Annotated in this window: 111 protein-coding genes and 2 tRNA genes; 54 read left to right on the top strand and 59 right to left on the bottom strand. The window is 66.7% G+C overall.

Going from position 1 to position 110,388, the window contains the following annotated elements:
• Positions 1 to 236: 236 nt before the first annotated feature.
• The gene (locus DMX10_RS07650; RefSeq protein WP_111260538.1) at positions 237 to 542 is read right to left on the bottom strand and encodes a multidrug efflux SMR transporter; all 306 of its coding nucleotides are present in this window, start codon (positions 540 to 542) and stop codon (positions 237 to 239) included.
• Between the two features lie 10 nt (positions 543 to 552).
• Positions 553 to 1,191, bottom strand: coding sequence for an FMN-dependent NADH-azoreductase (locus DMX10_RS07645; RefSeq protein WP_111260537.1), 639 nt, complete (start codon positions 1,189 to 1,191; stop codon positions 553 to 555).
• 138 nt (positions 1,192 to 1,329) lie between these two features.
• On the opposite strand from DMX10_RS07645, the gene DMX10_RS07640 reads away from it, so the two are divergent.
• The 4 genes from DMX10_RS07640 (at position 1,330) to dctM (ending at position 5,515) form a co-directional block, all read left to right on the top strand.
• A complete protein-coding gene (locus DMX10_RS07640) occupies positions 1,330 to 2,226 on the top strand; it encodes a LysR substrate-binding domain-containing protein (RefSeq protein WP_111260536.1) in 897 nt (298 codons plus the stop codon).
• A 319-nt stretch (positions 2,227 to 2,545) separates the two neighbouring features.
• A complete protein-coding gene (dctP, locus tag DMX10_RS07635; RefSeq protein WP_111260535.1) occupies positions 2,546 to 3,541 on the top strand; it encodes a C4-dicarboxylate TRAP substrate-binding protein DctP in 996 nt (331 codons plus the stop codon).
• Between the two features lie 61 nt (positions 3,542 to 3,602).
• Positions 3,603 to 4,235: a TRAP transporter small permease gene (locus DMX10_RS07630; protein ID WP_111260534.1), complete on the top strand. Its 633-nt coding sequence runs from the start codon at positions 3,603 to 3,605 to the stop codon at positions 4,233 to 4,235.
• Positions 4,232 to 5,515, top strand: a complete 1,284-nt coding sequence (dctM, locus tag DMX10_RS07625) for a C4-dicarboxylate TRAP transporter large permease protein DctM (protein ID WP_111260533.1) — start codon at positions 4,232 to 4,234, stop codon at positions 5,513 to 5,515. The genes DMX10_RS07630 and dctM overlap by 4 nt, the downstream gene beginning before the upstream one ends.
• A gap of 465 nt (positions 5,516 to 5,980) precedes the next feature.
• On the opposite strand, the gene putP is transcribed toward dctM, so the two are convergent.
• The 6 genes from putP to DMX10_RS07595 all read right to left on the bottom strand — a co-directional run bounded on the left by putP (position 5,981) and on the right by DMX10_RS07595 (position 13,068).
• On the bottom strand, positions 5,981 to 7,474 hold the full coding sequence (gene putP, locus DMX10_RS07620) for a sodium/proline symporter PutP (protein WP_111260532.1): 1,494 nt from the start codon (positions 7,472 to 7,474) through the stop codon (positions 5,981 to 5,983).
• Between the two features lie 406 nt (positions 7,475 to 7,880).
• Complete coding sequence (locus DMX10_RS07615) at positions 7,881 to 8,303, bottom strand: group 1 truncated hemoglobin (RefSeq protein WP_111260531.1); 423 nt, start codon at positions 8,301 to 8,303, stop codon at positions 7,881 to 7,883.
• Position 8,304: 1 nt separating this feature from the next.
• The gene (locus DMX10_RS07610; RefSeq protein ID WP_111260530.1) at positions 8,305 to 9,159 is read right to left on the bottom strand and encodes a DUF3034 family protein; all 855 of its coding nucleotides are present in this window, start codon (positions 9,157 to 9,159) and stop codon (positions 8,305 to 8,307) included.
• The gene (locus DMX10_RS07605) at positions 9,156 to 11,498 is read right to left on the bottom strand and encodes a bifunctional diguanylate cyclase/phosphodiesterase (protein WP_111260529.1); all 2,343 of its coding nucleotides are present in this window, start codon (positions 11,496 to 11,498) and stop codon (positions 9,156 to 9,158) included. The genes DMX10_RS07610 and DMX10_RS07605 overlap by 4 nt, the downstream gene beginning before the upstream one ends.
• Positions 11,485 to 12,171 (bottom strand): methylamine utilization protein, encoded by a 687-nt coding sequence (locus tag DMX10_RS07600; RefSeq protein ID WP_236204467.1) that lies wholly within the window; start codon positions 12,169 to 12,171, stop codon positions 11,485 to 11,487. The genes DMX10_RS07605 and DMX10_RS07600 overlap by 14 nt, the downstream gene beginning before the upstream one ends.
• A 144-nt stretch (positions 12,172 to 12,315) precedes the next feature.
• Positions 12,316 to 13,068, bottom strand: a complete 753-nt coding sequence (locus DMX10_RS07595) for an AraC family transcriptional regulator (RefSeq protein ID WP_111260528.1) — start codon at positions 13,066 to 13,068, stop codon at positions 12,316 to 12,318.
• Positions 13,069 to 13,235: 167 nt separating this feature from the next.
• Here DMX10_RS07595 and lon point away from each other — a divergent pair, with 167 nt between their 5' ends.
• Positions 13,236 to 15,635: an endopeptidase La gene (gene lon / locus DMX10_RS07590; RefSeq protein ID WP_111260527.1), complete on the top strand. Its 2,400-nt coding sequence runs from the start codon at positions 13,236 to 13,238 to the stop codon at positions 15,633 to 15,635.
• A gap of 71 nt (positions 15,636 to 15,706) precedes the next feature.
• Positions 15,707 to 16,105, top strand: coding sequence for a protease inhibitor I42 family protein (locus DMX10_RS07585; protein ID WP_111260526.1), 399 nt, complete (start codon positions 15,707 to 15,709; stop codon positions 16,103 to 16,105).
• Positions 16,106 to 16,177: 72 nt separating this feature from the next.
• Here DMX10_RS07585 and DMX10_RS07580 read toward each other — a convergent pair whose 3' ends face one another.
• On the bottom strand, positions 16,178 to 17,875 hold the full coding sequence (locus DMX10_RS07580; RefSeq protein WP_111260525.1) for a diguanylate cyclase: 1,698 nt from the start codon (positions 17,873 to 17,875) through the stop codon (positions 16,178 to 16,180).
• Positions 17,876 to 18,049: 174 nt separating this feature from the next.
• On the opposite strand from DMX10_RS07580, the gene DMX10_RS07575 reads away from it, so the two are divergent.
• From DMX10_RS07575 to cmoB, 3 genes are read left to right on the top strand one after another with little or no spacing between them, the layout of a single operon-like run.
• Complete coding sequence (locus DMX10_RS07575) at positions 18,050 to 18,691, top strand: lysoplasmalogenase (protein ID WP_111260524.1); 642 nt, start codon at positions 18,050 to 18,052, stop codon at positions 18,689 to 18,691.
• A gap of 52 nt (positions 18,692 to 18,743) precedes the next feature.
• Complete coding sequence (gene cmoA, locus DMX10_RS07570; protein WP_178082927.1) at positions 18,744 to 19,520, top strand: carboxy-S-adenosyl-L-methionine synthase CmoA; 777 nt, start codon at positions 18,744 to 18,746, stop codon at positions 19,518 to 19,520.
• Positions 19,517 to 20,485 (top strand): tRNA 5-methoxyuridine(34)/uridine 5-oxyacetic acid(34) synthase CmoB, encoded by a 969-nt coding sequence (cmoB, locus tag DMX10_RS07565; RefSeq protein WP_111260522.1) that lies wholly within the window; start codon positions 19,517 to 19,519, stop codon positions 20,483 to 20,485. Before cmoA ends, cmoB begins: the two co-directional genes overlap by 4 nt.
• 197 nt (positions 20,486 to 20,682) lie before the next feature.
• Here cmoB and pdxJ read toward each other — a convergent pair whose 3' ends face one another.
• From pdxJ to rpoE, 11 genes are all read right to left on the bottom strand, one after another.
• On the bottom strand, positions 20,683 to 21,432 hold the full coding sequence (gene pdxJ / locus DMX10_RS07560) for a pyridoxine 5'-phosphate synthase (protein WP_111260521.1): 750 nt from the start codon (positions 21,430 to 21,432) through the stop codon (positions 20,683 to 20,685).
• Positions 21,425 to 22,123, bottom strand: coding sequence for a DNA repair protein RecO (gene recO / locus DMX10_RS07555; RefSeq protein ID WP_111260520.1), 699 nt, complete (start codon positions 22,121 to 22,123; stop codon positions 21,425 to 21,427). The genes pdxJ and recO overlap by 8 nt, the downstream gene beginning before the upstream one ends.
• A gap of 3 nt (positions 22,124 to 22,126) precedes the next feature.
• Positions 22,127 to 23,029, bottom strand: a complete 903-nt coding sequence (era, locus tag DMX10_RS07550) for a GTPase Era (protein ID WP_111260519.1) — start codon at positions 23,027 to 23,029, stop codon at positions 22,127 to 22,129.
• Positions 23,022 to 23,711, bottom strand: coding sequence for a ribonuclease III (gene rnc / locus DMX10_RS07545; protein WP_111260518.1), 690 nt, complete (start codon positions 23,709 to 23,711; stop codon positions 23,022 to 23,024). Before rnc ends, era begins: the two co-directional genes overlap by 8 nt.
• Positions 23,708 to 24,085, bottom strand: a complete 378-nt coding sequence (locus tag DMX10_RS07540) for a DUF4845 domain-containing protein (protein ID WP_111260517.1) — start codon at positions 24,083 to 24,085, stop codon at positions 23,708 to 23,710. The genes rnc and DMX10_RS07540 overlap by 4 nt, the downstream gene beginning before the upstream one ends.
• A 110-nt stretch (positions 24,086 to 24,195) precedes the next feature.
• Positions 24,196 to 25,050: a signal peptidase I gene (gene lepB, locus DMX10_RS07535; RefSeq protein WP_111260516.1), complete on the bottom strand. Its 855-nt coding sequence runs from the start codon at positions 25,048 to 25,050 to the stop codon at positions 24,196 to 24,198.
• Positions 25,051 to 25,055: 5 nt separating this feature from the next.
• Positions 25,056 to 26,855, bottom strand: coding sequence for a translation elongation factor 4 (gene lepA, locus DMX10_RS07530; RefSeq protein ID WP_111260515.1), 1,800 nt, complete (start codon positions 26,853 to 26,855; stop codon positions 25,056 to 25,058).
• Between the two features lie 151 nt (positions 26,856 to 27,006).
• The gene (locus tag DMX10_RS07525; protein ID WP_178082926.1) at positions 27,007 to 28,434 is read right to left on the bottom strand and encodes a DegQ family serine endoprotease; all 1,428 of its coding nucleotides are present in this window, start codon (positions 28,432 to 28,434) and stop codon (positions 27,007 to 27,009) included.
• Positions 28,435 to 28,646: 212 nt separating this feature from the next.
• Positions 28,647 to 29,606, bottom strand: a complete 960-nt coding sequence (locus DMX10_RS07520) for a MucB/RseB C-terminal domain-containing protein (RefSeq protein ID WP_111260513.1) — start codon at positions 29,604 to 29,606, stop codon at positions 28,647 to 28,649.
• Positions 29,607 to 29,614: 8 nt separating this feature from the next.
• A complete protein-coding gene (locus DMX10_RS07515; protein WP_111260512.1) occupies positions 29,615 to 30,205 on the bottom strand; it encodes a sigma-E factor negative regulatory protein in 591 nt (196 codons plus the stop codon).
• 31 nt (positions 30,206 to 30,236) lie between these two features.
• Complete coding sequence (gene rpoE, locus DMX10_RS07510; RefSeq protein WP_021221243.1) at positions 30,237 to 30,818, bottom strand: RNA polymerase sigma factor RpoE; 582 nt, start codon at positions 30,816 to 30,818, stop codon at positions 30,237 to 30,239.
• Between the two features lie 372 nt (positions 30,819 to 31,190).
• Here rpoE and nadB point away from each other — a divergent pair, with 372 nt between their 5' ends.
• Positions 31,191 to 32,807, top strand: coding sequence for an L-aspartate oxidase (nadB, locus tag DMX10_RS07505; protein ID WP_111260511.1), 1,617 nt, complete (start codon positions 31,191 to 31,193; stop codon positions 32,805 to 32,807).
• On the opposite strand, the gene DMX10_RS07500 is transcribed toward nadB, so the two are convergent.
• Together DMX10_RS07500 and DMX10_RS07495 are read right to left on the bottom strand one after the other, a co-directional pair.
• Positions 32,776 to 33,228, bottom strand: a complete 453-nt coding sequence (locus DMX10_RS07500; protein WP_111260510.1) for a protein YgfX — start codon at positions 33,226 to 33,228, stop codon at positions 32,776 to 32,778. The two genes, nadB and DMX10_RS07500, sit on opposite strands and share 32 nt — an antisense overlap.
• On the bottom strand, positions 33,212 to 33,466 hold the full coding sequence (locus DMX10_RS07495; RefSeq protein ID WP_111260509.1) for a succinate dehydrogenase assembly factor 2: 255 nt from the start codon (positions 33,464 to 33,466) through the stop codon (positions 33,212 to 33,214). Before DMX10_RS07495 ends, DMX10_RS07500 begins: the two co-directional genes overlap by 17 nt.
• Positions 33,467 to 33,586: 120 nt before the next feature.
• On the opposite strand from DMX10_RS07495, the gene DMX10_RS07490 reads away from it, so the two are divergent.
• From DMX10_RS07490 to DMX10_RS07480, 3 genes are all read left to right on the top strand, one after another.
• Positions 33,587 to 34,528 (top strand): folate-binding protein YgfZ, encoded by a 942-nt coding sequence (locus DMX10_RS07490; RefSeq protein WP_111260508.1) that lies wholly within the window; start codon positions 33,587 to 33,589, stop codon positions 34,526 to 34,528.
• Positions 34,529 to 34,564: 36 nt separating this feature from the next.
• Positions 34,565 to 35,401, top strand: coding sequence for an HDOD domain-containing protein (locus tag DMX10_RS07485; RefSeq protein WP_111260507.1), 837 nt, complete (start codon positions 34,565 to 34,567; stop codon positions 35,399 to 35,401).
• A 70-nt stretch (positions 35,402 to 35,471) separates the two neighbouring features.
• On the top strand, positions 35,472 to 36,227 hold the full coding sequence (locus DMX10_RS07480; protein ID WP_111260506.1) for an ABC transporter substrate-binding protein: 756 nt from the start codon (positions 35,472 to 35,474) through the stop codon (positions 36,225 to 36,227).
• Here the strand turns inward: DMX10_RS07480 and DMX10_RS07475 are convergent.
• Complete coding sequence (locus DMX10_RS07475; RefSeq protein ID WP_111260505.1) at positions 36,224 to 37,609, bottom strand: sensor histidine kinase; 1,386 nt, start codon at positions 37,607 to 37,609, stop codon at positions 36,224 to 36,226. The two genes, DMX10_RS07480 and DMX10_RS07475, sit on opposite strands and share 4 nt — an antisense overlap.
• Positions 37,602 to 38,273 carry a response regulator gene (locus tag DMX10_RS07470; RefSeq protein ID WP_111260504.1) on the bottom strand — a complete coding sequence of 224 codons (672 nt, stop codon included), beginning with the start codon at positions 38,271 to 38,273 and terminating at the stop codon, positions 37,602 to 37,604. Before DMX10_RS07470 ends, DMX10_RS07475 begins: the two co-directional genes overlap by 8 nt.
• 202 nt (positions 38,274 to 38,475) lie before the next feature.
• On the opposite strand from DMX10_RS07470, the gene DMX10_RS07465 reads away from it, so the two are divergent.
• The 6 genes from DMX10_RS07465 (at position 38,476) to DMX10_RS07440 (ending at position 44,843) form a co-directional block, all read left to right on the top strand.
• Positions 38,476 to 39,747, top strand: coding sequence for an OprD family porin (locus tag DMX10_RS07465; RefSeq protein ID WP_111260503.1), 1,272 nt, complete (start codon positions 38,476 to 38,478; stop codon positions 39,745 to 39,747).
• Between the two features lie 31 nt (positions 39,748 to 39,778).
• Positions 39,779 to 40,756 carry a tripartite tricarboxylate transporter substrate binding protein gene (locus DMX10_RS07460; RefSeq protein ID WP_111260502.1) on the top strand — a complete coding sequence of 326 codons (978 nt, stop codon included), beginning with the start codon at positions 39,779 to 39,781 and terminating at the stop codon, positions 40,754 to 40,756.
• A 72-nt stretch (positions 40,757 to 40,828) separates the two neighbouring features.
• Entirely contained in the window at positions 40,829 to 41,284 is a 456-nt protein-coding gene (locus tag DMX10_RS07455; protein WP_111260501.1) for a tripartite tricarboxylate transporter TctB family protein, read from the top strand.
• 4 nt (positions 41,285 to 41,288) lie between these two features.
• Positions 41,289 to 42,803: a tripartite tricarboxylate transporter permease gene (locus tag DMX10_RS07450; RefSeq protein WP_111260500.1), complete on the top strand. Its 1,515-nt coding sequence runs from the start codon at positions 41,289 to 41,291 to the stop codon at positions 42,801 to 42,803.
• Positions 42,796 to 43,827, top strand: a complete 1,032-nt coding sequence (locus DMX10_RS07445; RefSeq protein WP_111260499.1) for an AbrB family transcriptional regulator — start codon at positions 42,796 to 42,798, stop codon at positions 43,825 to 43,827. The genes DMX10_RS07450 and DMX10_RS07445 overlap by 8 nt, the downstream gene beginning before the upstream one ends.
• 149 nt (positions 43,828 to 43,976) lie before the next feature.
• Complete coding sequence (locus DMX10_RS07440) at positions 43,977 to 44,843, top strand: DUF6279 family lipoprotein (RefSeq protein WP_111260498.1); 867 nt, start codon at positions 43,977 to 43,979, stop codon at positions 44,841 to 44,843.
• Positions 44,844 to 44,850: 7 nt separating this feature from the next.
• Here DMX10_RS07440 and DMX10_RS33420 read toward each other — a convergent pair whose 3' ends face one another.
• Together DMX10_RS33420 and ung are read right to left on the bottom strand one after the other, a co-directional pair.
• Positions 44,851 to 45,390, bottom strand: coding sequence for a hypothetical protein (locus DMX10_RS33420; protein ID WP_305888059.1), 540 nt, complete (start codon positions 45,388 to 45,390; stop codon positions 44,851 to 44,853).
• 107 nt (positions 45,391 to 45,497) lie between these two features.
• Positions 45,498 to 46,193, bottom strand: a complete 696-nt coding sequence (gene ung / locus DMX10_RS07430; protein ID WP_111260497.1) for a uracil-DNA glycosylase — start codon at positions 46,191 to 46,193, stop codon at positions 45,498 to 45,500.
• A 125-nt stretch (positions 46,194 to 46,318) separates the two neighbouring features.
• Here ung and DMX10_RS07425 point away from each other — a divergent pair, with 125 nt between their 5' ends.
• Positions 46,319 to 47,170, top strand: a complete 852-nt coding sequence (locus DMX10_RS07425) for an HDOD domain-containing protein (RefSeq protein ID WP_111260496.1) — start codon at positions 46,319 to 46,321, stop codon at positions 47,168 to 47,170.
• 6 nt (positions 47,171 to 47,176) lie between these two features.
• Here the strand turns inward: DMX10_RS07425 and DMX10_RS07420 are convergent, their stop codons facing one another.
• Positions 47,177 to 48,058 (bottom strand): AraC family transcriptional regulator, encoded by an 882-nt coding sequence (locus DMX10_RS07420; protein WP_111260495.1) that lies wholly within the window; start codon positions 48,056 to 48,058, stop codon positions 47,177 to 47,179.
• 131 nt (positions 48,059 to 48,189) lie between these two features.
• Between DMX10_RS07420 and DMX10_RS07415 the strand changes: the two genes are divergently transcribed.
• The 6 genes from DMX10_RS07415 to mmsB all read left to right on the top strand — a co-directional run bounded on the left by DMX10_RS07415 (position 48,190) and on the right by mmsB (position 55,086).
• Complete coding sequence (locus DMX10_RS07415; protein WP_111260494.1) at positions 48,190 to 49,683, top strand: CoA-acylating methylmalonate-semialdehyde dehydrogenase; 1,494 nt, start codon at positions 48,190 to 48,192, stop codon at positions 49,681 to 49,683.
• A gap of 95 nt (positions 49,684 to 49,778) precedes the next feature.
• Complete coding sequence (locus tag DMX10_RS07410; protein WP_111260493.1) at positions 49,779 to 51,026, top strand: ABC transporter substrate-binding protein; 1,248 nt, start codon at positions 49,779 to 49,781, stop codon at positions 51,024 to 51,026.
• A 6-nt stretch (positions 51,027 to 51,032) separates the two neighbouring features.
• Positions 51,033 to 52,196: an isobutyryl-CoA dehydrogenase gene (locus DMX10_RS07405; RefSeq protein ID WP_111260492.1), complete on the top strand. Its 1,164-nt coding sequence runs from the start codon at positions 51,033 to 51,035 to the stop codon at positions 52,194 to 52,196.
• 10 nt (positions 52,197 to 52,206) lie between these two features.
• Positions 52,207 to 53,025, top strand: a complete 819-nt coding sequence (locus tag DMX10_RS07400; protein WP_111260491.1) for an enoyl-CoA hydratase — start codon at positions 52,207 to 52,209, stop codon at positions 53,023 to 53,025.
• Between the two features lie 34 nt (positions 53,026 to 53,059).
• A complete protein-coding gene (locus DMX10_RS07395; RefSeq protein WP_111260490.1) occupies positions 53,060 to 54,163 on the top strand; it encodes an enoyl-CoA hydratase/isomerase family protein in 1,104 nt (367 codons plus the stop codon).
• A 29-nt stretch (positions 54,164 to 54,192) separates the two neighbouring features.
• A complete protein-coding gene (gene mmsB, locus DMX10_RS07390; protein ID WP_111260489.1) occupies positions 54,193 to 55,086 on the top strand; it encodes a 3-hydroxyisobutyrate dehydrogenase in 894 nt (297 codons plus the stop codon).
• 80 nt (positions 55,087 to 55,166) lie between these two features.
• Here the strand turns inward: mmsB and DMX10_RS07385 are convergent, their stop codons facing one another.
• From DMX10_RS07385 to DMX10_RS07350, 8 genes are all read right to left on the bottom strand, one after another.
• Complete coding sequence (locus tag DMX10_RS07385; RefSeq protein WP_111260488.1) at positions 55,167 to 55,592, bottom strand: organic hydroperoxide resistance protein; 426 nt, start codon at positions 55,590 to 55,592, stop codon at positions 55,167 to 55,169.
• 226 nt (positions 55,593 to 55,818) lie between these two features.
• Entirely contained in the window at positions 55,819 to 57,333 is a 1,515-nt protein-coding gene (locus tag DMX10_RS07380) for a sensor domain-containing diguanylate cyclase (protein ID WP_158545584.1), read from the bottom strand.
• Between the two features lie 232 nt (positions 57,334 to 57,565).
• The gene (locus DMX10_RS07375; RefSeq protein ID WP_111260486.1) at positions 57,566 to 57,874 is read right to left on the bottom strand and encodes a hypothetical protein; all 309 of its coding nucleotides are present in this window, start codon (positions 57,872 to 57,874) and stop codon (positions 57,566 to 57,568) included.
• Between the two features lie 135 nt (positions 57,875 to 58,009).
• Entirely contained in the window at positions 58,010 to 58,342 is a 333-nt protein-coding gene (locus tag DMX10_RS07370) for a YnfA family protein (RefSeq protein WP_111260485.1), read from the bottom strand.
• A 55-nt stretch (positions 58,343 to 58,397) separates the two neighbouring features.
• The gene (locus DMX10_RS07365) at positions 58,398 to 58,826 is read right to left on the bottom strand and encodes a hypothetical protein (protein WP_111260484.1); all 429 of its coding nucleotides are present in this window, start codon (positions 58,824 to 58,826) and stop codon (positions 58,398 to 58,400) included.
• A gap of 80 nt (positions 58,827 to 58,906) precedes the next feature.
• Positions 58,907 to 60,037 carry a CynX/NimT family MFS transporter gene (locus DMX10_RS07360; RefSeq protein WP_236204487.1) on the bottom strand — a complete coding sequence of 377 codons (1,131 nt, stop codon included), beginning with the start codon at positions 60,035 to 60,037 and terminating at the stop codon, positions 58,907 to 58,909.
• A 209-nt stretch (positions 60,038 to 60,246) separates the two neighbouring features.
• A complete protein-coding gene (locus DMX10_RS07355) occupies positions 60,247 to 61,059 on the bottom strand; it encodes an SDR family oxidoreductase (RefSeq protein WP_111260482.1) in 813 nt (270 codons plus the stop codon).
• A gap of 136 nt (positions 61,060 to 61,195) precedes the next feature.
• Positions 61,196 to 61,567: a DUF2784 domain-containing protein gene (locus DMX10_RS07350; protein WP_111260481.1), complete on the bottom strand. Its 372-nt coding sequence runs from the start codon at positions 61,565 to 61,567 to the stop codon at positions 61,196 to 61,198.
• A 221-nt stretch (positions 61,568 to 61,788) separates the two neighbouring features.
• Between DMX10_RS07350 and DMX10_RS07345 the strand changes: the two genes are divergently transcribed.
• A complete protein-coding gene (locus DMX10_RS07345) occupies positions 61,789 to 61,947 on the top strand; it encodes a DUF3309 family protein (protein WP_021221276.1) in 159 nt (52 codons plus the stop codon).
• Positions 61,948 to 62,191: 244 nt separating this feature from the next.
• Here DMX10_RS07345 and DMX10_RS07340 read toward each other — a convergent pair whose 3' ends face one another.
• Positions 62,192 to 63,859 carry a cation acetate symporter gene (locus DMX10_RS07340; protein WP_111260480.1) on the bottom strand — a complete coding sequence of 556 codons (1,668 nt, stop codon included), beginning with the start codon at positions 63,857 to 63,859 and terminating at the stop codon, positions 62,192 to 62,194.
• Positions 63,856 to 64,167, bottom strand: coding sequence for a DUF485 domain-containing protein (locus DMX10_RS07335; protein ID WP_021221278.1), 312 nt, complete (start codon positions 64,165 to 64,167; stop codon positions 63,856 to 63,858). The genes DMX10_RS07340 and DMX10_RS07335 overlap by 4 nt, the downstream gene beginning before the upstream one ends.
• 228 nt (positions 64,168 to 64,395) lie before the next feature.
• Between DMX10_RS07335 and DMX10_RS07330 the strand changes: the two genes are divergently transcribed.
• Both DMX10_RS07330 and DMX10_RS07325 read left to right on the top strand, forming a co-directional pair.
• On the top strand, positions 64,396 to 64,620 hold the full coding sequence (locus tag DMX10_RS07330) for a DUF2061 domain-containing protein (RefSeq protein WP_111260479.1): 225 nt from the start codon (positions 64,396 to 64,398) through the stop codon (positions 64,618 to 64,620).
• 115 nt (positions 64,621 to 64,735) lie between these two features.
• Positions 64,736 to 66,286, top strand: a complete 1,551-nt coding sequence (locus DMX10_RS07325) for a beta (1-6) glucans synthase (RefSeq protein ID WP_111260478.1) — start codon at positions 64,736 to 64,738, stop codon at positions 66,284 to 66,286.
• A 363-nt stretch (positions 66,287 to 66,649) separates the two neighbouring features.
• On the opposite strand, the gene DMX10_RS07320 is transcribed toward DMX10_RS07325, so the two are convergent.
• Positions 66,650 to 67,030 (bottom strand): hypothetical protein, encoded by a 381-nt coding sequence (locus tag DMX10_RS07320; RefSeq protein ID WP_111260477.1) that lies wholly within the window; start codon positions 67,028 to 67,030, stop codon positions 66,650 to 66,652.
• A gap of 237 nt (positions 67,031 to 67,267) precedes the next feature.
• Between DMX10_RS07320 and DMX10_RS07315 the strand changes: the two genes are divergently transcribed.
• The 3 genes from DMX10_RS07315 to DMX10_RS07305 all read left to right on the top strand — a co-directional run bounded on the left by DMX10_RS07315 (position 67,268) and on the right by DMX10_RS07305 (position 70,312).
• Positions 67,268 to 68,563, top strand: coding sequence for a serine/threonine protein kinase (locus tag DMX10_RS07315; RefSeq protein ID WP_111260476.1), 1,296 nt, complete (start codon positions 67,268 to 67,270; stop codon positions 68,561 to 68,563).
• Complete coding sequence (locus DMX10_RS07310) at positions 68,556 to 69,323, top strand: VacJ family lipoprotein (RefSeq protein WP_111260475.1); 768 nt, start codon at positions 68,556 to 68,558, stop codon at positions 69,321 to 69,323. The genes DMX10_RS07315 and DMX10_RS07310 overlap by 8 nt, the downstream gene beginning before the upstream one ends.
• A 140-nt stretch (positions 69,324 to 69,463) precedes the next feature.
• Complete coding sequence (locus DMX10_RS07305; protein WP_111260474.1) at positions 69,464 to 70,312, top strand: pirin family protein; 849 nt, start codon at positions 69,464 to 69,466, stop codon at positions 70,310 to 70,312.
• On the opposite strand, the gene DMX10_RS07300 is transcribed toward DMX10_RS07305, so the two are convergent.
• Entirely contained in the window at positions 70,309 to 71,505 is a 1,197-nt protein-coding gene (locus DMX10_RS07300) for a patatin-like phospholipase family protein (RefSeq protein WP_111260473.1), read from the bottom strand. The genes DMX10_RS07305 and DMX10_RS07300 overlap by 4 nt on opposite strands.
• Before the next feature lie 55 nt (positions 71,506 to 71,560).
• Positions 71,561 to 72,481, bottom strand: coding sequence for a lipid A biosynthesis lauroyl acyltransferase (locus tag DMX10_RS07295; RefSeq protein WP_111260472.1), 921 nt, complete (start codon positions 72,479 to 72,481; stop codon positions 71,561 to 71,563).
• Between the two features lie 142 nt (positions 72,482 to 72,623).
• On the opposite strand from DMX10_RS07295, the gene minC reads away from it, so the two are divergent.
• From minC to lpcA, 7 genes are all read left to right on the top strand, one after another.
• The gene (gene minC / locus DMX10_RS07290; protein WP_111260471.1) at positions 72,624 to 73,370 is read left to right on the top strand and encodes a septum site-determining protein MinC; all 747 of its coding nucleotides are present in this window, start codon (positions 72,624 to 72,626) and stop codon (positions 73,368 to 73,370) included.
• 100 nt (positions 73,371 to 73,470) lie between these two features.
• The gene (minD, locus tag DMX10_RS07285) at positions 73,471 to 74,286 is read left to right on the top strand and encodes a septum site-determining protein MinD (protein WP_111260470.1); all 816 of its coding nucleotides are present in this window, start codon (positions 73,471 to 73,473) and stop codon (positions 74,284 to 74,286) included.
• On the top strand, positions 74,283 to 74,537 hold the full coding sequence (gene minE / locus DMX10_RS07280; protein ID WP_069559735.1) for a cell division topological specificity factor MinE: 255 nt from the start codon (positions 74,283 to 74,285) through the stop codon (positions 74,535 to 74,537). The genes minD and minE overlap by 4 nt, the downstream gene beginning before the upstream one ends.
• A gap of 58 nt (positions 74,538 to 74,595) precedes the next feature.
• Positions 74,596 to 75,231: an RluA family pseudouridine synthase gene (locus DMX10_RS07275; protein ID WP_111260469.1), complete on the top strand. Its 636-nt coding sequence runs from the start codon at positions 74,596 to 74,598 to the stop codon at positions 75,229 to 75,231.
• A gap of 4 nt (positions 75,232 to 75,235) precedes the next feature.
• Positions 75,236 to 75,811 carry a trans-aconitate 2-methyltransferase gene (locus DMX10_RS07270; RefSeq protein ID WP_111260468.1) on the top strand — a complete coding sequence of 192 codons (576 nt, stop codon included), beginning with the start codon at positions 75,236 to 75,238 and terminating at the stop codon, positions 75,809 to 75,811.
• A 112-nt stretch (positions 75,812 to 75,923) separates the two neighbouring features.
• A complete protein-coding gene (locus DMX10_RS07265) occupies positions 75,924 to 77,213 on the top strand; it encodes a M18 family aminopeptidase (RefSeq protein ID WP_111260467.1) in 1,290 nt (429 codons plus the stop codon).
• 14 nt (positions 77,214 to 77,227) lie between these two features.
• The gene (gene lpcA, locus DMX10_RS07260; RefSeq protein ID WP_111260466.1) at positions 77,228 to 77,815 is read left to right on the top strand and encodes a D-sedoheptulose 7-phosphate isomerase; all 588 of its coding nucleotides are present in this window, start codon (positions 77,228 to 77,230) and stop codon (positions 77,813 to 77,815) included.
• 175 nt (positions 77,816 to 77,990) lie between these two features.
• Here the strand turns inward: lpcA and DMX10_RS07255 are convergent, their stop codons facing one another.
• Positions 77,991 to 78,707, bottom strand: a complete 717-nt coding sequence (locus tag DMX10_RS07255; RefSeq protein WP_111260465.1) for a UTRA domain-containing protein — start codon at positions 78,705 to 78,707, stop codon at positions 77,991 to 77,993.
• A gap of 300 nt (positions 78,708 to 79,007) precedes the next feature.
• Here DMX10_RS07255 and DMX10_RS07250 point away from each other — a divergent pair, with 300 nt between their 5' ends.
• Genes DMX10_RS07250 through DMX10_RS07225 form a run of 6 tightly spaced genes read left to right on the top strand, consistent with a single transcriptional unit; the run spans position 79,008 to position 84,192 of the window.
• Positions 79,008 to 80,066, top strand: coding sequence for an ABC transporter substrate-binding protein (locus tag DMX10_RS07250; RefSeq protein ID WP_111260464.1), 1,059 nt, complete (start codon positions 79,008 to 79,010; stop codon positions 80,064 to 80,066).
• 57 nt (positions 80,067 to 80,123) lie between these two features.
• A complete protein-coding gene (locus tag DMX10_RS07245; protein WP_111260463.1) occupies positions 80,124 to 80,930 on the top strand; it encodes an alkaline phosphatase family protein in 807 nt (268 codons plus the stop codon).
• The gene (locus tag DMX10_RS07240; protein WP_111260462.1) at positions 80,927 to 81,769 is read left to right on the top strand and encodes an ABC transporter permease subunit; all 843 of its coding nucleotides are present in this window, start codon (positions 80,927 to 80,929) and stop codon (positions 81,767 to 81,769) included. The genes DMX10_RS07245 and DMX10_RS07240 overlap by 4 nt, the downstream gene beginning before the upstream one ends.
• On the top strand, positions 81,756 to 82,553 hold the full coding sequence (locus DMX10_RS07235; protein WP_111260461.1) for an ABC transporter permease: 798 nt from the start codon (positions 81,756 to 81,758) through the stop codon (positions 82,551 to 82,553). Before DMX10_RS07240 ends, DMX10_RS07235 begins: the two co-directional genes overlap by 14 nt.
• Positions 82,550 to 83,539 (top strand): ABC transporter ATP-binding protein, encoded by a 990-nt coding sequence (locus tag DMX10_RS07230; protein WP_111260460.1) that lies wholly within the window; start codon positions 82,550 to 82,552, stop codon positions 83,537 to 83,539. Before DMX10_RS07235 ends, DMX10_RS07230 begins: the two co-directional genes overlap by 4 nt.
• Positions 83,539 to 84,192 (top strand): HAD family phosphatase, encoded by a 654-nt coding sequence (locus tag DMX10_RS07225; protein WP_111260459.1) that lies wholly within the window; start codon positions 83,539 to 83,541, stop codon positions 84,190 to 84,192. Before DMX10_RS07230 ends, DMX10_RS07225 begins: the two co-directional genes overlap by 1 nt.
• A 63-nt stretch (positions 84,193 to 84,255) precedes the next feature.
• On the opposite strand, the gene DMX10_RS07220 is transcribed toward DMX10_RS07225, so the two are convergent.
• The gene (locus tag DMX10_RS07220) at positions 84,256 to 84,741 is read right to left on the bottom strand and encodes a GNAT family N-acetyltransferase (protein WP_111260458.1); all 486 of its coding nucleotides are present in this window, start codon (positions 84,739 to 84,741) and stop codon (positions 84,256 to 84,258) included.
• Between the two features lie 122 nt (positions 84,742 to 84,863).
• Between DMX10_RS07220 and DMX10_RS07215 the strand changes: the two genes are divergently transcribed.
• Positions 84,864 to 85,256: a VOC family protein gene (locus DMX10_RS07215; RefSeq protein WP_111260457.1), complete on the top strand. Its 393-nt coding sequence runs from the start codon at positions 84,864 to 84,866 to the stop codon at positions 85,254 to 85,256.
• 3 nt (positions 85,257 to 85,259) lie between these two features.
• Here DMX10_RS07215 and DMX10_RS07210 read toward each other — a convergent pair whose 3' ends face one another.
• Entirely contained in the window at positions 85,260 to 85,442 is a 183-nt protein-coding gene (locus tag DMX10_RS07210; RefSeq protein WP_021221306.1) for a hypothetical protein, read from the bottom strand.
• Positions 85,443 to 85,642: 200 nt separating this feature from the next.
• Between DMX10_RS07210 and DMX10_RS07205 the strand changes: the two genes are divergently transcribed.
• The gene (locus DMX10_RS07205) at positions 85,643 to 86,194 is read left to right on the top strand and encodes an RNA 2'-phosphotransferase (RefSeq protein ID WP_021221307.1); all 552 of its coding nucleotides are present in this window, start codon (positions 85,643 to 85,645) and stop codon (positions 86,192 to 86,194) included.
• A 103-nt stretch (positions 86,195 to 86,297) separates the two neighbouring features.
• Here the strand turns inward: DMX10_RS07205 and ahpF are convergent, their stop codons facing one another.
• The 3 genes from ahpF to DMX10_RS07190 all read right to left on the bottom strand — a co-directional run bounded on the left by ahpF (position 86,298) and on the right by DMX10_RS07190 (position 89,714).
• A complete protein-coding gene (gene ahpF, locus DMX10_RS07200; protein WP_111260456.1) occupies positions 86,298 to 87,854 on the bottom strand; it encodes an alkyl hydroperoxide reductase subunit F in 1,557 nt (518 codons plus the stop codon).
• A 138-nt stretch (positions 87,855 to 87,992) separates the two neighbouring features.
• Positions 87,993 to 88,556, bottom strand: a complete 564-nt coding sequence (gene ahpC / locus DMX10_RS07195) for an alkyl hydroperoxide reductase subunit C (RefSeq protein ID WP_111260455.1) — start codon at positions 88,554 to 88,556, stop codon at positions 87,993 to 87,995.
• 195 nt (positions 88,557 to 88,751) lie between these two features.
• Positions 88,752 to 89,714: an NAD(P)H-quinone oxidoreductase gene (locus DMX10_RS07190; protein WP_111260454.1), complete on the bottom strand. Its 963-nt coding sequence runs from the start codon at positions 89,712 to 89,714 to the stop codon at positions 88,752 to 88,754.
• A 128-nt stretch (positions 89,715 to 89,842) separates the two neighbouring features.
• On the opposite strand from DMX10_RS07190, the gene DMX10_RS07185 reads away from it, so the two are divergent.
• Together DMX10_RS07185 and DMX10_RS07180 are read left to right on the top strand one after the other, a co-directional pair.
• Positions 89,843 to 91,927 carry a carboxy terminal-processing peptidase gene (locus DMX10_RS07185; protein ID WP_111260453.1) on the top strand — a complete coding sequence of 695 codons (2,085 nt, stop codon included), beginning with the start codon at positions 89,843 to 89,845 and terminating at the stop codon, positions 91,925 to 91,927.
• Positions 91,928 to 92,019: 92 nt separating this feature from the next.
• Positions 92,020 to 93,765: a bifunctional diguanylate cyclase/phosphodiesterase gene (locus tag DMX10_RS07180; RefSeq protein ID WP_111260452.1), complete on the top strand. Its 1,746-nt coding sequence runs from the start codon at positions 92,020 to 92,022 to the stop codon at positions 93,763 to 93,765.
• Positions 93,766 to 93,789: 24 nt separating this feature from the next.
• On the opposite strand, the gene DMX10_RS07175 is transcribed toward DMX10_RS07180, so the two are convergent.
• From DMX10_RS07175 to DMX10_RS07145, 7 genes are all read right to left on the bottom strand, one after another.
• Entirely contained in the window at positions 93,790 to 94,260 is a 471-nt protein-coding gene (locus DMX10_RS07175) for a sel1 repeat family protein (protein WP_111260451.1), read from the bottom strand.
• Positions 94,260 to 94,625, bottom strand: coding sequence for a hypothetical protein (locus DMX10_RS07170; protein ID WP_111260450.1), 366 nt, complete (start codon positions 94,623 to 94,625; stop codon positions 94,260 to 94,262). Before DMX10_RS07170 ends, DMX10_RS07175 begins: the two co-directional genes overlap by 1 nt.
• Positions 94,622 to 94,936 carry a helix-turn-helix transcriptional regulator gene (locus tag DMX10_RS07165; RefSeq protein ID WP_111260449.1) on the bottom strand — a complete coding sequence of 105 codons (315 nt, stop codon included), beginning with the start codon at positions 94,934 to 94,936 and terminating at the stop codon, positions 94,622 to 94,624. The genes DMX10_RS07170 and DMX10_RS07165 overlap by 4 nt, the downstream gene beginning before the upstream one ends.
• Before the next feature lie 134 nt (positions 94,937 to 95,070).
• Positions 95,071 to 95,514 carry a YkvA family protein gene (locus tag DMX10_RS07160; protein WP_111260448.1) on the bottom strand — a complete coding sequence of 148 codons (444 nt, stop codon included), beginning with the start codon at positions 95,512 to 95,514 and terminating at the stop codon, positions 95,071 to 95,073.
• Positions 95,515 to 95,910: 396 nt separating this feature from the next.
• Positions 95,911 to 96,621, bottom strand: a complete 711-nt coding sequence (locus tag DMX10_RS07155; protein WP_111260447.1) for an FKBP-type peptidyl-prolyl cis-trans isomerase — start codon at positions 96,619 to 96,621, stop codon at positions 95,911 to 95,913.
• Between the two features lie 242 nt (positions 96,622 to 96,863).
• Positions 96,864 to 96,940: transfer RNA gene (locus tag DMX10_RS07150), tRNA-Asp, on the bottom strand.
• A 15-nt stretch (positions 96,941 to 96,955) separates the two neighbouring features.
• Positions 96,956 to 97,031, bottom strand: a tRNA-Val gene (locus DMX10_RS07145).
• Positions 97,032 to 97,190: 159 nt separating this feature from the next.
• Here DMX10_RS07145 and rdgC point away from each other — a divergent pair.
• The 3 genes from rdgC to sugE all read left to right on the top strand — a co-directional run bounded on the left by rdgC (position 97,191) and on the right by sugE (position 99,573).
• On the top strand, positions 97,191 to 98,111 hold the full coding sequence (gene rdgC, locus DMX10_RS07140) for a recombination-associated protein RdgC (protein ID WP_111260446.1): 921 nt from the start codon (positions 97,191 to 97,193) through the stop codon (positions 98,109 to 98,111).
• Between the two features lie 52 nt (positions 98,112 to 98,163).
• Positions 98,164 to 99,111: a bile acid:sodium symporter family protein gene (locus DMX10_RS07135; RefSeq protein WP_111260445.1), complete on the top strand. Its 948-nt coding sequence runs from the start codon at positions 98,164 to 98,166 to the stop codon at positions 99,109 to 99,111.
• Between the two features lie 147 nt (positions 99,112 to 99,258).
• Positions 99,259 to 99,573, top strand: coding sequence for a quaternary ammonium compound efflux SMR transporter SugE (sugE, locus tag DMX10_RS07130; protein WP_111260444.1), 315 nt, complete (start codon positions 99,259 to 99,261; stop codon positions 99,571 to 99,573).
• A gap of 62 nt (positions 99,574 to 99,635) precedes the next feature.
• Here the strand turns inward: sugE and DMX10_RS07125 are convergent, their stop codons facing one another.
• From DMX10_RS07125 to DMX10_RS07105, 5 genes are all read right to left on the bottom strand, one after another.
• Positions 99,636 to 101,510 (bottom strand): MFS transporter, encoded by a 1,875-nt coding sequence (locus DMX10_RS07125; RefSeq protein ID WP_111260443.1) that lies wholly within the window; start codon positions 101,508 to 101,510, stop codon positions 99,636 to 99,638.
• 152 nt (positions 101,511 to 101,662) lie between these two features.
• Positions 101,663 to 101,992, bottom strand: a complete 330-nt coding sequence (locus DMX10_RS07120) for an AzlD domain-containing protein (protein ID WP_111260442.1) — start codon at positions 101,990 to 101,992, stop codon at positions 101,663 to 101,665.
• Positions 101,992 to 102,705, bottom strand: coding sequence for an AzlC family ABC transporter permease (locus DMX10_RS07115; protein WP_111260441.1), 714 nt, complete (start codon positions 102,703 to 102,705; stop codon positions 101,992 to 101,994). Before DMX10_RS07115 ends, DMX10_RS07120 begins: the two co-directional genes overlap by 1 nt.
• Positions 102,706 to 102,743: 38 nt before the next feature.
• Complete coding sequence (locus DMX10_RS07110; protein WP_111260440.1) at positions 102,744 to 103,586, bottom strand: AraC family transcriptional regulator; 843 nt, start codon at positions 103,584 to 103,586, stop codon at positions 102,744 to 102,746.
• Positions 103,583 to 104,152, bottom strand: a complete 570-nt coding sequence (locus DMX10_RS07105; RefSeq protein WP_111260439.1) for a GNAT family N-acetyltransferase — start codon at positions 104,150 to 104,152, stop codon at positions 103,583 to 103,585. Before DMX10_RS07105 ends, DMX10_RS07110 begins: the two co-directional genes overlap by 4 nt.
• Positions 104,153 to 104,403: 251 nt before the next feature.
• Here DMX10_RS07105 and DMX10_RS07100 point away from each other — a divergent pair, with 251 nt between their 5' ends.
• Positions 104,404 to 107,880: a hybrid sensor histidine kinase/response regulator gene (locus DMX10_RS07100; RefSeq protein WP_111260438.1), complete on the top strand. Its 3,477-nt coding sequence runs from the start codon at positions 104,404 to 104,406 to the stop codon at positions 107,878 to 107,880.
• Between the two features lie 205 nt (positions 107,881 to 108,085).
• The gene (locus DMX10_RS07095; RefSeq protein WP_111260437.1) at positions 108,086 to 109,288 is read left to right on the top strand and encodes a GGDEF domain-containing protein; all 1,203 of its coding nucleotides are present in this window, start codon (positions 108,086 to 108,088) and stop codon (positions 109,286 to 109,288) included.
• 9 nt (positions 109,289 to 109,297) lie between these two features.
• Here the strand turns inward: DMX10_RS07095 and DMX10_RS07090 are convergent, their stop codons facing one another.
• A complete protein-coding gene (locus DMX10_RS07090) occupies positions 109,298 to 110,110 on the bottom strand; it encodes a MerR family transcriptional regulator (protein ID WP_111260436.1) in 813 nt (270 codons plus the stop codon).
• Between the last annotated feature and the right edge of the window lie 278 nt (positions 110,111 to 110,388).

Here is a 110,388-nt window from a genome sequence, read left to right as displayed (position 1 = left end):
TGCCGCCATCGCGGGAGCGAATCCATTCGCGAAGCGTGCGTCAGCATGGGTTTCGCTTCGCTCTACCCATCCTACGGGCTCGGCACGCGCGTGACGGCGGCCTTCGTAGGATGGGTAGAGGTACGAAACCCATCGATGGGGCGCATCAGACACAAGAACGTGCCAAGCCCGGCAACCTTTGGTGGAGGTAAAAAGCGGCTCCACCACGCATCGATCATGCCCAGTGGCGGCCCTGATCACTTCAACCCCGCCACCCCGGCGATGATCAGCGCCACCGACAGCAGCTTCATCGGGGTGATGGATTCGCCCAGCAGCGCCACGCCGAGGATGACGGTGCCGAGGGTGCCGATGGCGGTCCAGATCGGGTAGGCGACGCTCACCGGCAGCACGCGCATGGCCAGGGTAAGGAAGTAGATGCCGGCGATGGCCGCCAGCACCACCAGGGCGCTGGGCAGCGGTTGGGTGAAGCCGTTGGCGTACTTCATGCTCATGGCGAAGAGCACTTCGAAGAACGCCGCGATCAGCAGGAACAGCCAGGCCATGGCGACCTCCTCAGAAGACCTCGGCCAGTTCCACCAGGGCGCGCTCGGCACGCTGGTAGGACTGCTGGAAGGCGTCGCCGCCGAACTCGTCGTTCTCCACCGCCACCACGGTGACCTCGGTGATGCCGATGTAGCCGAGCACGGTGCGCAGGTAGGTGTCGGCGTGGTTCATGTGGGCATTGGCGCCGCCGGGGCCGTAGCCGTGGTCGCCACGGGTGGTGATGATCAGCGCCTTGCGCCCCAGCACCAGTGGTGTGTAGGGGTTGCCGGGGCGGCTCGGGTCGAAGTCGAAGGTGCGGCGGATGCGCACGATCTGGTCGACCCAGGCCTTGACTCCGCTGGGTATGCCGAAGTTGTACATGGGCGCCGAGATCACCAGGCCGTCGGCGGCGAAGACTTCGTCCACCAGCAGGTCGCTCAGGGCCAGGTCGGCCTTCATCACCTCGGTGCGGTTCTCCGGCTCGGGGTGGAAGGCGGCGGCGATCCAGCCTTCGGTGACCGGCGCGATGGGTGAGCGCCCGACTTCGCGGTGCACCACCTGGCGGGCGGCATCCTGGCCCTGCCAGGCAGCGAGGAAGGCGTCCTGCAGGCGGCGCGAGTGGGAACGTTCGCCACGGGGGCTGCCTTGGATCGAGAGAATGCGATTCATCTGTTACTCCTGGGTCCGGGTCATTTCTTCGCGGCCGGTGACCGGCCTGAATACAGGCACTAAGCTAGGGCCAGCCGTTTTCCCGGACAAATGACCGATAGTTCATCAGGATGAATCCATTTCATCCGTGGAGCCCAGATGTTCGCCAACCTGCCCCTGACCGCCCTGCGCACCTTCGAGTCCGCCGCCCGCCTGCTGAGCTTCAAGGCCGCCGCCGAGGAGCTGGCGGTGACGCCGACGGCGGTGTCCCACCAGATCCGCAGCCTGGAAGGCTGGCTCGGGGTGCCGCTGTTCGAGCGCCTGCCCCGCAGCGTGCGCCTGACCGCCTGTGGCCAGCAGCTGTTCGGCAGCCTGCACGGGGCGCTGCTGGACGTGACCCAGACCCTCGACCAGTTGCGCCCGCAGCGCAGCGGCGGCCAGTTGACCCTGTCCACCACACCGGCCTTCGCCGCGCTCTGGCTGATCCCGCGACTGGGGCGCTTCTATGCCGCGCACCCTTCGATCAGCCTGCGCCTGGACACCCGCAATACCCTGGTGGACCTGCACCAGGACGCCAGCATCGACCTGGTGATCCGCTACGGCATCGGCAGCTACCCCAGCCTGCACAGCCAGTGCCTGCTGGACGAGTGCTTCGGCGTCTACGGCTCGCCGGCGCTGGTGGCCGAGCTGGGCAACCGCCAGCCGACGCTGATCACCATCCGCTGGCGCAACGCGCAGCTCTACGAACTGGGCTGGAAGGCCTGGTGCCAGGCCGCCGGCGAGCAGCGCCTGCTGGAGACCGCGGCGCAACGCGAATACGACGAGGAGCACTACGCCCTGCAAGCCGCCATCGCCGGCCAGGGGCTGGTGCTGGCGAGCTCCATCCTGGTGTCCGAAAGCGTCGCCAGCGGCCTGCTGGTGCCCTACCGGCCGGAGATCAGCGTCGAGGGCGCGGGGTATTCCACCCTCTGCGTCCCCGGCCGCGAGCGGCACCCGCCGGTGAAGGCGTTCTTCGACTGGTTGAGCCACGAATGCGGTTCGATACGGCAACCCTGACCCGGCTTGCATGGAGCGGCCACGGCAGGCGCCCGGACCCGGCGGATTGTCGCCATCCAAACACGATAAATGGGCGGATTTCCGCCACTTCCTGCCCGCCCGGATTCACCGCCAAGCGCCTCGAGACCCGGGCATCCGGACCTGACCGCGCGGCTGGTACGGGACTTGCCATCGGATCGCCAGCGAGCCGACAAGAACAAGACTGGCCGTGATCCGGGTACTGACCGCTTCCCCCCTGGCCAGCGCCTAGACTTGCTCTTGTCAGCCGTTGTTGCGCTACGCGCGCATGGATCTGCTCACAACTACAAGAGGAAGTCCCATGTTCAAACCCACGCTAAAAGCTCTCGCCTGCGCACTCGCCCTGGGTGCCGCCAGCCTGGCGCATGCTGCCGACCCCATCGTCATCAAGTTCTCCCACGTCGTCGCCGAACACACGCCCAAGGGCCAGGGCGCGCTGCTGTTCAAGAAGCTCGCGGAGGAACGCCTGCCCGGCAAGGTCAGGGTCGAGGTCTACCCGAACTCCTCGCTCTTCGGCGACGGCAAGGAAATGGAAGCGCTGCTCCTGGGCGACGTGCAGATGATCGCGCCGTCGCTGGCCAAGTTCGAGCAGTACACCAAGCAGGTGCAGCTGTTCGACCTGCCCTTCCTGTTCGACGACATCCAGGCCGTCGACCGCTTCCAGCTCAGCCCCGAGGGCCAGGGCCTGCTGAAGTCCATGGAGAGCAAGAACATCACCGGGCTGGGTTACTGGCACAACGGCATGAAGCAGCTCTCGGCCAACAAGCCCCTGCGCGAGCCCAAGGATGCACGCGGCCTGAAGTTCCGCGTGCAGGCCTCCGCCGTGCTCGAGGAGCAGTTCAAGGCCGTGCGCGCCAACCCGCGCAAGATGAGCTTCGCCGAGGTCTACCAGGGCCTGCAGACCGGCGTGGTCAACGGCGCCGAGAACCCCTGGTCGAACATCTACTCGCAGAAGATGCATGAAGTGCAGAAGTACATCACCGAGTCCAACCACGGTGTGCTCGACTACATGCTGATCACCAACACCACCTTCTGGAACGGCCTGCCGCCGGATGTACGCAGCGAGCTGGAGAAGATCACCCAGGAAGTCACCGCCGAGGTGAACAAGCAGGCCGAAGCCCTCAACCAGGGTGACAAGCAGCGCATCATCGACGCCAAGACCAGCGAGATCATCGAGCTCACCCCCGAGCAGCGCAACGAGTGGCGCGACGCGATGAAGCCGGTGTGGAAGAAGTTCGAAGGCGAGATCGGCGCCGACCTGATCAAGGCCGCCGAAGCGGCCAACCAGGCCCAGTAAACGCCGGCCGGCGCGGGCCCACCGCGCCGGCACCGCTTCCACAGCTCGGGAGACGCCATCCATGAACACCCTAAGGCGCGTCTGGGACCACTTCGAGGAAGGCTTCATCGCCTTCCTCCTGGCGGCCATGACGCTGGTCACCTTCGTCTACGTGATCCTCAACAACCTCTACACCCTGTTCTACAGCCTCGCCGACCGCTGGGAGGGCGCCAGCGAGCGCCTCTTCGCCATCGGCGACAGCATCATGGGCATGGCCCAGGCCATGACCTGGAGCACCTCGCTGACCAAGGCCCTGTTCGCCTGGCTGATCTTCTTCGGCCTTTCCTACGGCGTGCGCACCGCCGGCCACATCGGCGTCGACGCCCTGGTCAAGCTCACCCCACACAAGGTCCAACGCATCATCGGCATCATCGCCTGCCTCTGCTGCCTGGCCTATGCCGGCCTGCTGGGCGTGGCCAGCTTCGAATGGGTGCAGACCCTGTTCACCGCCGCCATAGGCGCGGAAGACCTCGGCCACTACGGCGTCATGCAATGGCATATCGCGCTCATCGTGCCCTTCGGCTTCGCCATGGTGTTCATCCGCTACGGTGAAATCCTCGTGCGCCTGCTGCAGAACCAGCAAACCGGCCTCGGCCTGGCCGACGAAGCCGCCGACGCGCTGAAACTCACCGAGCACGAGGAAGGCAAGCAATGACCATCCTGTTCCTCTTCCTGCTGCTGTTCCTGCTGATGTTCATCGGCGTGCCCATCGCCATTTCACTGGGCCTCGCGGGCTCGGTGACCATCATGCTGTTCAGCCCCGACTCGGTGCGCTCGCTGGCGATCAAGCTGTTCGAGACCTCCGAGCACTACACCCTGCTGGCCATTCCCTTCTTCCTGCTGGCCGGCGCCTTCATGACCACCGGCGGCGTGGCCAAGCGCCTGATCGACTTCGCCAACGCCTGCGTCGGTCACATCCGTGGCGGTCTCGCCATCGCGGCGGTGCTGGCGTGCATGCTGTTCGCCGCGCTCTCGGGCTCGAGCCCCGCCACGGTGGCCGCGGTGGGCTCCATCGCCATCGCCGGCATGGTGCGCTCCGGCTACCCGCAGGCATTCGGCGCCGGCATCGTGTGCAACGCGGGCACCCTGGGCATCCTCATTCCGCCGTCCATCGTGATGGTGGTCTACGCTGCCGCCACCGAAACCTCGGTGGGCAAGCTGTTCATGGCCGGCGTCGTCCCCGGCCTGCTGCTGGGCGCGGTGCTGATGGTGGCGATCTACATCATCGCGGTGAAGAAGAACCTGCCGGCGATGCCCCGCGCCACCTTCCGCGAATGGCTCAGCGCCGCGCGCAAGGCGATCTGGGGCCTGCTGCTGATGGTGATCATCCTCGGCGGCATCTATTCCGGCATGTTCACGCCGACCGAGGCCGCCGCCGTGGCCGCCGTCTATTCGGCCTTCATCGCGCTGTTCGTCTACAAGGACATGAAGCTCAGCGAGGCGCCGAAGGTGCTGCTGGAGTCGGGCAAGCTGTCGATCATGCTGATGTTCATCATCGCCAACGCCATGCTCTTCGCCCATGTGCTGACCACCGAGCAACTGCCCCAGCAGATCACTGCCTGGGTCATCGAAGCGGGGCTCACCCCCTTCATGTTCCTGCTCATGGTCAATATCGTGCTGCTGGTGGCCGGCGCCTTCATGGAACCCTCGGCGATCATCCTGATCCTCGCGCCCATCCTCTTCCCCATCGCCATGAAGCTGGGCATCGACCCGATCCACCTCGGCATCATCATGGTCGTGAACATGGAGATCGGCCTGATCACCCCGCCCGTGGGCCTCAACCTGTTCGTCACCTCCGCGGTGACGGGCATGCCGCTCACCGCCACCATCCGCGCCGCCATGCCCTGGCTGATGATCCTGCTCACCTTCCTGCTGCTCATCACCTACGTGCCCTGGATCTCCCTGGCACTGCCCACCTGGCTGGGCATGAGCTGATCATTCGCGATGCGACCAGGCCCGGCCCTGCGCCGGGCCTTTCCCTTCCACAAGGTGCAACTCGCCCCGCCCCCGTGGGGCGGGGATGTCTGCGGGCATAAAGAATGCCTGTCTGCGTCATCCGTCGCGGGCTCGACGAACACGCTCAAGCACGATGCCTTCAGGGTATTCATGGTGCCCTGTCACGCTCACCGCGTGGGTTTCGCTTCGCTCGCCCCCCCCCCTACGGAAGCCGCTTCGCACCGAGCGTGATGCGCACATCGATGATGAAGCGAGGGACTCGCCTGGGGAGGGGCGAAACCGAAAGCCCCAGCGGAACTCGGCAATCGGCTGAACTCGAGAGCTCCCGGCAACACCTGATGCAGGCACCGCTAAAAAAAAACGGCCCAGGTCCGAGGACGAGGGCCGTTGAAGCACTATCAAACTCTTCGCTGCCCGGGCTCTGCGTCCCGGGCGCTCAAGGCATCAGGCGCTGGCGTCCTGGTATTCCTTCTCGGCTTCGTCGAAGCGCTTGATCATCGCGGCGGAGGGGCCGTTGCCGATGCGGCTGAAGATCAGGATGCCGAGGGTGGCGAGGATGAAGCCCGGGATGATTTCGTACAGGCCGGTCCAGCCGAGGAGGTTCTTCCACAGGATCACGGTGACGGCGCCCAGCATCATGCCCGCCAGGGCACCGTTGCGGGTCATGCCCTTCCACACCAGGGAGAGGATCACCACCGGGCCGAAGGCGGCACCGAAGCCGGCCCAGGCGTAGGACACCAGGCCCAGCACCTTGCTCTCGGGGTTGGAGGCGATGGCGATGGCGATCACGGCCACCAGCAGCACCATGGCGCGGCCGACCCAGACCAGTTCGCTCTGGCTGGCGTTCTTGCGGAAGAAGGCCTTGTAGAAGTCTTCGGTCAGGGCGCTGGAGCACACCAGCAGCTGGCAGCTCAGGGTGGACATCACGGCCGCCAGGATGGCGGACAGCAGCACGCCGGCCACCCAGGGGTTGAACAGCAGCTTGGCCAGTTCGATGAACACGCGCTCGGGGTTGGCGGTGACCGGGCCGGCCACGTCCGGGTGCGCGGAGAAGTAGGCGATGCCGAAGAAGCCGACGGCGACCGCGCCGCCCAGGCAGGCGATCATCCAGGTCATGGAGATGCGACGGGCGTTGGGGATGGACTTCACCGAATCGGCGGCCATGAAGCGCGCCAGGATGTGCGGCTGGCCGAAGTAGCCCAGGCCCCAGGCCATCAGCGAGATCACGCCGATGAAGGTGGCGCCCTTGAGCATGTCGAAGTGGGCGGCGTCCTGCAGCTCGATGGCGGCGAAGGTCGGCTCGATGCCGCCGTTGATCATCATCACCACGACCGGGGTGAGGATCAGGGCGAAGATCATCAGGGTCGCCTGCACGGTGTCGGTCCAGCTCACCGCCAGGAAGCCACCGACGAAGGTGTAGGCGATGGTGGCGGCGGCACCGGCCCACAGCGCGGTCTCGTAGGACAGGCCGAAGGTGCTTTCGAACAGGCGGGCGCCGGCGACGATGCCGGAGGCGCAGTAGATGGTGAAGAACACCAGGATCACCACGGCGGAGAAGATGCGCAGGACGCGGCTGTGGTCTTCGAAGCGGTTGGTGAAGAAGTCCGGCAGGGTCAGGGCGTTGCCGTTGTGCTCGGTCTGCACGCGCAGGCGGCCGGCCACCAGCAGCCAGTTGAGGTAGGCACCGACGATCAGGCCGATGGCGATCCAGGCCTCGGACAGGCCGGAGAGGTAGATGGCGCCCGGCAGGCCCATCAGCAGCCAGCCGCTCATGTCGGAAGCGCCGGCCGACAGCGCGGTGACGAAGCTGCCGAGGCTGCGGCCACCGAGGATGTAGTCGGAGAGGTTGTTGGTGGAACGATAGGCCACGAAGCCGATCAGAACCATGGCAGCGATATAGATCACGAAGGTGATCAGCATCGGGTTGCTCATACTCATTGGGGGTCTCCCCTGTCGTTTGTTGTTATTGAGACGGGACGGGTATTCCGCATCTCTCTGGTTGGCATTTGGCAGTTGCTCGTGGCAATTACCGATTGGTTTGCAGGCCCGGCGCAACCCTTGGGGTGCAACCTCTGCCCGTCATCGGTGCTCAGGCGTCATGCCTCGCCGCAGGACGAGACGCCCAGCCACCCGGACTGCACCGTGTCATCCTGGTCCGGTCTGGCTACGTCGGATCGCCTCCCGGTCAAGTGTCGACCCGGGCGCGCGAAAGGGACAGCGGAATGTAGAGAGCGCAGGCCTGCTTTTCTTTCGAAAAGCTCCGGAGTTATTGCCAAATCCTCCGACTGTCCGACAAGACGTGCAACCCGGTTGCACCACAAGGTGCAACCACCGCTCTGCAATGCTACTTGCGGATGACCTGACCGCGCATCGGAGCGAGGCGCGCGAGCAGGCGGTTCTGCGTGCGGCTGGCGATGCCCTCGGCATCCATGGCGTCCTGCAGGTTCTCCACCAGGGCGTTGAAGTCGCTTTCGGTGAGCTGCTGGCCCTTGTGGCTCTCCTCCATGCTGTCGCCGGTGTATCGGCAGGGGCCACCCGCCTCGACGCAGAACTGCTCCACCAGCTTGTCGCGCAGGCGTTCGATGTCGATGTTGCGGAAGTGCTCGACGATGCGCGGGTCCCCGGCGATGTTCAGCAGCATGCCTTCGACGATCCGGGTGATGCCGGCCTTGCCGCCCAGGTCCTGGTACAGGCTGTCGTCCCTGGGCGGCTGCTGGGCACAGGCGGCCACCAGGGCCAGCGCGACGGCGAGCGTCAGGCGGTGCATGTCAGAAGCTCCCCTGCACGGATAGGTAGACGCCGTCCTGGTGGTCGAGGGTGGCGATCTCGCCGAGGCGGGCATAAGCCAGCACCACCGCCAGGTTCTTGTTGGGGAAGTAGCCGATGAACAGGTCCGCCCAGTCGCTTTCACCGGCGAAGCTCAGGTTGTCGGGCTTTTCCCGGTACTCGACGCCAACGGCCCAGTGGCGGTCGGGCAGCACGGCGATGGCGCCCTCCTTGAGCAGCGAGCGCTCGTCGCGGCGGTCACCACCGAAGCCCAGCAGGCCCAGCTCGTTGGCCCGGCTGTAGCGCAGCCCGCCATTGAGCAGCAGGTTGTAGCCGAAGGCGCCGCCGAGGATGAGGCGGCTGACGGCGAGGTAGCCCTCGGTGTCTTCGTCGCGCCGGGCACCGACCAGGGAAGGGATGAGGAAATCCTTCTGCCGCTTGTACTGCAGGCCCAGGGAGACCTGCGGCAGCGTGTCGTAGATCAGATCGCCGAACAGCCGCACCTTGAGCCCCAGCACGTCCTGGCTGAGGGTGTTCTCCGGCAGCGCCAGGTCGCGGGCCAGGGTGCCGAGGTCGAAGCGCTGGCGGGCGTAGGACAGCTCCACGCGGTTGTCCCAGGATGCGGCCACCCCGGCGGCGTCGAGGCGGTAGTCGCCGGTCTCGACCCGGGTGGCGAATGCCGTGGCGCCCCACTCGCCTTTCTCGCCATAACCGGCCAGCACCGCCCAAGGGGTGATGCCGCCACCGGCGGCGCCTTCGACGCTGGTCGCGCCGCCGGTGGCCAGCAGGCGCCCGTCGTCGGCGATCGCGGCGACGGGCAGGGTCAATGCGATGAACAGGGCGAGGATCGAGTTCATGGGCAGTTCACTGCGGCGAGGGGGGAACGGAGCGGCTGGGCGATCCAGGCCTCGAAGGCGCTGGCCGACAGCGGCCGGCTGATCAGGTAGCCCTGGGCGGTGTCGCAGCGCCAGCGTTCGAGCAGGCGCAGGCTGTGGGCGTGCTCGACGCCCTCGGCGACCACCTTGAGGCCGAGGCTGTGGCTCATCTCGATGGTGGAGCGGACGATGACCGCATCCTCGCTGGTCTCGTCCAGTTCGCGGATGAAGGACTGGTCGATCTTCAACTCCTGCACCGGCATGCTTTTCAGTTGCGCGAGGGAGGAGTAGCCGGTGCCGAAATCGTCCACCGACAGGCTGATGCCCAAATCGCGCAGGCCGTTGAGCACGCGGAGCGCCTGCACGGGGTCGCCCATGACCGCGCTTTCGGTGACCTCGAAGACCACCTGCTCGGGGTGCACGCGGTAGCTGTGCAGCAGGGCCGATACCCGCTCGACCAGGTCGCGGCTCATCAGGTCCTCGGCGGAGATGTTCAACGAGACCTGCAGATCCAGCCCCCGCCCGGCCCATTCCTGGAGCTGGCGCAGCACCTCTTCGATGACCCAGGCGGTGAGCGACTGGATGCTGCCGGTGCGCTCGGCCAGCGGGATGAATTCGCCGGGCGAGACCATGCCGAACTGCCGGTGCTGCCAGCGCAGCAGCGCCTCGGCCTGGAGCACCCGGCCTTCGGCGATGTCGAGCTTGGGCTGGTAGTGCAGCAACAGCTCGCCGCGCCCGGCAGCGTGGCGCAGGTCGCGGATCAGCACCACCTGGCGCTGCTGGGCGTCGTCACGGCCCTGCTGGTAGAGCTGCAGGTGGCCGGGCGCCTGGGCGGCGTCCTGCATGGCGATGCTGGCGCGACGCAGCAGTTCGTCCGGCGTGCCGCCGTCGGCGGGGTAACAGGCGATGCCGATGCGCGAGTCGATGGCAACGTCGAGGCTGCCAACGCGCAGAGGGCGGAGCAGCAGTTGCTGGAGCTTGTCCGCCGCGGCCACCGCGCTGTCGCGGTCGGCGCCTTCGAGCAGCAGGAGGAATTCGTCGGCCACCAGGCGCGCCAGGCTGTCGCCGGGCCGCAAGGTGGCCTGCAGGCGCCGGCAGATCTGCTGCAGGGCCAGGTCGCCGCCGCCTGGCCCGCAGGCTTCGTTGACCGCGCGGAAATTGCCGATGCCCAGGTGCAGCAGCGCGGTGGGACGTTCGGCGGTGATGGCGCTGCCCAGCCGGTCGAGCGCCAGGGCGCGATTGGGCAGGCCGGTGAGCGAATCGTGCAGGGCGTTGTGGGCGAGCTGGCGCTCGCGCTCGGCGATGTCCTCGCGCATGCGGTTGATGGCGCCGGCGAGCTGCCCGAGCTCGTCGGATCGGTGCAGTTCGACGGTGCTCTGGTAGTCGCCTTCACCGATGCGCCGGGTCGCGAGGGCCAGTTGCCGCACCGGCTGCGAAACGCTGCGGGCCAGCAGCAGCGCGCCGGCGAGGGAGCCGAGCAGCGCGCAGAGGGCGATCAGCAGGATGTCCCGGTCCAGCGGCGCGAAGGCCTCCTGGGCCTGCTCCAGGGATTTGTGCAGGAGCAGCAGCACCTGGTAGTCCGCCCCGCTGGACAGCACCAGGCGGCGATCCATGTAGCGCTGCTCGCCGATGCGCAGGATGTCGCCATCGCGGGTCTTGATCTCGCTCCTGAGCGCCTCCTCGATGTCGCCCGGCAGCGTGCTGAGCCAGATGTCCGGCTTGCCCACCTGGGTCGCCACCAGGCTCATGTCCAGATGGGTCAGATCGCGCATCTCGCTGGCGAAGTCGGCGTCCAGGCGGAAGCCCATGACCACGCGGGCGATGGGGATGGGCGCGGTGACGTTGGCCTCGACCAGCAGGTAGATGTCGTCGTCGATGGGTTGCAGCAGGCCCTGCCCTCCATTGCGCTGGTGCTCCTGCATCAGTTCGGCGAGGCGCGCCGAGGAGTCGTTGCCGAGTTGCCCGGCGGTGGAGACCTGCAGCTTGCCGTCCATGCCCAGGAGCATGACCGCACCGGCGTTGATGCGTGCACCGGAATTGCCCAGGGCGGAGCGGATGGTTTCCTCGTCACCGCTGGCGACGGCCTCCTTGAAGCCGAAGTCGGCCGCCAGTACCTGCACGGCATCGTGCAGCTGGCGACTGCGCGACTCCAGCAGGCGCTCGAAGACGCGCCCGCCTATGTCCAGCTCCTCGCGCGCCTGGGCCTGTACGGCGGCGCCGGTGGCGACCTTGACGGCGAAATACAGCGCGCCGATCACCACCAGCAGCAGGAGAATGAGGACACAGGCGATGCGCGCCTGGAAGCTGTTACTGAGCCTCACCCGTGGCCCTCTTGAATGCGGCGCCGAAGCCTTTCTCCTGCGGCGCGGGAGGTTGCGCGGCCGGCGCCCCCTGCAGCGTCAGCGGGAAACGCCGCTGCAGGCCGCTGGCGGGTATCTCGATCTCTCCCACCGCGACCGGGAGCATGTTGGCGATCTGGGGGTGCCAGAGGCTGGCGACATAGCGCCCCGGCGGCAGGTCGAGGGCCAGGCGGCCGGTGTCATCGGTGACGGCGAAGAAGGGGTCGTCGGTGATGTAGACGTAGCCCAGCATCCAGTCATGGATGTTGCAGCCGAGCACCACGACGCCGGGCTTGTCGAACACCACCGGGGCCGCCGGCGTGCCCTGGTAGAGGCGCAGCTCGAAGCGCTTGGCCGGTGAGAAGGAGTAGACGTGGTGGCGGATGTTGTCGCTGTTGGGGAAGCTCACGGCGGTGCCGGTGCGCACCGCCAGTACGTAGGGGGCGAATTGCTTGTCGCGCTGGTCCATCACGCCCTTGTCGGGAAGGGGGAGGCTGCCGGTGGGGCCCTTCAGGCTGAGCACCGCATCGCCCAGCGGCTGGCCATGGCCATCGACCACCTCGGCCTGCAGGGTTGCCGCCGAGAGCGTACCGCCCAGGCAACACAAAAGACCGATCAGGCCCACCACGGGGGCCCATGGAGTGAAGCGCAGCATGTCGTCTTCCACCCTTTCAACGGCTGGCAGGGGCCGGTTCGTGCGCCATGCCCCTGGCCTGTGCGAACCAGTTGGATTGCAGATTAGCTGTCGATCGGCGGAACTTCACGCGGGGGACGGAAGCAACTGGCCATCACCTTCGCCTCAATGGCCGCTGCGCAGCCGCCGGGGGGTGAGGCCGAGGTAGCGGCGCATGGCGTTGGTCAGCGCGCTCTGGCTGGAGAAGCCGCATTCCTCGGCGATGCGCACCAGCGCCAGGTCGCTTTCGCGCAGCAGCCGGGCGGCGCGATCGAGGCGGGTCTTGAGCAGGTACTGGTGGGGACTCAGGCCCACGCTGTCCTTGAACTGGGCGTGGAAATGGCTGGGGCTGAGGCAGGCGACCTGGGCCAGCTCGGCGACGCTGATGCGCCGCGCCAGGTTCTGGCGGATGTGCGCGTCGAGGGGCTCGAGGTCGAGCCCACCGACCGGGCGCCGGGGCGAGTCGCCGAACAGGCGCAGGTGCAGGGCCCGCAGCAGCACGCCCCCCAGGGAGCGGGCGAGGATCGGATCGCTGCCGTAGCGCGCCAGCTCGGCGCCGGCGTAGCTGAGGAGGTTCTGGAAATCGGCGTCCAGCTCGGGGTAGCGCGGGGTCTCGAACAGGCGCACGAGCAGTTCGCGGTCTTCGCTGCTGGTGCCCTGCTCGTCCAGGTCGAGGATCAGCATGCGGTTCTCGCCCATGCCGGCGAACTGGTGTTCGGCATCCCCCGGCACCAGGCAGGCGCGCATGCGGCAGACCTCGCCGCCCCGGCCGTTCACCTCGAATTCGGCGCGGCCAGCCAGGGACATCACCAGTTGGTGATGACCGTGTGCGTGGGCGTGGGCCTGTTCATCGAGGCGCAGAAGGCGGGCAACTAGCATGGCGGGTCGTGGTCAGAATGTGCGCATTTTAGGCAAGTGGCCAGCCGTTGCCCAGCACCGCCCGGCAGCACGAGGGCGATCCAGGCGCTTGAAAAGCCCGCGATACAGCCCCATCTGCCTCACATGCCCCGACCACACGCCTTAAATTCCCAGCTACCAGGTGCCCAATGAGCGATCAGGACATCAACGCCGATCTGGTCGAAGAAGCGACCGCCCCGCACAGCACAGGCCTGGTCCTGCCCGGACAGACATTGCCGGACACGGTCTACATCATCCCCATCCACAACCGCCCGTTCTTCCCGGCCCAGGTGTTGCCGGTGATCGTCAACGAGGAGCCCTGGGCCGAGACCCTGGAGCTGGTGGCCAAGACCGACCACCACTGCCTGGCGCTGTTCTTCATGGAGAACCCGCCGGAGGACCCGCGCCACTTCGACCCGTCCACCCTGCCGGAACACGGCACCCTGGTGCGCGTGCACCACGCCAGCCGCGAGGGCGGCAAGCTGCAGTTCGTTGCCCAGGGCCTGTCACGGGTGCGCATCCGGGGCTGGCTCAAGCGCCATCGCCCGCCCTACCTGGTGGAGGTGGACTACCCACGCAACCCGGCGGACCAGCGCGACGAGGTGAAGGCCTACGGGATGGCGCTGATCAACGCCATCAAGGAGCTGCTGCCGCTCAACCCGCTGTACAGCGAGGAGCTGAAGAACTACCTCAACCGCTTCAGCCCCAACGACCCCTCGCCGCTCACCGACTTCGCCGCCGCGCTGACCAGTGCCCCGGCCCGGGAGCTGCAGGAAGTGCTGGACACGGTTCCGGTGCTCAAGCGCATGGAGAAGGTGCTGCCGCTGTTGCGCAAGGAAGTGGAGGTGGCGCGCCTGCAGAGCGAGCTCTCCGCCGAGGTGAACCGCAAGATCGGCCAGCACCAGCGCGAGTTCTTCCTCAAGGAGCAGTTGAAGATCATCCAGCAGGAGCTGGGCATCACCAAGGACGACCGCAGCGCCGATGCCGAGCAGTTCCAGCAGCGCCTGGCGGGCAAGGTCCTGCCGGAGCAGGCGAAGAAGCGCATAGACGAGGAGCTGAACAAACTGTCGATCCTCGAGACCGGCTCGCCGGAATATGCGGTGACACGCAACTACCTCGACTGGGCCACGAGCGTGCCCTGGGGCGTGTACGGCAAGGACAAGCTCGACCTCGGCCATGCGCGCAAGGTGCTCGATGCGCACCACGCGGGGCTCGACGACATCAAGAACCGCATCCTCGAATTCCTCGCCGTCGGCGCCTTCAAGGGCGAGATCGCCGGTTCCATCGTGCTGCTGGTGGGCCCGCCCGGCGTGGGCAAGACCAGCATTGGCAAGTCGATCGCCGAATCGCTGGGGCGCCCCTTCTACCGTTTCAGCGTCGGCGGCATGCGTGACGAGGCCGAGATCAAGGGCCACCGCCGCACCTACATCGGCGCCCTGCCCGGCAAGCTGGTGCAGGCGCTGAAGGAGGTGGAGGTGATGAACCCGGTGATCATGCTCGACGAGATCGACAAGCTCGGCGCCAGCTACCAGGGCGACCCGGCGTCGGCGTTGCTGGAGACGCTGGACCCGGAGCAGAACGTCGAATTCCTCGACCACTACCTGGACCTGCGCATGGACCTGTCCAAGGTGCTGTTCGTGTGCACGGCCAATACCCTGGACTCCATCCCCGGGCCCCTGCTGGACCGCATGGAGGTGATCCGCCTGTCCGGCTACATCACCGAGGAGAAGCACGCCATCGCCAAGCGCCACCTGTGGCCGCGCCTGCTGGAGCGCACCGGGGTGCCGAAGGAGCGCCTGTCGATCACCGACGGCGCGCTGACCGCGGTGATCGAGGGCTACGCCCGCGAGGCCGGGGTGCGCCAGCTGGAGAAGCAGCTGGGCAAGATCATCCGCAAGTCGGTGGTCAGGCTGCTGGAGGACCCGGCGACCAGGATCAAGGTCGCGCAGAAGGATCTGGAACCCTTCCTCGGCATGCCGCCGTTCCGCAAGGAGCAGCTGCTCTCGGGCACCGGCGTGATCACCGGGCTGGCCTGGACCAGCATGGGCGGCGCCACGCTGCCGATCGAGGCGACGCGCATCCATACGCTGAACCGGGGCTTCAAGCTCACCGGCCAGTTGGGCGAGGTGATGAAGGAGTCGGCCGAGATCGCCTACAGCTACATCAGCTCGAACCTGAAGAAGTTCGGTGGCGACGCCGGTTTCTTCAACCAGGCCTTCGTCCACCTCCACGTGCCGGAAGGCGCGACGCCCAAGGATGGCCCCAGCGCCGGCATCACCATGGCCAGCGCCCTGCTCTCCCTGGCCCGCGACCAGGCACCGAAGAAGGGCGTGGCCATGACCGGCGAGCTGACCCTCACCGGCCAGGTGCTGCCCATCGGCGGGGTGCGCGAGAAGGTGATCGCCGCGCGGCGGCAGAAGATCTTCGAACTGGTCATCCCGGAGGCCAACCGCGGCTCCTACGAGGAATTGCCGGACTACCTGCGCGAGGGCATGACGGTGCATTTCGCCCGGCGCTTCTCGGATGTCGCCAAGGTGCTGTTCGGCTGAGCCCTGCGGTGCCTACCCAGGGGCCGGAGCAGCGGATATGCTGCTCCGGCCCTTGAACGACGGAGCCGTCCATGAAACCTGCCCGCCTTCCCCGCCTGCTGCTGCCCGCCGCCCTGATGCTGCTGGCCGCGTGCGCCCACGAATCCACCAGCCTGGTGGTGCAGAAACAGAGCAGTTGCCCCATCGAGCTGGACAAGGGCCAGTTGCTGGTCCTGACCCTGCCGAGCAACCCCACCACGGGCTTTCGCTGGGTGGTGAAGGACGCCGCGCCAGGCGTGCTGCGCAGCCTCGGCCCTGAGGTGTACGACACGCCGGAGGAAGCCGGCCTGGTGGGCGGCGCCGGCGAATCCACCTGGCGCTTCAACGCCGCGCAGAGCGGCGAAGGCCGTCTGCTGCTGGTCTACCAGCGCCCCTGGGAAGCCGACGTGGCGCCGGAGCAGACCTTCGATTGCCAGGTCAGCGTCGACTGACCGCGCGGGCCCGCGACCTGGCGGGCCCTGCTGGCGAAACGCTCACAATCCCCATGCAGTCCACCGCCACGCCTAGGGCTCGGCGGTGATGCTGTGCTGGCCGCGCATGCCCTGGTACAGGCACAGTTGGTTGCGACCGGCGCGCTTGGCCTGGTACAGCGCGCTGTCGGCGGCGTGCAGCAGTGCATCGGCACTTTCGCCATCGGCCGGGAAGCAAGCCAGGCCCAGGGAAATGGCGATGGGCCCCAGGGGCTGGCCGCCGTAGCGGATCTGCAGGCGCGTGACCCCGAGACGGAGCGCCTCGCAGCGATCGATGGCATCTTCGAGGCTGATCTCCGGCATCACCAGGGCGAACTCCTCGCCCCCGTAGCGGCAGGCCAGGTCGCTGGAGCGCACGTGGCGCTTCATTTCGAGCGCCAGGTGGCGCAGGACCAGGTCGCCGGCTTCATGCCCGAAGGTGTCGTTGAAGCGCTTGAAGTGGTCCACATCCAGCAGCACGACGATCACCGGCGACTGCTTGCGACCGGCACGCAGCAATTCGCGGCGCAGGGTCTCGTCGAGGAAGCGGCGGTTGTGCAGGCCGGTCAGGGCGTCCATCACCGATTGCTGGCGCAGGCTCTCACGCAGGCTGAGGTTGGCCACGCCCAGGGACACCTGCTCGGCGAAGGCTTCGGCCAGCTCCAGGTCGGTGCCCCCGCCACACAGGGTCATCACCCCCAGGGGTTCGCCCTGGGCCATGAGGGGCACGCAAAGCGACCCGTTCCGGGCCAGGTGACGTTCGTGCAGGTGCGGGCAGACCAGGTCCTTGTCCACGTCCAGCACCAGGTGGCTCTGCCCGCGACGGATGGCCCAGCAGTCGTCGGGCTCGAACAGCTCGACGCTGCCGGCCTCCCAGCCGCCCCAGCGGCCGGCTTCTTCGAGTACGTCCCGCGAGGGATGGTAGAGGTGCAGGCAACCATCGCTCTGCGGGAACAGCTGGCCGGCGAAGCGGCTGATGATGCCGAAGCACTCGTCGAACTCGTTCACCGAATGCAGGGCACCAGCCATGCGGCTCAACAACGAGATCTGGTGGTTGCGCAGTTCCACGCGCTGCATGCCCAGGCTCAGCTGCTCGCTGAGCAGGTTCTGGGCCAGACGGGCCTCGCGGCCCTCGCGCAGCAGGCGGAAGGTGAAATGGAAGAGCAGCGCGATCACCAGCAGGTCCAGCAGGGTGATCAGCCCCAGCATCGCCATCCCGGCCCAGCCACGCCAGTCGATCTCCTGCTTGGCCAGCAGCACGCGCTGCTCGACCACCCCCTGCATCTCGCCGAGGCGCAGGCGGATCGCATCCATCAGTTGCTTGCCCTTGCCGGTGCCGACCAGCTCGCTGGCGGCGGCCAGCCCGTCGCTCCGGCGCAGCTCGATGACCCGGGCGAAGAACGCGCGCTGCTCGGCGATCAGGCTGGCGAGCAGCTGCAGGTCGTCGAACAGTTCGTCGCCGGCCAGGGTGACGCGGAAGCGCGCCATGTCCTTGTCGACATCGCCGTAGCCCTGGTAGAGCGGGGTCAGGTAGTCGTCGCGGCCGGTCAGGGCGAATCCGCGCTGGCCGGTTTCTCCGTCCTTGAGGGAGGACAGCAGGTCGGTCAGCTCGCGCGCGGTGTGTTCATGCCGCTCCAGCTGGCGCTCGGCGCTGCCGACCCAGCGGGTGGTGGCCAGCGGCAGCACGATATTGAGTGCCAGCATGCCGATCGCCAGCAGGAATCCGGCCTGCAGACGAGTCACCGTCTTCATCACATCGTTGTCCTCGTAGCGGGGTGCGTTTTCAGTCTAGCGGCGCAATCGGCGACTGCACCTGGCGTTTTGCGCCTGGAGCCCGATCGCGTCGATGCGCAGACTGGCGCAGGGCCATGAAGCCCGCCGGGCCGCCGCACGGCGCCCTCCCCCCCCCAGCACGAGGAGCTCTCCATGCCGTGGTTGTTGATCGGGCTGGCCGGTGCGCTGGCCTACCTGTATGGAGATGCCAACAACCTGTCGACCCTGTGCCTGCTGACCAAGCCGGTGCCCATCCTCGCCCTCCTCGCCTGGCTGTCGCGCAGCGCCCCACCCGGCCACTATCGACGCTGGGTGGTGCTGGGCCTGCTGCTGTGCCTGGCCGGCGACATGCTCCTGCAGGGGTCGCCGGACTTCTTCGTCTTCGGCCTGGCGGCCTTCCTGCTCGGCCACCTGGCCTATATCGGCGCCTACCTGTCCGATACCCGGCGCCTGGCGCCCCTGGCACTGCTGGCGGCGGCCCTGTTCGGCATCGGCATGTTCGCGGTGCTGGCCCGGGGCGGCCTCGGCGGCCTGCTGGTGCCGGTGGCGCTCTATGCCCTGACCATCAGCGCGATGCTCTGGCGCGCCCTGGCCCGCCTGGGCACCAGCGAGCCGGGGCGGCGTTCGGTGCGGGTCGCGGCGGCGGGGGCGCTGTGCTTCGTGGTCTCGGACAGCCTGCTGGGAATCAACCGCTTCGTGGCGCCCTTCGAGGCGGCCGGGCTGGCCATCATGCTCACCTACTGGCTGGGGCAGCTGGGCATCGTCGCCTCGGCGGTGCTGCACGGGCGACGCTGATTTTCGACCGATCGGCACGCCGGGATTCTGGCCGGGCGCGGTCTTGGCTAGAATGCCGGCCTTTCCACCAGCTGGTACCGGCCCCGTGAAGCACAACCCCGACCGCATCTACGCCACGCCTCAGGCACAAGTCACCGACTTCGCGTTCAACGAGGACGTGGTCAAGGTGTTCCCGGACATGATCAAGCGCTCGGTGCCGGGCTACCCGACCATCGTCGAGAACATCGGCGTGCTGGCCGCCCGCTTCGCGCAACCCAATACCCGCCTGTACGACCTCGGCGCCTCCCTCGGCGCGGTGACCCAGGCCCTGCGTCGCCATGTGCGCAGCGAAGGCTGCCGGGTGCTGGCCGTGGACAACTCCGCGGCGATGGTCGAGCGCTGCCGCGAATACCTGCATGCCCAGGACTCGATGTACCAGGAGCTGCTGCCGGTGGAAGTCCTGGAGGCCGACATCCTCGCTCTGGACTTCGAGCCCGCATCCCTGGTGGCGATGAACTTCACCCTGCAGTTCGTCGCCCGCGAGGAGCGCCAGGCGCTGCTGGCGCGCATCCGCCAGGCGCTGCTGCCGGGCGGCGCGCTGATCCTCTCGGAGAAGCTGCGCTTCAACGACGCGGCGGAGCACGAGTTGCTCACCGACCTGCACATCGACTTCAAGCGCGCCAACGGCTACAGCGAGCTGGAAATCGCCCAGAAACGCAGCGCCCTGGAGAACGTGATGCGCCCGGACAGCCTGGAGGAGCACCGCGAACGCCTGCTGGCGGCCGGCTTCTCCCGCGTGGTGCCCTGGTTCCAGTGCCTCAACTTCGCCTCGCTGATCGCCCTGCCATGATCCGTACGCTCGATCTCGATGCCCTGCAGCAGACGCTGATGGGCAGCCCGCTGCAGGACTGGGCCGCCGGCCTGCCCGCCCAGCTCGACGCCAAGCTGGCCGTCGGCCACGGTGACCTGGCGCGCTGGGGCGCGGCGGTGGAGGCCCTGCCCGCGCTGGCCCCGACCAGCGTGGAGCTGGCCCGGCGCTTCGCCCTCGACGGCCCCTGCGACGACGCCACCCGCGCCACGCTGAAGGCGGCCCTGCAGGGGCTGATCCCCTGGCGCAAGGGGCCCTTCGAGCTGTTCGGCGTGCACGTCGACACCGAATGGCGCTCGGACTGGAAATGGACACGGGTCTCGCCGCACCTCGACCTGCGCGGCAAGCGGGTGCTGGATGTGGGCTGCGGCAACGGCTACTACCAGTGGCGCATGCTCGGCGCCGGCGCCGAGAGCGTGGTGGGTATCGACCCCAACTGGCTGTTCTTCTGCCAGTTCCTGGCGATGAAGCGCTTCCTGCCGGACCTGCCAGCCTGGCACCTGCCCCTGGCCCTGGAAGAGCTGCCGGCCAGGCTGGAGGGCTTCGACACGGTGTTCTCCATGGGCGTGCTCTATCACCGCCGCTCGCCCATCGACCACCTGTTCGACCTCAAGGACTGCCTGGTGCGTGGCGGCGAGCTGGTGCTGGAAACCCTGGTGGTGGAAGGCGACGCCCAGCAGGTGCTGGTGCCCGAGGACCGCTATGCGCAGATGCGCAACGTGTGGTTCCTGCCATCGGTGCCGGCGCTGGAACTGTGGCTGCGCCGTGCAGGCTTCGTCGATGTGCGCTGCGTGGACGTCAGCGTCACCAGCGTCGACGAGCAGCGCAGCACCGAGTGGATGCGCTTCCAGTCGCTGCCCGAGTTCCTCGACCCCGCCGACCACAGCCGCACGATCGAGGGGCTCCCTGCCCCGGCACGGGCGGTGGTGGTGGCACGCAAGCCTTAAAGCAGCTGGAAGCTGGAAGAGCCTGGGGGATCGGTGGAGATCGTCAACCCCCGGGCCTATCTGCTTTCACAGCCTGGGCGTAGGGTGGACCCCGCTTCACCGGTCCACCCTTTCGGAGTCATATCGAACCGCGACCGCGCGGGTTTCGCTACGCTCGCGGAACGCCGCCCGACCCACCCTACACGGCACTTCAAGCTTCAAGCTCGTGACGCTTGCGCCGACTGGATCAGCTGTTTCATCTCCACCACCGCCTGCTTGAAGCCGACAAACAGCGCGTGGGCCACCAGGGCGTGACCGATATTCAGCTCATTGATGCCGGGTATGGCGGCCACCGGCTCGACGTTGTGGTAGTGCAGGCCATGGCCGGCATTGACCACCAGGCCCAGCTTCAGGCCCAGGGCCACGCCTTCACGGATGCGCTGCAGCTCACGGGCAGCCTCCTCCGGGGTGTGGGCGTCGGCATAGCGGCCGGTGTGCAGCTCGATGGCCGGGGCACCGACGCGATGGGACGCTTCGATCTGCACCGGGTCGGCGTCGATGAACAGGGAGACTTCGCTGCCCAGGCGGGCCAGGCGCTCGACCGCGGCCTTGATCCGCGCTTCCTGGCCGGCAACGTCGAGGCCGCCTTCGGTGGTCAGTTCCTGGCGGGTTTCCGGCACCAGGCAGACGTGCTCGGGGCGGATTTCCTCGGCGAAGGCGAGCATTTCCTCGGTCACGCCCATCTCGAAGTTCATGCGGGTCTGCATGACCTCCTTGAGTACGCGCACGTCGCGCTCCTGGATGTGTCGGCGATCCTCGCGCAGGTGCACGGTGATGCCGTCGGCGCCTGCCTCCTCGGCATCCAGGGCGGCCTTCACCGGGTCCGGATAGCGGGTGCCGCGGGCCTGGCGCAGGGTGGCGACGTGGTCGATGTTGACGCCGAGCAGAACACGGTTGGCTTCAGTCACGGGTAGGTTCCTTGATCGTCATGAAGAGTTCGCGGCTGGCCAGCGGCCGTCCGCCGAGATGGGGCGCCAGGGCCTGGCGCATCAGGCGCTTGGCCGCAGCGAGGGCACCGGGGGCACTCCAGTCGGCCTCGGCCAGGGCCAGCAGCTCGGCGCCCTGGAACAGGCCGGGCTGCAACTGACCGACGGGCTCCAGGCCGGCGTCGGGCAGCAGGCGGTAGATACCGCTGGCGACGATGGGCGCGCCGCTGAGGTCGAGGTCCAGCGCGAAACCATAGCCCAGCTCGTCCAGCAGGCGCCATTCGAAGGCGCGCAGCAGCGGCTCCAGCGGTCGGCCGGCGGCCAGGGCCTGGAGGGTCGCGGCATAGTGGTCGAACAGCGCGGGGTGCGGCGCTTCGGCCGGCAGCAGGCGGATGGTCAGCTCATTGAGGTAGAGCCCGCTGAAGAGGGCCTCGCCGGTGAGGAAGTGGGGGATGCCGGCGCCTTCCAGGCGCCCCACGTTCTTCAGGTCGCCGCGGCCGCGGAATTCGACCTCAAGCGGCACGAAGGGCCGGGCCAGGGTACCGGCCTTGCCCCGCGCACCCCGCAGGACGGCGCGCAGGCGACCTTCCGGGGTGAGGAAATCCACCAGTGCGCTGCTTTCGCGGTAGGCCCTGCTATGCAGCACGAAGGCCGGTTGCGCACTGGTCTGCATCGGTTACTGGTCGTTGTAGCCCAGGGAACGCAGGGCACGCTCGTCGTCCGACCAGCCGCCCTTCACCTTGACCCAGAGGTTGAGCATGACCTTGGAGTCGAACAGCACCTCCATGTCCTTGCGCGCCTCCTGGCCGATGCGTTTGATGCGCTCGCCACCGTCGCCGATGATGATTTTCTTCTGGCCGTCGCGCTCCACCAGGATCAGCGCGTGGATATGGAGGATGCGACCTTCCTGCTTGAACTCCTCGATCTCGACGGTGATCTGGTAGGGCAGTTCGGCACCCAGCTGGCGCATGATCTTCTCGCGCACCAGTTCGGCGGCGAGGAAGCGGCTGCTGCGGTCGGTGATCTGGTCCTCGGGGAAGAAGTGCTCGCCCTCGGGCAGGCGCTCGGCGACCAGGCGCTCGAGGGTGTCGAGGTTGTGCCCCTGCTGGGCGGAGATGGGCACCACCTCGGCGTTGGGCAGTTGCTCCTGGAGCCAGGCCAGGTGCGGCATCAGGTCGGCCTTGTCGTCCAGGCGGTCGGTTTTGTTGATGGCCAGGATCACCGGGCCCTGGACGTACTGGACGCGCTCGAGCACCAGTTGGTCCTCGTCGGTCCAGCGGTTGCGGTCCACTACGAAGATCACCACGTCGACGTCCTTGAGGGCGGCCGAGGCGGTCTTGTTCATGTAGCGGTTGAGCGCTTTCTCGTTGTTCTTGTGCAGGCCGGGGGTGTCGACGTAGACGGCCTGGACCTCGCCCTCGGTCTTGATGCCGAGCATGTTGTGTCGGGTGGTCTGGGGCTTGCGCGAGGTGATCGCGAGCTTCTGCCCGAGGATGTGGTTGAGCAGCGTGGACTTGCCAACGTTGGGACGCCCGACGATAGCCACGTAGCCGCAGCGCGGGTTGTTCGATTCAGTCATGGCCGTTCTCCACGCCCAGGGCCACCAGTGCTGCCGCCGCCGCCACCTGTTCGGCGATACGTCGGCTGGCACCCTGGCCTCGGGTCTTGTCATTCAGCAGGGCGACTTCGCACTCGACGAAGAAGGTGCGGCAATGGGGCTCGCCCTGGATATCCACCACTTCATAGCGGGGCAGCTCGCAGGCCCGCGACTGGAGGAATTCCTGCAGGCGGGTCTTGGGGTCCTTGTTGGTATCGACCAGGGTCAGGCCTTCCAACTCGTTGTGCAGCCAGGCCAGCACGCGCTCACGCGCGCAATCCATGCCGGCATCTAGGTAGATGGCCCCGATCAGCGCTTCCAGCGCATCGGCGAGGATGGACTCGCGGCGGAAACCACCGCTCTTCAGCTCGCCGGAGCCCAGGCGCAGGTATTCGCCCAACTCGAAGCCCCGGGCCAGCAGTGCCAGGGTCTCGCCCTTGACCAGGCGGGCGCGCAGGCGCGAGAGCTGGCCTTCGCGCGCCTGGGGAAAGCGCTCGTAGAGCGCCTCGCCGGCGACGAAGTTGAGGATGGCATCACCGAGGAACTCCAGGCGCTCGTTGTTGCGCCCGGCGAAGCTGCGATGGGTCAGGGCCAGGGTCATCAGACCCTGGTCCTGGAAGGTGTAGCCGAGCTGACGCTCGAGACGGCTGAGGGATACGCTCACGGGACTCGCACACGGAATTCTTTGTCGAAATGCACCACCAGGTCGAGGTTCTCGATCAGCGGCTCGCGTTTTTCGTATTTCAGCGTGGCATAGAAGTCGTTGTTCTCGACCTTGACCTGCAGGGCCTTCTCCAGGTCGATGTCACGGATGCTGTTGACCATCATGCCCTTGCGCACGTAGTCCAGGAAATCGCGCGGCGTGGAGATGGCCTGGCCTTTTTCGTTCTCCACGGACTTGATGAGCTTCTCGAGCGCGTAATAGTCCATGTAATGCGGTATGACCTTGAAAGCAGTGCTGGCCAGGAACGCCACGATGGCCAGGACAACCAGCCAGCCCAGTATCGACAAGCCCCTCTGCGAATGCGCAAACGTCATGATGACCTCAATGTCGGTGTTGTTATGCGGGCCGGCTGGCCCGTTGCAAGACTATATATAGCGGGCGGCGCTGCGTTGAACAGCGCCGCAAAAGCGAAAGTCGGCTGGCCTCAGTGAATGAGGCCTACGCGGGAGAAGTTGGGCAGGTTGTTCATCTTCGGGTCCGGCCAGCTCATCCACACGGCGAAGGCCTTGCCGACGATGTTGCGGTCCGGAACCATGCCGAGCAGGTCCTTGGGAATGTTGGGGTCGTTCCAATAGCGACTGTCGTTCGAGTTGTCGCGGTTGTCGCCCATCATGAAGTAATGCCCTTGCGGCACCACCCACTCCTTGCCCGGCTCCATGCGATAGCGCTTCATTTCCTTGCGGATCAGGTGCTCGGCCTCGCCCAGCTTCTCCTCGTACAGGCGGGAGCTGCCCAGGGTGCCGGGCTCGTCGCCGACCAGTTTCTCGGCCACCTGCTCGCCATTGACGGTCAGGCGCTTGTCGCTGCTGTAGGCGATGCGGTCGCCCGGCAGGCCGACCACGCGCTTGATGTAGTTGATGTTCGGATCGCTGGGATAGCGGAACACCATGACATCACCACGCTGCGGGTCGCCGACTTCGATCACCTTGGTGTCCACCACCGGCAGGCGTATGCCGTAGGCGAACTTGTTGACCAGGATGAAATCCCCCACCTCCAGGGTCGGCTTCATCGACCCGGACGGAATCTGGAAAGGCTCGACCAGGAACGACCGCAGCACCAGCACGATGGCCAGCACCGGGAAGAAGGACTTGCCGTATTCCACCAGCAAGGGCTCCTTGTCGAGCTTTTCCATCACCTCCGGGTCGGGCTCGCTGACTTGCCCCTGGTAGGCGGCAATCGCGGAGCGCCGGCGCGGAGCCAGCAGAACCAGATCGATGAGAGCGAGCACGCCGCAGACAGCCACGGCGAGAACCAACAGAAGCGGGAAATTGATCGACATAGACCCTAGCTATCCACTTTGAGCACTGCGAGGAAGGCTTCCTGTGGAATCTCCACACTGCCGACCTGCTTCATCCTTTTCTTACCGGCCTTCTGCTTTTCCAGCAGCTTTTTCTTACGGCTCACGTCGCCGCCGTAGCATTTGGCCAGAACGTTCTTCCTGAGCGCCTTGACGGTAGTACGCGCGACGATCTGACCACCGATCGCCGCCTGGATCGCCACGTCGAACATCTGCCGTGGGATCAGCTCCTTCATCTTCTCGGTCAGCGCGCGGCCTTTGTAGTGGGCCTGATCGCGGTGCACGATGAGCGCCAGGGCATCGACCTTCTCACCGTTGATCAACACGTCCAGCTTGACCAGGTTGGCCGACTGGAAACGGTCGAAGCTGTAGTCCAGGGACGCATAGCCGCGGCTCACGGACTTCAGGCGGTCGAAGAAATCGAGTACCACTTCGTTCATCGGCAGGTCGTAGCAAACCTGAACCTGGCTGCTGAGGAATTGCATGTCGCGCTGCACGCCACGCTTCTCGATGCACAGGGTGATGACGTTGCCCAGGTGTTCCTGGGGCACGAGGATGTTGGCACGCACGATGGGCTCGCGCATGTCCTCGATGAACGACAGGTCGGGCAGCTTGGACGGGTTGTCGACGTAGATCGTCTCGCCGTTCTTCTGCACCACTTCGAAGATAACGGTGGGCGCGGTGGTGATCAGGTCCAGGTCGTACTCGCGCTCCAGGCGCTCCTGGATGATCTCCATGTGCAGCATGCCGAGGAAGCCGATGCGGAAGCCGAAGCCCAGGGCCTCGGAGCTTTCCGGCTCGTACTGCAGGGCGGCATCGTTCAGGGTCAGCTTCTGCAGCGCTTCGCGGAAGTCCTCGAAGTCGTCGGAGCTAACCGGGAACAGGCCGGCGTAGACCTGCGGCTTGATGCGCTGGAAGCCCGGCAGCACATCGACATCCGGGGTGTTGGACAGGGTCAGGGTGTCGCCCACGGGGGCACCGAGGATGTCCTTGATGCCGGCGATGATGAAGCCCACTTCACCGGCCTTGAGGTCGGCCATCTCGGTGTGCTTGGGGGTGAAGACGCCGACGCTGTCCACCTGGTGGATCTTGCCGGTGGATTTCACCAGGATCTTGTCGCCCTTCTTCACCCGGCCGTGCTTGACGCGGACCAGGGAGACCACGCCCAGGTAGTTGTCGAACCAGGAGTCGATGATCAGCGCCTGCAGCGGCGCGTCGATCTCGCCTTCGGGCGGCGGGATGACCTTGACCAGTTGCTCGAGCACGTCGATCACGCCCATGCCGCTCTTGGCGCTGCACGGCACCGCGTCGGTGGCGTCGATGCCGATGATGTGCTCGATCTCTTCCTTGACCCGCTCGGGCTCGGCCTGGGGCAGGTCCATCTTGTTCAGGACCGGCATCACTTCCAGGCCCTGCTCGATGGCGGTGTAGCAGTTGGCGACCGATTGCGCCTCGACACCCTGGCCGGCATCCACCACCAGCAGCGCGCCTTCGCAGGCGGCCAGCGAGCGGCTGACTTCATAGGTGAAGTCGACGTGGCCGGGGGTATCGATGAAGTTCAGTTGGTAGGTCTTACCATCCTGCGACTTGTAGTGCAGGGTCACGCTGTGGGCCTTGATGGTGATGCCGCGCTCGCGCTCCAGGTCCATGGAGTCCAGCACCTGGGCCTCCATCTCGCGATCGGACAGGCCGCCGCACATCTGGATGAAGCGGTCGGCCAGGGTCGACTTGCCATGGTCGATGTGGGCGATGATCGAAAAATTGCGGATATGACTCAGGTCACTCACGGGGTCGACACTCGAAAAAAGCCGCAAGCCGGTTGCTTGCCGAAAAATAGCCGGGGAGTTTACCTGATCGGCAGCGCGGGCGTCACGTCCGCATGGCGGAGCGCAGACATGAAAAAGGGCGACCCGGGTCGCCCTTTTTCAGTGCATCGGATTACTCCGAAAGCTTGAAGGTGATGAAGCTGGCACGGCCCTGGCGCAGCACGCGCATGGACACCGAGCGATTCTTCGGCAGTTCCTTGGCCACCTTGGCGAAGGTCTGCACCGAGTCGATGGACTGGTTGTTCAGGTGGCTGATCACGTCACCCGGACGCAGGCCCATCAGGGCGGCGGGACCGTCCTGAACTTCCCTGATCACCACACCGCCCTTGATGTCGAGGCTCTTCTTCTGCTCGGCGGACAGTTCGGCGACCAGCACGCCCAGGCGGTTGCTGCTGCGCTCGGCACCTTGCGGCGCGCCAGTGGAGGTCACTTCCTCGCCATCTTCGGGCAGGGAACCGATGGTCAGCGCCAGTTTCTTGCGCGAACCCTCGCGGACCACGTCGAGGTCGATCTTGCTACCCGGCTTGAGGGCACCGACCAGATGCGGCAGGTCGGCGGACATGACGATCGGCTGGCCGTTCATGCTGAGGATGACGTCGCCGACCTGGAGGCCGCCCTTGGCGGCGGGACCGTCGTCGAGCACCTGGGCCACCAGGGCACCGGCGGGCTTGTCCAGGCCGAAGGATTCGGCCAGGTCCTTGTTCACTTCCTGAATCACCACGCCGAGCCAGCCGCGGCTGACCTTGCCCTCGGCCTTGAGCTGGTCGGCGACGCTCATGGCAACGTCGATCGGGATGGCGAAGGACAGCCCCATGAAGCCGCCGGAGCGGGTGAAGATCTGCGAGTTGATGCCCACGACCTCGCCGTCCAGGTTGAACAGCGGGCCACCGGAGTTACCCGGGTTGATGGCCACGTCGGTCTGGATGAAGGGCACGTAGTTCTCGTTCGGCAGGCTGCGCCCCTTGGCGCTGACGATACCGGCGGTCACCGAGTGGTCGAAGCCGAAGGGGGAGCCGATGGCCAGCACCCAGCTGCCGACCTTCAGGGCGTCGGACTTGCCGAGCTTGACGATGGGCAGGTCCTTGCCTTCGACCTTGAGCAGGGCCACGTCGGTGCGCGCGTCGGCACCGATCAGCTTGGCTTCGAGCTCACTGCGGTCGGACAGGCGCACGATGATCTCGTCGGCGTCGGCCACCACATGGTTGTTGGTCAGGACGTAACCGTCCTTGGAAATGATGAAACCCGAGCCCAGGGACTGCGCCTCGCGCTGGCGACCACCGCCCGGGTTACGCGGCATCTGCGGCATGCTGCGCTCGAAGAACTCGCGAAGCATGGGCGGCAGGCCTTCCAGGTCGGGCATGGCCTGGTTGCCGGCAACGGCGCGATCCGGAAGCTTCTGCCGCGTACTGATGTTGACGACCGCCGGAGAGGCCTCCTCCACCAGCGGGGTGAAGTCGGGCAGCTCTGCCCGGGCGACAAGGGTTTGACCGAGCAGCAGCAGGGCCGCGACCGCGGACATGCAGGATTTCATGCTTAGCATCGACATACAGCTCCCGTCATGAAACGAGGAATGTGAACCCGTGACGAGCCGAACGGCCCGGCGGGCAAACGCAATTCGGGCCGGGGAAATCCCCCAGCCCGATACACCATAACCAAGAATTCGCTTGCGGGGACCAACGCCGAGGAGCGCTCAGACCATGAACCCAGACGGGCTCGCATGGACATGGCCGCTCCGCCCCGGCGTCGCTCAATTCACTGGGCCGCCTGGGGGGCTGCGGTTCCGGCCGTACGCATAGACAACGCGATACGCTCCGCAGTTCCCACGGGGATTTCGCCCACCACCGTCACCATCACGTCACCTTCGCTGGTGCCGAGCCGACGGGATACGGCAACGGTCGGACCAAGCTCGACCCGCACATCTTCCACGGACGCACCGTGCAGGGGCTCGAGGAAGACCGAGAAGCGCGCCAGGCCATCGCCATAGAGCAGGCAAGCGACCGGATCCGACGACACCGGGCTACGACGCTGGACAGCACTGGTGAGGGCGAACCCTTCCGGCAGCCAATCGGAGCGCCAGCTGTTGGCCAGGGCCTTCGGCGCCTCGGCGTAGCGCACGGGCTCACAGCCCTGCCCCGCCTGAAGCTGGCTGTCGCTGGGTGCTTGCGTGGTGTCGATCTGGGTGAACTGGAAACGCTCGAGCAACATGCCCTTCTCGTTGAGCATCAACGACTTGAGCGGCAGGCCGGTCTCCCGGTCCAAATGCAATTCGAAGCCGTACCGATGCTGGTCGCGCGGGTTGAGGGAAAGCACCACGGCCTGGCGCCCCGCCACCCGCGACTCACCCACCAGGCTCAGGTCATAGGACTTTGCCACCTGGGCGACGTCGAGATCGCGGGCCGGCCAGACCTGGCCATCGACCATCTGGTCGGAAAGCGCCCCACTCACACACTCGGTACGTCCATCCACACGGAGGATTTCCTGGGCGGGCCCATCGAGTTGCTGCAGCCTCTCACGCACCTTGCCGGCATCGACGCGATGCCAGACCTGGTGAGTGGAGAAACTGCCGCTTCGCTCATAGACGAAGGTGCCCTGGAAATTCTGCCGCTGCTCGGCGTCAGCGAGACGCTTCAGCCAGTCCTGTGCATCGGCGGCGTGGGCGGCCTGAGCCAGCCAACCACCGCCGAGCAACACGAAGAGTGGAAATGCGCGCATGTTTCTCCTTAGCGGCTTTCCAGGCTGGCGGCGCGCGCATAAGGCAGCGCACTGTCAGACCCACTCATGGCGGCCTGCTGGGCATGCTGGCGCAGATAGGCCGGCAGGCGCTGATCGTGCCAACCCGAGGTCGCTTGCGCGGCACCGGACAGCGGCGGACGCACGCCTTGGGAGTCAGTGCTGTAACCGGCAAGAACGGTGTCCTTGCTGGCTTGCGGCGCACTGATCACCGGCTGCGGAGCGCTTTGCTGGGCCAACTGCTGAGCACCCACCTCGTCCTGGTTATACATGCGCACACCAGCGAGCACGGCCAGCGTCACCGAAGCGGCAACCGCCAGGCGCCCAAGGCTGCGCCAAGGACCACGAGCGGCCTGTGCCGGCACCGCCTCATCAGCCAACGCGGCGGAAACCGCAGCAGCGATGTCGAGGCGCGGCTCGATCAGTTCCTTGTGCATGACGGCACGCGCTATCTGGTAGCGAGACCAGGTGGAACGGAGCTCCTCATCGCCGCTGGACGCGAGCACACGTCGCAACTCCAGTTCATCCGCTTCGTTATCCATTACCGCGGACAGCGATTCCTGCAGGGCTTCACGACTCATGGCGATTCCTCTCTTAGCTGTCGCCGCTGTCTCAGGATTCCTGCAACAGAGGTTGCAGGGCTTTATCGATAGCTTCTCGCGCCCTGAAAATACGCGAGCGAACCGTACCAACCGGGCATTGCATGACGCTGGCAATGTCCTCGTAACTCAGACCATCGAATTCACGTAAAGTCAGCGCAGTACGCAAATCTTCCGGCAGTTGCTGGATGGTCCGATGGACGGTGCCTTCGATCTCATCCCGCAGCAATGCACGTTCCGGTGATTCGTTGTCCTTGAGGGCATGGTCGCCATCGTAGAACTCCGCATCCTCGGCACTCACATCGCTATCCGGCGGGCGCCGACCGCGCGCCACCAGATGATTCTTCGCCGTGTTGATGGCGATGCGGTACAGCCATGTATAGAAAGCACTGTCACCGCGAAAATTCCCGAGTGCGCGATAGGCCTTGATGAAGGCCTCCTGAGCAACATCCTGAGCTTCCTGGGCGTCGTGGACGAATCGCACGATCAAACCCAGAATCTTGTGCTGATACTTCAGCACCAGAAGATCGAAAGCTCGTTTGTCGCCTCGCTGCACCCGTTCGACCAGTTGCTGATCCTGTTCCTGGGTTAGCATGGACACTCCTCGTTGGAGCTCGAGGGGCACTGCGCCAGCCACTGGATCGGCTTGCCAAAATAGACTCGGGCGTTGCGCAAAAGTTCTCCCCTCCAAGCAAGCTTCCTACAAGACTGTTTCCGTCTTGCACGGAATCGCGCAGCAGAGCACTGGCCACTGCTGCGCGGATAATTTTTCGCCTGATTTGCCGCTGCCAGGAACGCAGGAAACGCTCCGCGGCACAACTCAGCAAGCACGTCACCTCATGTGCGACGGATGTAAGAAACCAGGGGGACTAAGAAAGTTCCCGGGATTCTCTGCCGGACATAAGCCCGCTATTGTGCCGCCCACCCCCTCTATATACTAGTGGCCGCATTTACGCGGGATCCCGACATGAGCCAACACTTTCAGCACGACGTCCTGGTGATCGGCAGCGGTGCCGCCGGCCTCACCCTGGCGCTGACGTTGCCCGAGCACCTGCGCATCGCGGTATTGAGTAAAGGTGACCTTTCCAACGGGTCAACCTACTGGGCACAAGGGGGTGTGGCGGCGGTCCTGGACGACACCGACACCGTCGATTCCCATGTCCAGGACACCCTCGTCGCTGGCGCCGGCCTGTGCCGGGAAGACGCCGTGCGCTTCACCGTCGAGAACAGCCGCCAGGCGATCCAGTGGCTGATCGACCAGGGCGTGCCCTTCACCCGTGAGGACGAAAACGCCCGCGAAGACGGTGGCTTCGAATTCCACCTGACCCGCGAGGGCGGCCACAGCCATCGACGCATCATCCATGCCGCCGACGCCACTGGCGCCGCCATCTTCAACACCCTGCTGGAACAGGCCCGCCGGCGCCCGAACATCGAACTGCTGGAACAACGCGTCGCCGTCGACCTGATCACCGAGCGCAAGCTCGGCCTCGAGGGGCATCGCTGCCTCGGCGCCTACGTGCTCAACCGCGCCAGTGGCGAAGTCGACACCTACGGCGCCCGCTTCACCGCCCTCGCCTCCGGCGGCGCGGCCAAGGTCTACCTCTATACCAGCAACCCCGACGGCGCCTGTGGCGACGGCATCGCCATGGCCTGGCGCGCCGGCTGCCGGGTGGGCAACTTGGAGTTCAACCAGTTCCACCCCACCTGCCTCTACCACCCGCAAGCCAAGAGCTTCCTCATCACCGAAGCGGTGCGTGGCGAGGGCGGCCTGCTCAAGCTGCCCAACGGTGAACGCTTCATGCAGCGCTTCGACCCCCGTGCCGAACTGGCCCCGCGCGACATCGTCGCCCGCGCCATCGACCACGAGATGAAGCGCCTGGGCATCGACTGCGTCTACCTGGACATCAGCCACAAGCCGGCCGAGTTCGTCAAAAGCCACTTCCCGACCGTCTACGAGCGCTGCCTGGACTTCGGCATCGACATCACCCGCCAGCCGATCCCCGTGGTCCCCGCAGCCCACTACACCTGCGGCGGCGTGGTGGTCGACCGCGATGGCCACACCGACATCCCCGGCCTCTACGCCATCGGCGAGACCAGCTTCACCGGCCTGCACGGCGCCAACCGCATGGCCAGCAACTCGCTGCTGGAATGCTTCGTCTACGCCCGCGCCGCCGCCCACGACATGCTCGCCCAGCTCGACACCATCCCCCTGCCCGCCCGCCTCCCGGCCTGGGACGCCAGCCAGGTCACCGACTCGGACGAGGACGTGATCATCGCGCACAACTGGGACGAACTGCGGCGATTCATGTGGGACTACGTCGGCATCGTGCGCACCAACAAGCGCCTGCAGCGCGCCCAGCACCGGGTGCGCCTGCTGCTCAGCGAGATCGACGAGTTCTATTCCAACTACAAGGTCAGCCGCGACCTGATCGAGCTGCGCAACCTGGCCCAGGTCGCCGAACTGATGATCGAGTCGGCCATGCAACGCCGCGAAAGCCGCGGCCTGCACTACACGCTCGATTATCCCGACCAGCTGCCCGAAGCCCGCGACACTATCCTGGCGCCACCCATCTATGGCGATTGAAGCGCAGGTGCACGCGCAGGCGCCTGTGGCTCCGCGCATCCAGTGAATCCGCGGGGATGCACAGGCCCCGCGTCATGATCGCGCCCTCGGGGCGATAGACCAGCAGCACCGCCATGGGCAGCGCCAGGCTGTCCGGGCTCAGGCGCACGGCGCACCATTGCCCGTCGTGGCGCCGCAGACGCCAGCCGTCGGCGTCCAGGCGCAAACCACGGATGGATGAGGCAGACGCCAGCAGCACCTGGCGCGGCAAGGTCCAGGCCGCATGAGCCAGGCAGGCAAAGAGGCAAGCCAGCTGCACCCACCGGGGCAGCTCGGCACAGGCCACGGCGACCAACGCCAGGGACAACAGCGACAGGTAGAGCACCAGCAGGCGCCGCGAAGGGCGCCAGTGGCATTCGAAGGCGCTACTTGGGCTGGACACGGTCCAGGATCATTTTCACCATGTACCGCAGGTCGGAATCTTCCGGCTCACCGCGCTGCATGAACCAGCCGAACATGTCCTGGTCCTCGCATTCGAGCAGCTTGCGGAAGCGCGCCTGGTCCGTCTCATCGAGGCTCGGGTACACCTCCCGGACGAAAGGTACCAGCAGCACATCGAGCTCCAGCATGCCGCGGCGGCTGTGCCAGAAGAGTCGGTTCAGTTCAGTTGCGTCGGCCATCAGAGCGCCTCCAGGGAAGAGGCCGGCATTATAACGACCCGAGCCGCATGCGGCACCCGCTGACAACCGGCATGGCGGGCTCTATCATGACGCCCCAGACCCCAATTCCTGCGATCACCGATGGCCGACTCAGCATTCTTCTGCCCGCTCACCCACGAAGGCCTGCTCGCCGTACGTGGCGTGGACGCCGCCAAGTTCCTCCAGGGCCAGGTCACCTGCAACCTCGCCTACCTGGACGAGCGCACCACCAGCCTCGGCGCCCGCTGCACCCCCAAGGGCCGCATGGTCTCCAGCTTCCGCATCCTCGCCGAAGGCGACGGCTTCCTGCTGGCGCTCGATGCCCAATTGCTGGAAGCGCAACTGGCCGACCTGAAGAAATACGCCGTGTTCTCCAAGTCTACCCTCGGTGACGAAAGCCCCGACTGGGTGCGCTTCGGCCTCGCCCGGGGCGACGACGTGCTGCAGGGCCTGGGCCTCGAATTGCCGCAGGACGCCGACAGCGTCGCCCGCGCCAACGGCCTGATCGCCCTGCGCCTGTCCGACGGTCGCAGTGAACTCTGGGCCCCACGCTCCGAAGCCGAGGCCCTGCGCACCCGCATCGCCGCGCACCTGCCCGAGGCGCCCCTGGACGCCTGGCTGCTCGCCCAGGTCCGCGCCGGCGTCGGCCAGGTCTTCGCCGCCACCCGCGAGCTGTTCATCCCGCAGATGATCAACCTCCAGGCCGTCGGCGGCGTCAGCTTCAAGAAGGGCTGCTACACCGGGCAGGAAATCGTCGCCCGCATGCAGTACCTGGGCAAGCTCAAGCGCCGCCTGCAACGCCTCGCCCTGTCCGCCGGGGAACGCCCGGCGCCGGGCACCGAACTCTTCTCGCCCGTGCATTCGAGCAGCGTGGGCGAGGTGGTGCTGGCCGCACCGACAGGCCAGGGATTCGAATTGCTCGCCGTACTCCAGGAAGATGCGGTGAATGACGGACGGATCCACCTGGGGATGGCCGATGGCCCTACCCTCGACCTGCTGACACTGCCCTATACCCTGGATGCCGACCGCGAGATTCAGCGCTAGACAGCACCGGCCCGTCCCCTTTTCAAGAGAGCATCCATGAGCAAGCTTGCAGAACGCGTCCAACAAGACCTGATCAACGCCATCGACAACGATGAGCTGGTCCTGCCCACCCTTCCCGAAGTCGCGCTCAAGGTGCGCGAAGCTGCCGAAGACCCGGATGTCAGCATCCCGGCCCTGTCCAAGGTGATCGGCAACGACGCCGCCCTCACCGCGCGCATCATCAAGGTGGTGAACAGCCCGCTGCTGCGTACCAACAAGGAAATCACCGACCTGCAGATGGCCATCAGCCGTCTCGGCATCAACTACACCTGCAACCTGGCCACGGGCCTTGCCATGGAGCAGATGTTCCAGGCCACCTCCGACGTGGTCGACCGCAAGATGCGCGAAGTGTGGAACAAGAGCACCGAGATCGCCGGCATCTGCCACGTGCTCTGCCGCCACTACACCCGCCTCGCCCCGGACCAGGCGACCCTGGCCGGCCTGGTGCACCAGATCGGCGTGCTGCCGATCCTCACCTACGCCGAGGAACACTACGAGCTGCTGGCCGACTCCATCAGCCTCAACCACGTGATCGAGCGCATCCACCCGATCATCGGCGACCGCATCCTGCGTGCCTGGGAATTCCCCGAACCGATCGCCCAGGTGCCGAGCCAGTTCCTCGACTTCACCCGCAACTCGCCCAAGGCCGACTACGTCGACATCGTCCAGGTCGCCACCCTGCAGAGCTACCTGGGCAGCGAGCACCCCTACACCCAGCTCGACTGGAGCCAGATCCCGGCGTTCGCCAAGCTGGGCCTCGACCCGCAGGTGGACATGCAGGCCGACGAAGACCTCTCCGCCGCCATGGAAGCGGCCATGGGCATGCTGCAGTAATACTGCTGCAACGCGCATCCGCGAAAACGTCGCTAGACTCCGGTCATTCCGGAGTCCAAGGAAGTCACGGATGCGCGCTCTACTCCTGCTCCTCTCCCTCTGCCTGAGCGGCGCCTGCGCCGCCCAGGAACTGCGCCTCACCAATGGTGAATGGGCGCCCTATCTCGGCGCGAAGCTGCCTCACCAGGGCGTCGCCTCGCGCATCGTCGCCGAAGCGTTCGCCCTCGAAGGGATCGACGTGCGCTGGGAGTTCTATCCCTGGGCCCGCGCCCTGCGCCTGGCCGAACGCGGCGAACGCGACGGCAGCGCGGTCTGGCTGCGCAATCCCGAACGCGAGGCGCGCTTCTTCGTCAGCGACCCGGTGATCGAGAGCGGCTACTACCTGTTCCACCGCAAGGACCTCCCGCTCGACTGGCAGCGGGTCGAGGACCTCGCCGGCCTGCGCCTCGGCGCCACCCTCGGCTACGACTATGGCGAAGCCTTCCAGCGCGCCGAGGCCGAGGGGCGCCTCCAGGTGCAGCGCCTGCCCAGCGAGGAACAGGGCCTGCGCATGCTGCTGGCCGGGCGCATCGACGTGTTCCCGGTGGACAAGATCGTCGCCATCGCCATGCTCCAGGACAACTTCACCAGCGCCGAGCGCGCTCGCGTCAGCTTCCATGCCCAACCGCTGCGCAGCGACACCCTGCACCTGCTGCTGTCGCGCGCCGACCCGGCCAACGCCGAGCGCATGGCCCGCTTCAACCAAGGCCTGGCACACCTGCGCGAAAGCGGCAAGGTCGCCCGCTACCTGCTCGAAGCCCAGCAACCGCTGAGCATGCTGCCCTAGGCCGGCGGAAAGCTGACCCGCACCCGCAAGCCACCCGAGACACCGTCATGCAGGCTGATGTCCGCCAGGTGCGCCCGGCAGATTTCCCCGACTATCGCCAGGCCCAGCCCCGCGCCGCTGACCTGCGGCGATCGCCGGTAGAAGCGCTCGAACACCTTGTCGCGGTCCTCGGCGGGAATGCCGCTGCCATCGTCCTCCACCTCCAGCACCGCCGGCGCGAGCACCCGCAGGGTCACATTGCCGCCCTTGGGCGTGTGCGCCAGGGCGTTGTCCACCAGGTTGCTGAGCAGCTCGTTGAGCAGCGTCGGCTCGCCCATCACCCAGGCCAAATCCTCCGCCTCCAGGGCCAGGGCGATGCCCCGCGCATGGGCCAGCGGCGCCAGGGCCATGCCCAGTTCACGGGCCAGTGCGCCCAGTTCGATGCGCTCGGCACCGCCCTCGGCGATGGCCCGCGCGCCGCTCTCGATGCGCGCCAGGGACAACAGCTGGTTGGCCAGATGGGTCAGCCGGTCGGTGTTGGCGGCGGTGTCCTCCAGGGTGCGATACCACTGCGCAGGCTCCCGCTCGCGCAACCCCAGCTCCACCCGCGCCTTGAGCGCCGCCAGCGGCGTGCGCAACTCATGGGAGGCATCGGCGATGAAATCCGCCTGGCGCTGGAACAGCCCGCGCAGGCGTTCAGTGAACTGGTTCAGCGCATCCACCAGCGGCTTCAGCTCGGTCTGCACCGCCACCACCGGCAGCGGGCGCAGGTCATCGGCCTGGCGCTCCTCCACGGCGTTGCGCAGCTGGTTCAGCGGGCGCAGGGCCGCGCTCACCACCATCCACACCAGGGCCAGGGCCGCCAGCGACATCACCGCCAGGCGCCACAGGGTATCCACCAGCAGGCCCCGCGCCAGGCGCTCGCGGGCCTCCTCGGTCTCGGCCACGCGGATTTCCGCCATGCCGTTGATGCTTTCCTCGCTCACCGGCCGCAGCAGGCTCACCACACGCACGTCGACGCCGTCGTAGCGCGCATCGTAGAAGCGCGCCAGGGCCGGGTAGTCGTCGGTGCGCGGCGTCCCCCTGGGCGGGCCGGGCAGGTTCTCGTAGCCGGAAACCAGCTTCCCCTCGATATCGGTCACCTGGTAGAAGATCCGCCCCGCGCTGTCGTAGGCGAAGGTGTCCAGGGCCACATAGGGCACGTCCGCCTTGAGCCGTCCGTCGGCCTCGTAGAGCCCGGCGGAAATGGCTCGGGCCGAGGCCAGCAGGGTGCGGTCGTAGGCGGTGTCGGCGGCATCGCGGGCGTTGAAGTAGGCAGTCAGGCTGCCGATCACCAGCAGCACCGCGAGCAGCGCCGCAAGGCGCCGCAGCAACCGCCCGCGCAGGCTGCCGGCCTCACGCATCCTGGTGTTCCAGCAGGTAGCCGAGGCCACGGAAGGTGACGATGCGCACCGCACTGCCTTCCAGCTTCTTGCGCAGGCGATGGATGTAGATCTCGATGGCGTCCGGGCTCGCCTCCTGGTCCAGGCCGAACACCTGGGAAGCCAGCTGCTCCTTGCTCATCACCCGGCCGGGCCGGGCGATCAGCACCTCCAGCACCGACTGCTCGCGGGAGGTGAGCGTCAGCACCTCCTCGTCCAGGCTGAAGCGCCGGGTGCCCAGGTCATAGAGCAGCGGACCGCAGCGCTGCTGCTGTTCACCGCCGAGCACGCTGCGCCGCAACAGCGCCTTGACCCGTGCCTCCAGCTCGGACAGCTCGAAGGGCTTGGCCAGGTAATCGTCCGCGCCGAGGTTGAGGCCGTGCACCCGGTCCTTCACCTCGCCACGCGCGGTGAGCATCAGCACCGGCAACGTCTTGCCCCGCCCGCGCAGGCGCGCCAGCACCTCGAAGCCATCCAGCCGCGGCAGCCCCACATCGAGCACCGCCAGGGCGTAGTCCTCGCTGGCCAGGGCCAGGTCGGCGGCCACGCCGTCGTGCAGCACGTCCACCGTCCAGCCCACGGCCTTGAAGGCCTGGGCGACGCTCTCGGCCAGTTGGGGGTGGTCTTCGACCAGCAGGATTCGCAAGGCGGTGTACTCCGGAGAACGGCGATCGGGCTGAAGTGTAACGGCCGGAAAGCCGCTGTGAATGACGCCGGAGATTTCTTTCACGTTGAAAGCCTGGCGAAAGTTTCAGGCCCTAGCATCCGGCCAGGGTGGCAAGAACCACCCACAGACGCAGGCTCCTGGTCGGGCCCGCGCTAACAAAAACAAGAATTGGAGACCAACGATGCTCACTGCCTCCCGGCAGGCGCTGCCGCCTGTTCGCACCCTCACCCTCACCCTCGCCCTCGCAGGCTGCACCCTCGCCCCCTTCGCCCAGGCCGACTTCCTCAAGGACAGCTCGGCGACCCTCGAAGCCCGCAACATCTACCTGAACCGCGATTTCCGTGACGGCGACGGCCAGTCCCGCCGCGACGAATGGGCCCAGGGCTTCATCCTCAACATCGAGTCCGGCTACACCGAAGGCACCGTCGGCTTCGGCCTGGACGCACTCGGCATGCTCGGCATCAAGCTCGACTCCGGTCGCGGCCAGAGCGGCACCGACCTGCTGCCGGTGCAGGACGACGGCGGCACCCCGGACGAATACGGCAAGCTCGGCCTCACCGCCAAGGTGCGCTTCTCCAGGAGCGAGCTGCGCCTGGGCAGCCACATCCCCGAACTGCCAGTGGTCAAGGCCAGCGACAGCCGCATCCTGCCCCAGGTGTTCGAAGGCGGCCTGCTCACCTCCAGGGAGATCGAAGGCCTGACCTTCAACGGCGGTCGCCTGCGCGAGGTCAAGGACCGCGCCTCGACCAACTCCGAGGACATCGCCCTGAACAACAAGAACCGCCGCTTCGCCAGCGCTGCCAGCGGTTCGCACTTCGACCTCGCCGGTGCCGACTACGCCTTCAGCAAGCAGCTCACCGGGCGCTATTACTTCGCCGAGCTGGACGACGTCTACCGCCAGCACTTCTTCGGCCTGCTCGCCAGCCAGCCCCTGGGCGCCGGCACCCTCAGCGCCGACCTGCGCTACGCCATCAGCGACGACAGCGGCCGCGCCGCCGCCGGCAAGGTGGACAACCGCGCGCTCAACGGCATGGTCAGCTACGGCCAGGGCAGTCACAAGGTCGGCCTCGGCTACCAGCGCATGAGCGGCGACACCGGCTTCGCCTACGTCGATGGCACCGACCCCTTCCTGGTCAACTTCGTGCAGATCAACGACTTCGCCAACGCCGACCAGCGCTCCTGGCAGGCCCGCTACGACCTGGACTTCGCCGCCATGGGCGTGCCCGGCCTGAGCTTCATGACCCGCTACATCACCAGCGACAACGCCCAGGTCACCAACAGCGCCGAGGAAGGCCGCGAATGGGAGCGCGACGTCGAATTCAAGTACGTGGTGCAGAGTGGCACGCTCAAGGACCTCACCTTCCGCGCCCGCCACGCCGGCTTCCGTTCCACCTTCGCCCGTGACGCGGACGAGCTGCGCCTGATCGTCAGCTACGCCCTGCCGATCTGGTAATCCACAATAAGACTCCACAGGAGAACCCCCGATGAAGATCGCTCTCACCCGCCTCGCCCTCGCCGCATCCTGCCTGCTGCTCTCCAGCCAGTTGCTGGCTGAGCCCAAGCGCCCCGAGTGCATCGCCCCGGCCGCGCCCGGCGGCGGCTTCGACCTCACCTGCAAGCTGGCGCAAAGCGCCCTGATGGACGCCAAGCTGCTGAGCAAGCCGATGCGCGTCACCTACATGCCCGGCGGCGTCGGCGCGGTGGCGTACAACGCCGTGGTCGCCCAGCGCCCCGGTGACGCCGGCACCATCACCGCCTGGTCCAGCGGCTCGCTGCTCAACCTCGCCCAGCGCAAGTTCGGCCGCTTCGACGAGAACGCCGTGCGCTGGCTCGCCGGCATCGGCACCAGCTACGGCGCCATCGCCGTGCGCAGCGACTCGCCCTACAAGAACCTCGACGACCTGGTCAAAGCCCTCAAGGCCGACCCGGGCAAGGTGGTGATCGGCTCCTCCGGCACCGTCGGCAGCCAGGACTGGATGCAGACCGCCCTCCTGGCCAAGGCCGCCGGCATCGACCCGCGCAACCTGCGCTACGTGGCCCTGGAAGGCGGCGGCGAAATCGCCACCGCCCTGCTCGGCGGGCACATCCAGGTCGGCAGCACCGACATCTCCGACTCCATGCCGCACATCCTCGCCGGCAACATGCGCATCCTCGCCGTGCTCTCCGACGAGCGCCTGCCGGGCGAGGACAAGTCGGGCATCCCCACCGCCAAGGAGCAGGGCTACGACATCACCTGGCCGGTGGTACGCGGCTTCTACCTCGGCCCGAAGGTCAGCGACGAGGACTACGCCTGGTGGAAGGCCGCCTTCGACCAGCTGCTGGCCTCCGAGGACTTCATCAAGCTGCGCGACCAGCGCGAGCTGTTCCCCTTCGCCATGACCGGCCCGGAGCTGGACGCCTACGTGAAGACGCGGGTCGCCCAGTACAAGCAGATGGCCCAGGAATTCGGCCTGACCCAGTAAGGCTCACCTCCGCAGCCGGCTGAGCGCCCCGCCAGCCGGCCCTCCGCGCCTTCGACCCGCGAGGAATTCACCATGCTTTTTCAACGCCTGTTCAGTCTGGGCTGGCTCGCTGCATGCCTGGTTTTTGCCGTGCTGGCCTGGGACTACCGCGCCGCCTTCTCCTACGAGCCGGTCGGCCCGCGTGCCTTCCCCCTGCTGATGCTGGGGCTGATGGCCGCCGCGCTGCTCTGGCTGACGCTGCGCCCCACCCCGGTGGCGCACAAGCACGACGAGCAACCGCTGGACGCCGCCAGCCTGCGCAAGGTGGCCGCCTGCATCGCCCTGCTGCTGGTATACGCCGCGCTCTTCGAGCCGCTGGGCTTCATCCTCTCCAGCAGCCTCGTCGGCGTCTTCATGGCGCGCCTCTACGGCGGTCGCTGGCTGCCCAGCGCCATCGCCGCGCTGCTGATCAGCGTCGGCCTCTACCTGCTGTTCGACAAGACCCTCGACGTGCCGCTGCCGCTGGGCGTCCTCGACTTCCTGGAGTGATGACATGGAAACCTTGAGCTACCTGGGCCAGGGCTTCGGCGTTGCCCTTTCCCCCTACAACCTGGTCACCGCGCTGGTGGGCACCCTCATCGGCACCATCGTCGGCCTGCTGCCGGGCCTCGGCCCGATCAACGGCGTGGCCTTGCTGATCCCCGTCGCCTTCGCCCTCGGCCTGCCGCCGGAGTCGGCGCTGATCCTGCTGGCCGCCGTCTACCTGGGCTGCGAGTACGGCGGGCGCATCAGCTCCATCCTGCTCAACATCCCCGGTGAAGCCTCCACCGTGATGACCACCCTCGACGGCTATCCCATGGCCCGCCAGGGCCTGGCCGGCGTCGCCCTGTCGCTGTCGGCCTGGAGCTCCTTCATCGGCGCCTTCATCGCCACCTGCGGCATGGTGCTGTTCGCCCCGCTGCTGGCCAAATGGGCCATCGCCTTCGGTCCGGCGGAATATTTCGTGCTGATGGTGTTCGCCATCGTCGCCCTCGGCGGCATGGCCGGCGACCGGCCGATGAAGACCTTCATCGCCGCCCTGCTCGGCCTGTTCCTCTCCACCATCGGCATCGACGCCAACAGCGGCGTCTACCGCTTCACCTTCGACAGCATCCACGTCGCCGACGGCATCCAGTTCGTGGTGCTGGTGCTGGGCCTGTTCTCGGTGAGCGAGATCCTCCTGCTGCTGGAGAAGACCCATCACGGCCACGTTGCCGTGAAGGCCACCGGGCGCATGCTGTTCAACGTCAAGGAAGCCGCCTCGGTGGCCGTGGTCAACCTGCGCTGCGGGGTGATGGGTTTCATCCTCGGCGTGCTGCCGGGTGCCGGCGCCACCCTGGCCAGCGCCGTGGCCTACATGACCGAGAAAAAGCTGGCCGGCGACTCCGGCAAGTTCGGCCAGGGCGACATGCGCGGCCTGGCCGCCCCGGAAACCGCCATCGGCGCCTCCGCCTGCGGCGCCATGGTGCCGATGCTGACCCTGGGCGTTCCCGGCTCCGGCACCACCGCCGTGATGATCGGCGCACTGACCCTCTACAACATCACCCCCGGCCCGATGCTGTTCCAGCAGCAGCCGGACATCGTCTGGGGCCTGATCGCCTCGCTGTTCATCGCCAACCTCATGCTGGTGATCCTCAACATCCCGATGATCCGGCTGTTCACCCGCATCCTCAACGTGCCCAACTGGGTGCTGGTGCCGGTGATCGCCATCATCACCTCCATCGGCGTCTACGCCGTGCACGCCACCACCTTCGACCTGTTCCTGATGGTCGCCATCGGCATCTTCGGCTACATCCTGCGCAAGCTGGACTTCCCCCTCTCGCCGCTGCTGCTGGGCTTCATCCTCGGCGGGCTGATGGAACAGAACCTGCGCCGCGCGCTGTCGATCTCCAACGGCGAGCTGGGCATCCTCTGGTCCAGCCCCATCACCCTCGGCACCTGGGCCCTGGTGCTGGTGATGCTGGCCCTGCCGCTGGTGCGCATCTGGCGCCGCCGCAGCGCCCAGCGCAAGGCCCTGGCCGGTGCCTGAGGGCTGGCGCGCCTGGTGGGCCACCCCGCTGGTGGGCGCGGTGGGCGGGCTACTGGCCAACCTCGCCCACTGGCCGCTGCCCTGGATGATCGGCGCCCTGGTGGCGGTCATCCTGTTCCGCTGCACCACCCCCTGGCAGATCCGTGACCTGCCGGGGGGCCGCAAGACCGGGCAATGGATCATCGGCATCGGCATCGGCCTGCACTTCTCCCCCGCCGTGGTGGAGCAGGTGCTGGCGCACTTCTGGCTGATCCTCTTCGGCGCCCTGTTCACCACCCTTTCCAGCATCGCCGCCGTGTGGCTGCTGCGGCGCACCGGGGAAGACCCGGCCACCGCCTTCTTCTCCAGCATGCCCGGCGGCTCGGGGGAAATGGTCAACCTCGGCCTGCGCAACGGCGCCTCCCCCAGCCGCGTGGCGGCCGGGCAGAGCCTGCGCGTGGTGGCCGTGGTGCTTTGCGTGCCGGCGGTGTTCAAGCTGCTGCTGGGCGACGGCCCGGCGCTGCACCCGGCGGCGCCGGTGGACTGGGCCTGGCTGGCCCTGCTGGTGCCCGCCGGCGGGTTGCTGGCCCTGCTCTGGCAACGCCTGCGCCAACCCAACCCCTGGCTGTTCGGCCCGCTGCTGGTCAGCGCCGGCGCCAGCATCCTCTACGACCTGCACCTGGGCCTGCCGCCCGGCGCCAGCCAGGTCGGCCAGTTGCTGATCGGCAGCGGCCTGGGCTGCCACTTCGACCGCGCCTTTTTCCGCCGCGCCCCCAGCTTCCTCGCCCGCACTTTGCTGGGCACCGCGCTGATGATCGGCGCCGCCACCCTCTGCGCCCTCGGCCTGGGCTGGCTCACCGCCCTGGACATCCGCTCGCTGACCCTGGGCATGATGCCCGGCGGCATCGCCGAGATGAGCCTCACCGCCGAGACCCTGCAGCTCTCCGTCCCCCTGGTCACCGCCTTGCAGGTGCTGCGCCTGCTGCTGGTGCTGTTCCTCGCCGAACCCATCTACCGCCGCTGGCGCCAGCGCGCCCGCCCGTAGGTTGGCACCCAGTACAGCGAGGCCGTATCGCGAATGGATTGGCTCCCACGAGGAGCGGCCATTTGATTAACGGATATGTCCCCACGCTCCGCTTGGCGGGGGCCCTGCCCTATCCTCTGCCCATCGCCTGCCGCCGACGGTAATCCCCCATGCCACGTCCGCGCCTCCACCGCACCACCCGCTGGCTGACGCTCCTGGCGCTGCTGCTGACCCTCGGCGCCTGCAGCCGGCTGGACCTCGCCTACCGCAACCTCGACTGGCTGATCCCCTGGTCCATCGCCGACTACGTCAGCCTCGACAGGAGCCAGCGCACCTGGCTCGAACCGCGCATCCAGGCGCACCTGCGCTGGCATTGCAGCACCCAGTTGCCGCGCTACGCCGCCTGGTTGCAGGAGGTGGAGCGCCTGGGCCAGGCCGACCAGCTGGACGCCGACGCCTTGCTCGGCCACATGCAGCTCTTCAAGGAGGCGGTCGACGCCGTCGCCGTGGAGATCACCCCGACCACCGTCACCTTGCTGCAGGGCCTCAGCGCCGGGCAGGTGGAGGAGCTGAACGCCTCGCTGGACGAGAAGGAGCGCACGCTGCGCCGGGAACACCTGATCCCTCGCGACGAACAGGTCGAGCTACGCCGCGAACGCATGGAGAAACGCCTCAAGCCCTGGTTCGGCACGCTCTCCGCGCAACAACAGGCGAAGGTCGATGCCTGGGCCGATAGCCTGGGCGACAGCAATGCGCTGTGGGTGGACAACCGCAAGCGCTGGCAATCAGCCCTGCGCAACGCCCTCGCCGAACGCGACGGCGCGGGCTTCGCACCGCGCATCGCCGCCCTGCTGCAGGAGCGGGAGGCGTTCTGGAGCGAGGCCTACCGGGTCCACTTCGAGCGGGGCCAGGTCGCCCTGTCGCAACTACTCGCCGACCTGTTCAACGACGCCAGCGCCAGCCAGCGCGAGCGCCTGCGCACCCGGCTGCAGGACCTGCGGCAGGACATCCAGCAGTTGCAGTGCCCGACGGCCTGAGCCCGCCTCAGCCGCGCAGGCGCGCGCCGATCCAGGCCAGCACTGCCGTGGCCAGGCACAGGTGGAACAGGTCGACCCGGGGAATCCCGAGCCAGTCGCCCTGGGTACCGATCACCAGCCCCGCCAACAGGAACGCCAGCGAACCGGCCACCGCCAGCCCCCAGCGCCGGGAACGCCCCGGCCAGGCCAGCGTCGCCAGGGCCAGCGCATTGCCCGCCAGCGCGACGGCGGGCGGCACCAGCAGCATCGCCGCCGCCAGGCCCAGCACCACCAGGTGACGCGTTGCGCCCCGCAGCCAGACGAAGGCGATCAGCGGCAGGCCGATGCGCGAAGAGATGAACGCGAGTTGGCGGTGCGCCTCGTCAAGGGCGCCGAGCCCCGCATAGAGCGCAGCCCCGAAAAGCGCCGCCAGCGCCATCGAGACGAAGCCCACCGCGCGCCAGCCCTGGTGCTCGCGGCCGTGGAGCCAGGCGGCCAGGAGGCAGGCGCTGGCCAGCAGCAGCTCGCCGCCGACATGGAGGATCAGCATCGGGATGGAAGCGGGCATGGGGCGTCCTGTCTTGGGCCGTTGGGGATGCCCGGCAGGCTATAGCGAGGGCTGATCCGACGCATGGCGGCTCACGCCAAAGCGCGCGACGCCATGCGCCAGTGCCGTCAGAGCGGCGGCACGCGCCAGTCGATGGGCGCCAGGCCGTGCTGTTCGAGGAACTTGTTGCAGCGGCTGAAGTGGCCGTTGCCGAGGAAGCCGCGGTAGGCCGACAGCGGCGAAGGGTGGGCGGAACGCAGCACCAGGTGCTTGGTGGAATCGATCAGGCGCTGCTTGCTCTGCGCGTGGGAACCCCACAGCAGGAACACCAGGTTCGGCTGGTGCGCGCTGACCACCTCTATCACCCGGTCGGTGAACGGCTGCCAGCCCTGGTTGGCGTGGGAGCCGGCGCGAGCCTGCTCCACGGTCAGCGAGGTATTGAGCAGCAGCACGCCCTGCTCGGCCCAGCTCTGCAGGTGGCCGTGGTCGGGCATGTCGATGTTCAGGTCGCGCTTGAGCTCCTTGTAGATGTTCAGGAGCGACGGCGGGATGGGCACGCCCGGCTGCACCGAGAAGCACAGGCCATGGGCCTGGCCGGGGCCGTGGTAGGGGTCCTGGCCGATGATCACCACCTTCACCTCGTCCAGCGGGGTGGAGTTCAGCGCGTTGAAGATCAAGGGGCCGGGCGGGAATATCACCTTGCCGGCGGCCTTCTCGGCGCGCAGGAACTCACCCAGCGCCTTCATGTAGGGCTTGTCGAACTCCTCGCGCAGGGCTTCTTTCCAGCCCGCTTCGAGCTTTATCCGATCAACGGTCTCGGTCATGTCTCTTCCAGTTCTCTGGCGCCTTGCGGCGCGGATGAGGCGGGCGAAGGCCGCTCAATGGTCGGGCACCCTAAAAAATGCCCTCTACTCTTGTCAATCAAGGTGGAACATGGAGATCGCATCCGATGGACAACCGCCACGATGGCCTGAAGTTCTCGCTCTACAGCAGCTTCCTCAAGGGCAACGCCAAGGTGCCGCAGATGCCGGAGACGTCCCTGCGCCTGCGCAAGCTGCTGGCGTCCGAGCACGCCTCACTGGAACAGGTCACCCGTCTGCTGCACAGCAACCCGCCGCTCGCCGCCTACCTGCTGCAATTCGCCGAGACCCCGATGCTGCGCAACCTGCGCCAGGGCGTGAACCTGCAGGAGGTGATCGCGCGCCTGGGCATGCAGCGCCTCAACAACCTGGTGCTCAGCTTCGCCATCCAGCACCTGTTCACCAGCCAGGACCCGGCCCTGCAGAAGGTCTTCCGCACCCGCTGGAACGCCGCCCTGCTCTGCGCCGCCCACAGCGCCTGCCTGGCCCAGTTGCTGACGCGCCTGCCCCTGGAAGACGCGCTGCTCGCCGGCCTGGTGCAGGACATCGGCAGCCTGCCGTTGCTCGACGAGCTGGAGCGCTGGCCCGAGGTCTCACGCGCCGAGGACGACCTGCAACGCCTCTGCGACCAGCTTTCTGCGGATGTCGGGGTGATCGTGCTCACCAGCTGGAAGCTGCCGCCGCAGCTCATCGACTGCGCGCGCAACCGCAGCGAATGGTGCCGCGCGCACAAGGGCACGGCGGACCTGGTGGACGTGGTGCAGGTCGCCCGCCAGCTGGCCGCGCGGGAACTCGACGATGAGCAGCTGGTGCAGCTGCCCGCCTGGCAGCGCCTGCTGGGCGAACGCCTCGACAGCCTGCCGCCGGAGGCGGTACGCGCGGAGCTCGCCAGCGAGGTGGGCTTCTGGTTCAAGCTGCTCGGCGGCAAGGGCCACGCCTGAACCGCATCAGCCCTGGTGCAGCGCCCGGTAATGGCTGGGCGCCATGCCCACCACCTTGCGGAACAGCCGCGAGAAGTAATAGACGTCCTCGTAGCCCAGCTGCTCGGCGATCTGGCGGATGCCCTGGTCACCCTCGTCGAGCAGGCGGCAGGCATGGGCCATCTTCAACTGGATGAAATCCTGGATCGGCGCGTGCCCGGTGAGCGCGCGATAGGTCTTGGCGAAGTGGAAGCGCGACAGCTTGAACTGCGCGGCCAGCTGGTCGAGGTTGAGGCTGTCGTGCAGGTGCGCGCGCATCACCGCCTGCACCGCGTCGATGTCCAGCACCCGCCCGGACTTGAGCACCCCGCGCGCCGGCAACACGGCGAGCGAAGTCAGCAGGGTCTGCAACTGGTGCGCGGCATGCACGAAATGCAGTGGGGCGAGACCGTGGCGGCGCAGCCCCAGCAACGCGTCGAAGTCCGCCAGCAGGCGCGGCTGGGCGCCGATGCGGCGCAGGCCGGCCGGCCCCAGCGGGCGCAGGAAATCCTCCACCAGCTCCCCCTCGAAGTGCACCCAGTAGATGCTCCAGGGCCGCTGCGGGTCGGCGCCATAGGCGTGCATGCGCCCACGGGGCAGCAGCAGCAGGTCGCCGCCGACCACGTCGAATCGTCCATCCCCGGTCTCCAGCCAGCCCTGCCCGGCACGGCAGTAGATGAGCAGGTGATCGTCCGGTGCCAGGCGCAGCATGCGGTGCCCGCCGGCTTCCGGATAGAAGCCCAGGGCCAGGGGGTAACAGCCCGCCGTCAGCGGGTTGCGCGCCAGCATGCGCCGCAGGCGCGGTGGCGTGGTGAAGCGCACGCCATTGGCCGGCAGCGGCCAGTTGGAGGTTTCGACGGAGCGGCTCATGGTTGTTCTTGTGTCGGCCTGCAATCACAAGATCGTCCATCCAGGCGACAAGATCGTCAATCCACATCCGCCGTGCACGCCGCTATAACGACAAGAAAACAACAAGACGCCCGGCACGGGTGGAGGACGAGATGACCAGGACGATTGCGCAACTGATCGATGGCGAATGGCGCGACAGCCGCTCCCGCGAACTGATCGAAGTCACCGATCCCGCGACCCAGGCCGTGCTGGCCCTGGCGCCCAAGGCGACGCCCGAGGAAATCGAGGCGGCCATCGCCAGCGCCAAGCAGGCCTTCACCACCTGGCGCGAGGTGCCGGTGCCGGAGCGGGCACGGCTGATGCTGCGCTACCAGCACCTGCTCAAGGAGCACCACGACGAACTGGCCGAGATCCTCGCCAGCGAAACCGGCAAGACCTTCGCCGATGCCAAGGGCGACGTCTGGCGCGGCATCGAGGTGGCCGAGCACGCCGCCAACATCGCCAGCCTGATGATGGGCGAGACGGTGGAGAACGTGGCCCGCGAGATCGACACCGCCAGCTGGATCCAGCCGCTCGGCGTATGCGTCGGCATCACCCCCTTCAACTTCCCGGCGATGATCCCGCTGTGGATGTTTCCCCTGGCCATCGCCTGCGGCAACACCTTCATCCTCAAGCCCTCCGAACAGGACCCGCTGACCCCCAACCGCCTCGCCGAGCTGTTCCTCGAGGCCGGCGCGCCCAAGGGCGTGCTGCAGGTGCTGCACGGCGGCCGCGAACAGGTGGACGCCCTGCTCACCCACCCGGACATCCGCGCCATCTCCTTCGTCGGCTCCGTGCCGGTGGGCCAGCACATCTACCGCACCGGCACCGCGCACCTGAAGCGCGTGCAGGCCTTCGCCGGCGCCAAGAACCACATGGTGATCATGCCCGACGCCAACAAGGACCAGGTCCTCAGCAACCTGCTGGGCGCCAGTTGCGGCGCCGCCGGCCAGCGCTGCATGGCCATCAGCGTGGCGGTGTTCGTCGGCGCGGCGCGGGAGTGGATCCCCGAGCTGGCCGCGCAGATGGCCGAGCTCAAGCCCGGCCACTGGCAGGACGCCCACGCCGCCTACGGCCCGCTGATCAGCCAGCAGGCCAAGCAGCGCGTGCAGCGGCTGATCGCCGAAGGCAAGGCCGAGGGCGCCGAATGCCTGCTGGATGGCTCCCACTGCGAAGTGGCGGGCTTCCCCGACGGCAACTGGCTGGGTCCGACCCTGTTCCGTGGCGTGACGACGAAGATGGGCCTGTACCGCGAGGAGATCTTCGGCCCGGTGCTGGCCTGCATGGAGGTGGACGACCTGGACGCCGCCATCGAGCTGGTCAACGCCAGCCCCTACGGCAACGGCACCAGCATCTTCACCCGCTCCGGCGGCGCCGCGCGGCACTTCCAGCATGCGGTTGAGGTGGGCCAGGTGGGCATCAACGTGCCGATCCCGGTGCCGCTGCCATTCTTCTCCTTCACCGGCTGGAAGGGCTCCTTCTACGGCGACCTGCATGCCTACGGCAAGCAGGCGGTGCGCTTCTACACCGAGACCAAGACGGTCACCAGCCGCTGGTTCGACGACAGCCCCGTGAGCGGGCCGAACATGACCATTCAGTTGAAGTGAGAAGTGCGTCGGCCCTGTTAGACCAAAAGATGATCTCACCTTAAAAACGAGCGGCGTAAAAGGTTCCCTGCAGAACAACAACAAGGAGAACTGCAATGCGCCGATTGACTGCCACCCTGGCCCTCTGGGCCGGGATCACCGCCTGTGCGCAGGCTGCCGAGCCCATCACCCTGGGGCTCAACTACCCGCGCACCGGCTCATACAAGGAAGAGGGATTGGCGCAGATGCGTGGAGCCCTGCTGGCCATCGACGAAATCAACGCCACCGGCGGTGTGCTCGGCCGGCCCTTGCGCCTGTCCGGCAAGGATTCCGCCTCGCGCCCGGAAAAGGCGGTGAAGAACGTCGACAAGCTGGCCGCCGAAGGCGCGGTGATGCTCTTCGGCGGGGCCTCCAGCGCGGTGGCCATCGCCGCCGGCGAGCGCGCCCGTGACCACGGCCTGCTGTACTTCGGCACCCTCACCTATTCCAACGACACCACCGGCAGGAACGGCCACCGCTACATGTTCCGCGAGTGCAACAACGCCTGGATGAGCGCCAAGGTGCTCGGCCAGTACCTGAACAAGACCCTGCCCGACAAACGCTACTTCTACGTCACTGCCGACTACACCTGGGGCCATACCACCGAGGCCTCGCTGCGCCAGGCCACCGCCAGCGAAGACACTGCCCGTCATGCCGGCGTGCGGGTGCCCTTCCCCGGCGCACGCCTGACCGACTACCAGGACGCCCTGACCCAGGCCGCCGCCAGCGACGCCCAGGTGCTGGCCCTGGTGCTGTTCGGCGAGGACCTGGTGCGCGCCATGCGTATCGCCCGGGACATGGGCCTGACGATGCGCATGCAGATCGTCGCGCCGAACCTCACCCAGGGCATCATCGAGCAGGCCGGTCCCGACCTGATGCAGGGCGTGCTCGGCACCGAGCCCTGGACCTGGCGCGTGCCGGCCCTGGAGAAATCCCAGCGTGGCATGGCCTTCGTCGAAGCCTTCAAGGCGCGCTACCAGATGTACCCCTCCAGCTCCGCCGCCTCGGCCTACAGCATCGTCCAGCAATGGGCCGATGCCGCCAGGCGCAGCGGCAGCCTCGACAGCGAGGCACTGATCAAGGCGCTGGAAGGGCATCGCTACAGCCTGCTGAAGGACGAACAGCAGTGGCGCGCCTTCGATCACCAGAACCTGCAGACGGTCTATGCCGTGCGGGTGAAGACCCGTGAGGAGGTGCTCAAGGACCCGCTCAAGCAGGACTACTTCGAAATCGTCGACCGCCTCGACGCCAGCGCCGCCCTCCCCAGCCTCGCCGACTGGCAGGCCGAACGGCGCGCCGGCAACCAACCCCCGACCTTGCAATGAGACGCCATGGACTTCGAACTCAGTGATGAACAGCGCCTGCTGGTACACAGTGCCGCCGCCTTCACCCGCCACGAACTGGCGCCCAACGCAGCGGACTGGGACCGTGACCACCACTTCCCGGTGGAGGTGATCCGCCGCGCCGCCGAGCAGGGCTACCTGGGTCTGTACATCGCCGAGGACGACGGCGGGCTGGGCCTCTCGCGCCTGTCCGCCTCGCTGATCTTCGAACAACTGGCCGCCGGCTGTGTCGCCACCACCGCCTACCTGACCATCCACAACATGGCCGCCTGGATGCTCGCCTCCTTCGGTGACGCCGAACTCAAGGCGCGCTGGCTGCCGGGGCTGATCAGCGGCGAGCAGCTGGCCTCCTATTGCCTCACCGAGCCGGATGCCGGCTCCGACGCCGCCCATCTGCGCACCCGTGCGCGCCGTGATGGCGAGCACTACGTGCTGGACGGCAGCAAGTGCTTCATCTCCGGGGCCGGCAGCACCCAGGTGCTGATCGTCATGGCGCGCACCGGCGAGGACGGCGCCAAGGGCATCTCCTGCTTCCTGGTACCGGCCGATGCCGAGGGCATCCGCTACGGCCGCAACGAAGACAAGATGGGCTGGCGCGCCCAGCCGACCCGCACCATCGCCTTCGAGGGCGTGCGCATCCCCGCCGGCAACCGCATCGGCCCGGAAGGCCAGGGCTTCGTCTACGCCATGAAGGGTCTGGACGGCGGGCGCCTGAACATCGCCAGCTGCTCCCTGGGCGCGGCCCAGGCGGCGCTGGAACAGAGCCTGCGCTACGTCGAGGAACGCAAGCAGTTCGGCAAGCCCCTGGCCGAGTTCCAGGCCCTGCAGTTCAAGCTCGCCGACATGCTCACCGCGCTCACCGCCAGCCGGCAGATGGTGCGCCTGGCCGCCCATCGCCTGGACCAGCGCCACGCCGAGGCGAGCCTCTACTGCGCCATGGCCAAGCGCTTCGCCACCGACCAGTGCTTCGACATCTGCAACGATGCACTGCAACTCCATGGTGGCTATGGCTATCTGAATGACTACCCTCTGGAGCGCTGGGTGCGCGACACCCGCGTCCACCAGATACTCGAAGGCACCAACGAGATCATGCGCGTCATCGTGGCGCGCCGTTTACTGGAACAGGGCGGCACACTCGACCGCCTGCTGTAAGGAGCCCCCAATGAGCACTGCCGTAGAGCCGTACCAACCCGGCGTTTTCGACCTGACCCACAAGCTGACCGTGGAGAAGCACGGCCACACCGCGCTGATCACCATCAACCATCCGCCGGCCAACACCTGGGACCGCGACTCGCTGATCGGCCTCAAGCAGGTGATCGAGCACCTCAACCACGACGACGACATCTACGCCCTGGTGGTAACCGGCCAGGGGCCGAAGTTCTTCAGCGCCGGCGCCGACCTCAACCTCTTCGCCGATGGCGACAAGGCCCGCGCCCGCGAGATGGCCCGGCGCTTCGGCGAAGCCTTCGAGACCCTGCGCGACTTCCGTGGCGTATCCATCGCCGCGATCAATGGCTACGCCATGGGCGGCGGCCTGGAATGCGCCCTGGCCTGCGACATCCGCATCGCCGAGCGCCAGTCGATGATGGCCCTGCCCGAGGCCACCGTGGGCCTGCTGCCCTGCGCCGGCGGCACCCAGGCGCTGCCCTGGCTGGTGGGCGAAGGCTGGGCCAAGCGCATGATCCTCTGCGGCGAGCGCGTGGACGCGGAAACCGCCCTGCGCATCGGCCTGGTGGAACAGGTGGTGGACACCGGCGAAGCACGCGGCGCGGCCCTGCTGCTGGCCGCCAAGGTGGCGCGGCAGAGCCCGGTGGCGGTGCGCACCATCAAGCCGCTGATCGAAGGCGCGCGCCAGCGCGGGCCGAACAGCTGGCTGCCGGAGGAGCGCGAACGCTTCGTCGACCTGTTCGACGCCGAGGACACCCGCGAAGGCGTCAACGCCTTCCTCGAGAAACGCGACCCGCAATGGCGCAACCGCTGAGCGGCCCGCGACGAGCCCCAGGTAGGGAGAAACGATGAATATCCAGTTCGAAGAACGCGTCGGGCTGCACGGCGCCCGCATCGGCATCGCCAGCCTCGACGCCGAGGGCAGCCTGAACGCCCTGAGCCTGCCGATGATCGAGGCCCTCGAGGCGAAGCTGCACCAGTGGCAGGACGATCCGGAAGTCGTCTGCGTGCTGCTGCGCGGCAATGGCCCGCGCGCGTTCTGCGCCGGCGGCGACGTGCGCAAGCTGGTGGAGGCCTGCCGCGAGCATCCTGGCGAGGTGCCGCCGCTGGCGGCGCGCTTCTTCGCCGACGAGTACCGCCTCGACCACCGCATCCACACTTACCCCAAGCCGCTGATCTGCTGGGCCCACGGCCACGTGCTGGGTGGCGGCATGGGCCTGATGCAGGGCGCGTCCATCCGCATCGTCACCCCATCCAGCCGCCTGGGCATGCCGGAGATCAACATCGGCCTGTACCCGGACGTGGGCGGCAGCTGGTTCCTCGCCCGCCTGCCCGGGCGCCTGGGGCTGTTCCTCGGCCTCACCGCCAGCGCCATCAACGCCCGTGACGCCCTGGACCTGGACCTGGCCGACCGCTTCCTGCTGGACGACCAGCAGGCCGCGCTGCTCGAGGGCCTGGTGCAACTGAACTGGCGCGAGCAACCCGGCGCGCAGCTCACCAGCCTGCTGCAGTCCCTGGAGCACCAGGCCCGCGACCAGCTGCCGGCCGCCCAGTGGCTGCCGCGCCGCGCCCGCATCGACACCCTGCTGGATGTGGCCGACCTGCCGGCCGCCTGGAAGGCCATCACCGCGCTGCAGCACGATGACGACGCCCTCCTCGCCCGCGCCGCCAAGACCCTCGCCGGCGGCTGCCCGCTCACCGCGCACCTGGTCTGGGAGCAGATCCGCCGCGCCCGCTACCTGTCCCTGGGCGATGTGTTCCGCATGGAATACGCCATGAGCCTGAACTGCTGCCGCCACCCGGAATTCCCCGAAGGCGTGCGCGCACGGCTGATCGACAAGGACAACGCACCGCGCTGGCACTGGCCCGATGTCGCCGCCATTCCCCGCGCGGTGATCGAGGCGCACTTCGCACCGGTCTGGGATGGCCCGCATCCACTCGCAGCGCTCTAGCCCATTGGCAACGGCCAAGGAGAACAACAATGAAAAAGATCGCCTTCATCGGCCTCGGCAACATGGGCCTGCCGATGGCCCGCAACCTGCTCAAGGCCGGCCATGAACTCAAGGTCTTCGACCTGGTGCAGGCTGCAGTTGACGAACTGGTGGCCGAAGGCGCCAAGGCTGCCAACGACGCCCACGACGCGGTCGCCGGCGTCGACCTGGTGGTGAGCATGCTGCCCGCCAGCCGCCATGTGGAGGGCCTGTACCTGGGCGACGACGGGCTGCTCGCCTTCATCCGCGCCGGCACCCTGGTGCTGGAATGCTCGACCATCTCCCCCGACGCCGCGCGCAAGGTGCATGCCCGGGCCAAGGCGCTGGGCATCGACCTGCTGGACGCGCCGGTCTCCGGCGGCACCGCCGGCGCCGCTGCCGGCACCCTCACCTTCATGGTCGGCGGTGACGGCAGGACCCTGGAGAAGGCCCGGCCGGTGCTGGCGGCCATGGGCAAGAACATCTTCCACGCCGGCCCCGAAGGCGCCGGCCAGGTGGCCAAGGTGTGCAACAACCAGGTGCTGGCGGTGCAGATGATCGCCACCGCCGAAGCCATGGCCCTGGGCGTCGCCAACGGCCTCGACCCCAGCGCGCTGGCGGAGATCATGCGCCAGAGCTCGGGCGGCAACTGGGTGCTGGAGCGCTACAACCCCTGGCCCGGCGTGATGGCCAATGCACCGGCGAGCAACGGCTACCAGGGCGGCTTCATGGCCGAGCTGATGGCCAAGGACCTGGGCCTGGCCCAGGAGGCCGCGCAGCTCACCCAGAACAGCACCCCCATGGGCGCCCTGGCGCTGCAGCTCTACAAGATGCTGCTGAAACAGGGCAAGGGCCGCCAGGACTTCTCGGTGGTGCAGCAGTTGTTCATCGAGCCCGAGGCTTGACCGCTCGCCCCATCTTCGAAGGCTGTTTCTCCCAAACGCAAAAAGGGCCCCGAGGGGCCCTTTTGCATTCCACCGTCGCCTCAGACCAGGGTCAGGGTGACGTCGATGTTGCCGCGGGTGGCGTTGGAGTACGGGCAGACGATGTGGGCCTTGTCGATCAGCTCACGCGCCTGGTCCTTGTCCATGCCCGGCAGGCTGATCTGCAGCTCCACCTCGATGCCGAAACCGGTGGGAATCGCGCCGATGCCGACGATGCCTTCGATGGAGGCGTCCGCCGGGACCGCGTACTTGTCACGGGCTCCGACGAACTTGATCGCGCCGAGGAAGCAGGCCGAGTAGCCGGCGGCGAACAGTTGCTCGGGGTTGGTGCCTGCGCCGCCCGCGCCGCCCAGCTCACGCGGGGTGGTCAGCGAGACGTCGAGGACGCCGTCGGAGGAGATGGCGCGGCCTTCACGGCCACCGGTGGCTTCTGCATAGGCGCGGTACAGGACGTTTTCGATGCTCATGGTGTGTTCCTTGTGAGAGTGATCCGGGTTTATTTGGTTCGCTGTAGATTTGTGCGCTAAGCGATTCCATGGAGCGAACATTAGTGCGCTTTTATTTTGCGCGCAATATTTATTTCAAGAAGAATTGGGAATAGGCCCGCCAGATTCCGGGCATAAGCACGCATGGCGTGGCCTGGCGCCGGGATCAAGGCGCATCGGGGCGAGGGACTGGAGGCGCGAGGCGAGTTCAGCCGAAGCTGCGGACCTTGTTGCGCCCGGAATGCTTGGCGGCGTAGAGCGCCGAGTCCGCGCTCTGGATGAGCGTTTCCGGGAGGTCGCCGGGCCTGGGGATCATGCTGTGGATACCGATGCTCACCGTGACCACCCCCGCCTGGGCGCTGAGGTGTTCGATCTGCTTCATCTCCACGGCCTCGCGTACGCTCTCGGCGATCACCTGGGCGCCGGCCGGCGCGGTGTGCGGCAGGATGATGGCGAATTCCTCGCCACCATAGCGGGCGATGAGGTCGGTCGAGCGGATTTTGATCACCTTCAGCGCCTCGCTCACCGCCTTGAGGCAGAGATCGCCGGCGCGGTGGCCGTAGGTGTCGTTGAACAGCTTGAAGTTGTCGACATCGATCATCAGCAGCGAGATGGGCTGGCGGATGATCGCCGCGCGCTGGAATTCCTCAAAGAGGGTCTTGTCGAACTGCCGCCGATTGGCGATGCCGGTGAGCGCGTCGATGGCGGCCAGTTGCGACAGCTCCTCGTTCTCCAGCTGGATGCTGCGCGCCGCCAGCAGGCGTTCCCGGGTACGTCGCACCAGCACCAGTCCGATGATCACCAGTGCCAGCACCAGCGCCGTCACCAGGGTCACCAGCACCACCGCCTTGTCTCGCCACTCGGTGAGCACTTCGCTCTTCTGCATCGCCGCCACCACCAGCAGCGGGTAGCCGTCCAGCACCCGGTAGGCGTACACGCGCTCACGGCCATCGAGGCTGGAAAGGCCGGAGCCGGTGCCTACCGGCGAGTTCTTCAGGTCATCCATGAACAGCGGGCTGTCGAGCAGGTTGCCGGTGCCCGGCTCCATGAACGGCCGCCGCACCACCAGCGTGCCGTCGTTCTCGGCGAGCAGGATGGCGCCGTTGCGGCCGATGTCGAAGTCCTTGTAGAAGGCGTTGAAATAGCTGATGCGGATGGTCGCCAGCACCACGCCGTCGAATTCGCCATGCCGGCCGTTGATGCGCCGCGAGATGGGCAAGACCCATTCGCCGGTGGAGCGTCTCTGCACCGGCGAGCTGACCTCGATGTCGCGGCTCACCGAGTTGAGGTGATGCTGGAAGTACTCCTGGTCGGCGTTGCGGGTGGTCGGCGACGGCGGCGCGCTGGTGTAGTGGCTCCAGCGGCCGTCGCGGTCGAACACGTAGATGCCGGACAGCTGCTGGGCCCGCAGCTTGTAGGCGCTGATCAGGCCGTCGATGCCCTGGCGGTCGCCGGCGTCGCGGCTCTCCAGCAGGTAGACCAGGCCGCTGAGGATCAGGTCGGCCTCCTTGATGGTTTCCTCGGCGTGCTGGGAGACCGAGTAGGCGAGGTTGGCGTTGGACTTGTCCGCCTCGGACAGGTAGTGCGCGCGGGAGTCGAGCACCTGGTAGAGATTGACGCCGATGGCCACCGCGCCACCGAACAGGATCAGGAAGTAGGCCAGCCAGAGGGCCAGGCGCGTTCGCAGGAACGGCGCGAGGCGTTTGGCTTCTACTTTCTCCATCCCTCGCTCCTCTATGGGCCGGCAGAACCGGGTGTCTGTCATTGCGGGTGGTTGCGACGGCGTCGAGGCATCAGACAGAAAGCTTAGCCAGCGGTGCCGGGGCAGGCAGAAATGACGCGGCAGAGGCACGGGATCTCAAAGTGCCACTACGGAGGCGCGATGCTACGCGATTGCGCACGGGCGCACACCCTCGCGGGCGGCCAGTGAATGATGAAGATCGGGTGCAGCGGCGTTAGAAGCCGGCGCGAGTCAGCGCCAGGTTGAGCGCCAGCGGATGATGTCCCTGGCAATGCAGTACGCCGTGTTCGTCGACCACGCCGAGGCCGAAGGCTTCGTTCGTCTCCTCGAAGAAGAGGAAACCGCCGGGCAGCTCGGCAACCACCAGGACCTGCTCCAGCTCGCCATAACGCAACCGGGGTTGGGCATAGAAGGGAACGCGACAGGCGGCGAACACCACCTGCTGGGCAGGGGAACAGTCGTGCAGCTGCTGGTGGACCAGGTTCTTCAGTTCAGCAGCGGAAATGCTCTGACACGTATCCATGGCGGGTCCGTCCTGTTCTTGTTGGGTAGCCGGGCCTGGCGAAAGGATGATCGACACCGAGGACGAAAATCTAGCAGCCCGGGTGCGCCTTGCCACCCCCATCTGTATCAGGATTCGACGAAAGCACGGGTCGCCTCAACTCTGGGAGAAGCGCGGCCCCAGCAGGATGACCAGCGCCCCCGCGACGCAGAGCGCCGCACCCAGCCAGTCGCTGGCCAGCGGGCGGGTGCGCTCCACCAGGCCCAGCCAGAGCAGCGAGGTGATGATGTAGATGCCCCCGTAGGCCGCATAGGCGCGCCCGGCGTAGGCCGCCTCGACGCGGGTCAGCAACAGCGCGAAGCACAGCAGGCTGAACAGGCCGGGGGCGATCCACCAGGCGCTGCGGTCCAGGCGCAGCCACATGAAGAACGCATAGCAGCCGGCGATTTCGAACAGCGCGGCGAGGAAGAACCAGAGGTAGTTGAGCATGGACGATGTCCCCGTCGAATCCGATGGTGCCGTGCGGCGCAGCACGCGCATTCTCTCAGCCGCGCAACGCGCCCTCGCGCTCCCAGGCGCAGCGCACGCGCAGGTTGGCTTCCTGGGGGCTGTGGAAGCCCTGCTCGCTTTCCCAGCGGAAGGTGTGGGTGCCGTTGAGTTCGGTTTCCAGGTGCACCACCGCGCTGCCCCAGTAGAGCTGCTTGAGCAGGGCCTCGAACTGCTGCACCCAGAGGTTCCACTCGTACTCCACCGCGGCGTAGCTGGCACCGAAGTGGATCACCTGGGTCTGGTAGAGCCCCTGCCCGGGGTGGGCGCTGAAGGAGAACATCTCGCGCCCGAGGAAGGGCCAGATGTCGCCGGCGGGCAGGCTTTCGATCACACGGCGGTTGGTCGCGCGACGCAGTTGCCGCACCTCGTCGTCGTCCGACGGCCAGTCACGGATGCAGCCATAGACGATGGATTCAGAGTCCACGCGAGCACTCCAGGAAAACAGTGGCAGCCTTCTATCACAGGGCTGCCAGGCAGGAAAGGAATTGCCGCCGATTTCCGCGATCAGGCCTTGCGGCGCCCCAGCAACCAGGCCAGCACGCACATGGTCACCGCCAGGCCGGTGAAGACCATGAAGGGCAACCGGTAGTTGCCCCCCAGGTCGCGGCCGAGGCCGGCGAGCACCGGCGTCAGGCTGCCCAGGCTGTACCCGGCGAAGAGCATCATCGCCGTCCAGCGGCTCACCGCCAGCGAGGTGTGCACCTCATAGAGCGGCAGCACCATGGACAGCGCGAAGGAACCGGAAAGCCCCAGCCCCAGCAGCACCGCCCAGACCTCGGGGTACAGGCCGGGGGCGAAGGTGATCATCCCCAGGCACAGCGAGCTGGTGATGCCGCAGCCGAGCAGCAGCGAGTAGCGATTGTCGTAGCGCTGGGCCAGCCACGGCAGGATGAAGGCACTGGGCAGCCCCACCAGCATGAACAGGCTGAACAGGCTGTTGCTGCGCAGCACGCTGAAGCCGGCCTCGTGGTAGCGCGCCACCAGCCAGGTGGTGAGGGCGTAGAACAGCCCGGCCTGGATGGCGAAGAAGGCGGTGATCAGCCAGGCGCGCGGCTCGCCCCAGGGCAGCCCGCCGGAGCCACCGGCCTCGCTGGCCGTCTCCGCACGGTTGGGCAGGAACAGCCAGAGCACGGTCGCCGCCAGCGCCGGCAAGGCCCAGAACGCCAGGCCCATCGACCACTGGTTGGCCAGCGCCTGGGTCACCGGCTCGGTGAGTACCGCGCCGGACGCGCCACCGATCGTCATGCTCAGGGAATACCAGGCGACCACCCGGCCGACCCGGTCATGGAAGTGGCGCTTGATGAAGCCCGACACCAATGGCCCGGCAATGGCGATGCCGGCCCCCAGCAGCACCGCGCTGCCGATCAGCACCGCGCTGGCGTGACCGGCGACGCGCACGCCGCAGGCGATGACGATGAGCAGCAGGCACAGGGCGATCACCCGCTCCAGGCCGAAGCGCATGGCCAGGCGCGGCGCCAGGGGCGCCAGCAGGCCCATGCACAGCACCGGCAGCGCGGTGGTGAGGCTGATCAGGCCACGGCTTAGGTCGAGTTCGCTGGCGATGCGTTCGATCAAGGGAGCGAGGGAGGTGATGCCGGGGCGCAGGTTGATCGCCGCCAGCACCAGAGCCAGCATGAAAAGGGCTCGGGAAGCAGGTTTCACAGACAGTCCAGAAGGTCGTCGGCATCTACGCCGGGGGGTGCAACCCTACTCTGCGAAAGCGCAGCCGGGCAAGACGTCGGCACGCATAATCTGACCGAGCGGACAGAAAATCATCCCCCCCGGGTGGAACCCAGCGGGCGAGAAAGCCGGCTCCACGGGCTGTGGAGCCGGGTCGGGCGGGCTCAGGCCTGCTGGCGGCCCTTCGCGCGCATCTTGTCCGACATGCTGGCCATCTCGTCGTAGAGCATCTGCGGGTTCTTCTGCTTCACCGCCCAGGCCATGCGGCCCTGCTCGTGGGGCAGGATCATGAAGGTGCCGGCAGCCACTTCGTCGTAGATGTAGTCGGCGATATCGGCAGCGCTGATCGGCGAGCTTTCCAGCAGCTTGCCCACCTGTTGCTTCATGGCCGGGGTCGGGCCACGGAAGGAGTCCAGCAGGTTGGTCTGGAAGAACGACGGGCAGACCACGTGGACGCCGATGCCTTCCTGCTTGAGCTCGATCAGCAGGCTTTCCGACAGCGCCACCACACCGGCCTTGGCCACGTTGTAGTTGCTCATCGCCGGGCCCTGCATCAACGCCGCCATGGAGGCGATGTTGACGATGCGGCCCTTGCTGCGCTGCAGCAGCGGCAGGAAGGCCTTGCAGCCCTTGACCACGCCCATCAGGTTGATCGCGATCTGCCAGTCCCAGTCCTCCAGGGACAGTTCCTCGAAGAAGCCGCCGGAGGCGACACCCGCGTTGTTGACGATGATGTCGATGCCGCCGAGCTTCTGCTCGCAGGCCTGGGCGAAGGCGGTGAGCTGGCTGTAGTCGCGCACGTCGCAGCGCTGGGTGAAGCCGTCGCCGCCCGCTTCGCGAACCAGTGCCAGGGTTTCCGCGAGCCCGGGCTCATTGACGTCGGAAAGGGCCAGCTTGCTGCCTTCGCGGGCCCAGCGCAGGGCGATCTCACGGCCCAGACCGGAGCCAGCGCCGGTGATCATGATGCGGTTCTGCATGGTGAGGTTGCCTTCTTGGTATGTGCGTTGGTGCCCGCAGTTTAGCGAGGCACCCTGCACCGCAGCGCGAAATCAGGGCGCTGAATGACGGGGGCAAATCAATGCATCGACGCCTTGCGCAGCCCCTCGCCAGGCGCTAGCGCGAACGACGCAGCACGCGCGCCAGGAGAAGGCCGTAAACGAGCAGGTTGAGCCCGACGACGATGCCGCCGAGCCAGAGCTGGATGCCCGGCGTCAGGCCCGCCGGGTAGATCACCGGCAGCACGTGGTGCTCGATGAAGCCGCCCTGGTAGCCCTGCTCACCGGCCGCGCGGCGCAGCGCATTCTCCAGCGGCGTGAGCGGGCAGATCAGGTGCAGCCATTCGACGGTCACGCCCCAGCAGGCGGCGGGCAGGTGCACAAGCGCCAGCCTCGGCCAGCGCAGCACCAGCAGCCCCCCCAGCAGGACGAAGACGATGAACCCCAGGTGGAAGAGCACCACCGCGTCCGCGGCGATCCGGTAGAGCATCCTGCTGCCTCCGTGTCATCTGGCCACCCTAACTTCCGATAGTCGGCAAGCCATTGTTTTTGCTGGTCAAAAGCGCCCACGCAAGAATCTTTCATGAACCTTTGCAAATCAGGCGAAGTCGGAATCTACAGGAGCGGCCACAGGTTTTGCATGCAGCGATGCACGCGCCGTGCGGCCGCACCGGGACGTCCAAGAACAAGGTCCATAGAAGGAGTTCCACCATGGGTATCAGTACCATTCTGCTCGTCATCCTGATCCTGCTGCTCATTGGCGGCCTGCCGGTGTTCCCCCACTCCCGTGGCTGGGGTTACGGCCCCTCGGGCATCATCGGTACCCTGCTGATCATCCTGCTGGTGCTGATGATACTGGGCAGGATCTGACGACCGCTCTCTCACGGGCCACGTTGGCGGATGTGGTCTGTGGGGCGAGCGACCTCCCCCACTGCTCTCTTCACCCCCTTCCCTCGCAAGCCCTTTGCCGCACTCGCAAATCATCGGCACCTCTCGCCACCCCATCCCTGAACGAGCGTCCTCGCAGGCGGCCCCTGTCGCCCCTGGCCAGACCGCGCGCCAAACAAAAAGGGCAGCCCGAAGGCTGCCCAATGTGCACGGAGTCTTGCGTGGATCAGTGGGCGACGGCGCCGCTGGCCCCCAGGCCGGTCTGCGAACGGACGAACTGCGGGAAGAAGCGTGCGCGCTCCTCGTCTGCAGCGGCGGACTTGTCGGTGATGGAGAAGAACCAGATACCCACGAAGGCCACCAGGATCGAGAACAGCGCCGGGTACTCATAGGGGTAGATGGCTTCGGCATGGCCGAGGATCTGCACCCAGATGGTCGGGCCGAGGATCATCAGGCCAACCGCGGTGACCAGGCCCAGCCAGCCGCCGATCATGGCGCCACGGGTGGTCAGCTTCTTCCAGTACATGGAGAGGATCAGCACCGGGAAGTTGCAGCTCGCCGCGATGGAGAAGGCCAGGCCGACCATGAAGGCGATGTTCTGCTTCTCGAACAGGATGCCCAGGCCGATGGCCAGGACGCCGAGCGCGACGGTGGTGATCTTCGATACGCGCAGCTCATCCTTCTCGTTGGCCTTGCCTTTCTTGAACACCGAGGCGTAAAGGTCGTGGGAGACCGCCGAGGCACCGGCCAGGGTCAGGCCGGCGACCACCGCGAGGATGGTGGCGAAGGCCACGGCCGAGATGAAGCCGAGGAACAGGCTGCCGCCCACGGCGTTGGCCAGGTGCACCGCGGCCATGTTGTTGCCGCCCAGCAGTGCGCCGGTGGCGTCCTTGAAGTCCGGGTTGGTGCTGACCAGCAGGATCGCGCCGAAGCCGATGATGAAGGTCAGGATGTAGAAGTAGCCGATGAAGCCGGTGGCGAAGAACACCGATTTACGGGCTTCCTTGGCATCGCTGACGGTGAAGAAGCGCATCAGGATGTGCGGCAGGCCGGCGGTGCCGAACATCAGCGCCAGGCCGAGGGAGATCGCCGAGATCGGGTCCTTGACCAGGCCGCCGGGGCTCATGATGGCCTCGCCTTTCGGGTGGACCTTGATGGCCTCGCTGAACAGCATGCCGATGTCGAAGTTGACGTGCTTGAGCACCATGATCGCCATGAAGGAGGCACCGGACAGCAGCATCACCGCCTTGATGATCTGCACCCAGGTGGTGGCCAGCATGCCGCCGAACAGCACGTACAGCACCATCAGCACGCCGACAAGCACCACGGCCACGTGGTAGTTCAGGCCGAACAGCAGCTCGATCAGCTTGCCGGCACCGACCATCTGCGCGATCAGGTAGAAAGCCACCACCACCAGCGAACCGCAGGCGGACAGGGTGCGGATTTCCTTCTGCTTGAGGCGGTAGGAGGCAACGTCGGCGAAGGTGTACTTGCCCAGGTTGCGCAGGCGCTCGGCGATCAGGAAGAGGATCACCGGCCAGCCGACGAGGAAGCCGATCGAGTAGATCAGGCCGTCGTAGCCGGAGGTGTAGACCAGGGCGGAAATACCCAGGAAGGACGCCGCGGACATGTAGTCACCGGCGATCGCCAGGCCGTTCTGGAAACCGGTGATGCTGCCGCCGGCGGTGTAGAAGTCGGCGGTCGACTTGCTGCGCTTGGACGCCCAGTAGGTGATGTAGAGGGTGAAGCCGACGAAGGCCACGAACATGACGATGGCGGAAACGTTCAGCGGCTGGCGCTGCACGTCGCCTTCCAGCGCGCCGGCGGCCCACAGGGCCGGGGCCACGGCCATCAGGCCGACGATGCCGCAGATGGAGAGAATGCGCGCGATCATTGCTGCGCCTCCTTGAGGACTTCACGGTTCAGGCGGTCGAACTCGCCATTGGCGCGGCGCACGTAGATGCCGGTGAGCACGAAGGCGGAGACGATCAGGCCGACACCGATCGGGATGCCCCAGGTGATGGAGGAGCCCGGGCTGAGCTTGGTGCCGAGTACCTGGGGCTCGAAGGCGATGAGCAGGATGAAGGCCAGGTACAGGCCCAGCATGATGGCGGAGAGAATCCAGGCGAAGCGTTCGCGCTTGGCGACCAACTCCTGGAAGCGCGGATTCTCGTGAATCCGCTGGTAGATGCTGTCGTTCATTGTTGTTGTCCTCTACACAGCACGTTAGTGGTGAAAACAACTCTAGAACGCTCGTACACAGGCAACAGACGACCTTAGTCGTAGCGCCGGCGCTTTCTCGACCAAGGTCGTAGGTGACTCATAAAGCGAATCTATCAGCACCATCTCCAATACAAACTTCCTTGCATGGATGAGCCCGCCTAATCTGCACGCAACCAGGAATCATTCCCATCTGAGGGGAGGCCCATCATGCTCAAGACCGTCACCTTCACCGTCATGCACTTCGCCATCGCCTTCAGCGTCGCCTACGCACTCACCGGCAGCGTGGCCATCGGCGGGCTGGTGGCCATCGTCGAGCCACTGGTCAACTCCGTGGGCTTCCACTTCCACGAAAAACTCTGGAAGCGCTTCGAGAAGGCCAAGGCCGAAGGCACCGGCACGCGGCGGCACAACTGGCTGCACCAGCACGCCTGACGTGGGCGGCGGCCCAGTAATGCGCTGAAACCAGTTCACAGGGGGTCAGCGCATTCCTACCGAACCCTTGAATCCGCTAAGATGCGCGGCTTTGCCGCCACGCGCACCTAGCCCAATGAGCCCGACCAGCCGATTCCCCGTTCTGTCCTACCTGCTTGCCTCGATCGCCGCCCTGTTGCTGCTCGCCGCCCTCTGGTACGGCCAGGGCAAGCCGGTGATCCTGCCTGACGCGGCGACCCCGACGCACAAGCTCCAATGCGCCTCCTACAGCCCGTTCGACAAGGACCAGTCGCCCTTCGACCAGCCCTTCGTCCTGCGCCCCGAGCGCATGGACGCGGACCTGGAACTGCTCGCCACCCGTTTCCATTGCGTGCGCACCTACTCCATGACCGGCCTCGAGGCCATCCCGGAGCTGGCTCGCAAGCACGGCCTGAAGCTGATGCTCGGCGCCTGGGTCAACGGCAACCCGGTGGACACCGGCAAGGAAATCGATGCGTTGATCAAGGCCGCCAACGCCAACCCCGACGTGGTCGAGGCGGTGATCGTCGGCAACGAGACCCTGCTGCGCAAGGAAGTCACCGGCGCCCAGCTGGCCAGGCTGATTGGCCAGGTGAAGGCCCAGGTCCAGCAGCCGGTCACCTATGCGGACGTGTGGGAGTTCTGGCTCAAGCACCCCGAGGTCGCCCCGGCCGTGGACTTCCTCACCATCCACCTGCTGCCCTACTGGGAAGACGACCCGGCCGGCATCGACGAGGCACTGGCACACGTGCGGGACATCCGCGAGGAGTTCGGCAAGCGCTTCGCCCCCAAGGACATCATGATCGGCGAGACCGGCTGGCCCAGCGAAGGCCGCCAGCGCGAGACCGCCCTGCCCAGCCGCGTCAACGAAGCCCTGTTCATCCGTGGCTTCGTGCACATGGCCGAGGAGAACGGCTGGCGCTACAACCTGATCGAAGCCTTCGACCAGCCCTGGAAGCGCGAGAGCGAAGGCGCCGTCGGCGGCTACTGGGGGCTGTTCAGCGCCGACCGCACGGAAAAGGGCGTGCTCGCCGGCCCCGTCTCCAACCTGCCGAACTGGCCGCTGTGGCTGGGTGTCAGCGGGCTGATCTTCGTCTTCACCCTGGCCCTGGCCGGGCGCCCCGCCTCCAGCCGCGCCGCCCTGCTGCTGCCCCTGCTGGCCGCGCTCGGCGCCGGCTGCATCGGCATGTGGGCGGAACTGGCGCGCATCACCGCCCGCTTCGCCGGGGAATGGGCCTGGGCGGCCTTCATCGTCGGCCTCAACCTGGTGGTGCTGGCCCATGGCGCCCTGGCCCTGTCGACCCGTGAAGGTGTCCGTGGCCGCCTGTTCGCCTGGCTCGACGCCCGCGCCGCCTGGTGGCTGTGTGCCGCCGGCTTCGCCGGTGCCGTGCTGATGCTGGCCCTGGTGTTCGACGCCCGCTACCGCAGCTTCCCCAGCGCCGCGCTGCTGCTGCCGGCGGTGGTCTACCTGTGCCGCCCGGTGAAGGCGCCGCGTCGCGAGATCGCCCTGCTGGCGCTGTTCGTCGGCCTGGGCATCATCCCGCAGCTGGTCGAGGAGACCCTGGGCAACATCCAGGCGATCGGCTGGGCCGCCACCGCCCTGCTGCTGACCCTCGCCCTGGTACGCAGCCTGCGCATCGGCCGCTAAGCCGGATGCAACGAAAAAGGGATGCCTCCGTGAGAGCGGTTTCAACCGCGATGCAGCGGGCAGGGCATTTCGCGAATGAGTTCGCTCCCACGGTAACGCCCCAGGGCATCCCGCACACAAACACCGGGTTGCACCCGACCTACAGGCTCACCCATGCAATGCAGGGGCGACTTCAGTCGCCAAGCAGGCCGCAGGGCTGCCACTGCCGGACGCCTCCAGCAGCACCGCCTGGTGGATGAGAAGAGCGCCATCCACCCTACACAGCCCGACGCAAAGAAGCCGACGAACCCGGCCATGTCGCCCCCGACCCACAGCCGAAAAAAAGGACGCCGAAGCGTCCTTTTTCCATCCCGCACCGAGGGCTCAGGCGATGCTCAGCCCACCACGCGGGGCGCGCACCAGACGCAGGGCGGCGATGACGATGGCGAACACGCCGAGGCTGGCGCTGTAGAGGACCAGGGCCGGCAAGGCGAAGAGCATGGCGGCCACACCCAGGCCCCAACCGGCGCGGCCGGGCACGAAGAAGGCGATCAGCGACAGCACCAGGGCGCTCCAGGCGATGACGCGGAAATGGATCAGCAGGCCGAGGCCGGCGCGCAGTTCGCACTCCCAGCGCTGGGCGTTCTCGGCGCACAGGCCGACCCACTGGCCGTCCTCCATGAGTGCGTAGCGCAGGCCATAGCTGGCCGCCAGCCAGAGCGACAGGACCACCAGCAGGATGATCAGGGGCAGACGGCGTGACATGGTTCTCTCCGAAGAATTGAAAGCGGCGCCAAGGATAAACGCACGCTCGCCTTATGCAAGACAAAGTCTGTAAACAGCGCTAACAAGACATCTGGACCCGCCGTTGCGCCGGGTGCATGCTGTCCGGCGCCACGGGTGAAGGCATTTCGCCTTCCCTCGCGGCACTTTGGCGAGCCCGCACTTGTCATAGCATCGGTATCCCCTCAGCCCGACATCCTGCAAAGGGACTTGAACCTCATGCTCCGTTTCCGCCTCGCTGCCTTCCTGGGCAGCCTGCTACTGAGTGCCCCGCTGTGGGCGGCCGATATAGATGCCGCCGGCTATGGCTTCCCGCTGACCAACCCGTTCGAAGCCACCATCGCCACCACCCCGCCGGAGCTGCGCCCGGACCTGCCCGCCGATGACGACATCGACCAGGCCGACTACGACCTCAAGCTGCGCCCCGAGCGCGAGTTCAAGCTGCCGGACAACTTCTGGCCGGTGAAGACCCTGCGCTACCGCCTGGCCCGGCAGGATCACCCCGCCCCGCTGATCTTCATCATCGCCGGCACCGGTGCGCACTACTCCAGCACCCTCACCGAGTACCTGAAGCGGCTGTTCTATGGCGCCGGCTTCCACGTGGTGCAGCTGTCCTCGCCCACCAGCTACGACTTCATGGCCGCCGCCTCGCGCTTCGCCACGCCGGGCCTCTCCAACGAGGACGCCGACGATCTCTACCGGGTGATGCAGGCCGTGCGCGCCCAGCATCCGAAGCTGCCGGTCACCGAGTACCACCTCACCGGCTACAGCCTTGGCGCCCTCAACGCCGCCTTCGTCAGCAAGCTCGACGAGACGCGCCGCAGCTTCAACTTCAAGCGCGTGCTGCTGCTCAACCCGCCGGTGAACCTGTACACCTCCATCAGCAACCTCGACCGCCTGGTACAGACCCGGGTCAAGGGCATCGACAACAACACCACCTTCTACCAGGTGGTGCTGGGCAAGCTGACCCGCTACTTCCAGCAGCGCGGCTACGTCGACCTCAACGACGCCCTGCTCTACGACTTCCAGCAATCCAAGCAGAAGCTCTCGGACGAGCAGATGGCGATGCTGATCGGCACCTCCTTCCGTTTCTCCTCCTCGGACATCGCCTTCACCTCGGACCTGATCAACCGCCGCGGCCTGATCACCCCGGTGAAGCTGCCGATCACCGAGGGCACCAGCCTCACGCCCTTCTTCAAGCGCGCATTGCAGTGCGACTTCGACTGCTACATCACCGAGCAGCTGATCCCCTTCTGGCGCGCCCGCTTCGATGGCGGCAGCCTGACCCAGCTGATCAACCAGGTGAGCCTGTACGCGCTGGAGGACTACCTGAAGCAGAGCCGGAAGATCGCCGTCATGCACAACGCCGACGACGTCATCCTCGGCCCCGGCGACCTGGGCTTCCTGCGCCGCACCTTCGGCGACCGCCTGACCGTCTACCCCCTGGGCGGCCACTGCGGCAACCTCAACTACCGCGTCAACAGCGACGCCATGCTGGAGTTCTTCCGTGGCTAAGCACGCCCTCCTCCTCGCCCTGCTGCTGGCCAGCGCCCCCCTTCTCGCCGATGAGCGCCAGGAGCCGGACGGCTTCACCGAGCCGCTCCAGCGGCTGCAGTTCAACCCCGGGCTCGACCAGCGCGAATTCGAGCGCTCCACCTTCGATGCCCTGGAGGTGTACGACCCGCTGGAGTCCTGGAACCGGCGCGTGTACCACTTCAACTACCGCTTCGACCAATGGGTGTTCCTGCCCGTGGTGCGCGGCTACACCTACGTCACCCCCGGCTTCGTGCGCAGCGGCGTGAGCAACTTCTTCAGCAACCTCGGGGACGTGCCCAACCTGCTCAACAGCCTGTTGCAGTTCAAGGGCCAGCGTTCGATGGAGGTCACCGGCCGCCTGCTGCTCAACACCACCCTCGGCGTGGCCGGGCTCTGGGACCCGGCCACGATGATGGGCCTGCCCAAGCAGAGCGAGGACTTCGGCCAGACCCTGGGCTTCTACGGCCTCGGTGCCGGGCCCTACCTGATGCTGCCGATCCTCGGCCCCTCCAACCTGCGCGACACCGGCGGCCTGGTGGTGGACTTCGTGGCAGACAACCAGATCAACTTCCTCAACGTGCCCGAGGTCAGCCGCGACCACCCGGAGATCAGCCTGCTGCGGGCGGTGGACAAGCGCTACACCACGAGCTTCCGCTACGGCCAGCTCAACTCACCCTTCGAGTACGAGAAGATCCGCTACGTCTATACCGAGTCGCGCAAGCTGCAGATCGCCGAGTGACAGTGGCGCTGCAGGCCGGGTGAAGCCGGCCTGCAGCGGCTAAAACCCATCCAGAGATTCGATCAGAAACACGCAAAATCACGCACCATTCATCCGATTCCTTGGATTAGCATCGCCTCATCCATTTCCAAGGAGGCCCCATGAGCACCTACCGCCAGATCATCGAACAACGCCCCGGCCAGCCCGCTTCCGATGGCGCCGGGGTCAACCTGATCCGCGTCTTCGCCGAACAGGGCATCCCGCGCTTCGACCCCTTCCTGATGCTCGACGAATTCGGCTCGGCCAACCCGGACGACTACGTCGCGGGCTTCCCGCCCCACCCCCACCGCGGCTTCGAGACCATCACCTACATGATCGAGGGGCGCATGCGCCACGAGGATCACCTGGGCAACGTCGGCCTGCTGGAGAACGGCGGCGTGCAGTGGATGACCGCCGCGCGCGGCATCATCCACAGCGAGATGCCGGAGCAGGAGGAAGGCGTGATGCGCGGCTTCCAGATCTGGCTCAACCTGCCGGGCAAGGACAAGCTGGGTGACCCGGGCTACCGGGACTTCGCCCCGAAGGAGATCCCGCGCCTGCGCACCGCAGGCGGCGTCGATGCCCTGGTGATCGCCGGGCGCTTCGACGACGGCGATGTGCTGCAGGACGGCGCCGTGCAACGCCCGCACACCGATCCCCAACTCTTCGACCTGCAACTGCAGGCCGGCGGACGCGTGGCCCCGCGCCTGGCGGATGGCTTGCGGGTGATGCTCTACGTCTACGAGGGCGAGGTGCACGTCAACGGCAACCCGGTCACCAGGGGTCGCCTGGTGCGCCTGTCCGAGCGGGGTGCAGTGGAACTGGCCAGCGCCGGGGGCGCCCGGGTGCTGCTGCTCGCCGGCCGCCCGCTGGGGGAACCCATCGTGCAGTACGGCCCCTTCGTGATGAACACCCGCGAGGAGATCGAGCAGGCCCTGCGCGATTACCGCGATGGCCGTCTGGCGAGCTAGTAGATCCCCTCCACCGGAGACGCCGACATGGCTCCCAGGCCGAGGAACGCCTGCAGTTCGGCCTTTTGCGCCATGGCGTCCTGGTAGCCCAGTTCGATCAGCTCGTTGCAATAGCCGGGCTCGAACAGCAGGTAGCTGATCACCCCGGCGCCGCTGGCCTTGGTCGCCCCGGGCCCACGCAGGAAGGTGCGGATCGCCCGTGGCATTTCCCTCCGATGGCGCGCGGCGATGGTGTCCAGCGGCTGGCTCGGCGAGATCACCAGCACCTCCACCGGCTTCAGGCCGAGGTTGCGCGGGCGCAGACCGGCAGGAATCGCCTCGCTCAACTGGTTGATGCGCTCGAGCAGTTCGATGTCGCTTTCCAGGTTGTCGATGAAGGTGCTGTTGAGCATGTGCCCGCCGATCTGCGCCAGGCTCGGCGGATTGCCGGTGTTGGCACGGACCACGCCATCGTTGACGTTGCCCACCCGTGGGTTGCCGCTCACCCCCACCACCAGGATGCGATTGGCCCCCAGGTGCAATGCCGGGCTGATGGGCGCCGACTGGCGCACGGCACCGTCGCCGAAGTATTCGCGGTTGATCCGTACCGGCGGAAACATCAATGGGATGGCAGCGCTGGCCAGCAGGTGGTCCAGGCCCAGGCGGGTCGGCACGCCGACACGGCGGTGGCGGAACCAGGGGTCGATGGTGGCGCGCCCCTGGTAGAAGGTCACCGCCTGGCCGGACTCGTAGCCGAAGGCCGTCACCGCTACCGCCCGCAGCTGACGCAGGCGCACGGCGGCGGCGATGCCGGTGAAGTCCAGCTCACGCTCCAGCAGGCCGCGCAGGGGGGTGTTGTCCAGCAGTGCCACCGGTGCGTGGCGGTTCATCCCCAACAGGCTGTGACCGAGGAAGCGCGCACTCTGGCGCAGTACACCGGGCCAGTCGCTGCGGTACACCTGGTGGGTGTGGAAGCCCTGCCAGACGGCGGTGAGGCGACGGATCGCCTCGCTGAAATGCAGGGCACCGCAGGCCAGGCCCACGGCGTTGATGGCGCCGGCGGAGGTGCCGACTATCACCGGGAAGGGGTTGTGCATGGCATCGGGCAGCAGGTCGGCGATGGCCGCCAGCACGCCCACCTGGTAGGCCGCTCGCGCACCGCCGCCCGAGAGGATGAGACCGGTCACGGGCTTGGCTGCGGCGAGTTCACTCATGGAGGGCTTCCGAGGTTTTTTCGCGAGTATAGGGCCCGCGTGCAGGCGGCGCTGGTCAGTAGAGCTTCGGCTCGCCTTCCGGCCGGGTCTTGAAGCGGCGATGGGCCCAGAGGTACTGCTCGGGCAGGCGGCTCACCGCCTGCTCGATCCACTGGTTGATGCGCAGGCAATCGGCTTCCTCGCTCTCGCCGGGGAAATCGGCCAGCGGCGGGTGGATCACCAGGCGGTAGCCGGAGCCGTCGGCCAGGCGCTCCTGGGTGAAGGGCAGCACGCGCGCGCGACCCAGGCGGGCGAACTTGGTGGTGGCGGTGACGGTGGCGGCGGTGATGCCGAACAGCGGCACGAACAGGCTCTGCTTGCGGCCGTAGTCCTGGTCCGGCGCATACCAGATGGCACGGCCGGCTCGCAGCACCTTGAGCATGGCACGCACGTCCTCGCGCTCGATGGCCGTGGCGTCGAGGTTGTGGCGCTCACGCCCCTGGCGCTGGACGAAGTCGAACAACGGGTTCTTGTGCTCGCGGTACATGCCGTCGATGGTGTGCACCTGGCCGAGCAGCGCGGCGCCGATCTCCAGGGTGGTGAAGTGCAGCGCCATGAGGATCACGCCCTGGCCTTCCGCCTGGGCCTGGCGCAAGTGCTCAAGGCCTTCTATATGGGCGAGCTTGCGCAAGCGCGCGGCCGGCCACCACCAGCTCATGGCCATCTCGAAGAAGGCGATGCCGGTGGAGGCGAAGTTCTCCCTGAGCAGGCGCTCGCGCTCGGCAATGGACAACGCGGGGAAACACAGCTCCAGGTTGCGCCGGACGATGTGTCGACGCGAACCGGCGACCCGCTGCATCAGTGCGCCCAGGACCCGACCCAGTCGCAACAGGACGGGGTACGGCAGCTGGACGATCAGCCACAGCACCGCCAGGCCCAGCCACAGGGGCCAGAAGCGCGGGTGGAGGAAGGCAGCGCGGAAGCGGGGACGTTGCATCGGTGGGTCCGTAGGGCTGTGTGGGCAAAAGCCCGCATTCTACAGAATTAGCCGTCGGCCGGCGCCCATCCCGGGCCGCGCTTCTTGCGACGGCCCGGCGATCTCGCTATAAGTCCTGCCCACCTGACCCTGCAGAACGACCATGAGCCAAGCTGACCTCCTCGACCAAGATCCCGTGTTCCAGCTCAAGGGCAGCATGCTCGCCATCACCGTGATGGAACTGGCGCACAACGACCTCGAACGCCTCGACCGGCAACTGGCCGAAAAGGTCGCCCAGGCCCCCAACTTCTTCCAGAACACCCCGCTGGTGATGGCCCTGGACAAGCTGCCGGCCAGTGAAGGCCAGCTGGACCTGGTCGCCCTCCTCGACGTCTGCCGCCGGCACGGCCTGCGCACCCTGGCCATTCGCGCCAACCGCGACCAGGACATCGCCGCCGCCAACGCCCTCGACATCCCCGTGCTGCCGCCCTCAGGCGCCCGCGAACGGGTCATCGACCCGGTGGAGCCGGGCGCGAAGAAGGTCGAGAAGGCCCCGGAAAAACCCGCCGAGCCCGTGAGCCGACCGACCAAGGTGGTGACCACCCCGGTGCGCGGCGGCCAGCAGATCTACGCCCCCGGCGGCGACCTGGTGGTGGTCGCCCCCGTGAGCCCCGGCGCGGAACTTCTCGCCGACGGCAACATCCATGTGTACGGTCCCATGCGCGGCAGGGCGCTGGCCGGCATCAAGGGCGACACCAAGGCCCGGATTTTCTGCCAGCAACTGGCCGCCGAACTGGTCTCGGTGGCCGGCCAGTACAAGGTCGCCGAAGACCTCCGCCGCGAGCCGCTCTGGGGGCATTCGGTGCAGGTCAGCCTGTCGGGAGACGTGTTGAACATCACCCGTCTTTAACGGATACTGCCGCGAATTTTCAGGGACCTGAACGGGAGCCAGGACGGCCGATCAAAGGCCTGCAAGTTCCCGATTTTCTTATTATTTGGGGTGAATCACCTTGGCCAAGATCCTCGTTGTCACGTCCGGCAAGGGTGGCGTGGGCAAAACCACCACCAGCGCCGCCATCGGCACCGGCCTCGCTCTGCGCGGGCACAAAACCGTCATCGTCGACTTCGACGTCGGCCTGCGTAATCTCGACCTCATCATGGGCTGCGAACGCCGCGTGGTGTACGACTTCGTCAACGTCATCAACGGCGAAGCGACCCTGACCCAGGCACTGATCAAGGACAAGCGCCTCGAGAACCTCTACGTCCTGGCCGCCAGCCAGACCCGCGACAAGGACGCGCTGACCCTCGAAGGCGTCGGCAAGGTCATCGAAGAACTGGCGCAGAACTTCGAATACGTCGTCTGCGACTCCCCCGCCGGCATCGAGAAAGGTGCCCACCTGGCCATGTACTACGCCGATGAGGCGATCGTCGTGACCAACCCGGAAGTCTCCTCGGTACGCGACTCCGACCGCATGCTCGGCCTGCTGGCCAGCAAGTCGCGCCGCGCCGAGAAGGGCGAGGACCCGATCAAGGAGCGCTTGCTGCTCACCCGCTACAACCCGGAGCGCGTCACCAAGGGCGAAATGCTCGGTGTCGAGGACGTCGAGGAAATTCTCGCCATCCACCTGCTCGGTGTCATCCCGGAATCCCAGGCGGTGCTCAAGGCATCCAACCAGGGGGTTCCGGTCATCCTCGACGAGCAGAGCGACGCCGGCCAGGCGTACAGTGATGCTGTCGATCGCCTGCTCGGCAAGGAACTGCCCCACCGGTTCCTCGACGTTCAGAAGAAAGGACTCTTGCAACGCCTTTTTGGAGGCCGTGAATGAATATTCTTGACTTCTTTCGCGAGCGGAAGAAGCAGAACAGCGCTTCGATCGCTAAAGAACGACTCCAGATCATCGTCGCCCACGAGCGCGGCCAGCGCAGCCAGCCGGACTACCTCCCGGCCCTGCAGAAGGAACTGGTCGAGGTGATCCGCAAGTACGTCAACATCGACCAGGACCAGGTCCAGGTCATGCTCGAGGACCAGGGCAACTGCTCCATCCTCGAGTTGAACATCACCCTGCCCGATCGCTGATCGGGTTGCGGTGCCAGACGGCGGCCTCGGCCGCCGTCGTCATTTCCGGAACAGACCCATGCCCCTCTCGCAGATCCAGATACTCCACCAGGACCCGGCCTTCCTGGTCATCAACAAGCCGACCCTGCTGCTTTCCGTGCCGGGCCGCGCCGATGACAACAAGGACTGCCTGATCACCCGCCTGCAGGAGAACGGCTACCCGGAAGCCCTCATCGTCCACCGCCTGGACTGGGAGACCTCGGGCATCATCCTCCTGGCCCGCGACCCCGACAGCCACCGCGAGCTGTCCCGCCAGTTCCACGACCGCGAGACCGAGAAGGCCTACACCGCACTCTGCTGGGGCCAGCCCGAACAGGACAGCGGCCGTATCGAACTGCCCCTGCGCTACGACCCGCCGACCAAGCCGCGCCATGTCGTCGACCACGAGCAGGGCCGCCACGCCCTGACCTTCTGGCGCGTGCTGGAGCGTTGCGGCAACCACTGCCGCGTCGAGCTGACCCCCATCACCGGCCGCTCCCACCAGTTGCGCGTGCACATGCTCTCCATCGGCCACCCATTGCTGGGCGACCGCCTCTACGCCCATGAAGACGCGCTGGCGGCCCACGAACGCCTGTGCCTGCACGCCAGCATGCTCGCCTTCAGCCACCCGGTGACCGGCGAGCGCCTGCGCTTCGAATGCCCGGCGCCGTTCTGAGACGATGACCGACAGCCTCTACTACGAGCGCACCCAGGGCGCCCCGCCCTGGCCGGCGTTGCTGATGGCCATCCAAGCCCTCGGCCGCCCGGCTACACGCGGCATCGACCTGGGCTGCGGCGCGGGTCGCGACACCCTGGAAATGCTTCGCCGTGGCTGGAACGTGCTGGCCATCGACCGCGCCCCCGAAGCCATCGAGCGCCTGCTCGGCCAGGTGTCGCCCGAGCAACTGCCCCGCCTGCAGCCGCTCTGCGCCCGTTTCGAGGACTGCGAGCTGCCGCCCGCCGACATCGTCAACAGCGCCTTCGCCCTGCCCTTCTGCAACCCCGATGCCTTCCCCGCCCTGTGGCAGCGCATCGATGGCGCCCTCGCAGGCGGCGGCCTCTTCTGCGGCAACCTCTTTGGCGAACGAGACGACTGGGCCGGCCCCGACCTGACCATCCTCGGCGAAGACGAGGTACGCGGCCTGTTCAACGGCTGGGAGCTGCTGCACTTCGAGGTGATCGACCGCGAAGGCTCCACGGCCCGGGGACGCACCAAGCGCTGGCACCTGTTCTCGGTGGTCGCACGGCACCCCTGAAGCCTGGCCCGGCCGACACTATGGCCGCCTTAGTGAAAATTCACCGCCCTGCGCCTCCTAATCATCGAGCCCGATGCGATAAACTCCGGCCCACTGCCGCCTGGAGTCCGTTATGCGCGAAGAGTTGAACCAGGGCCTGATCGATTTCCTCAAGGCCTCCCCCACCCCCTTCCATGCCGCCCGCAGCCTGGCCCAGCGCCTGGAAGCCGCGGGCTATGTGCACCTCGACGAGCGCGACGCCTGGCGCGCCGAGGCCGGTGGGCGCTACTACGTGACCCGCAACGATTCCTCGCTGATCGCCATCAAGCTGGGCAGGCGCCCGATGCTCGACGGCGGCCTGCGCCTGGTCGGAGCCCACACCGACAGCCCCTGCCTGCGCGTGAAACCCAACCCCGAACTGCATCGCCAGGGCTTCTGGCAGCTGGGCGTCGAAGTCTATGGCGGAGCCCTGCTGGCCCCCTGGTTCGACCGCGACCTCTCGCTCGCGGGCCGCGTCACCTACCGCGCCGCCGGCAAGGTGGAAAGCCAGTTGGTGGACTTCCAGGTGCCCATCGCCGTGATCCCCAACCTGGCCATCCACCTCAACCGCGAGGCCAACCAGGGCTGGGCGATCAACCCGCAGACCGAGCTGCCGCCGATCCTGGCCCAGCTGGCCACCGGCGAGACCCGCGAATTCCGCGACCTGCTGGCCGAACAACTGACGCTGGAACACGGCGTCAACGCGGATGCGGTGCTGGACTACGAACTGAGCTTCTACGACACCCAGAGCGCCGCCGTGATCGGCCTCGGCGGCGATTTCATCGCCGGGGCGCGCCTGGACAACCTGCTTTCCTGCTACGCCGGCCTGCAGGCCCTGCTGGCCGCCGAGGGCGACGAGAGCTGCGTGCTGGTGTGCACCGACCACGAGGAAGTGGGCTCCTGCTCCGCCTGTGGCGCCGACGGCCCCTTCCTGGAGCAGGTGCTGCGCCGCCTGATGCCCGAAGGCGATGCGTTCGCCCGGACCATCCAGCGGTCCTTGCTGGTTTCCGCCGACAACGCCCACGGCGTGCACCCCAACTACGCCGACAAGCACGACGGCAACCACGGGCCCAAGCTCAACGCCGGTCCGGTGATCAAGATCAACAGCAACCAGCGCTACGCCACCAACAGCGAAACCGCCGGCTTCTTCCGCCACCTGTGCCTGGAAAACGAAGTGCCGGTGCAAAGCTTCGTCACCCGCAGCGACATGGGTTGCGGCTCCACCATCGGCCCGATCACCGCCAGCCAGCTGGGCGTGCGCACCGTGGACATCGGCCTGCCGACCTTCGCCATGCACTCCATCCGCGAACTGGCCGGCAGCCATGACCTCGCCCACCTGGTGAAGGTGCTGGCCGCCTTCTACTCCAGCCACGACCTGCCTTGAACGGAGACAGCCGCATGCTCAGCCATATCCGCAACAGCCTCGAGGAAGCCCGGTCGGCGCTGGACAGCTTCATCGCCGACGAGCACGCCCTGCGCAACATCGAGCGCGCGGCGGAACTGCTGGTGGAAAGCTTCGAGAACAAGGGCAAGGCATTCTCCTGCGGCAATGGCGGCTCCATGTGCGACGCCATGCACTTCGCCGAGGAGCTGACCGGGCGCTACCGCAAGAACCGCCCGGGCATCGCCGCCATCTCCATCAGCGACGCCAGCCATATCAGCTGCGTGGCCAACGACTTCGGCTACGACCACATCTTCTCGCGCTACATCGAGTCCCACGGCCGTGAAGGCGACGTGCTGCTGGCCTTCAGCACCAGCGGCAAGAGCCCCAACGTGATCAAGGCCGCCGAGGCCGCCAAGGCGCTGGGGGTGAAGGTCATCGCCCTCACCGGCAAGCCCGGCTCGCTGCTCGAAGGCCTCGCCGACGTGTGCATCTGCGCCCCCGGCGGCGATTTCGCCGACCGCGTGCAGGAGCTGCACATCAAGGTGGTGCACATCCTCATCGAGCTGGTGGAACGCAAGCTCGCGCCTGAAAATTACGTCTAGAAGCAGCGGCAAGCGACAAGCTTCAAGCGGCAAGAACGATCGTGCAGGGGCGAATTCATTCGCCCAGCAAACCCGCCCTCCCCTCCGGTTCCCGGGCTGAAGCCCGGGCTACCCTGCTGCAACCTCCCCTTCGCTCCACCACTTGCAGCTTGAAACTTGCCGCTTGCAGCTGCCCTTATTCCGGCACCTCGACACTGACGTGAATCGCATCGTGCCGCCAGAACTCCAGGTCGCAGTCGATCAACCGTCCGTGCTGGTCGCGGTTGACGCGGGTGATGCGCAGCGCCGGGCTGCCGGGGGCGACCTTCAGGGTCGAGGCGGCCTCCGGGTGCAGCGCCGTCGGCACCATGTCGAAGCGCACGCGGCCGTAGCGGATGCCGTACTCGCTGCCATAGAGGTCGGTCAATGAGCGGGTCAGGTCGAATTCGAGGATGCCTGGGAAGTACTGCGGGTTGAGGTAGTGCTCGACGTAGAGCACCAGGCGCCCGTCGATGCGCCGTGCGCGGCGGATCTGGTAGACGCTCGACAGTGCCGGCAGCTCCAGCAGCTCGCAGATCTCCACGGTGGCCGGCATCAGCCGCGCGCTCAGCACTTCGGTGGCCGGCACCCGCCCCTGTTCGCCGACCATGGCGTGGAAGTGGCTGCGGATCAGCGGGTTGTAGGCCACCCGCGGCGGCGAGACGAACCAGCCACGACGCTCCTCGCGGTAGATCAGCCCCTGCGCCTCCAACTGGCCGAGCGCCTCGCGCAGGGTGATGCGGGTGGTGTCGAACAGCTCGCTCAACTTGCGTTCGGCCGGCAGCTTGCCACCCAGGGGCAGCAGGCCGTGCTCGATCTGCTCCTGCAGTGCGCGGCAGATGGCGGTAACGGTACGGGGCGCCTCATCGCGCATCGAAAGACTCCAATCTGGAATAGACCAGCACCATAAAAGTGCGACGCTGGCGGTGGTGTGACCATGCTATGCAGCCTAGATGACTGTCCCGTGACAGCACGCGTGACTTGCATGCCGCATGCCAGCGCCCCCTTGTGACGCCCGCCGCATAGGACCTCCGGCCATGGTCTACGCTTGCTGTCGCCACAAGAACGGGGCCCGCGGCATCGCGCGGTGCAATCAAACCGTCATCTAGGGCCTTTAGATTGGCCTGGTTGTTGCTGATCTAGACCAATACCCCACCCTGCTAAGGAGCTTCATATGAAACGCCTGCTGCTGGCTTCACTGATTGGAACCACCCTGGCCCTGAGCACCCAGGCCATGGCGGATGACGCTGCGCTCAAGACCCTCGAAGAGGCCGCCCGCAAGGAAGGCGCGGTGAACAGCGTGGGCATGCCCGACAGCTGGGCGAACTGGAAAGACACCTGGGTCGACCTGGAGAAGAAGTACGGCCTCAAGCACATGGACACCGACATGAGCTCGGCGCAGGAAATCGCCAAGTTCGCGGCCGAGAAGGACAACGCCACCGCCGACATCGGCGACGTCGGCGCAGCCTTCGGCCCCATCGCCACCCAGCAGGGCGTCACCCAGCCTTACAAGCCGAGCACCTGGGAGCAGGTCCCCGAATGGGCCAAGGACAAGGATGGCCACTGGGCCCTCGCCTACACCGGCTCCATCGCCTTCATCATCAACAAGCAGCTGGTGAAGGAGCCGCCGAAATCCTGGGCCGACCTGGAGAAAGGCAAGTACAAGGTCGCCATCGGTGACGTCAGCGCCGCCGCCCAGGCGGTCAACGGCGTCCTCGCTGCCGCCATCGCCAAGGGCGGTGACGAGAAGAACATCCAGCCGGGCCTGGACCTCTTCGCCAAGATCGCCGAGCAGGGCCGCCTGTCCCTGTCCAACCCGACCATCCAGACCCTGGAGAAGGGTGAAGTGGAAGTCGGCATCGTCTGGGACTTCAACGGCCTGTCCTACCGCGACCAGATCGACCCCAGCCGCTTCGAGGTGCTGATCCCCTCCGACGGTTCGGTGATCTCCGGCTACACCACCATCATCAACAAGTACGCCAAGCACCCGAACGCCGCCAAGCTGGCCCGCGAGTACATCTTCAGCGATGCCGGCCAGATCAACCTGGCCAAGGGCAACGCCCGTCCGATCCGCGCCGAGCACCTGACCCTGCCGGCCGAGGTGCAGGCCAAGCTGCTGCCCAACGAGCAGTACGCCAAGGTCAAGCCGATCAAGGACGCCAAGGCCTGGGAAGAAACCTCCAAGGCACTGCCGGGCCTGTGGCAGGAAAACGTCATCATCAACATGGAATAACGAGCGACAACCGGGCGCCGGCCTCTGCCGGCGCCTCGTCGCTTCCGGGGCCCGCCCATGAACCGAAAAGCCATACTGGTCCTGCTCGACGGCCTCGGCCATAGCGTCGCCCGTCACGCGATGGGCCACCTGCACGCTTACTGCGCCGCCGGCCGGGCCGCCTACTACCGGCTCGAATGCGAGCTGCCCGCGCTGTCCCGCCCGCTCTACGAATGCATTCTCACCGGGGTGGCGCCCATCGACAGCGGCATCGTGCACAACGACGTCGCGCGCCTGTCCAACCAGCGCAGCGTCTTCCACTACGCCCGCGCTGCCGGCCGCAGCACTGCCGCCGCCGCGTACCACTGGGTCAGCGAGCTGTACAACCGCAGCCCCTTCGACCCCGCCCGCGACCGCCACACCGAAGCACCCGAGCTGCCCATCCAGCACGGCCACTTCTACTGGGCGGACCACTACCCGGACGCACACCTGTTCGCCGATGCCGAGAGCCTGCGCCTGCGCCACGCGCCGGACCTGCTGCTGGTGCACCCGATGAACATCGACGACGCCGGCCACAAGCACGGCCTCGACACCCCGCAATACCGCAATGCCGCGCGCATGGCCGACGTGATCCTCGCCGAATACCTGCAACGCTGGCTCGACGCCGGCTACCAGGTGCTGGTGACCGCCGACCACGGCATGAACACCGACCGCTCCCACAACGGCCTGCTGCCGGAGGAGCGCGAGGTGCCGCTGTTCGTCCTCGGTGACGCCTTCAGCCTCGATACCGGCGCGCAACCGAAACAGACCGAGCTCTGCGGCACCCTCTGCGAACTGCTCGGCGTGCCCCACGACAAACCCTTCTGCCGGGAGCTGTTGAAGTGAATTCAGCCCACCGCGGCAAATGGCTGGCCCTGCTGTGCCTGCTGCCATTCGCCCTCTTCTTCGTCGCCTTCCAGATCGCCCCGCTGGCGTGGGTGGCGATCAACAGCCTGAACAGCCCCGAAGGCTGGGGCCTGGGCAACTACGCCAAGGTGTTCGCCTCGAAGTTCTATCTGCAGGCGATCAAGCACAGCCTGCAGATCGCCTTCTGGTCGAGCCTGATCGGCATCCTCATCGCCATCCTCGGCAGCTACTCGCTGCGCCAGGTGGACAGCCGCCTGCGCGACTTCGTCATGGCCTTCTCCAACATGACCAGCAACTTCGCCGGCGTGCCCCTGGCCTTCGCCTTCGTCATCCTGCTGGGCTTCAACGGCGCGCTGACCCTGCTGCTCAAGCAGAGCGGGCTGATCGAGGACTTCAACCTCTACTCCAAGACCGGCCTGATCGTGCTCTACACCTACTTCCAGATCCCCCTCGGCGTGCTGCTGCTCTACCCCGCCTTCGACGCCCTGCGCGAGGACTGGCGCGAATCCGCCTCGCTGCTCGGTGCCAGCACCTGGGACTTCTGGCGGCACATCGGCCTGCCGGTGCTGACCCCGGCACTGCTGGGCACCTTCATCATCCTGCTGGCCAACGCCCTGGGTGCCTACGCCACCGTCTACGCCCTGACCACCGGCAACTTCAACGTGCTGCCGATCCGCATCGCCGCCATGGTCGCCGGCGACATCGCGCTCAACCCCAACCTCGCCAGCGCCCTGGCCATGGTGCTGGTGGGCCTGATGGCGCTGATCACCATCGTCCACCAGTGGCTGCTGAAGAGGAGCTACCATGTCGCGCGCTGAAGCCCCTGCCGCCAGCCTCTACCACCGCATCGTGGTCTGGCTGCTGTTCCTGATCCTGCTGCTGCCGCTGGCCGGCACCCTGCTCTACTCGCTGTCCACCAGCTGGTCGGCGACCATCCTTCCCGACGGCCTGACCCTCAAGTGGTACCTGGCGCTGTGGAGCGACGCCCGCTTCCTCACCGCCTTCGGCCAGTCGCTGCTGGTGTGCTTCGGCGCCCTGGCGCTGTCGGTGGTGCTGATCCTGCCGCTGCTGTTCGTGGTGCACTACCACTTTCCCAAGCTGGACGCGCTGATGAATATCCTCATCCTGCTGCCCTTCGCGGTGCCGCCGGTGGTGTCCTCGGTGGGCCTGCTGCAGCTCTATGGCTCGGGCCCGCTGGCCATGGTCGGCACGCCGTGGATCCTGATCGGCTGCTACTTCACCGTGGCGCTGCCGTTCATGTACCGGGCCATCACCAACAACCTCCAGGCGATCAACCTGCGCGACCTGATGGACGCCGCCCACCTGCTGGGCGCCAGCACCTGGAAGGCCGCGCTGCTGGTGGTGCTGCCCAACCTGCGCAAGGGCCTGATGGTCTCGCTGTTCCTGTCGTTCTCCTTCCTGTTCGGCGAGTTCGTCTTCGCCAACCTGCTGGTGGGCACGCGCTACGAGACCCTGCAGGTCTACCTGAACAACATGAAGAACAGCAGCGGCCACTTCAACAGCGCCCTGGTGATCTCCTACTTCTTCTTCGTGCTGCTGTTCACCTGGGCAGCCAACCGCCTGAACAAGGACAAGACATGAGCTTCCTGAGCATCCGGGGCCTGCACAAGCATTACGGCTCGACACCCATCTTCAGCGACATCGACTGTGAGATCGGCCAGGGCGAGTTCGTCACCCTGCTCGGCCCTTCCGGCTGCGGCAAGTCCACCCTGCTGCGCTGCATCGCCGGCCTCACCGAGGTCAACGGCGGGCAGATCCTCCTCGACGGCCAGGACCTGGTGCCGCTGGCGCCGCAGAAGCGCGGCATCGGCATGGTGTTCCAGAGCTATGCGCTGTTCCCCAACATGACCGCCGCGCAGAACGTCGCCTTCGGCCTGCGCATGCAGAAGACCAGCAAGGAAGACAGCGCCCGCCGCGTGCAGGAAGCCCTGGCCATGGTCGAGCTGGACACGTACGCCGACCGCTACCCGCACCAGCTCTCCGGTGGCCAGTGCCAGCGCGTGGCCCTGGCCCGCTCCCTGGTCACCCGCCCGCGCCTGCTGCTGCTCGACGAGCCGCTCTCGGCCCTCGACGCACGCATCCGCAAGCACCTGCGCGAGCAGATCCGCAGCATCCAGCAGGAGCTGGGGCTGACCACTATCTTCGTCACCCACGACCAGGAGGAGGCGCTGACCCTGTCCGACCGCATCTTCCTGATGAACGCCGGGCGCATCGTCCAGAGCGGCGACGCCGAGACCCTCTACACCGCCCCGGTGGACGCCTTCGCCGCCGGTTTCATCGGCAACTACAACCTGCTGGAGGCCGAAGACGCGACGCGCCTGCTGGCACGCCCGATAGCCAGCCGTGTCGCCATCCGCCCGGAAGCCATCTCGCTGAGCCGCGACGGCGCCATCGAGGCTGAGGTGCGCAGCCACAGCCTGCTGGGCAACGTCATCCGCTACCGCGTGGAAGCACGGGGCGTGGAGCTGGTGGTGGATGTGCTCAACCGCAGCGCCGACGACCTGCATGGCACGGGCCAGCGCATCGGCCTTGCCATCGATGACAGCGCGATCCGGGAGGTGGCGTGATGACCCTGGCGATATTCGATCTCGACGACACCCTGATCGACGGCGACTGCGCCAGCCTGTGGAGCGAGCACATGGCCGCCATCGGCTGGGTGGACGGCGAATCCTTCGTCAGGAAGGACCACGAGCTCATGGCCCTCTATGCCGAGGGCAAGCTGGCGATGGAGGACTACATGGCCTTCAGCCTGTCGCCCCTGGTGGGTCGCACGCCCGAGGAGGTGGCCTTCGTCGTCGAGCCCTTCGTCGAGGACGTGATCGAGCCGATCTTCCACAGCGACGCCACCCGCTGCCTGGCCAGCCACCGCGAGGCCGGCGACCGCATCCTGGTGATCTCCGCCTCGGCGCATTTCCTCGTCAGCGCCATCGCCGCACGGCTGAAGATCGACGAAGTGCTGGCCATCGACCTGGAAGAGCAACACGGCCACTACAGCGGCAACACCCGTGGCGTGCTCACCTACCGCGAAGGCAAGGTCACCCGCCTGCACGAGTGGCTGGCGGCCGAGGGCGAAAGCCTCGACGGCGCCTATTTCTACTCCGACTCACGCAACGACTTGCCGCTGCTCAAACTGGTCAGCAACCCCCGCGTGGTCAACCCCGACCCGGCCCTGCGCGAACACGCCGAACAGGCCGGCTGGCCGATCCTCGAATGGCGCTGAGTCCACCCGCCCTGCGACATGCCGTAGGGCGGGTGAAACCCGCGTGCCTGGTTTGCCGAGGACTCAGCTATCGCCGTGGGCGAAGGCCTTGAGCTCGTCACCGGCCATGCGGTAGCGCACCCACTCGTCCTGGGGGCTGGCGCCGATGGATTGGTAGAACTGGATGGCGGGCTCGTTCCAGTCCAGCACGCTCCATTCCAGGCGGCCACAGCCGCTGTCGCAGGCCAGGCGCGCAAGGTGGCGCAACAGCGCCTTGCCGGCGCCGACGCCGCGTTGCTGGGGGGAAACGTAGAGGTCTTCCAGGTACATCCCCTTGCGGCCCAGCCAGGTGGAGTAGCTGTAGAAATACACGGCGAAGCCGATGGGCGTGCCGTCCAGCTCGCAGATCAGCGCACGGGCCGGGGTGTCGCCCTCGAACAGGCTCTGCTCGATGTCGGCAACGGTGGCGATGACTTCGTGTTCGGCCTTCTCGTAGATGGCCAGTTCGGTGATGAAGGCGAGAATCTGGCGGGCATCGCTGCGCACGGCATCGCGGATATGCAGGCTCACGGGAGTTCCTTTCAGGGGGTGTTGGCGCCGAGGCGCGAAGGCGGACATGCTATGCGCCGGCTGGCCGGCAAGAAAGAGGGCCGAGCATAATCGGCGTTCGTAGCCGCCCAGGAGAGTCGCTCATGCTGTCCCACGTCTGCATCGGTACCAACGATTTCCCCCGTGCCCTGGCCTTCTACACGCCACTGATGGAGGCACTGGGACTGCCGCAGAAATTCTGCGACCCGTCCCGCCCTTGGGCGGGCTGGATGCCGGCGGATGCACCGCGCCCATTGCTGGTGCTGGGCGCGCCGTTCGATGGCGAGGCGGCAACCGTGGGCAATGGCCAGATGGTCGCCCTACTGGCGCCGGACCGCGCCAGCGTCGACCGCTGCCATGCCCTGGCGCTGGCCAATGGCGGCCAGTGCGAAGGAGCACCAGGCCTGCGGCCGCACTATCACCCCGACTACTACGGGGCCTATTTCCGCGACCCGGATGGCAACAAGCTGTGCGTCTGCTGCCACCGGGCCGAGTGACGCTCAAGGCACCGTATTGTCGCCCTCGCCGGGCAGCTCCGGCTGGTGATGGCGTGGTCGCAGGTCGGGCTCGGGGTCGCGCGGTTTCTGCAGGCGCTCCACCTCGGCCTGGTTCTCCGCTTCCTCGTCGGGGGTTATCTCGGGCAGCTCGCCGTCCTCGGTAACGCTCGGGTCGCTGTCGATCATGGCGCGTCCTCCCTCAGGTGCCGTACTTCAGAGAGGCCGTGCCCTGGCTCAGGTCATGTTTGACGGGCATGTTCCACCTCGTGGTTTCGTGGTCGTCAGGAGTTGTGAGGGAGCTGGCCGATGAAGGTTCGAGGTATTTGGTCGGTCGTGCCGTCGTGGCAGAATCTGCCCCTCAATCACGCAGGATGCAGGAGCTCACCATGAGCAATGGACCGGATGTCGAGATAAGCCGCTTCCTCAGCTTTGTACTGAGGCACAAGCCCGAGGCCATCGGCCTGCAGCTGGACAGCGAAGGCTGGGCCGATATCGAGGCGTTGATCACCGGTGCCGCACGCACGGGCAAGGAGCTCGATGAGCTGGCGATCCGCCGCGTGGTGGCGAACAACGACAAGAAGCGCTTCGCCATTTCCGAGGACGGGCGGCGCATCCGCGCGGTACAAGGCCATTCGACCGCCTCGGTACAGCGCCAGTACGAGGCCGTGGTGCCGCCGCAGCGGTTGTTCCACGGCACCGCCAGCCGCTTTGTCGACAGCATCCTGCAGAAGGGCCTGATCGCCGGCTCACGCCACCACGTGCACCTCTCCGAAGACCGCGAAACCGCCACCCAGGTAGGCGAGCGCTATGGCGAGCCGGTGATCCTCGAAATCGCCGCCAGCGCCATGCACGAGGACGGTTTCGAATTCCACCAGGCGGAGAACGGCGTGTGGCTGACCGCGCGGGTGCCGGTGGACTACCTCAAGCGGGAGGGGTGAACGGCGGACACCACCGTCCCGGGATGAAGCCCGGGCTACAAGGTCAGAACGACCATGAAAAAAGGCAGCCCGAGGGCTGCCTTTCCTTTTGGAGCGAGGTGGATCAGTTCGTGCGGATCAGGTGGTCGAAGGCGCTCAGGGAGGCCTTGGCACCTTCGCCCACGGCGATGACGATCTGCTTGTAGGGCACGGTGGTCACGTCACCGGCGGCGAACACGCCGGGCAGCGAGGTCTCGCCCCGAGCGTCGACGATGATCTCGCCACGCTGGCTCAGCTCGACGGTGCCTTTGAGCCAATCGCTGTTGGGTAGCAGGCCGATCTGCACGAAGATGCCTTCCAGTTCCAGGGCCTTGAACTCGTCGGAGTTGCGGTCCTTGTAGGTCAGGCCGGTGACCTTCTGGCCATCGCCCTTCACTTCGCTGGTCAGTGCACTGGTGACGATGTCGACGTTGGAGAGGCTGCGCAGTTTCTTCTGCAGCACGGCGTCGGCACGCAGTTGGCTGTCGAATTCGATCAGCGTCACATGGGCGACGATGCCGGCCAGGTCGATGGCCGCTTCCACACCGGAGTTGCCGCCACCGATCACCGCCACGCGCTTGCCCTTGAACAGCGGGCCGTCGCAGTGCGGGCAGTAGGCCACACCACGGCCACGGTATTCCTGCTCGCCGGGCACGTTCATTTCGCGCCAGCGGGCACCGGTGGAGAGGATCACGGTCTTGGCCTTGAGGCTGGCACCGCTCTCGAACTTCACTTCGTGCAGGCCGCCTTCGGCCTTGGCCGGGATCAGCTGGCTGGCACGCTGCAGGTTCATGATGTCGACGTCGTACTGCTTGACGTGCTCTTCCAGCGCGCGGGCCAGTTTCGGGCCTTCGGTCTCCTGCACGGAGATGAAGTTCTCGATGGCCATGGTGTCCAGCACCTGGCCGCCGAAACGCTCGGCCGCGACGCCGGTGCGGATGCCCTTGCGGGCGGCATAGATGGCAGCCGATGCACCGGCCGGTCCACCGCCGATCACCAGGACGTCGAAGGCGTCCTTGGCATTGAGCTTCTCGGCGTCACGGGCGGAGGCGCCGGTGTCGATCTTGGCGAGGATTTCCTCCACGCCCATGCGGCCCTGGCTGAACAGTTCGCCGTTCAGGTAGATGCTCGGCACCGACATGATCTGGCGTTGCTCGACCTCATCCTGGAACAGCGCGCCGTCGATGGCGACGTGGCGGATGTTGGGGTTGAGCACGGCCATGAGGTTCAGCGCCTGGACCACGTCCGGGCAGTTCTGGCAGGACAGCGAGAAATAGGTTTCGAAGTTGAACTCGCCCTGGATGCCCTTGACCTGCTCGATCACGTCGGCTTCGAGCTTGGAGGGGTGGCCGCCGACCTGCAGCAGCGCCAGTACCAGGGAGGTGAATTCGTGGCCCATGGGGATGCCGGCGAAACGCAGGCTGATGTCCGCGCCGGGACGTTGCAGCGAGAAGGAAGGCGTGCGGGCATCTCCACCGTCTTCGCGCAGGGTGATCTTGTCGGTCAGGCCGACGATGTCGTGAAGCAGGTCGCGCAGCTCCTTCGATTTGTCGCTGTCATCGAGGGACGCGACGATCTCGAACGGCTGGGTGACCTTTTCCAGATAGGCCTTCAACTGGGTTTTAAGATTGGCGTCCAACATGATTCGGCTCCTGCTTGTTTCGGGCAAAGGGGACCCCGCGGCGAGCGCATGCGCGCCCGCCCTGCTCGCTCGGATTCGGGCTTTTGCAGGGTGGCCGGCCTGGGGCCGACCACCGGGGGGAGGTACTGCGGGTACTGCTTAGATCTTGCCAACCAGGTCCAGGGACGGAGCGAGGGTCTTCTCGCCTTCCTTCCACTTGGCCGGGCAGACTTCGCCCGGGTGGGCGGCGGTGTACTGGGCAGCTTTCAGCTTGCGCAGGGTCTCGCCGACGTCACGAGCGATCTCGTTGGAGTGGATTTCAACGGTCTTGATGATGCCTTCCGGGTTGATCACGAAGGTGCCGCGCAGGGCCAGGCCTTCTTCCGGGATGTGCACGCCGAAGGCGTTGGTCAGTTGGTGGGTCGGGTCACCGATCAGCGGGAACTGGGCCTTGCCGACGGCCGGGGAAGTCTCGTGCCATACCTTGTGGGAGAAGTGGGTATCGGTGGTCACGATGTAGACCTCGGTACCGGCCTTCTGGAACTCGGCGTAGTTGTTGGCGGCGTCTTCGATCTCGGTGGGGCAGTTGAAGGTGAAGGCTGCCGGCATGAAGATCAGTACCGACCACTTGCCCTTGAGGGATTCTTCGGTGACTTCGATGAACTTGCCGTTGTGGAAAGCGTTGACCTTGAAAGGTTGAACTGCGGTGTTGATCAGAGACATCGAGTGGTCCTCTATCTATGGGGTTGGAAGTTCGGGTCAAGAATTTACCCGACGAATACTAGGCGGTCAGCCCGTAAAGAGCTTATTGATTGAGGGCATCGCCATCATTGCTTTCCTAAATCGATCCTGGAAAGCCGCTACAGCCCAGTAGCCACGCGGCCTTGCGCGCGGCTACCGGAGCGAGGTGAGCCTGGTTCAGGCCAGGGACTCGTCGAGCAGGACGACTACTTTACCGGAAACCTGGTTGCTGCCGAGCGCCGCGAAGGCCGCTTCCACATCCTTGGCGGCGAAGCTGCGCTCCAGTTGGGGCTTAAGGCGGCCCTCGGCGAACAGGGGCCAGGCGTGCTGCCCCAGGTCGCGCAGCAGGTCGGCCTTGAAGGCGTCGTCGCGGTTGCGCAGCGTGGAGCCGATCAGCTGGATGCGCTTGCCCAGCACCAGCGCCATGTCCAGCTCGGCCTTGCGCCCGCCCATGAGGCCGATGTTGACCCAGCGACCGTCGCGGGCCAGCAGCTCCAGGTTCAGCGCCGCATAGTTGCCACCGACAGGATCGAGGATGACGTCGAAGGGGGCGAAGTCGCGCAGGCTCTCCAGTGCTTCGCCACGCAACGCGCCACCCTGGGCACCAAGGCTTTCACAATAGGCCAGGCGCTCGGCGGAACCGACGCTGACCCAGGCGGGGCTGCCGAACGCCTTGCACAGCTGGATGGCGGCGGAACCGACACCACTCGCACCGGCGTGCAGCAGTACCTTCTCGCCGGGCTTGAGGCCCGCCAGCTGGAACAGGTTGAGCCAGGCGGTGGCGTAGACCTCGGGCAGCGCGGCCCCTTCGGCCAGGCTGAGGCCCTCGGGAACCGGCAGTACGTGGCCGGCATCCACCACCACTTCCTCGGCCATGCCGCCGCCGGCCAGCAGCGCACAGACACGGTCACCGACCTGCCATGCCGCACCCGCGCCCACCTCGGTGATCACCCCGGAGCATTCGAGGCCGATGATGTCGCTGGCACCCGGCGGCGGAGGGTAATGCCCCGCCGCCTGCAACAGATCGGCGCGGTTCAGACCCGCTGCCGCCACACGAATGCGGACCTGCCCCACATCACAGTCAGGAACCGGGCGTTCAGCCCATTCCACGCGCCCTTCAACGCCTTGCAATGCTTTCACGCTGCCTCCATAGTGACCCAGGACTCGCCCGGCGGCTGACCGCCGGGCTTTTGCTTTGCGCCGATGGAACCCGGCGCCCTCAAATACGGCCTAATATGCGTTATCACCTCCCCCGACGTCGACTCAGCATGAAGCGTTCACTGATCTGCTCCGCCCTTGCGTTTGTATTCAGCATCAGCGTCCTGCCGCTGCATGCGTCCACCACCTCGGCAAGCGATAGCTGGGACTCGATCCAGCCCGACCGTGAGCAGGTGATAGCCAGCCTCAACGTGGTGGAGCTGCTCAAGCGCCATCATTACAACAAGCCGCCGCTCAACGATGAGCGCTCGGTGAAGATCTACGAGGGCTACCTCAAGCTTCTCGACCCGGCGAAGATGTATTTCACCGCCGGCGACATCGCCGAATTCAACCAGTGGAAGACGCAATTCGACGACTTCCTCAAGAGCGGCGACCTGGACCCGGGCTTCACCATCTACAAGCGTCATCTGGACCGCCTCAAGGAGCGCCTGGACTTCGCCCTGGCCATGCTCGACAAGGGCGTGGACAAGATCGACTTCAGCGTCGACGAGAGCCTCGAGACCGATCGCGAGAAAGCCACCTGGGCCAAGGACCGAGCCGCCCTCGATGACCTCTGGCGCAAGCGCGTGAAGGACGAAGTCCTGCGCCTGAAGATCGCCAACAAGGAGCCGAAGGCGATCCAGGAGCTGCTGGTCAAGCGCTACAAGAACCAGCTCTCGCGCCTCGAGCAGACCCGTGGCGAGGACGTGTTCCAGGCCTACATCAACGCCTTCGCGCAGACCTACGACCCGCACACCCAGTACCTCTCCCCGGACAACGCGGAGAACTTCGACATCAACATGAGCCTGTCGCTGGAAGGCATCGGTGCGGTGCTGCAGAGCGACAACGAGCATGTGAAGGTGGTGCGCCTGGTCCCCGCCGGCCCCGCCGAGAAGAGCAAGCAGATCGCTCCGGCCGACAAGATCGTCGGCGTCGCCCAGGGCAACGGTGAGATGGTCGACGTGATCGGCTGGCGCCTGGATGAAGTCGTGAAACTGATCCGCGGCCCGAAAGGCTCGGTCGTGCGCCTGGAAGTGGTCCCCGCGAACAACGCCCCCAACGACCAGAGCAGCAAGATCGTCTCCATCACCCGCGAAGCGGTGAAGCTCGAAGAGCAGGCCGCGAAGAAATCCGTGCTGAACCTCGAGCATGACGGCCATGCCTTCAAACTCGGCGTGATCGAAGTGCCGGCCTTCTACCTGGACTTCAAGGCGTTCCGTGCCGGCGACCCCGAGTACAAGAGCACCACGCGCGATGTGAAGAAACTCCTCGGCGAACTGCAGAAGGAGAAGGTTGACGGCGTGGTGATCGACCTGCGCAACAACGGCGGCGGCTCCCTGCAGGAAGCCACCGAGCTGACCGGCCTGTTCATCGACCAGGGCCCGACCGTGCTGGTCCGCAACAGCGACGGCCGCGTCGACGTGCTGGCCGACGAGAACACCGGCATCTTCTACAAGGGCCCGATGGCTGTGCTGGTCAACCGCTTGTCCGCCTCGGCCTCGGAGATCTTCGCCGGCGCGATGCAGGACTATCACCGTGCACTGATCATCGGTGGGCAGACCTTCGGCAAGGGCACCGTGCAGACCATCCAGCCGCTCAATCATGGCGAGCTGAAGCTGACCCTGGCCAAGTTCTACCGCGTCTCCGGCCAGAGCACCCAGCACCAGGGCGTGATCCCCGACATCGAGTACCCCTCGGTGGTCGACACCAAGGAAATCGGCGAAAGCGCGCTGCCCGAGGCCATGCCCTGGGACAGCATCCGCCCGGCGATCAAGCCCGAGGTCGATCCCTTCAAGCCCTTCCTCGCCGAGCTCAAGGCCCGTCACGATTCGCGCACCGCGCACAATCCCGACTTCGTCTACAGCCGCGAGCGCCTGGCCCTGGCCCAGAAGCTGATGAAGGAAACCACCATCACCCTCAACGAGGCCAAGCGCCGTGCCCAGCAGGCGGACATCGAGTCCAAGCAGCTGGCGATGGAAAACAGCCGTCGCAAGGGCAAGGGCGAGGAGCCGCTGAAGGAGCTGAAGAAGGAAGACGAAGACGCGCTGCCGCTGGACGATGACAAGACCAAGCCGGAAGACGACGCCTACCTGACCGAGACCGGGCAGATCCTGCTCGACTACCTGGGTCTGAACTCGGCAGTGGCCAAGCACTGACCGAACGTCATCAGAACGTCACGAAATCGTCGTGAAATGCAGGGGCCGCTTATGCGGCCCCTTGCTTTTGAGCCGCATTCACGAGAGCCAACATGACAGTCACCGAGCAGTTGAGCGCACTGGGCCATATCCTCGCTCACGGCGACCTGAACAGCCTTTTCCAGCCGATCATTTCGCTTTCCGAACGCCGCATCCTCGGCTACGAGGCCCTCACCCGGGGCCCCTCCAACAGCCCCCTGCACTCACCCGTCACCCTGTTCGCCGTCGCGCGCCACGCGGGTCGCCTCAGCGAACTCGAGATGGCCTGCCGCAAGCGTGCCTGTACGCGCTTCCACGAGCTCAAGCTCGACGGCAAGCTGTTCCTCAACGTGTCCCCTGAATCCCTGCTCGACCCCGCCCACCAGCCGGGGCGCACGCTGCAATTGCTGCAGGCCTTCGGCATCCCGCCGAGCCAGGTGGTGATCGAGCTGACCGAGCACGCCCCGACCGAAGACTTCGGCCTGCTCGACACCGCCCTGCACCACTACCGCGCCATGGGTTTCTCCATCGCCCTGGACGACCTCGGCGCCGGCTATTCCAGCCTGCGCCTGTGGTCGGAGCTGCGTCCCGACTACGTGAAGATCGACCGCCACTTCATCGACGGCATCCACCAGGACGCGGTGAAGCGCGAATTCGTCGGTTCCATCCTGAAGATGGCCAAGGCCTCCCGCGCCCAGGTGATCGCCGAGGGCATCGAGCTGCCGGAAGAACTGGCCGTGCTCGCCGAGATGGGCCTGGACCTGGTGCAGGGCTACCTGCTCTGCCGCCCCCAGGAACAACCTCCCCGCGACGCCCGCCCGCTGTTGCCGCAGCTGGAAAGCAGCGGCACGCTCGCCGAGGAAGGCGCCGACCTGCAGGCCCTGCTCAACGAGCAGGCGGCAGTGGACCAGAACACCCCGATCGCCGAAGTCCTGGAAGCCTTCCGTGCCCAGGCCAACCTCAACTCCCTGGCCGTGCTCGACACCCAGCAGCAGCCGGTGGGCATCGTCCACCGCCACCTGCTTTCCGATGCCTTGCTCAAGCCCTTCGCCACCGACCTGTTCGCCCGCAAGCCGATCAGCCGACTGATGAGCGACGACTTCCTCGCCGTCGAGCTGTGCCAATCGCTGCAACAGGTCAGCCGCCTGCTCACCAGCCGCGCACGCCAGCGCATCGAAGAGGACTTCATCATCGTCTCCGAAGGCCGTTACCAGGGGCTTGGAAGGGTGATCGACGTACTCAAGCTGATCACCGAAATGAAGATCCAGCAGGCCCGTCATGCCAACCCGCTGACCCTGCTGCCGGGCAACGTACCCATCCAGCAATGCCTGGCGCGACTGCTCCAGCAGGGCCGTGCGGCGATGATCTGCTACGTGGACATCGACAGCTTCAAGCCCTTCAACGACCTCTACGGCTACGCCAAGGGCGATGAAGTGCTGCTGTGCCTGGCGCAATGCCTGAACGAGCGCGTCGACCCGGCACGGGACTTCGTCGGCCATATCGGCGGCGACGACTTCATGCTGGTACTGGGCTCGGAAGACTGGCGCGCCAAGCTCAACCACCTGCTGGAGGATTTCCAGGGGCAGTGCCGGCGTTTCTACCGCACCGACCACTTGCAGGCCGGCTGCTTCATCGCGCACAACCGCCATGGCGAGCGCGAGGAGTTCCCGCTGCTGTCATTGTCGATCGGTGTGGTCAACCTGCGCGCCGAGGCCTGCAGCCAGCTGGACGCCAGCCAGCTCGCGGCGCTCGCCTCGGAAGCCAAGCGCCACGCCAAGGCGGTGCCCGGCTACAGCCTGCACATCATCGATGCGGCCTGAAACGGTGCGCGGGGCAAGCCGGGATCAGAAGCCCAGGCGCGCGGCGCTGGCGGCCATGCGCTCGGCAGCAGCCGGGTCGGGCGTCAGGCCCGGCCCACCCTCGCGGTAGAGATCAGCCAGGCGCTTGGCGGCCAGGGGATGCCCAGCCGACTCGGCGAGCGCCCACCACGAAGCCGCTTCGGCGGCATCGGGCGGGTTGCGGGTGTCCCCTGCCAACGCCAGCACCCCGAGCTGGTAGGAAGACTTGCCATCACCGGCGCGGGCCGCCAGGCGCAGCATGCGGATGCCCTCCTCCCGCGCCCCGAAGCCCTGCCCACGGTGCAACAGGAGATGACCGTAGAAGCTCTGCGCGGCGACATCCCCCAGATTGGCCATGCGCGCGTACTGACCCTGCATCCAGTTCCACGCCCGCGGCTGCTTGACCAAGGCAGGCCAACGCAGCAGCCAGCGCGCAACGAGATAGCCGATGCGAGCGCGCATCTTCCAGTGCAGCATCAGGTTTCCTCGGGGTAGGTGAACTCGAATACCCGCACCACTTCGGCCGCATGCCAGGACGCCGCAGCGATGCCGTCCGGCGGCCCGGAGAAGCGACCCAGGCGCACCACGCATTCGAAGAAGCCGGTACGCGGCAGACGGCTGGCCCCCTGGCTGATCACCAAGGAGCTGCGTAGCGGACGCTCGGCACGGGCGTCCAGTGCGGCGAGGTGCTCCAGGGCGGCGGTAAGGGTCTGCATGGCGGGGGTAGGCAGTTGGAGGCGCTCCACCAGGGCGCGGTAGGTCAGCAGATGACGCTGCCGGCGAGCATCTTCCAGCTCACCCAACAGGGCCTGCCAGTGCTGGCGGCTGATGCGAACGCTCAAGATTCCGCCTCCCAGCCGGCGACACCGAGGACGCGTGCCAGCGAGCGCTTTATCGCGGCATCCGGCTCGCGCTCGCCGCTCTCGATCAGGCCCAGGTAGACGGGGCTGATGCCGACCGCTCGGGCGACTTGTTCAAGGCTTTGCCCCAGCTCCTCACGCAGTGCCTGCAACTGCGAGAACGAAGGGGCGGAGACGGCGCCGGTGGGCGCCTGGGTGGCTTGTCCGGCAGCCTGTAGCAGAGCCTGGTAATCAGCCCAGGGCAACACCGCGTACTCTGCTTCACCGTCACGCATGATCACTTGCACGTTCATTGCAACTCCCGTGGACAGCAGTGCCGACAGCTTCAGCACTTTCCTTGCAGATCGCCATATTAACAGGGCGAATCGGCCTCCGGGGGCCATCAGTGAGCACGCAGCGAAACCGTGATCGTGCGCGCTTTTCGACCTCAGAGCAGGTCTTCCAAGGCCTCTTCACGAGCAGGTATGCGATCGAGAGACGCCGTCACATCAGGCGTCTGTGCATCGCGCCAGGAGCGGAAGGCATCCAGCTCGGCGCTCCAGGTCTTCAGCACCCAGGCGAGCACGCCCAGGTCATCGATCAGGCCGACACCCAGCACCCAGTCGGGGATGGCGTCCACAGGCGTGAGGAAATACACCAGCCCGGCGACGATCGAGAGAAACGCCTTGGGGCTGATGTCGCGGTACTGGCCACGCAGGCGCGCCACGCACAGTGCCAGTAACACCTGCAGGTCTTCCTTCACCGCGCCCAGGCGACCGCTCTGCCTCGCGCTTTTTCGGGTCACCGCGAGCAACAGTGCAGGCAGCCGCCCGCGCGCCAGGAAACGACGCGCAATGGGCAGGTAACGCTCCAGATTCCAGGGGGCTTTCATGGTCGCTCCTCGTTGAACCGCATGGGAACGGGGCTATCAGGGGTTACCCACAGAAGCTGTGGATAACCTTGTTGACAGATTATTGCCGAAACCTGCGAAAGCCCGTCATGCCTGGCTTTGCTACAGATCGGCGATTTTTTGGCCAGGCCAAAAAAATCAACGAAATCAACTGGTTGAAAATCAGCCAGAGCCTGCGACAGCGCACCGCAGTGACAAGGCCCGTGGCTGCCCGGTCATGTGCATAACCGTAACACCGCCCAAGCCCACCACCCTCGTTCAGACCCATGAGTCAGGCCCTGGTTCGCTCTGCGACCTGGGTACAACAGCAGGTATCCCATGTCGCCGCAGAAATGAAAACGCCCCGCACGAGGCGGGGCGCTTCAGGGGACGTTCGGCTTACTGCTGCGGGGCGGCGGCCGGGTCCTTGATGCCGATCAGCTCCAGGTCGAACACCAGGACCGAGTTCGCCGGGATCGCCGGGCTCGGGCTCTGCTCGCCATAGGCCAGTTCGCTCGGGATGTAGAGCTTGTACTTCTCGCCGACATGCATCAGTTGCAGGCCTTCGACCCAACCCGGGATCACGCCGTTGACCGGCAGATCGATCGGGCTGCCACGCTGGATGGAGCTGTCGAAGACGGTGCCGTCGGTCAGCTTGCCTTCATAGTGGACGGTCACCACATCGGTCGCCTTGGGCTGAGCGCCATCGGCCTTCTTCACGACTTCGTACTGCAGGCCGGAAGCGGTGGTGGTCACGCCTTCACGCTTGCCGTTCTCTTCGAGGAACTTCTTGCCCGCCTTGGCGGATTCCTCGTTGATCTTGACCATGCGCTCTTCGGCACGCTTCTGCAGGAAGGCGAAGGCTTCGACCAGCTCATCGTCCTTCAGGCGTTGTTCTTTCTTGCCGATGGCATCTTCGATGCCCTGGGCGACAGCTTTGGAATCCAGGTCATCCATGCCTTCCTGAGCCAGGCTCTTGCCCATGTTCAGGCCGATGCCGTAGGAGGCTTTCTGTGCCGGGGTCTTGAGCTCGACGCTGGTCTGCGAATCGCAGCCAGCGAGCACCAGGCCCACCAGAGCCACAGCCGCCGCCAAACGATGTTGTTTCATGCTGATTCCTTGTCTGTCCGCCGTGAAGGCTTGTTCTATGAAGCCGCGAGCTTAGCAGGCCCCCGCGACCAGTGGCTATGGGCATATAGGATCAATCGGCAGGCAATTAGTTCAGCGCTGCCCGGCAGGAAAACGCATGAAATACCTGCATGTTTGCGCAACGGGGCAAGGGTCGGGGACGGGACTTTTTCGCGGGCAAAGAAAAAGCCCTCAGGCATCGCTACCTGAGGGCTTTCCGTATATGGCGCAGCGGACGGGACTCGAACCCGCGACCCCCGGCGTGACAGGCCGGTATTCTAACCGACTGAACTACCGCTGCGCGTTACTGCGAGATTGGTGGGTGATGACGGGATCGAACCGCCGACCCTCTGCTTGTAAGGCAGATGCTCTCCCGGCTGAGCTAATCACCCTTCACTCTCGAAGTGGGGCGCATTCTAGAGAGGTATCCCTACCCTGGCAAGCCCCTTTTGAAAAAAAATTTGCTAGCCGTTCCAAAGGCTTAGCGCAGGGTTGGCCTGAGTGCTCCGGGGGAGAATAATGCGCGCTTTGTGTCCGGAGAGAATTCCCCCATGTGGTTCCGTAACCTGCTCGTCTACCGCCTCACCCAGGATGTGCCCTTCGACGCCGAGGCCCTGGAAACCGCGCTGGCCACCAAGCCGGCCCGCCCCTGTGCCAGCCAGGAACTGACCACCTACGGCTTCGTCGCCCCCTTCGGCAAAGGCGCCGATGCCCCCCTCGTGCATGTCAGTGAAGGCTTCCTGCTGGTCGCCGCACGCAAGGAGGAACGCATCCTCCCCGGCAGCGTGGTGCGTGACGCGCTGAAGGAGAAGGTCGATGAGATAGAAGCCGAGCAGATGCGCAAGGTCTACAAGAAGGAGCGCGACCAGCTCAAGGACGAGATCGTCCAGACCTTCCTGCCCCGCGCCTTCATCCGCAAGTCGGCCACTTTCGCCGCCATCGCCCCCGCGCAGGGCCTGATCCTGGTCGACGCCTCCAGCCCGAAGCGTGCCGAGGACCTGCTGTCCACCCTGCGCGAGGCCATCGGCTCCCTGCCGGTGCGCCCGGTCTCGGTGAAGATCGCCCCCACCGCCACCCTTACCGAGTGGGTCAAGACCCAGGAAGCCGCCAAGGACTTCTACGTGCTCGACGAGTGCGAGCTGCGCGACACCGATGAAGACGGCGGCGTGGTCCGCTGCAAGCGCCAGGACCTGACCAGCGACGAGATCCAGCTGCACCTGTCTTCCGGCAAGCTGGTCACCCAGCTGTCCCTGGCCTGGCAGGACAAGCTGTCCTTCGTGCTCGACGACAAGCTGGTGGTCAAGCGCCTGCGCTTCGAAGACCTGCTGCAGGAGAAGGCCGAGCAGGACGGCGGCGACGACTCCCTGAGCCAGCTCGACGCCAGCTTCACCCTGATGATGCTGACCCTCGTCGAGTTCCTGCCCCAGTTGATCGAAGCCCTCGGCGGCGAAGAGATCCCCCAGGGCGTCTGACGCCGCCCCGCGCCCGGCCTCTGCCGGGCGCCTTTTCCCCTAAGGAACGAGCATGCGCGCACTGGCCGCCCTGAGCCGCTTCGTCGGCAATACCTTCGCCCTCTGGATCCTGCTGTTCGCCCTGCTGGCCTTTTATCAGCCGGCCTGGTTCCTGCCCCTGGCGAAATGGATAGTGCCGCTGCTCGGCCTGATCATGTTCGGCATGGGCCTGACCCTGAAGACCGAAGACTTCCGCGAGGTGGCGCGCCGCCCCCTGCGCGTGCTGATCGGCGTGCTCGCCCAGTTCCTGATCATGCCCGGGCTCGCCTGGCTGCTGTGCCAGGTGTTGCGCCTGCCGCCGGAGGTGGCCGTTGGCGTGATCCTGGTGGGTTGCTGCCCCGGCGGCACCGCCTCCAACGTGATGACCTGGTTCGCCCGTGGCGACCTGGCCCTGTCCGTCGCCATCACCGCGGTCACCACGCTGCTCGCCCCGCTGGTCACCCCCGCGCTGATCTGGCTGCTGGCCTCGGCCTGGCTACCGGTGCAGTTCGGCGCGCTGTTCATGTCGATCCTCCAGGTGGTGCTGCTGCCCATCGCCCTCGGCCTCATCGCCCAGCGCCTGCTCGGCGTCCGTGTGCGCCACCTGGTGGAGGTGCTGCCCCTGGTGTCGGTGGTGAGCATCGTCATCATCGTCGCTGCGGTGGTTGCCGCCAGCCAGGCGAAAATCGCCGAATCCGGCCTTCTGATCATGGCCGTGGTGGTGCTGCACAACGGATTCGGCCTGGCCCTGGGCTACCTCGCCGGCAAGCTCTTCGGTATGCCGCTGGCCCAGCGCAAGACGCTCTCCATTGAGGTCGGCATGCAGAACTCCGGTCTCGGTGCCGCCCTGGCCAGCGCACACTTCTCGCCACTGGCGGCCGTACCCAGCGCGTTGTTCAGCGTCTGGCACAACCTCTCGGGCTCACTGCTCGCCGCCCTGTTCCGGCGCATGAAGGATGAATCCGACAAGCCCACCGACTGACGTCTGTCAGGCCGCCCGTCCCGCACAACTTGTCCGGGCGGCCAGGATGTGCAAAATACTGCGCAGTGCAGGGACGGCCCTGCCACTCGCCGAGTGACCATACCGGGGACGGCCCCGATCCAATCCGTCGTACCTTTGGAGGTCACCATGTCCTGGATAATCCTGTTCTTCGCCGGCCTGTTCGAGGTGGGTTGGGCCGTAGGCCTGAAATACACCGAAGGCTTCACCCGCCCACTGCCCACCGCGCTCACCGTGCTGGCCATGGCCATCAGCCTCGGCTTGCTGGGCCTGGCCATGAAGCACCTGCCGCTGGGCACCGCCTATGCGATCTGGACCGGTATCGGCGCCGTCGGCACCGTGATCGCCGGCGTGATCCTCTTCGGCGAATCCGTCGCGCTGATGCGCCTGGGCAGTGTCGCGCTGATCATCTGCGGCCTGATCGGCCTTAAGGTCAGCACCTGATCACAGCCGCGCACCCATGAAAAAGCCCGCCATTCCGGCGGGCTTTTTCGTTGCGATGCGGCCTAGCGCAGATCGCCACGCAGGGCCGCGACCTGGGCCTGCAGGCTCAGGCGGTCGACCGTCTCCGGCGCCAGCGGTGCGCCGGCCACCAGGTTGATGCGCGACCAGAAGCGCTTGAACAGGCCCTTGCCCGGATCGCGGCTGAAGAAGCTGCCCCACAACCCCTGCAGCGCCATCGGGATCACCGGTACCGGGTTCTGTTCGAGGATGCGCTCGACACCGTTCTTGAACTCGTTGATCTCGCCGTCCGTGGTGAGCTTGCCCTCGGGAAAGATGCACACCACTTCACCGGCCTTCAGGTACTCGTCGATCTTCTTGAAGGCGCGGTCGTAGACCAGCAGGTCCTCGCTGCGCCCGGCGATGGGCACGGTGCCAGCGGTACGGAAGATGAAGTTGAGCACCGGCAGGTTGTAGATCTTGTAGTACATGACGAAGCGCACCGGCCGCCGCACCGCGCCACCGATCAGCAGCGCATCGACGAAGGACACGTGGTTGCACACCAGCACCGCCGGGCCCTCCTCCGGGATGGCCTCCAGGCCCTTGTGCTCGACGCGGTACATCGAGTGGCCCAGCAGCCAGATGAGGAAGCGCATGCTGAACTCGGGGACGATCTTGAAGATGTAGCTGTTCACCGCGATGTTCATCAGCGACACCACCAGGAACAGTTGCGGGATCGACAGCCCGGCGACGCTCAGGAACAGGATCGAGGCGATGGCCGAGACCACCATGAACAAGGCGTTGAGGATGTTGTTGGCGGCGATCACCCGCGCGCGCTCGTTCTCGGCGGTGCGCGACTGGATCAGCGCGTACAGCGGCACGATGTAGAAGCCGCCGAACAGGCCGATGCCGAAGATGTCGGCGAGGATCAGCCAGGCCTGCGGCACGCTGATCACCGCCAGCCAGTCATGGGGCGCAGCGGCCTGCGGGAAGCCGCCCGAATGCCACCAGAGCAGGATGCCGAAGACGGTCAGGCCGATGGAGCCGAAGGGCACCAGGCCCACCTCCACCTTGCCACCGGACAGGCGCTCGCAAAGCATCGAGCCCATCGCGATGCCTATCGAGAACACGGTGAGGATCAGCGTCACCACGCTCTCGTCGCCGAACAGCAGGTCCTTGGAATAGGCCGGAATCTGCGTCAGGTACACGGCGCCGAGGAACCAGAACCAGGAGTTGCCCACCAGCGAGCGCGACACCGAGGGACGCTGGCCCAGGCCCAGACGCAGGATCACCCAGGACTGGCTGAAGATGTTCCAGTCCAGCTTCAGCTCCGGCATCGCCGCCGCCGCGCGGGGAATGCCGCGGCTGGCCAGGTAGCCGAGGGACGCGGTGATCAGGATGGCAGCGGCGACGATCGGCTCGTAGCGCTCGGTGGACATCATGATCCCGGCACCGATGGTGCCCGCGAGGATGGCCAGGAAGGTGCCCATCTCCACCAGCGCGTTGCCCCCCACCAGCTCCTGCTCACGCAGGGCCTGGGGCAGGATCGAGTACTTCACCGGGCCGAACAGCGCCGAGTGGGTGCCCATGGCGAACAGCGCCGCCAGCAGCAGCCAGAGGTTATCGAGGAAGAAGCCCAGTGCGCCCACCGCCATGATCCCCACTTCGGCCAGCTTGATGGCGCGGATCAGCGAGTCCTTGGCGAACTTCTCGCCGAACTGCCCGCCCAGGGCGGAGAAGAGGAAGAACGGCAGGATGAACAGCAGGGCGCAGAGGTTGACGTAGATGGTCTTGTCGCCGGAGATCGCCAGCTTGTAGAGGATGGCGAGGATCAGCGACTGCTTGAAGATGTTGTCGTTGAAGGCGCCGAGCAGCTGCGTCACGAAGAACGGCAGGAAACGTCGCGTGCCCAGCAGGGCGAATTGCGAATGTTGGCTCATCTTCCTTGGTACCTGGTAGTGGCTGGGGTGAAGCCGGTGCGCGAGGCACGTCGCTGATTTGACAGCAACTGGCCAGCTCCAGGCCACACCTTGAGACGAAAAATGCCGAATCCCCACGCAAAAAGGGCGCCTTTCGCGGCGCCCCCTTCCCCTCAGATCGGCAGCTGCCCCAGCCCCCAGCGCAGGGCGAAGAACAGCAGCAGCCCGCCGAGGATGGTCGCCAGCAGGTGGCGGGTGATGGCGGCGATGAGGATGCAGCCGAGCCCCGCCAGCAGGTAGGCGTTGTCCAGCGCCAGTGCCGCATGCTCGCCGTCGGGCATCACCATGCCGGGCACCACGATGGCGGTGAGCACAGCGGTCGGCACGTAGTGCAGGCCCTGGCGCACCAGCGGCGGGAAGCGCAGGTCCGGCCAGGCGAAGAGGCTGTAGCGGATGGCGAAGGTGATCGCGGTCATGCCGAGGATCAGCAGCCAGGTTTCCATCAGAGCACCTCCTCGAGCTGGCCCAGGCGATAGCGCCGCTCCAGCACCACGCCGACGACGATGCCGCTCAGCGCCGCCGCCATCAGCCCGAGCTTGTAGGGCAGTGCGTGGCACAGCAGCGCCACGGCCCCGGCCACCAGTGCCGCCGCCACCTGCGGTCGGTTGCGCAGCATGGGCACGACGATGCCGATGAAGGTCGCCAACATGGCGAAATCCAGCCCCCAGGCCGCGAGATTGGGCACGGCCTGGCCGAACACCACCCCCACAAGGGTGTAGGACGCCCAGCTCAGGTACATCGCCAGCGCAGCGCCGAGGAAGTACCAGTGCTTGAGCGGCGACTCATCCTCCTCGGCATAGCGGTGCTGCACCACGGCGAACGCTTCGTCGGTGAGCCAGAAGGCCAGGGGCAGGCGCCAGCGCCGCGGCAGGTGACGCACGAAGGGTTGCAGGGTGGCGCTGTAGAGGGCGTGGCGCAGGTTCACCACCAGCGTGGTCAGCAGCACCACCGCCACCCCAGCGCCCCCGCTGAGCAGGGTGATGGCGATGAACTGCGCCGAGCCGGCGAACACCAGCAACGACATGCCGAGGGTCTGCCAGGCGTCGAGCCCGGCCCCGGCGGCCAGGGTGCCGTAGATGATGCCGAAGGGCATGGCGCCGATGAGCATCGGCACGATGTCGCGCACGCCGCGGACGAATTCTGTAGAGCGGGACATGGGATTCTCCTTGTCCCCCCACTCTGCCAGCCGGGGGTTCAGCCGGTCTTGAACGATCTTGCGCAGGCGCTGCGGTACTCCCCCGGGCCAACGCCATAAGCCTGCTTGAACTGGCGGGTCAGGTGGCTCTGGTCGGCAAAGCCCAGCTGCATCGCCACCGGTAGCGGCGCGCAGCCTTCGCGCAGCAGCACCCGAGCCTGCTCCAGGCGACGCTGTTTCAACCAGGCGTGGGGCGGCAGCCCGGTGGCCCGGCGGAACACCCGGGCGAAATGGAACGGCGATAGCCCAACCAGGGCGGCCAGCTCCTCCAGGGACGGCGGCGAGGCCAGGCGCGCCGCCAGCACCTCGCGGGCCAGCGCCACGGCATGGGGCTCCTGCCCTGCCGGCCGAGGCGCACCGATGCGCGCGTGGCGGCTGAACAGCAGCAGGATCGCCTCACGCCAGGCCACCTGCTGCTCCAGCGCGGTGGCATTGCGCTCCAGCAGGCAGTGCAGGTCGAGGAAGCGGCGCGTCACTTCGGGGTCGTGCAGCACGCTGTCGGCGAAGGTGGGCAGGCCGCCGGTGGCGATCTCCAGTTCGTCCAGCACCTCGGTCACCCGGTGCAGGTCGGGGTAGAAGCCGCGGTAGCGCCACCCTTCCTCGTGGGCCTTGGAGCCCGTATGCAGCTCGTCCGGGTTGATCAGCACCATGCTGCCGACGGCAGCCAGGTGGTCGCTGCCGCGGTGGCGGAAGCGCTGGGCGCCGGATTCGAGGACGGTGAAGACGTAGCCCTCGTGCACATGCGGCGAGAAACGCTGCTCGATGTAGCGCGCGTGCAGGAGTTCGACCCCGCCCAGCGCGCTGGCCTGCCAGAAGCGCGTCCGCTCGCCCCCCGTGCTCATTGGCCGAAAGCGGCTTCCAGGGCCTGCTTCACAGCCGGCCATTCATGGTCGGTGATGCTGTAGAGCACGCTGTCGTCGAGGCGCCCGTCCGCCAGGCGGCGATGGTTGCGCAGCACGCCTTCGCGCTGGGCACCGAGCTTCTCGATGGCCCTCTGCGAGCGCAGGTTGCTGCCGGCGGTCTTCAATTGCACGCGCACCACCTGCCACTCCTCGAAGGCATGGCGCAGCATCAGGTACTTGATCGAGGCATTGAGGCCGCTGGCGTGCTCGCTGCGGGCCAGCCAGGTCCAGCCGATCTCCACGGCCGGAAGCGCGGGCATGAAATCGGCGAAGCGGCTGGTACCCACCAGGCGGTCGCCCAGGCGGATGGCGAACACCACGGCCTGGCCTTCACGCTGCTCGGCCAGGCCCTGGCGGTACCAGTCCGGGCGCAACGGGCCGCTCATGTAGACCAGCTCATCGCGATTGGCCTCGGCCAGCGCCGAGAGTTCGGTGATGTCGGCCTCCCCCAGCGGCTCGAGGCGCAAGGCGCCGCGCTGCAGGATGACCGGTTGCGGATTGAACATCTGCGCCTCCTCAGGCGAAAGATCCCTGCTGATCAGAACGTCCTGGCACCCGGAAGTGCCTTGCAGGGCGCCGGCCCGGACACCTGGAGGTCCGCCGGCGAGGCTGCCAAGCTAGCAGCCCCGCCTGCGGTGCTCAACCCCGCCTGCGACCTTGGTCGCAGCCGCCTGACGGACAACCGGCTTTGGTGCGAAACTGCCGCCTCGGGACACAGGCGGGCGCCCCCGTCCGCCGCCTTCACTCCGGAGTCTGCATGTCGTTGTCCAGCGGGCTGATCGCCGCGGTCGCCCTTCTCTACATGGCCGTGCTCTTCGCCATCGCCTTCTACGGCGACCGCCGCAGCGCGCCGATGCCGCCCAAGGGCCGTGCCCTGGTCTACAGCCTGTCGCTGGCGGTGTACTGCACCAGCTGGACCTTCTTCGGCGCCGTCGGCCAGGCCGCCGGCCAGCTCTGGGCCTTCCTGCCCATCTACCTGGGGCCCATCCTGCTGATGGTGTTCGCGCCCTGGGTGCTGCAGAAGATGGTGCTGATCAGCAAGCAGGAGAACATCACCTCCATCGCCGACTTCATCGCCGCCCGCTATGGCAAGTCCCAGGCCCTGGCGGTGGTGGTGGCGCTGATCTGCCTGGTCAGCGTGCTGCCCTACATCGCCCTGCAGCTCAAGGGCATCGTCCTCGGCGTCAACCTGCTGATCGGCTCCGGCGCGGAATCCACCGGCACCCGTGCCCAGGACACGGCGCTCATCGTGTCCCTGGTGCTGGCGCTGTTCACCATCCTCTTCGGCACCCGCAACCTCGACGCCACCGAGCACCACCGGGGCATGGTCCTGGCCATCTCGTTCGAGTCGCTGGTCAAGCTGCTGGCCTTCCTCGCGGTGGGCACCTTCGTCAGCTTCAGCCTGTTCGACGGCTTCGACGACCTGACGATGCGCGCCATGCAGGCCACCCACCTGGAGAGCTTCTGGCTGCAGCCGGTGGACTGGCCGACCCTGGTCGTGCAGACCGGTGTGGCGATGATCGCCTTCGTCTGCCTGCCCCGGCAGTTCCACGTCTCGGTGGTGGAGAACATCGAGCCCCGTGACCTGCGCACCGCACGCTGGGTGTTCCCGCTCTACCTGGGGCTGGCGGCGCTGTTCGTGGTGCCCATCGCCCTGGCCGGCAAGATGCTGCTGCCCGTCGGCGTGATGCCGGACTCCTTCGTCATCAGCCTGCCGCTCGCCGAGGCCCATCCGTCCCTCGCCCTGCTGGCGTTCATCGGCGGTGCCTCGGCCGCCACCGGCATGGTGATAGTCGAGGCCGTGGCGCTCTCGACCATGGTCTCCAACGACATGCTGCTGCCCTGGCTGCTGCGCCGGCAGAGCGCCGAACGCCCCTTCGAGGTGTTCCGCCACTGGATGCTCTCGGTGCGCCGCATCAGCATCGTGGTGATCATCCTCCTGGGCTACGTCAGCTACCGGTTGCTCGGCTCCACGGCGAGCCTGGCCACCATCGGCCAGATCGCCTTCGCCGCCATCGCCCAGCTCGGCCCGGCCATGGCCGGCGCCCTGTACTGGAAGCAGGCCAACCGTCGCGGCGTGTTCGCCGGCCTCGCCACCGGCGCCCTGCTCTGGGCCTACACCCTGGTACTGCCGCAGGTGGCGCGCGGGCTCGGCTGGCCGCTGGAGGCCTTCCCCGGCCTCGCCGGGCTGATGGCCAACCCGCTGAACCTGCCCATCGACCCGCAGACCCAGGGCGTGGTGCTGTCGCTGGCCGGCAACTGGCTGCTGTTCGCCTGGGTCTCGGTGTTCTCCCGCACCCGGGTCTCCGAGCACTGGCAGGCCAGCCGCTTCATCGGCCAGATCGTCTCGGTGCGACCGAGCAGCCGCTCGCTGCTGGCCGTGCAGGTGGAAGACCTGCTGATGCTCGCCGCGCGCTTCGTCGGCGAGGAGCGCGCACGGCAGAGCTTCGTGCGCTTCGCCTACCGACAGGGCACCAGCTTCAACCCGGTGCAGAACGCCAACCAGGACTGGATCACCCACACCGAGCGCCTGCTCGCCGGCGTGCTCGGGGCCTCCTCCGCGCGCGCGGTGGTGAAGGCCGCCATCGAAGGCCGCGAGATGCAGGTGGAGGACGTCGTGCGCATCGTCGACGAAGCCTCCGAGGTGCTGCAGTTCAACCGCGCGTTGCTGCAGGGGGCCATCGAGAACATCACCCAGGGCATCAGCGTGGTCGACCAATCCCTGCGCCTGGTCGCCTGGAACCGCCGCTACCTGGAGCTGTTCGACTATCCCGAAGGCCTGATCAGCGTCGGCCGGCCGATCGCCGACATCATCCGCTACAACGCCGAACGCGGCCTGTGCGGGCCGGGCGATGCCGAGGCCCACGTCTCGCGCCGGCTGTTCTGGATGCGCCAGGGCAACGCCCACACCTCCGAGCGGCTGTTCCCCAATGGCCGGGTCATCGAGCTGATCGGCAACCCCATGCCCGGTGGCGGCTTCGTCATGAGCTTCACCGACATCACCGCGTTCCGCGAGGCCGAGAAGGCGCTCAAGGAGGCCAACGAAGGCCTGGAACAACGGGTCATCGACCGCACCCTCGAACTGTCCCAGCTCAACCAGGCGCTGATCGAAGCCAAGGGCACCGCCGAGGCGGCCAACCAGTCGAAGACGCGTTTCCTCGCCGCCGTCAGCCACGACCTGATGCAGCCGCTGAACGCCGCCCGATTGTTCTCCGCCGCCCTCGCCCACCAGCAGGACGCGCTGCCGGTTGAATCCCGCGAGCTGGTGGGCCACCTCGACAGCGCGTTGCGCTCGGCGGAGGACCTGATCACCGACCTGCTGGACATCTCGCGCCTGGAAAGCGGCCGCATCACCCCCGACCGTGCCGCCTTCCCCCTGGCCACGCTGTACGACGCCCTCGGTGCCGAATTCAAGGCACTGGCCCAGGAGCAGGGCGTGGACTTCCGCGTCAGCGGCAGCAAGCTGCGCATCGAGAGCGACATGAAGCTGCTGCGCCGAGTGCTGCAGAACTTCCTCACCAACGCCTTCCGCTATGCCAAGGGCCACGTGCTGCTGGGCGTGCGCCGCGAAGGCGGCCTGCTGCGCCTGGAAGTCTGGGACCGCGGCCCGGGCATCCCCGAAGATAAGCGCAAGGTGATATTCGAAGAGTTCAAGCGCCTGGACAGCCACCAGACCCGCGCCGAGAAAGGCCTGGGCCTGGGCCTGGCCATCGCCGACGGGCTCTGCCGCGTGCTCGGCCACCCCCTGCAAGTGCGCTCTTGGCCGGGCAAGGGCAGCGTGTTCAGCGTCAGCGTGCCCCTGGCGCGCACCCCGGCGCCCTCCCCGGTGGCGGTGCCGAAGGAAACCAACGGCCACGCCCTCGACGGCACCCAGGTGCTGTGCATCGACAACGAGGACAGCATCCTCACCGGCATGCACAGCCTGCTCTCGCGCTGGGGCTGCCAGGTGTGGACGGCACGCAACCGCCTGGAATGCGAACACCTGCTGGCCGAAGACGTGCGCCCGCAACTGGCGCTGGTGGACTACCACCTCGACGAAGGCGAGACCGGTACCGAGCTGATGGCCTGGCTGCGCACCCGCCTCGGCGCCCCGGTGCCCGGCGTGGTGATCAGTGCAGACGCCCGCGCCGAACTGATCGCCGAAGTCCACGCCGCCGGCCTCGACTACCTGGCCAAACCGGTCAAGCCCGCCGCCCTGCGCGCCCTGCTCAGCCGACACCTGGTACTGCGCTGAGCGCGAGGCCGGAGCGTCGGAGGCGACGGGGCACGGTCAACGCCGGGTTTCGCTTCGCTCCAGCCTCCTGCGCAGCCTGGTCGGGGACTCGCCGGTTCGACAGTGGCAACAGTCGATGGGCCGCTGTTCTCCTCGGCGATGCGGGACGGTATAAGGAACCCCTGGCGCACCCTGCCGCCAGGCCGTCATGCCAGGAGCCATCGCAATGAATCTTTCCAGTGGGTCGGGCCCGGTGCCGACCCACCTTCCCGAGCGCCCCGCCGAGGACTACCTCGCCGAGCGGGTCGCCACGCTGTTCTCCACCAGCCCCTCGACGGCGGTCGGCAACGTCTTCTCCGGCTCCATGGTGTTCGGCGTCTACCACGCCAGCGCGCCATTGCGCGGGCTTTGCGTCTGGCTCGCCGTGCTGGTGGTGCTGATGGTCGTGCGCCTGTCCCTGGTGCGCGCCTGGCGCCGCGACCCGCAACGCTTCCCGCCACTGACCTGGGCACGCATGACCATGTGCCAGTGCGGCGCGGTCGGCCTCGCCTGGGGCATCGGCGCCATCTGGCTGATGGGCTACGGCACGCCCTACGAGGACGTGATCTTCGGCTGCATCGCCCTCGCCTCGGTGATGGTGGCGATGAGCAACGTCTCCTACTGGCCCGCGCACCTGGCCTTCCACGTGCCGATGTTCTTCTTCCTCGGCATCGCCTACGGGCGTGACCCGGAACCCCAGGCGATGTACCTCGCCGTCTCCGCCTGGGTGGTCTGTCCCTTCATCGCCGAGATGGGCCGGCGCCTGCAGATCCGCTTCAACGAGGCCCTGAAGCTGGCCTGGGAGCACCAGGTGCTGGCGCACAAGTACGCCCTGGCCAACCAGGAGCTGGCGATCCTCAGCCGCACCGACGACCTGACCCGCATCGCCAACAAGCGCCACCTCGACGAGACCCTGAGGCGCGAATGGCACCGCTGCGCGCGCAACCACGAGTACCTCGGCGTACTGATGCTCGATATCGATCACTTCAAGCTCTACAACGACAGCTACGGCCACCTCGCCGGCGACACCTGCATCCGCCAGGTGGCCGAGGCGATGCGCGCCAGCATCCGTGAACACTGCGATTTCGTCGCGCGCTTCGGCGGCGAGGAATTCACCGTGGTGATGCCGGGGGCCGACCTGGAAACCGCCTGCGCCATCGCCGAACGCATCCGCGCGGCCGTGCAAGCCTTGCAGCTGCCCCATGCCGGGGCCGAGCGCGGCTACCTGACCGTGAGCATCGGCGTCGCCTCCACCGAACAGGGTACGGCGATCAGCGAGGAAGCCCTGGTGGGCAACGCGGACGTGGCGCTCTACGCCGCCAAGCACGGCGGTCGCAACCGGGTGGAAGCCTTCCGCGGGCAATCGACCCTCCTCGCGTCAGCCACCTGAGGCAGCCCCTCAGCTCTTCAGGAAGCCCCTGAGCAACTCGCCCACCCGGCCGCCCAGCTCCTGGTTGGCCGAGAGTTGCAGCCCGCGCGCCAACTCGCTGTCCACCACCTGTTCCACCAGCGGCCGCAGCGCCAGCAACTGGCGGTTGAGGCCTTCCAGCTCGGCGACGTGGGGCAGGCTGGTGCTGAGCAGCGGGTTGACCAGGTGATTGACGATCATCCGCACGATGCCCTCCGCCACCGGCTCCACCTGCTGGCGGATCGTGGCGAACTGCTCCAGCAGCACCAGCAGCGGAATGCCCGAGCGGTGCAGTTGTACGCCGGCGTTGAAGATGCGCGGGTTGAGCACCCGCAGGTGGTCACCGGCGAACTCGATCAGGCCCAGCGCCTGGGCGATGTCCATGGCCTCATCGGTGAGCTCGTCGCCGAACAGCACCTGCACTTCGTCGAAGCCCAGGGGCGTGGGCTCCAGCTGTGCCCAGTCGCCGACTATGGCCTGCTCCAGGCCGAGTACGTGGGCCAGGTCGCGGCCCTGGTCCCAGGCCTCGAACAGCTCGCGGATGCTGGCGATGCTGTAGCCACGCTCCAGCAGTTGGCCGATCAGGCGCAGGCGCGCCAGGTGCTCGCCGCTGTAGATGCCCACGCGCCCGCGGCGCTCGGGCGGCGGCAGCAACCCGCGATCCTGGTAGGCACGCAGGTTGCGTACGGTGGTACCGGCCTCGCGAGCGAGCTCGTCGACCGTGTACTCCTCGCCCGGAACGGGCTCGGGGATGTGCGGCGCCTGGGCCAGCAGCCGCTGCAGGAAGCTAGGGGGATTCTTCATGGGCGGATCATATCCCTGCGCCTCGGCGGCCAACAACAGCGCGGCCGGAAGCCCAACCTATGGCTGGACATGCTGGCCGACGGTCCCCGCCGAAAGCCGCTTTCGGCCCTTCGAGCCGCCTGCCACGGCGCTTTGCGCGCGACGGTAACGCGGTAACAGCCACCCTGCGGATCAGGGCTGGGCGTCTGGCCAGTCCCGTCTCCCTGGCCGACAATCGATGACATCGAACGATGTAACGATTTCGGCCAGCAGGAGATTCGCCATGCCCGCCCTCCCCA

Source organism: Pseudomonas sp. 57B-090624 (assembly GCF_003234055.1).
GTDB classification, from domain to species: domain Bacteria; phylum Pseudomonadota; class Gammaproteobacteria; order Pseudomonadales; family Pseudomonadaceae; genus Metapseudomonas; species Metapseudomonas tohonis.
This window is presented reverse-complemented; position numbering and strand designations above follow the sequence as displayed.

Coding starts and splice junctions, on each gene's coding strand:
- DMX10_RS07650 (WP_111260538.1), bottom strand. CDS start 542: ATGGCCTGGCTGTTCCTGCTGATCGCGGCGTTCTTCGAAGTGCTCTTC.
- DMX10_RS07645 (WP_111260537.1), bottom strand. CDS start 1,191: ATGAATCGCATTCTCTCGATCCAAGGCAGCCCCCGTGGCGAACGTTCC.
- DMX10_RS07640 (WP_111260536.1), top strand. CDS start 1,330: ATGTTCGCCAACCTGCCCCTGACCGCCCTGCGCACCTTCGAGTCCGCC.
- dctP (WP_111260535.1), top strand. CDS start 2,546: ATGTTCAAACCCACGCTAAAAGCTCTCGCCTGCGCACTCGCCCTGGGT.
- DMX10_RS07630 (WP_111260534.1), top strand. CDS start 3,603: ATGAACACCCTAAGGCGCGTCTGGGACCACTTCGAGGAAGGCTTCATC.
- dctM (WP_111260533.1), top strand. CDS start 4,232: ATGACCATCCTGTTCCTCTTCCTGCTGCTGTTCCTGCTGATGTTCATC.
- putP (WP_111260532.1), bottom strand. CDS start 7,474: ATGAGTATGAGCAACCCGATGCTGATCACCTTCGTGATCTATATCGCT.
- DMX10_RS07615 (WP_111260531.1), bottom strand. CDS start 8,303: ATGCACCGCCTGACGCTCGCCGTCGCGCTGGCCCTGGTGGCCGCCTGT.
- DMX10_RS07610 (WP_111260530.1), bottom strand. CDS start 9,159: ATGAACTCGATCCTCGCCCTGTTCATCGCATTGACCCTGCCCGTCGCC.
- DMX10_RS07600 (WP_236204467.1), bottom strand. CDS start 12,171: ATGCTGCGCTTCACTCCATGGGCCCCCGTGGTGGGCCTGATCGGTCTT.
- DMX10_RS07595 (WP_111260528.1), bottom strand. CDS start 13,068: ATGCTAGTTGCCCGCCTTCTGCGCCTCGATGAACAGGCCCACGCCCAC.
- lon (WP_111260527.1), top strand. CDS start 13,236: ATGAGCGATCAGGACATCAACGCCGATCTGGTCGAAGAAGCGACCGCC.
- DMX10_RS07585 (WP_111260526.1), top strand. CDS start 15,707: ATGAAACCTGCCCGCCTTCCCCGCCTGCTGCTGCCCGCCGCCCTGATG.
- DMX10_RS07580 (WP_111260525.1), bottom strand. CDS start 17,875: ATGAAGACGGTGACTCGTCTGCAGGCCGGATTCCTGCTGGCGATCGGC.
- DMX10_RS07575 (WP_111260524.1), top strand. CDS start 18,050: ATGCCGTGGTTGTTGATCGGGCTGGCCGGTGCGCTGGCCTACCTGTAT.
- cmoA (WP_178082927.1), top strand. CDS start 18,744: ATGCCGGCCTTTCCACCAGCTGGTACCGGCCCCGTGAAGCACAACCCC.
- cmoB (WP_111260522.1), top strand. CDS start 19,517: ATGATCCGTACGCTCGATCTCGATGCCCTGCAGCAGACGCTGATGGGC.
- recO (WP_111260520.1), bottom strand. CDS start 22,123: ATGCAGACCAGTGCGCAACCGGCCTTCGTGCTGCATAGCAGGGCCTAC.
- era (WP_111260519.1), bottom strand. CDS start 23,029: ATGACTGAATCGAACAACCCGCGCTGCGGCTACGTGGCTATCGTCGGG.
- DMX10_RS07540 (WP_111260517.1), bottom strand. CDS start 24,085: ATGACGTTTGCGCATTCGCAGAGGGGCTTGTCGATACTGGGCTGGCTG.
- lepB (WP_111260516.1), bottom strand. CDS start 25,050: ATGTCGATCAATTTCCCGCTTCTGTTGGTTCTCGCCGTGGCTGTCTGC.
- DMX10_RS07525 (WP_178082926.1), bottom strand. CDS start 28,434: ATGCTAAGCATGAAATCCTGCATGTCCGCGGTCGCGGCCCTGCTGCTG.
- DMX10_RS07520 (WP_111260513.1), bottom strand. CDS start 29,606: ATGCGCGCATTTCCACTCTTCGTGTTGCTCGGCGGTGGTTGGCTGGCT.
- DMX10_RS07515 (WP_111260512.1), bottom strand. CDS start 30,205: ATGAGTCGTGAAGCCCTGCAGGAATCGCTGTCCGCGGTAATGGATAAC.
- rpoE (WP_021221243.1), bottom strand. CDS start 30,818: ATGCTAACCCAGGAACAGGATCAGCAACTGGTCGAACGGGTGCAGCGA.
- nadB (WP_111260511.1), top strand. CDS start 31,191: ATGAGCCAACACTTTCAGCACGACGTCCTGGTGATCGGCAGCGGTGCC.
- DMX10_RS07495 (WP_111260509.1), bottom strand. CDS start 33,466: ATGGCCGACGCAACTGAACTGAACCGACTCTTCTGGCACAGCCGCCGC.
- DMX10_RS07490 (WP_111260508.1), top strand. CDS start 33,587: ATGGCCGACTCAGCATTCTTCTGCCCGCTCACCCACGAAGGCCTGCTC.
- DMX10_RS07485 (WP_111260507.1), top strand. CDS start 34,565: ATGAGCAAGCTTGCAGAACGCGTCCAACAAGACCTGATCAACGCCATC.
- DMX10_RS07480 (WP_111260506.1), top strand. CDS start 35,472: ATGCGCGCTCTACTCCTGCTCCTCTCCCTCTGCCTGAGCGGCGCCTGC.
- DMX10_RS07475 (WP_111260505.1), bottom strand. CDS start 37,609: ATGCGTGAGGCCGGCAGCCTGCGCGGGCGGTTGCTGCGGCGCCTTGCG.
- DMX10_RS07465 (WP_111260503.1), top strand. CDS start 38,476: ATGCTCACTGCCTCCCGGCAGGCGCTGCCGCCTGTTCGCACCCTCACC.
- DMX10_RS07460 (WP_111260502.1), top strand. CDS start 39,779: ATGAAGATCGCTCTCACCCGCCTCGCCCTCGCCGCATCCTGCCTGCTG.
- DMX10_RS07455 (WP_111260501.1), top strand. CDS start 40,829: ATGCTTTTTCAACGCCTGTTCAGTCTGGGCTGGCTCGCTGCATGCCTG.
- DMX10_RS07450 (WP_111260500.1), top strand. CDS start 41,289: ATGGAAACCTTGAGCTACCTGGGCCAGGGCTTCGGCGTTGCCCTTTCC.
- DMX10_RS07440 (WP_111260498.1), top strand. CDS start 43,977: ATGCCACGTCCGCGCCTCCACCGCACCACCCGCTGGCTGACGCTCCTG.
- DMX10_RS33420 (WP_305888059.1), bottom strand. CDS start 45,390: ATGCCCGCTTCCATCCCGATGCTGATCCTCCATGTCGGCGGCGAGCTG.
- ung (WP_111260497.1), bottom strand. CDS start 46,193: ATGACCGAGACCGTTGATCGGATAAAGCTCGAAGCGGGCTGGAAAGAA.
- DMX10_RS07425 (WP_111260496.1), top strand. CDS start 46,319: ATGGACAACCGCCACGATGGCCTGAAGTTCTCGCTCTACAGCAGCTTC.
- DMX10_RS07420 (WP_111260495.1), bottom strand. CDS start 48,058: ATGAGCCGCTCCGTCGAAACCTCCAACTGGCCGCTGCCGGCCAATGGC.
- DMX10_RS07415 (WP_111260494.1), top strand. CDS start 48,190: ATGACCAGGACGATTGCGCAACTGATCGATGGCGAATGGCGCGACAGC.
- DMX10_RS07410 (WP_111260493.1), top strand. CDS start 49,779: ATGCGCCGATTGACTGCCACCCTGGCCCTCTGGGCCGGGATCACCGCC.
- DMX10_RS07405 (WP_111260492.1), top strand. CDS start 51,033: ATGGACTTCGAACTCAGTGATGAACAGCGCCTGCTGGTACACAGTGCC.
- DMX10_RS07400 (WP_111260491.1), top strand. CDS start 52,207: ATGAGCACTGCCGTAGAGCCGTACCAACCCGGCGTTTTCGACCTGACC.
- DMX10_RS07395 (WP_111260490.1), top strand. CDS start 53,060: ATGAATATCCAGTTCGAAGAACGCGTCGGGCTGCACGGCGCCCGCATC.
- mmsB (WP_111260489.1), top strand. CDS start 54,193: ATGAAAAAGATCGCCTTCATCGGCCTCGGCAACATGGGCCTGCCGATG.
- DMX10_RS07385 (WP_111260488.1), bottom strand. CDS start 55,592: ATGAGCATCGAAAACGTCCTGTACCGCGCCTATGCAGAAGCCACCGGT.
- DMX10_RS07380 (WP_158545584.1), bottom strand. CDS start 57,333: ATGGAGAAAGTAGAAGCCAAACGCCTCGCGCCGTTCCTGCGAACGCGC.
- DMX10_RS07375 (WP_111260486.1), bottom strand. CDS start 57,874: ATGGATACGTGTCAGAGCATTTCCGCTGCTGAACTGAAGAACCTGGTC.
- DMX10_RS07370 (WP_111260485.1), bottom strand. CDS start 58,342: ATGCTCAACTACCTCTGGTTCTTCCTCGCCGCGCTGTTCGAAATCGCC.
- DMX10_RS07360 (WP_236204487.1), bottom strand. CDS start 60,037: ATGCTGGCTCTGGTGCTGGCGGCGATCAACCTGCGCCCCGGCATCACC.
- DMX10_RS07355 (WP_111260482.1), bottom strand. CDS start 61,059: ATGCAGAACCGCATCATGATCACCGGCGCTGGCTCCGGTCTGGGCCGT.
- DMX10_RS07350 (WP_111260481.1), bottom strand. CDS start 61,567: ATGCTCTACCGGATCGCCGCGGACGCGGTGGTGCTCTTCCACCTGGGG.
- DMX10_RS07345 (WP_021221276.1), top strand. CDS start 61,789: ATGGGTATCAGTACCATTCTGCTCGTCATCCTGATCCTGCTGCTCATT.
- DMX10_RS07340 (WP_111260480.1), bottom strand. CDS start 63,859: ATGATCGCGCGCATTCTCTCCATCTGCGGCATCGTCGGCCTGATGGCC.
- DMX10_RS07335 (WP_021221278.1), bottom strand. CDS start 64,167: ATGAACGACAGCATCTACCAGCGGATTCACGAGAATCCGCGCTTCCAG.
- DMX10_RS07330 (WP_111260479.1), top strand. CDS start 64,396: ATGCTCAAGACCGTCACCTTCACCGTCATGCACTTCGCCATCGCCTTC.
- DMX10_RS07325 (WP_111260478.1), top strand. CDS start 64,736: ATGAGCCCGACCAGCCGATTCCCCGTTCTGTCCTACCTGCTTGCCTCG.
- DMX10_RS07320 (WP_111260477.1), bottom strand. CDS start 67,030: ATGTCACGCCGTCTGCCCCTGATCATCCTGCTGGTGGTCCTGTCGCTC.
- DMX10_RS07315 (WP_111260476.1), top strand. CDS start 67,268: ATGCTCCGTTTCCGCCTCGCTGCCTTCCTGGGCAGCCTGCTACTGAGT.
- DMX10_RS07305 (WP_111260474.1), top strand. CDS start 69,464: ATGAGCACCTACCGCCAGATCATCGAACAACGCCCCGGCCAGCCCGCT.
- DMX10_RS07300 (WP_111260473.1), bottom strand. CDS start 71,505: ATGAGTGAACTCGCCGCAGCCAAGCCCGTGACCGGTCTCATCCTCTCG.
- DMX10_RS07295 (WP_111260472.1), bottom strand. CDS start 72,481: ATGCAACGTCCCCGCTTCCGCGCTGCCTTCCTCCACCCGCGCTTCTGG.
- minC (WP_111260471.1), top strand. CDS start 72,624: ATGAGCCAAGCTGACCTCCTCGACCAAGATCCCGTGTTCCAGCTCAAG.
- minE (WP_069559735.1), top strand. CDS start 74,283: ATGAATATTCTTGACTTCTTTCGCGAGCGGAAGAAGCAGAACAGCGCT.
- DMX10_RS07275 (WP_111260469.1), top strand. CDS start 74,596: ATGCCCCTCTCGCAGATCCAGATACTCCACCAGGACCCGGCCTTCCTG.
- DMX10_RS07270 (WP_111260468.1), top strand. CDS start 75,236: ATGACCGACAGCCTCTACTACGAGCGCACCCAGGGCGCCCCGCCCTGG.
- DMX10_RS07265 (WP_111260467.1), top strand. CDS start 75,924: ATGCGCGAAGAGTTGAACCAGGGCCTGATCGATTTCCTCAAGGCCTCC.
- lpcA (WP_111260466.1), top strand. CDS start 77,228: ATGCTCAGCCATATCCGCAACAGCCTCGAGGAAGCCCGGTCGGCGCTG.
- DMX10_RS07255 (WP_111260465.1), bottom strand. CDS start 78,707: ATGCGCGATGAGGCGCCCCGTACCGTTACCGCCATCTGCCGCGCACTG.
- DMX10_RS07250 (WP_111260464.1), top strand. CDS start 79,008: ATGAAACGCCTGCTGCTGGCTTCACTGATTGGAACCACCCTGGCCCTG.
- DMX10_RS07245 (WP_111260463.1), top strand. CDS start 80,124: ATGAACCGAAAAGCCATACTGGTCCTGCTCGACGGCCTCGGCCATAGC.
- DMX10_RS07235 (WP_111260461.1), top strand. CDS start 81,756: ATGTCGCGCGCTGAAGCCCCTGCCGCCAGCCTCTACCACCGCATCGTG.
- DMX10_RS07230 (WP_111260460.1), top strand. CDS start 82,550: ATGAGCTTCCTGAGCATCCGGGGCCTGCACAAGCATTACGGCTCGACA.
- DMX10_RS07225 (WP_111260459.1), top strand. CDS start 83,539: ATGACCCTGGCGATATTCGATCTCGACGACACCCTGATCGACGGCGAC.
- DMX10_RS07215 (WP_111260457.1), top strand. CDS start 84,864: ATGCTGTCCCACGTCTGCATCGGTACCAACGATTTCCCCCGTGCCCTG.
- DMX10_RS07210 (WP_021221306.1), bottom strand. CDS start 85,442: ATGATCGACAGCGACCCGAGCGTTACCGAGGACGGCGAGCTGCCCGAG.
- DMX10_RS07205 (WP_021221307.1), top strand. CDS start 85,643: ATGAGCAATGGACCGGATGTCGAGATAAGCCGCTTCCTCAGCTTTGTA.
- ahpF (WP_111260456.1), bottom strand. CDS start 87,854: ATGTTGGACGCCAATCTTAAAACCCAGTTGAAGGCCTATCTGGAAAAG.
- ahpC (WP_111260455.1), bottom strand. CDS start 88,556: ATGTCTCTGATCAACACCGCAGTTCAACCTTTCAAGGTCAACGCTTTC.
- DMX10_RS07185 (WP_111260453.1), top strand. CDS start 89,843: ATGAAGCGTTCACTGATCTGCTCCGCCCTTGCGTTTGTATTCAGCATC.
- DMX10_RS07180 (WP_111260452.1), top strand. CDS start 92,020: ATGACAGTCACCGAGCAGTTGAGCGCACTGGGCCATATCCTCGCTCAC.
- DMX10_RS07175 (WP_111260451.1), bottom strand. CDS start 94,260: ATGCTGCACTGGAAGATGCGCGCTCGCATCGGCTATCTCGTTGCGCGC.
- DMX10_RS07165 (WP_111260449.1), bottom strand. CDS start 94,936: ATGAACGTGCAAGTGATCATGCGTGACGGTGAAGCAGAGTACGCGGTG.
- DMX10_RS07160 (WP_111260448.1), bottom strand. CDS start 95,514: ATGAAAGCCCCCTGGAATCTGGAGCGTTACCTGCCCATTGCGCGTCGT.
- DMX10_RS07155 (WP_111260447.1), bottom strand. CDS start 96,621: ATGAAACAACATCGTTTGGCGGCGGCTGTGGCTCTGGTGGGCCTGGTG.
- rdgC (WP_111260446.1), top strand. CDS start 97,191: ATGTGGTTCCGTAACCTGCTCGTCTACCGCCTCACCCAGGATGTGCCC.
- DMX10_RS07135 (WP_111260445.1), top strand. CDS start 98,164: ATGCGCGCACTGGCCGCCCTGAGCCGCTTCGTCGGCAATACCTTCGCC.
- sugE (WP_111260444.1), top strand. CDS start 99,259: ATGTCCTGGATAATCCTGTTCTTCGCCGGCCTGTTCGAGGTGGGTTGG.
- DMX10_RS07125 (WP_111260443.1), bottom strand. CDS start 101,510: ATGAGCCAACATTCGCAATTCGCCCTGCTGGGCACGCGACGTTTCCTG.
- DMX10_RS07120 (WP_111260442.1), bottom strand. CDS start 101,992: ATGGAAACCTGGCTGCTGATCCTCGGCATGACCGCGATCACCTTCGCC.
- DMX10_RS07115 (WP_111260441.1), bottom strand. CDS start 102,705: ATGTCCCGCTCTACAGAATTCGTCCGCGGCGTGCGCGACATCGTGCCG.
- DMX10_RS07110 (WP_111260440.1), bottom strand. CDS start 103,586: ATGAGCACGGGGGGCGAGCGGACGCGCTTCTGGCAGGCCAGCGCGCTG.
- DMX10_RS07105 (WP_111260439.1), bottom strand. CDS start 104,152: ATGTTCAATCCGCAACCGGTCATCCTGCAGCGCGGCGCCTTGCGCCTC.
- DMX10_RS07100 (WP_111260438.1), top strand. CDS start 104,404: ATGTCGTTGTCCAGCGGGCTGATCGCCGCGGTCGCCCTTCTCTACATG.
- DMX10_RS07095 (WP_111260437.1), top strand. CDS start 108,086: ATGAATCTTTCCAGTGGGTCGGGCCCGGTGCCGACCCACCTTCCCGAG.
- DMX10_RS07090 (WP_111260436.1), bottom strand. CDS start 110,110: ATGAAGAATCCCCCTAGCTTCCTGCAGCGGCTGCTGGCCCAGGCGCCG.